Source organism: uncultured Litoreibacter sp., assembly GCF_947501785.1.
GTDB lineage: Bacteria > Pseudomonadota > Alphaproteobacteria > Rhodobacterales > Rhodobacteraceae > Litoreibacter.
This window is the reverse complement of record NZ_CANMXB010000001.1, coordinates 3,604,161-3,717,662: the sequence shown is the minus strand read 5'-3', so window position 1 is coordinate 3,717,662 and position 113,502 is coordinate 3,604,161. Positions and strand designations below refer to the sequence as shown.

General features: G+C 59.6%; 111 protein-coding genes, 1 tRNA gene and 1 riboswitch (2 of these 113 running past the window's edge). Of the genes, 56 read left to right on the top strand and 56 right to left on the bottom strand.

Annotated features, from left to right (window positions below; translation table 11 throughout):
• The 3 genes from Q0899_RS18535 to Q0899_RS18525 all read right to left on the bottom strand — a co-directional run.
• A protein-coding gene (locus Q0899_RS18535; protein ID WP_299194906.1) for a propionyl-CoA synthetase crosses the window boundary here: on the bottom strand, nt 1-1,726 show its 5' portion. It extends 167 nt beyond the left edge of the window; 1,726 of the gene's 1,893 nt are visible here — the first part of the coding sequence; its start codon is at nt 1,724-1,726; its stop codon lies off the left edge, out of view.
• Between the two features lie 76 nt (nt 1,727-1,802).
• The gene (locus tag Q0899_RS18530) at nt 1,803-4,088 is read right to left on the bottom strand and encodes an NADP-dependent malic enzyme (RefSeq protein ID WP_299194903.1); all 2,286 of its coding nucleotides are present in this window, start codon (nt 4,086-4,088) and stop codon (nt 1,803-1,805) included.
• A gap of 79 nt (nt 4,089-4,167) precedes the next feature.
• A complete protein-coding gene (locus tag Q0899_RS18525) occupies nt 4,168-4,935 on the bottom strand; it encodes an NAD kinase (protein WP_298293252.1) in 768 nt (255 codons plus the stop codon).
• 187 nt (nt 4,936-5,122) lie between these two features.
• On the opposite strand from Q0899_RS18525, the gene glyA reads away from it, so the two are divergent.
• A complete protein-coding gene (glyA, locus tag Q0899_RS18520) occupies nt 5,123-6,418 on the top strand; it encodes a serine hydroxymethyltransferase (RefSeq protein WP_299194900.1) in 1,296 nt (431 codons plus the stop codon).
• Between the two features lie 66 nt (nt 6,419-6,484).
• Here the strand turns inward: glyA and Q0899_RS18515 are convergent, their stop codons facing one another.
• Nucleotides 6,485-7,081 carry a TetR/AcrR family transcriptional regulator gene (locus Q0899_RS18515; RefSeq protein ID WP_298299050.1) on the bottom strand — a complete coding sequence of 199 codons (597 nt, stop codon included), beginning with the start codon at nt 7,079-7,081 and terminating at the stop codon, nt 6,485-6,487.
• Nucleotides 7,082-7,182: 101 nt separating this feature from the next.
• On the opposite strand from Q0899_RS18515, the gene Q0899_RS18510 reads away from it, so the two are divergent.
• The 6 genes from Q0899_RS18510 to Q0899_RS18485 all read left to right on the top strand — a co-directional run bounded on the left by Q0899_RS18510 (nt 7,183) and on the right by Q0899_RS18485 (nt 12,484).
• Entirely contained in the window at nt 7,183-7,542 is a 360-nt protein-coding gene (locus Q0899_RS18510) for a hypothetical protein (RefSeq protein WP_298359859.1), read from the top strand.
• A 67-nt stretch (nt 7,543-7,609) separates the two neighbouring features.
• On the top strand, nt 7,610-8,896 hold the full coding sequence (locus tag Q0899_RS18505) for a homoserine dehydrogenase (RefSeq protein WP_299194895.1): 1,287 nt from the start codon (nt 7,610-7,612) through the stop codon (nt 8,894-8,896).
• 3 nt (nt 8,897-8,899) lie between these two features.
• The gene (locus Q0899_RS18500; RefSeq protein ID WP_299194892.1) at nt 8,900-9,559 is read left to right on the top strand and encodes a ceramidase domain-containing protein; all 660 of its coding nucleotides are present in this window, start codon (nt 8,900-8,902) and stop codon (nt 9,557-9,559) included.
• On the top strand, nt 9,556-10,515 hold the full coding sequence (gene glpX / locus Q0899_RS18495) for a class II fructose-bisphosphatase (protein WP_298299039.1): 960 nt from the start codon (nt 9,556-9,558) through the stop codon (nt 10,513-10,515). Before Q0899_RS18500 ends, glpX begins: the two co-directional genes overlap by 4 nt.
• A gap of 55 nt (nt 10,516-10,570) precedes the next feature.
• A complete protein-coding gene (recJ, locus tag Q0899_RS18490) occupies nt 10,571-12,337 on the top strand; it encodes a single-stranded-DNA-specific exonuclease RecJ (RefSeq protein ID WP_299194888.1) in 1,767 nt (588 codons plus the stop codon).
• Between the two features lie 72 nt (nt 12,338-12,409).
• A tRNA-Glu gene (locus tag Q0899_RS18485) sits at nt 12,410-12,484 on the top strand.
• Between the two features lie 21 nt (nt 12,485-12,505).
• Here Q0899_RS18485 and Q0899_RS18480 read toward each other — a convergent pair.
• Nucleotides 12,506-13,483 (bottom strand): AraC family transcriptional regulator, encoded by a 978-nt coding sequence (locus Q0899_RS18480; RefSeq protein WP_299194886.1) that lies wholly within the window; start codon nt 13,481-13,483, stop codon nt 12,506-12,508.
• A gap of 172 nt (nt 13,484-13,655) precedes the next feature.
• On the opposite strand from Q0899_RS18480, the gene Q0899_RS18475 reads away from it, so the two are divergent.
• From Q0899_RS18475 to Q0899_RS18465, 3 genes are read left to right on the top strand one after another with little or no spacing between them, the layout of a single operon-like run.
• On the top strand, nt 13,656-14,117 hold the full coding sequence (locus tag Q0899_RS18475) for a (2Fe-2S)-binding protein (RefSeq protein WP_298299028.1): 462 nt from the start codon (nt 13,656-13,658) through the stop codon (nt 14,115-14,117).
• Between the two features lie 2 nt (nt 14,118-14,119).
• Nucleotides 14,120-16,357, top strand: a complete 2,238-nt coding sequence (locus Q0899_RS18470) for a molybdopterin cofactor-binding domain-containing protein (protein WP_299194883.1) — start codon at nt 14,120-14,122, stop codon at nt 16,355-16,357.
• A gap of 10 nt (nt 16,358-16,367) precedes the next feature.
• On the top strand, nt 16,368-16,961 hold the full coding sequence (locus Q0899_RS18465; RefSeq protein ID WP_298299020.1) for a hypothetical protein: 594 nt from the start codon (nt 16,368-16,370) through the stop codon (nt 16,959-16,961).
• Here the strand turns inward: Q0899_RS18465 and Q0899_RS18460 are convergent.
• From Q0899_RS18460 to Q0899_RS18450, 3 genes are read right to left on the bottom strand one after another with little or no spacing between them, the layout of a single operon-like run.
• Entirely contained in the window at nt 16,958-17,626 is a 669-nt protein-coding gene (locus tag Q0899_RS18460) for a DNA-3-methyladenine glycosylase I (protein ID WP_299194880.1), read from the bottom strand. The two genes, Q0899_RS18465 and Q0899_RS18460, sit on opposite strands and share 4 nt — an antisense overlap.
• Nucleotides 17,627-17,634: 8 nt before the next feature.
• On the bottom strand, nt 17,635-18,261 hold the full coding sequence (locus Q0899_RS18455) for a DUF1684 domain-containing protein (RefSeq protein WP_299194877.1): 627 nt from the start codon (nt 18,259-18,261) through the stop codon (nt 17,635-17,637).
• A gap of 5 nt (nt 18,262-18,266) precedes the next feature.
• Entirely contained in the window at nt 18,267-18,734 is a 468-nt protein-coding gene (locus Q0899_RS18450) for an SRPBCC family protein (RefSeq protein ID WP_299194874.1), read from the bottom strand.
• Nucleotides 18,735-18,878: 144 nt separating this feature from the next.
• On the opposite strand from Q0899_RS18450, the gene Q0899_RS18445 reads away from it, so the two are divergent.
• Nucleotides 18,879-19,760 (top strand): LysR family transcriptional regulator, encoded by an 882-nt coding sequence (locus Q0899_RS18445; protein ID WP_298299008.1) that lies wholly within the window; start codon nt 18,879-18,881, stop codon nt 19,758-19,760.
• Here the strand turns inward: Q0899_RS18445 and Q0899_RS18440 are convergent.
• The 3 genes from Q0899_RS18440 to Q0899_RS18430 form a co-directional block, all read right to left on the bottom strand.
• A complete protein-coding gene (locus Q0899_RS18440) occupies nt 19,757-21,313 on the bottom strand; it encodes a trimethylamine methyltransferase family protein (protein WP_299194870.1) in 1,557 nt (518 codons plus the stop codon). The genes Q0899_RS18445 and Q0899_RS18440 overlap by 4 nt on opposite strands.
• 105 nt (nt 21,314-21,418) lie before the next feature.
• Nucleotides 21,419-21,958 (bottom strand): peptide-methionine (R)-S-oxide reductase, encoded by a 540-nt coding sequence (locus tag Q0899_RS18435; protein ID WP_299194867.1) that lies wholly within the window; start codon nt 21,956-21,958, stop codon nt 21,419-21,421.
• 132 nt (nt 21,959-22,090) lie between these two features.
• Complete coding sequence (locus Q0899_RS18430; protein ID WP_299194864.1) at nt 22,091-22,402, bottom strand: hypothetical protein; 312 nt, start codon at nt 22,400-22,402, stop codon at nt 22,091-22,093.
• Between the two features lie 245 nt (nt 22,403-22,647).
• On the opposite strand from Q0899_RS18430, the gene Q0899_RS18425 reads away from it, so the two are divergent.
• Nucleotides 22,648-23,568 (top strand): AraC family transcriptional regulator, encoded by a 921-nt coding sequence (locus Q0899_RS18425; RefSeq protein ID WP_299194861.1) that lies wholly within the window; start codon nt 22,648-22,650, stop codon nt 23,566-23,568.
• A gap of 10 nt (nt 23,569-23,578) precedes the next feature.
• Here Q0899_RS18425 and Q0899_RS18420 read toward each other — a convergent pair whose 3' ends face one another.
• From Q0899_RS18420 to Q0899_RS18410, 3 genes are all read right to left on the bottom strand, one after another.
• The gene (locus tag Q0899_RS18420) at nt 23,579-24,052 is read right to left on the bottom strand and encodes a hypothetical protein (RefSeq protein WP_299194858.1); all 474 of its coding nucleotides are present in this window, start codon (nt 24,050-24,052) and stop codon (nt 23,579-23,581) included.
• A gap of 80 nt (nt 24,053-24,132) precedes the next feature.
• Nucleotides 24,133-25,224: a hypothetical protein gene (locus Q0899_RS18415; RefSeq protein WP_299194855.1), complete on the bottom strand. Its 1,092-nt coding sequence runs from the start codon at nt 25,222-25,224 to the stop codon at nt 24,133-24,135.
• A gap of 115 nt (nt 25,225-25,339) precedes the next feature.
• Nucleotides 25,340-26,032: an HAD family hydrolase gene (locus tag Q0899_RS18410; protein WP_299194852.1), complete on the bottom strand. Its 693-nt coding sequence runs from the start codon at nt 26,030-26,032 to the stop codon at nt 25,340-25,342.
• An 82-nt stretch (nt 26,033-26,114) separates the two neighbouring features.
• A riboswitch (FMN riboswitch) is annotated at nt 26,115-26,247 on the top strand.
• Nucleotides 26,248-26,317: 70 nt separating this feature from the next.
• Here Q0899_RS18410 and Q0899_RS18405 point away from each other — a divergent pair.
• Complete coding sequence (locus Q0899_RS18405) at nt 26,318-26,767, top strand: 6,7-dimethyl-8-ribityllumazine synthase (RefSeq protein ID WP_299194849.1); 450 nt, start codon at nt 26,318-26,320, stop codon at nt 26,765-26,767.
• A 68-nt stretch (nt 26,768-26,835) separates the two neighbouring features.
• The gene (locus Q0899_RS18400; RefSeq protein ID WP_298298983.1) at nt 26,836-27,459 is read left to right on the top strand and encodes a LysE family translocator; all 624 of its coding nucleotides are present in this window, start codon (nt 26,836-26,838) and stop codon (nt 27,457-27,459) included.
• Here Q0899_RS18400 and Q0899_RS18395 read toward each other — a convergent pair.
• The gene (locus Q0899_RS18395; RefSeq protein ID WP_299194846.1) at nt 27,456-28,466 is read right to left on the bottom strand and encodes a hypothetical protein; all 1,011 of its coding nucleotides are present in this window, start codon (nt 28,464-28,466) and stop codon (nt 27,456-27,458) included. The genes Q0899_RS18400 and Q0899_RS18395 overlap by 4 nt on opposite strands.
• A gap of 78 nt (nt 28,467-28,544) precedes the next feature.
• Complete coding sequence (locus Q0899_RS18390; protein ID WP_299194842.1) at nt 28,545-29,183, bottom strand: cysteine hydrolase; 639 nt, start codon at nt 29,181-29,183, stop codon at nt 28,545-28,547.
• A 105-nt stretch (nt 29,184-29,288) separates the two neighbouring features.
• Here Q0899_RS18390 and Q0899_RS18385 point away from each other — a divergent pair, with 105 nt between their 5' ends.
• Nucleotides 29,289-32,474: a 2Fe-2S iron-sulfur cluster-binding protein gene (locus Q0899_RS18385; protein WP_299194839.1), complete on the top strand. Its 3,186-nt coding sequence runs from the start codon at nt 29,289-29,291 to the stop codon at nt 32,472-32,474.
• A 93-nt stretch (nt 32,475-32,567) separates the two neighbouring features.
• Here Q0899_RS18385 and Q0899_RS18380 read toward each other — a convergent pair whose 3' ends face one another.
• The gene (locus Q0899_RS18380) at nt 32,568-32,846 is read right to left on the bottom strand and encodes a DUF3572 domain-containing protein (RefSeq protein WP_299194836.1); all 279 of its coding nucleotides are present in this window, start codon (nt 32,844-32,846) and stop codon (nt 32,568-32,570) included.
• A gap of 86 nt (nt 32,847-32,932) precedes the next feature.
• On the opposite strand from Q0899_RS18380, the gene Q0899_RS18375 reads away from it, so the two are divergent.
• Entirely contained in the window at nt 32,933-34,297 is a 1,365-nt protein-coding gene (locus Q0899_RS18375) for a diguanylate cyclase (RefSeq protein ID WP_299194833.1), read from the top strand.
• Between the two features lie 7 nt (nt 34,298-34,304).
• Here the strand turns inward: Q0899_RS18375 and Q0899_RS18370 are convergent, their stop codons facing one another.
• The 4 genes from Q0899_RS18370 to Q0899_RS18355 all read right to left on the bottom strand — a co-directional run bounded on the left by Q0899_RS18370 (nt 34,305) and on the right by Q0899_RS18355 (nt 36,279).
• Nucleotides 34,305-34,781 (bottom strand): periplasmic heavy metal sensor, encoded by a 477-nt coding sequence (locus Q0899_RS18370; RefSeq protein ID WP_299194830.1) that lies wholly within the window; start codon nt 34,779-34,781, stop codon nt 34,305-34,307.
• Between the two features lie 5 nt (nt 34,782-34,786).
• A complete protein-coding gene (locus tag Q0899_RS18365) occupies nt 34,787-35,149 on the bottom strand; it encodes a hypothetical protein (protein ID WP_298298961.1) in 363 nt (120 codons plus the stop codon).
• Nucleotides 35,146-35,721 carry an RNA polymerase sigma factor gene (locus Q0899_RS18360; protein ID WP_299194827.1) on the bottom strand — a complete coding sequence of 192 codons (576 nt, stop codon included), beginning with the start codon at nt 35,719-35,721 and terminating at the stop codon, nt 35,146-35,148. Before Q0899_RS18360 ends, Q0899_RS18365 begins: the two co-directional genes overlap by 4 nt.
• Before the next feature lie 87 nt (nt 35,722-35,808).
• Nucleotides 35,809-36,279 (bottom strand): calcium-binding protein, encoded by a 471-nt coding sequence (locus Q0899_RS18355; RefSeq protein WP_299194825.1) that lies wholly within the window; start codon nt 36,277-36,279, stop codon nt 35,809-35,811.
• 178 nt (nt 36,280-36,457) lie between these two features.
• Here Q0899_RS18355 and Q0899_RS18350 point away from each other — a divergent pair, with 178 nt between their 5' ends.
• The 5 genes from Q0899_RS18350 to Q0899_RS18330 all read left to right on the top strand — a co-directional run bounded on the left by Q0899_RS18350 (nt 36,458) and on the right by Q0899_RS18330 (nt 40,726).
• A complete protein-coding gene (locus Q0899_RS18350) occupies nt 36,458-36,877 on the top strand; it encodes a DUF983 domain-containing protein (protein ID WP_299194823.1) in 420 nt (139 codons plus the stop codon).
• Nucleotides 36,858-37,589, top strand: a complete 732-nt coding sequence (locus Q0899_RS18345; RefSeq protein ID WP_299194820.1) for an NUDIX hydrolase — start codon at nt 36,858-36,860, stop codon at nt 37,587-37,589. The genes Q0899_RS18350 and Q0899_RS18345 overlap by 20 nt, the downstream gene beginning before the upstream one ends.
• A 100-nt stretch (nt 37,590-37,689) precedes the next feature.
• Nucleotides 37,690-38,673: a lysylphosphatidylglycerol synthase transmembrane domain-containing protein gene (locus tag Q0899_RS18340; RefSeq protein WP_298359904.1), complete on the top strand. Its 984-nt coding sequence runs from the start codon at nt 37,690-37,692 to the stop codon at nt 38,671-38,673.
• 5 nt (nt 38,674-38,678) lie between these two features.
• Nucleotides 38,679-39,992 carry an FAD-binding oxidoreductase gene (locus Q0899_RS18335; RefSeq protein ID WP_299194816.1) on the top strand — a complete coding sequence of 438 codons (1,314 nt, stop codon included), beginning with the start codon at nt 38,679-38,681 and terminating at the stop codon, nt 39,990-39,992.
• Nucleotides 39,989-40,726, top strand: a complete 738-nt coding sequence (locus tag Q0899_RS18330) for an SDR family NAD(P)-dependent oxidoreductase (RefSeq protein ID WP_299194813.1) — start codon at nt 39,989-39,991, stop codon at nt 40,724-40,726. The genes Q0899_RS18335 and Q0899_RS18330 overlap by 4 nt, the downstream gene beginning before the upstream one ends.
• A 53-nt stretch (nt 40,727-40,779) precedes the next feature.
• On the opposite strand, the gene Q0899_RS18325 is transcribed toward Q0899_RS18330, so the two are convergent.
• Both Q0899_RS18325 and Q0899_RS18320 read right to left on the bottom strand, forming a co-directional pair.
• Nucleotides 40,780-42,213 (bottom strand): UbiA family prenyltransferase, encoded by a 1,434-nt coding sequence (locus Q0899_RS18325; RefSeq protein WP_298298941.1) that lies wholly within the window; start codon nt 42,211-42,213, stop codon nt 40,780-40,782.
• A 4-nt stretch (nt 42,214-42,217) separates the two neighbouring features.
• Nucleotides 42,218-43,030, bottom strand: coding sequence for a lytic transglycosylase domain-containing protein (locus Q0899_RS18320; protein WP_298359911.1), 813 nt, complete (start codon nt 43,028-43,030; stop codon nt 42,218-42,220).
• A 379-nt stretch (nt 43,031-43,409) separates the two neighbouring features.
• Here Q0899_RS18320 and Q0899_RS18315 point away from each other — a divergent pair, with 379 nt between their 5' ends.
• The 12 genes from Q0899_RS18315 (at nt 43,410) to Q0899_RS18260 (ending at nt 54,271) form a co-directional block, all read left to right on the top strand.
• Nucleotides 43,410-43,598, top strand: coding sequence for a pilus assembly protein (locus tag Q0899_RS18315; protein WP_298298933.1), 189 nt, complete (start codon nt 43,410-43,412; stop codon nt 43,596-43,598).
• 227 nt (nt 43,599-43,825) lie between these two features.
• Nucleotides 43,826-44,032 (top strand): pilus assembly protein, encoded by a 207-nt coding sequence (locus Q0899_RS18310; RefSeq protein ID WP_299194808.1) that lies wholly within the window; start codon nt 43,826-43,828, stop codon nt 44,030-44,032.
• A gap of 246 nt (nt 44,033-44,278) precedes the next feature.
• Nucleotides 44,279-45,112: a Flp pilus assembly protein CpaB gene (gene cpaB / locus Q0899_RS18305; RefSeq protein WP_298298925.1), complete on the top strand. Its 834-nt coding sequence runs from the start codon at nt 44,279-44,281 to the stop codon at nt 45,110-45,112.
• A gap of 213 nt (nt 45,113-45,325) precedes the next feature.
• Nucleotides 45,326-46,753, top strand: coding sequence for a type II and III secretion system protein family protein (locus Q0899_RS18300; protein ID WP_298298922.1), 1,428 nt, complete (start codon nt 45,326-45,328; stop codon nt 46,751-46,753).
• Between the two features lie 45 nt (nt 46,754-46,798).
• Entirely contained in the window at nt 46,799-47,401 is a 603-nt protein-coding gene (locus Q0899_RS18295; protein WP_299195419.1) for an OmpA family protein, read from the top strand.
• Nucleotides 47,402-47,634: 233 nt separating this feature from the next.
• On the top strand, nt 47,635-48,900 hold the full coding sequence (locus Q0899_RS18290; RefSeq protein ID WP_299194803.1) for an AAA family ATPase: 1,266 nt from the start codon (nt 47,635-47,637) through the stop codon (nt 48,898-48,900).
• A gap of 11 nt (nt 48,901-48,911) precedes the next feature.
• Complete coding sequence (locus Q0899_RS18285; RefSeq protein WP_299194800.1) at nt 48,912-50,333, top strand: ATPase, T2SS/T4P/T4SS family; 1,422 nt, start codon at nt 48,912-48,914, stop codon at nt 50,331-50,333.
• Nucleotides 50,334-50,339: 6 nt separating this feature from the next.
• Complete coding sequence (locus Q0899_RS18280) at nt 50,340-51,308, top strand: type II secretion system F family protein (protein WP_298298912.1); 969 nt, start codon at nt 50,340-50,342, stop codon at nt 51,306-51,308.
• Nucleotides 51,309-51,320: 12 nt separating this feature from the next.
• Nucleotides 51,321-52,301 carry a type II secretion system F family protein gene (locus tag Q0899_RS18275; protein WP_298298909.1) on the top strand — a complete coding sequence of 327 codons (981 nt, stop codon included), beginning with the start codon at nt 51,321-51,323 and terminating at the stop codon, nt 52,299-52,301.
• A 72-nt stretch (nt 52,302-52,373) separates the two neighbouring features.
• Nucleotides 52,374-52,868 (top strand): tetratricopeptide repeat protein, encoded by a 495-nt coding sequence (locus Q0899_RS18270; protein ID WP_298360606.1) that lies wholly within the window; start codon nt 52,374-52,376, stop codon nt 52,866-52,868.
• A gap of 63 nt (nt 52,869-52,931) precedes the next feature.
• The gene (locus tag Q0899_RS18265) at nt 52,932-53,777 is read left to right on the top strand and encodes a tetratricopeptide repeat protein (RefSeq protein ID WP_298359917.1); all 846 of its coding nucleotides are present in this window, start codon (nt 52,932-52,934) and stop codon (nt 53,775-53,777) included.
• A gap of 5 nt (nt 53,778-53,782) precedes the next feature.
• Nucleotides 53,783-54,271, top strand: a complete 489-nt coding sequence (locus Q0899_RS18260) for a prepilin peptidase (RefSeq protein WP_298359919.1) — start codon at nt 53,783-53,785, stop codon at nt 54,269-54,271.
• Here the strand turns inward: Q0899_RS18260 and Q0899_RS18255 are convergent.
• Nucleotides 54,265-55,728, bottom strand: a complete 1,464-nt coding sequence (locus Q0899_RS18255; RefSeq protein ID WP_299194793.1) for a glycosyltransferase family 87 protein — start codon at nt 55,726-55,728, stop codon at nt 54,265-54,267. The genes Q0899_RS18260 and Q0899_RS18255 overlap by 7 nt on opposite strands.
• 267 nt (nt 55,729-55,995) lie before the next feature.
• On the opposite strand from Q0899_RS18255, the gene Q0899_RS18250 reads away from it, so the two are divergent.
• The 4 genes from Q0899_RS18250 to pdeM all read left to right on the top strand — a co-directional run bounded on the left by Q0899_RS18250 (nt 55,996) and on the right by pdeM (nt 61,327).
• On the top strand, nt 55,996-57,309 hold the full coding sequence (locus tag Q0899_RS18250) for an ATPase (protein WP_299194790.1): 1,314 nt from the start codon (nt 55,996-55,998) through the stop codon (nt 57,307-57,309).
• A gap of 45 nt (nt 57,310-57,354) precedes the next feature.
• Nucleotides 57,355-58,101, top strand: coding sequence for an NAD(P)-binding domain-containing protein (locus Q0899_RS18245; protein ID WP_298298892.1), 747 nt, complete (start codon nt 57,355-57,357; stop codon nt 58,099-58,101).
• A gap of 77 nt (nt 58,102-58,178) precedes the next feature.
• Nucleotides 58,179-60,632 (top strand): ligase-associated DNA damage response DEXH box helicase, encoded by a 2,454-nt coding sequence (locus tag Q0899_RS18240; RefSeq protein WP_299194785.1) that lies wholly within the window; start codon nt 58,179-58,181, stop codon nt 60,630-60,632.
• Nucleotides 60,633-60,664: 32 nt separating this feature from the next.
• Nucleotides 60,665-61,327, top strand: a complete 663-nt coding sequence (pdeM, locus tag Q0899_RS18235) for a ligase-associated DNA damage response endonuclease PdeM (RefSeq protein WP_299194782.1) — start codon at nt 60,665-60,667, stop codon at nt 61,325-61,327.
• On the opposite strand, the gene Q0899_RS18230 is transcribed toward pdeM, so the two are convergent.
• The 15 genes from Q0899_RS18230 to Q0899_RS18160 form a co-directional block, all read right to left on the bottom strand.
• Entirely contained in the window at nt 61,324-62,091 is a 768-nt protein-coding gene (locus Q0899_RS18230) for a LytTR family transcriptional regulator DNA-binding domain-containing protein (RefSeq protein ID WP_299194779.1), read from the bottom strand. The genes pdeM and Q0899_RS18230 overlap by 4 nt on opposite strands.
• A gap of 270 nt (nt 62,092-62,361) precedes the next feature.
• On the bottom strand, nt 62,362-63,264 hold the full coding sequence (folD, locus tag Q0899_RS18225) for a bifunctional methylenetetrahydrofolate dehydrogenase/methenyltetrahydrofolate cyclohydrolase FolD (RefSeq protein WP_299194776.1): 903 nt from the start codon (nt 63,262-63,264) through the stop codon (nt 62,362-62,364).
• A gap of 108 nt (nt 63,265-63,372) precedes the next feature.
• Nucleotides 63,373-65,049 (bottom strand): formate--tetrahydrofolate ligase, encoded by a 1,677-nt coding sequence (locus tag Q0899_RS18220; RefSeq protein WP_298359933.1) that lies wholly within the window; start codon nt 65,047-65,049, stop codon nt 63,373-63,375.
• 117 nt (nt 65,050-65,166) lie between these two features.
• Nucleotides 65,167-66,285 carry a DNA alkylation repair protein gene (locus tag Q0899_RS18215; RefSeq protein ID WP_299194772.1) on the bottom strand — a complete coding sequence of 373 codons (1,119 nt, stop codon included), beginning with the start codon at nt 66,283-66,285 and terminating at the stop codon, nt 65,167-65,169.
• Nucleotides 66,278-66,862 carry an MOSC domain-containing protein gene (locus Q0899_RS18210; protein WP_299194770.1) on the bottom strand — a complete coding sequence of 195 codons (585 nt, stop codon included), beginning with the start codon at nt 66,860-66,862 and terminating at the stop codon, nt 66,278-66,280. The genes Q0899_RS18215 and Q0899_RS18210 overlap by 8 nt, the downstream gene beginning before the upstream one ends.
• A 133-nt stretch (nt 66,863-66,995) precedes the next feature.
• Nucleotides 66,996-68,918, bottom strand: coding sequence for an ATP-dependent zinc metalloprotease FtsH (gene ftsH / locus Q0899_RS18205; RefSeq protein ID WP_298298852.1), 1,923 nt, complete (start codon nt 68,916-68,918; stop codon nt 66,996-66,998).
• A gap of 156 nt (nt 68,919-69,074) precedes the next feature.
• A complete protein-coding gene (tilS, locus tag Q0899_RS18200; RefSeq protein ID WP_299194767.1) occupies nt 69,075-70,325 on the bottom strand; it encodes a tRNA lysidine(34) synthetase TilS in 1,251 nt (416 codons plus the stop codon).
• The gene (ybgF, locus tag Q0899_RS18195; RefSeq protein ID WP_299194765.1) at nt 70,322-71,131 is read right to left on the bottom strand and encodes a tol-pal system protein YbgF; all 810 of its coding nucleotides are present in this window, start codon (nt 71,129-71,131) and stop codon (nt 70,322-70,324) included. The genes tilS and ybgF overlap by 4 nt, the downstream gene beginning before the upstream one ends.
• A gap of 13 nt (nt 71,132-71,144) precedes the next feature.
• Nucleotides 71,145-71,669, bottom strand: a complete 525-nt coding sequence (gene pal, locus Q0899_RS18190; protein WP_298359943.1) for a peptidoglycan-associated lipoprotein Pal — start codon at nt 71,667-71,669, stop codon at nt 71,145-71,147.
• Nucleotides 71,670-71,758: 89 nt separating this feature from the next.
• Complete coding sequence (tolB, locus tag Q0899_RS18185) at nt 71,759-73,075, bottom strand: Tol-Pal system beta propeller repeat protein TolB (protein WP_299195415.1); 1,317 nt, start codon at nt 73,073-73,075, stop codon at nt 71,759-71,761.
• A gap of 104 nt (nt 73,076-73,179) precedes the next feature.
• Nucleotides 73,180-74,307 (bottom strand): energy transducer TonB, encoded by a 1,128-nt coding sequence (locus Q0899_RS18180; RefSeq protein WP_299194761.1) that lies wholly within the window; start codon nt 74,305-74,307, stop codon nt 73,180-73,182.
• Between the two features lie 17 nt (nt 74,308-74,324).
• Nucleotides 74,325-74,801 carry a protein TolR gene (tolR, locus tag Q0899_RS18175; RefSeq protein WP_298298829.1) on the bottom strand — a complete coding sequence of 159 codons (477 nt, stop codon included), beginning with the start codon at nt 74,799-74,801 and terminating at the stop codon, nt 74,325-74,327.
• Between the two features lie 3 nt (nt 74,802-74,804).
• On the bottom strand, nt 74,805-75,500 hold the full coding sequence (tolQ, locus tag Q0899_RS18170) for a protein TolQ (RefSeq protein ID WP_298298827.1): 696 nt from the start codon (nt 75,498-75,500) through the stop codon (nt 74,805-74,807).
• A gap of 105 nt (nt 75,501-75,605) precedes the next feature.
• Complete coding sequence (ybgC, locus tag Q0899_RS18165) at nt 75,606-76,001, bottom strand: tol-pal system-associated acyl-CoA thioesterase (RefSeq protein WP_299194756.1); 396 nt, start codon at nt 75,999-76,001, stop codon at nt 75,606-75,608.
• A 294-nt stretch (nt 76,002-76,295) separates the two neighbouring features.
• On the bottom strand, nt 76,296-76,670 hold the full coding sequence (locus Q0899_RS18160; RefSeq protein WP_299194753.1) for an integrase core domain-containing protein: 375 nt from the start codon (nt 76,668-76,670) through the stop codon (nt 76,296-76,298).
• A 129-nt stretch (nt 76,671-76,799) separates the two neighbouring features.
• On the opposite strand from Q0899_RS18160, the gene Q0899_RS18155 reads away from it, so the two are divergent.
• The 10 genes from Q0899_RS18155 to cysG all read left to right on the top strand — a co-directional run bounded on the left by Q0899_RS18155 (nt 76,800) and on the right by cysG (nt 90,617).
• Nucleotides 76,800-77,384, top strand: coding sequence for an ANTAR domain-containing protein (locus Q0899_RS18155; RefSeq protein WP_299194750.1), 585 nt, complete (start codon nt 76,800-76,802; stop codon nt 77,382-77,384).
• A complete protein-coding gene (locus tag Q0899_RS18150) occupies nt 77,381-78,520 on the top strand; it encodes a CmpA/NrtA family ABC transporter substrate-binding protein (RefSeq protein ID WP_299194747.1) in 1,140 nt (379 codons plus the stop codon). Before Q0899_RS18155 ends, Q0899_RS18150 begins: the two co-directional genes overlap by 4 nt.
• 252 nt (nt 78,521-78,772) lie before the next feature.
• Nucleotides 78,773-80,143, top strand: a complete 1,371-nt coding sequence (locus Q0899_RS18145; protein WP_299194744.1) for a CmpA/NrtA family ABC transporter substrate-binding protein — start codon at nt 78,773-78,775, stop codon at nt 80,141-80,143.
• Between the two features lie 64 nt (nt 80,144-80,207).
• Complete coding sequence (locus Q0899_RS18140) at nt 80,208-81,281, top strand: ABC transporter permease (RefSeq protein WP_299194741.1); 1,074 nt, start codon at nt 80,208-80,210, stop codon at nt 81,279-81,281.
• Nucleotides 81,282-81,286: 5 nt separating this feature from the next.
• A complete protein-coding gene (locus Q0899_RS18135) occupies nt 81,287-82,945 on the top strand; it encodes an ABC transporter ATP-binding protein (protein ID WP_299194737.1) in 1,659 nt (552 codons plus the stop codon).
• Nucleotides 82,946-82,950: 5 nt separating this feature from the next.
• Complete coding sequence (gene nirB / locus Q0899_RS18130) at nt 82,951-85,377, top strand: nitrite reductase large subunit NirB (protein ID WP_299194734.1); 2,427 nt, start codon at nt 82,951-82,953, stop codon at nt 85,375-85,377.
• Complete coding sequence (gene nirD / locus Q0899_RS18125; protein WP_298298802.1) at nt 85,374-85,709, top strand: nitrite reductase small subunit NirD; 336 nt, start codon at nt 85,374-85,376, stop codon at nt 85,707-85,709. The genes nirB and nirD overlap by 4 nt, the downstream gene beginning before the upstream one ends.
• Entirely contained in the window at nt 85,706-88,282 is a 2,577-nt protein-coding gene (locus Q0899_RS18120) for a nitrate reductase (RefSeq protein ID WP_299194731.1), read from the top strand. The genes nirD and Q0899_RS18120 overlap by 4 nt, the downstream gene beginning before the upstream one ends.
• Nucleotides 88,279-89,214 (top strand): glycosyl transferase family 3, encoded by a 936-nt coding sequence (locus Q0899_RS18115; RefSeq protein WP_299194728.1) that lies wholly within the window; start codon nt 88,279-88,281, stop codon nt 89,212-89,214. The genes Q0899_RS18120 and Q0899_RS18115 overlap by 4 nt, the downstream gene beginning before the upstream one ends.
• The gene (cysG, locus tag Q0899_RS18110) at nt 89,211-90,617 is read left to right on the top strand and encodes a siroheme synthase CysG (protein WP_299194725.1); all 1,407 of its coding nucleotides are present in this window, start codon (nt 89,211-89,213) and stop codon (nt 90,615-90,617) included. The genes Q0899_RS18115 and cysG overlap by 4 nt, the downstream gene beginning before the upstream one ends.
• Nucleotides 90,618-90,933: 316 nt before the next feature.
• Here the strand turns inward: cysG and Q0899_RS18105 are convergent, their stop codons facing one another.
• From Q0899_RS18105 to Q0899_RS18095, 3 genes are all read right to left on the bottom strand, one after another.
• Nucleotides 90,934-92,859, bottom strand: a complete 1,926-nt coding sequence (locus Q0899_RS18105) for a PhoX family phosphatase (protein WP_299194722.1) — start codon at nt 92,857-92,859, stop codon at nt 90,934-90,936.
• Nucleotides 92,860-93,389: 530 nt separating this feature from the next.
• Nucleotides 93,390-93,758, bottom strand: coding sequence for a VOC family protein (locus Q0899_RS18100; RefSeq protein WP_299194719.1), 369 nt, complete (start codon nt 93,756-93,758; stop codon nt 93,390-93,392).
• Between the two features lie 266 nt (nt 93,759-94,024).
• Nucleotides 94,025-95,026: a GlxA family transcriptional regulator gene (locus Q0899_RS18095; protein ID WP_299194715.1), complete on the bottom strand. Its 1,002-nt coding sequence runs from the start codon at nt 95,024-95,026 to the stop codon at nt 94,025-94,027.
• 158 nt (nt 95,027-95,184) lie between these two features.
• On the opposite strand from Q0899_RS18095, the gene Q0899_RS18090 reads away from it, so the two are divergent.
• Nucleotides 95,185-96,195, top strand: a complete 1,011-nt coding sequence (locus Q0899_RS18090; protein WP_299194712.1) for a DJ-1/PfpI family protein — start codon at nt 95,185-95,187, stop codon at nt 96,193-96,195.
• A 162-nt stretch (nt 96,196-96,357) separates the two neighbouring features.
• Here Q0899_RS18090 and Q0899_RS18085 read toward each other — a convergent pair whose 3' ends face one another.
• The 5 genes from Q0899_RS18085 to Q0899_RS18065 all read right to left on the bottom strand — a co-directional run bounded on the left by Q0899_RS18085 (nt 96,358) and on the right by Q0899_RS18065 (nt 100,573).
• The gene (locus Q0899_RS18085; RefSeq protein WP_299194709.1) at nt 96,358-97,236 is read right to left on the bottom strand and encodes an NAD(P)-dependent oxidoreductase; all 879 of its coding nucleotides are present in this window, start codon (nt 97,234-97,236) and stop codon (nt 96,358-96,360) included.
• A 19-nt stretch (nt 97,237-97,255) separates the two neighbouring features.
• The gene (locus Q0899_RS18080; protein WP_299194706.1) at nt 97,256-97,681 is read right to left on the bottom strand and encodes a heme-binding protein; all 426 of its coding nucleotides are present in this window, start codon (nt 97,679-97,681) and stop codon (nt 97,256-97,258) included.
• 19 nt (nt 97,682-97,700) lie between these two features.
• The gene (locus tag Q0899_RS18075) at nt 97,701-98,987 is read right to left on the bottom strand and encodes a TRAP transporter large permease (RefSeq protein WP_298298776.1); all 1,287 of its coding nucleotides are present in this window, start codon (nt 98,985-98,987) and stop codon (nt 97,701-97,703) included.
• Between the two features lie 3 nt (nt 98,988-98,990).
• Nucleotides 98,991-99,524 (bottom strand): TRAP transporter small permease, encoded by a 534-nt coding sequence (locus Q0899_RS18070; RefSeq protein ID WP_298298773.1) that lies wholly within the window; start codon nt 99,522-99,524, stop codon nt 98,991-98,993.
• Nucleotides 99,525-99,598: 74 nt separating this feature from the next.
• The gene (locus Q0899_RS18065; protein WP_298299086.1) at nt 99,599-100,573 is read right to left on the bottom strand and encodes a TRAP transporter substrate-binding protein; all 975 of its coding nucleotides are present in this window, start codon (nt 100,571-100,573) and stop codon (nt 99,599-99,601) included.
• A gap of 319 nt (nt 100,574-100,892) precedes the next feature.
• On the opposite strand from Q0899_RS18065, the gene Q0899_RS18060 reads away from it, so the two are divergent.
• The gene (locus tag Q0899_RS18060) at nt 100,893-101,561 is read left to right on the top strand and encodes a GntR family transcriptional regulator (protein WP_298298769.1); all 669 of its coding nucleotides are present in this window, start codon (nt 100,893-100,895) and stop codon (nt 101,559-101,561) included.
• Between the two features lie 24 nt (nt 101,562-101,585).
• On the opposite strand, the gene Q0899_RS18055 is transcribed toward Q0899_RS18060, so the two are convergent.
• Nucleotides 101,586-102,104, bottom strand: coding sequence for a redoxin domain-containing protein (locus Q0899_RS18055; protein WP_299194699.1), 519 nt, complete (start codon nt 102,102-102,104; stop codon nt 101,586-101,588).
• A gap of 293 nt (nt 102,105-102,397) precedes the next feature.
• Here Q0899_RS18055 and Q0899_RS18050 point away from each other — a divergent pair, with 293 nt between their 5' ends.
• A complete protein-coding gene (locus Q0899_RS18050; protein WP_298298763.1) occupies nt 102,398-102,775 on the top strand; it encodes a VOC family protein in 378 nt (125 codons plus the stop codon).
• A 102-nt stretch (nt 102,776-102,877) separates the two neighbouring features.
• On the opposite strand, the gene Q0899_RS18045 is transcribed toward Q0899_RS18050, so the two are convergent.
• Entirely contained in the window at nt 102,878-103,498 is a 621-nt protein-coding gene (locus Q0899_RS18045; protein ID WP_299194695.1) for a TetR/AcrR family transcriptional regulator, read from the bottom strand.
• 75 nt (nt 103,499-103,573) lie between these two features.
• Here Q0899_RS18045 and Q0899_RS18040 point away from each other — a divergent pair, with 75 nt between their 5' ends.
• The 3 genes from Q0899_RS18040 (at nt 103,574) to Q0899_RS18030 (ending at nt 106,374) form a co-directional block, all read left to right on the top strand.
• Nucleotides 103,574-104,365: a crotonase/enoyl-CoA hydratase family protein gene (locus Q0899_RS18040; RefSeq protein ID WP_298359975.1), complete on the top strand. Its 792-nt coding sequence runs from the start codon at nt 103,574-103,576 to the stop codon at nt 104,363-104,365.
• Nucleotides 104,366-104,634: 269 nt separating this feature from the next.
• Complete coding sequence (locus tag Q0899_RS18035) at nt 104,635-105,609, top strand: hypothetical protein (RefSeq protein ID WP_299194687.1); 975 nt, start codon at nt 104,635-104,637, stop codon at nt 105,607-105,609.
• 144 nt (nt 105,610-105,753) lie between these two features.
• Nucleotides 105,754-106,374: an NAD(P)H-dependent oxidoreductase gene (locus Q0899_RS18030; RefSeq protein WP_299194684.1), complete on the top strand. Its 621-nt coding sequence runs from the start codon at nt 105,754-105,756 to the stop codon at nt 106,372-106,374.
• A gap of 70 nt (nt 106,375-106,444) precedes the next feature.
• Here Q0899_RS18030 and Q0899_RS18025 read toward each other — a convergent pair whose 3' ends face one another.
• Complete coding sequence (locus tag Q0899_RS18025) at nt 106,445-106,798, bottom strand: hypothetical protein (RefSeq protein WP_298298749.1); 354 nt, start codon at nt 106,796-106,798, stop codon at nt 106,445-106,447.
• 417 nt (nt 106,799-107,215) lie between these two features.
• On the opposite strand from Q0899_RS18025, the gene Q0899_RS18020 reads away from it, so the two are divergent.
• A complete protein-coding gene (locus Q0899_RS18020; protein ID WP_298361667.1) occupies nt 107,216-107,569 on the top strand; it encodes an ADP-ribosylation/crystallin J1 in 354 nt (117 codons plus the stop codon).
• A 266-nt stretch (nt 107,570-107,835) separates the two neighbouring features.
• Nucleotides 107,836-108,420, top strand: coding sequence for a LysE family transporter (locus tag Q0899_RS18015; RefSeq protein ID WP_298359984.1), 585 nt, complete (start codon nt 107,836-107,838; stop codon nt 108,418-108,420).
• Nucleotides 108,421-108,880: 460 nt separating this feature from the next.
• On the opposite strand, the gene Q0899_RS18010 is transcribed toward Q0899_RS18015, so the two are convergent.
• From Q0899_RS18010 to ruvC, 5 genes are read right to left on the bottom strand one after another with little or no spacing between them, the layout of a single operon-like run.
• Entirely contained in the window at nt 108,881-109,507 is a 627-nt protein-coding gene (locus Q0899_RS18010) for a hypothetical protein (protein ID WP_299194679.1), read from the bottom strand.
• 36 nt (nt 109,508-109,543) lie between these two features.
• A complete protein-coding gene (locus tag Q0899_RS18005) occupies nt 109,544-110,371 on the bottom strand; it encodes a hypothetical protein (protein WP_299194676.1) in 828 nt (275 codons plus the stop codon).
• Nucleotides 110,372-110,374: 3 nt separating this feature from the next.
• A complete protein-coding gene (gene ruvB / locus Q0899_RS18000; RefSeq protein ID WP_298359990.1) occupies nt 110,375-111,397 on the bottom strand; it encodes a Holliday junction branch migration DNA helicase RuvB in 1,023 nt (340 codons plus the stop codon).
• Nucleotides 111,398-111,416: 19 nt separating this feature from the next.
• The gene (gene ruvA / locus Q0899_RS17995; protein ID WP_298298727.1) at nt 111,417-112,052 is read right to left on the bottom strand and encodes a Holliday junction branch migration protein RuvA; all 636 of its coding nucleotides are present in this window, start codon (nt 112,050-112,052) and stop codon (nt 111,417-111,419) included.
• Nucleotides 112,049-112,555, bottom strand: coding sequence for a crossover junction endodeoxyribonuclease RuvC (gene ruvC, locus Q0899_RS17990; protein WP_298359992.1), 507 nt, complete (start codon nt 112,553-112,555; stop codon nt 112,049-112,051). The genes ruvA and ruvC overlap by 4 nt, the downstream gene beginning before the upstream one ends.
• A 341-nt stretch (nt 112,556-112,896) precedes the next feature.
• Here ruvC and Q0899_RS17985 point away from each other — a divergent pair, with 341 nt between their 5' ends.
• Nucleotides 112,897-113,088: a DUF1127 domain-containing protein gene (locus Q0899_RS17985; RefSeq protein WP_299194672.1), complete on the top strand. Its 192-nt coding sequence runs from the start codon at nt 112,897-112,899 to the stop codon at nt 113,086-113,088.
• Between the two features lie 76 nt (nt 113,089-113,164).
• On the opposite strand, the gene Q0899_RS17980 is transcribed toward Q0899_RS17985, so the two are convergent.
• Nucleotides 113,165-113,502 carry the 3' portion of a hypothetical protein gene (locus tag Q0899_RS17980; RefSeq protein ID WP_298298718.1) on the bottom strand. The gene runs 16 nt beyond the window's last position, so the window shows 338 of its 354 coding nt (coding positions 17-354); its start codon lies off the right edge, out of view; it ends in the stop codon at nt 113,165-113,167.

Sequence of the window (113,502 nt, the reverse complement as noted above, 5' to 3'; positions counted from 1 at the left end):
ACGCCAGCTTGAAGGCGGCGACGGGGCCGATCTGGTCACGCACGCGTTGGATGACTTCGGCCACGATCTCTTCATGCGGCCGGTTCACCCCGTTGCTGAGGCACAGGAACCCCATCGGCAGCTGGCCTTTCAGCTCATCGGCCACGCCTATCACCGCACATTCGGCGACGTCAGGATGGCCTGCCAGAACCTCCTCCATGCCGCCGGTCGAAAGCCTGTGGCCCGCCACGTTGATCACGTCATCGGTGCGCGCCATGATGTAGAGGTATCCGTCCTCGTCAATCATGCCCGCGTCACCGGTCTCGTAATAGCCGGGGAAGGTGTTGAGGTAGCTTTTCAGGAACCGCTCCTCCGCGTTCCACAGCGTGGGCAAGGTGCCCGGCGGCAGCGGCAGCTTGATGGCAATCGCGCCCAGCTCGCCCGCCGGCATTTCATTGCCGCCCTCATCCAGAATCTGCACGTCATAGCCCGGCATCGCCACGGTGGGGGAGCCGATTTTGACCGGCATCTTCTCAATGCCCCAAGGGTTGCCCGCGATGGTGTAGCCGGTTTCCGTCTGCCACCAATGATCCAGCACCGGTTTGCCAAGCTTGTCCTGCATCCATTCGATGGTGTCGGGGTCGGCGCGTTCGCCCGCCAGATAGATCGTGTTCAGCCCCGACAGGTCGTATTTCTTGATGAACGCCCCATCCGGGTCGACGCGCTTGACGGCGCGAAACGCGGTCGGCGCGGTGAAGAAGCTTTTGACGTTATGGTCCTGAATGACCCGCCAGAACGTGCCCGCATCTGGTGTGCCCACGGGCTTGCCCTCGAACACCACGGTGGTGTTGCCTGCGACCAGCGGCGCGTAGCAGATGTAGCTGTGGCCCACGACCCAGCCCACGTCGGAGGCAGCCCAGAACACATCGCCCGGGTCCACATCGTAGATGTTCTTCATCGTCCAGTTCAGCGCCACCAGATGCCCGGCTGTCGGGCGCACAACCCCCTTGGGCGCGCCGGTGGTCCCGGAGGTGTACAGAATATAGGCCGGATGGTCGCCTGAAACTGGCACGCAGTCCACCGGCGCGGCATCCTTTTGCAGCGCGGCCCAGTCAAAGTCGAACCCGGCTTTCAGCGGCGCAACCGCTTGGTCCCGCTGAAAAATAACCGTGAATTCGGGCTTGTGGTGGGCCAGCTCTATCGCGCCGTCCAGCAGCGGTTTGTACTCCACAATGCGCCCCGGCTCGATGCCGCAGGAGCCCGCGATGATCGCCTTGGGCGTCGCGTCATCGATGCGCACCGCCAGCTCGTTGGAGGCGAACCCGCCGAACACCACCGAATGAATGGCCCCGATCCGCGCGCAGGCCAGCATGGCGACCAGCGCCTCGGGCACCATCGGCATGTAGATGATGACACGGTCCCCGGTTGTCACGCCCTTGGCCGTCAGCGCCCCCGCAAGCGAGGCCACCTGTTCCTTCAACTCACCGTAAGAAATATGGCGCACCATTTCCGTGACGGGGCTGTCATAAATGATCGCGGTTCGATCCCCGCGCCCCGCCTCCACATGGCGGTCCACGGCGTTCCAGCAGGTGTTGACCTGCGCGTCCTTGAACCATTCATACAAAGGGGCGTTCTCGGCAAATAGCGCCTTTGAGGGCGGGGTCACCCAGTCAATCGCGTCCGCCTGCGCCATCCAATAGGCCTCGGGATCATTCTTCCACGATTGGTAAACATCTGCGTAACTCATGGCGGCTCCTCCCCGATACCAAGCCTGTTTTGCCGATGCGTCACACGGCGCGCAAGCCCCTGCGCTGAAGTTAACGCTAACCGTATGTGGCCACGGGCGTTCCCGCGATTGCCGACATGTTGAGCAAACCGCGCGCGGTAATTGACGGCGTGACGATATGGGCCTTGTTGCCCATCCCCATGAGGATGGGCCCCACTTCCAGCCCGCCAGCCTTCATTTTCAGAATGTTGCGCACGCCGGAGGCCCCGTCCGTGTTGGCAAACACCAGCACATTCGCAGCCCCCTCAAAGCGGGCATCCGGGAACAGCCGCGCGCGCACCGTTTCATCCAAAGCGGCATCCGCATGCATCTCGCCCTCATACGCAAAATCGCGCTCTGCGCCGTCAAGAATGGCGAGGGTTTCGCGCATGCGGCGTCCAGAGGCCGAATCCAAATTCCCAAATTGCGAGTTCGAGCAGAGCGCAATTTTCGGCTCCACCCCAAAGCGGCGCACATGGCGGGCGGCCGCGCAGACCGTCTCAGAAATCTGCTCGGCAGAGGGGGCGGCATGCACATGGGTATCGGCAATGAACAGCGGCCCGTCTTCCAGGATCATCAGGGACAACGCGCCCACGGGATGCAATGCCTCATCACCCCCACCCAGCACCTGGCTGACATAGTTGAGGTGCCACAGATATTGCCCAAACGTCCCGCAAATCAGCGAATCCGCCTCGTCGCGATGTACCATGACCGCGCCGATGGCGGTTGTGTTGGTGCGCATGATCGCCTTGGCCAAATCGGGGGTGACCCCCTTGCGCGCCATCAGCTTGTGGTAGGTCTGCCAATACGCGCGGTAGCGTTTGTCCTTTTCAGGGTTCACCAGCTCGAAATCGACGCCGGGCTTGATCGACAGGCCCAACTTCTCCGCCCGCGCCTCGATGACCCGGGGCCGCCCGATCAGGATCGGCTTGTCCGTGGTCTCCTCCAACATCGCGTTGGCCGCCCGCATCACCCGTTCGCTTTCGCCTTCGGTGAAGACGATGCGTCGCGATTGGGTCGCGGCGGCCTCGAAGACGGGCCGCATGATCATGGCCGATTTGAAGACCGAGGCGTCCAAACCCTCCTTATAGGCGTCCAAATCCTCAATCGGCCGCGTCGCGACCCCGCTCTCGCAGGCCGCTTTCGCCACGGCGGAAGCCACGACCCCCATCAGGCGAGGGTCGAACGGTTTCGGGATCAGGTAATCGGGCCCAAACAGCATCTCTTCGCCGCGATAGGCGGCGGCGGCTTCTGCGCTGGTTGTGGCCCGCGCCAGGGCGGCGATCCCTTCGACACAACCTATCTTCATGGCGTCATTGATGTCGGTCGCGCCTACATCCAACGCGCCCCGGAAAATGAACGGGAAACACAGCACGTTGTTGACCTGATTGGGAAAATCGCTGCGCCCCGTGGCGATTATGGCGTCCGGGGACACCTCCCGCACGAGATCCGGCAGGATTTCCGGCGTCGGGTTGGCCAGTGCAAAGATGATCGGCTTGTCCGCCATCTTCTTCACATGATCCTGCGTCAAAACCCCGGGGCCGGACAGCCCCAGAAACAGATCAGCCCCCTCGATCACGTCATCCAGCGTGCGCAGGTCGGTGGCTTGCGCGTAGTCCGCCTTCTGCTCCGTCATCTCCTCGGTCCGGCCCTCGTAGACCAGCCCGGCAATGTCGCAAAGCCACACGTTTTCGCGCTTCACACCCAAGGTCACGAGCATGTTCAAACACGCAATCCCCGCCGCGCCGCCGCCGGTGGACACCACTTTGATGTCTTCAAACTTTTTGTCGCACAGCCGCAACGCGTTGGTCGCCGCCGCAGAGACCACAATCGCGGTCCCGTGCTGGTCATCGTGAAACACGGGGATGTTCATCCGCTCGCGGCAAAGTTTTTCGACCACGAAGCAGTCCGGCGATTTGATGTCTTCAAGGTTGATCGCCCCGAAAGTCGGCTCCAACGCGCAGACGATGTCGGCCAGCTTTTCAGGGTCTTTTTCGTCCAGCTCGATGTCGAAACAGTCAATATTGGCGAATTTCTTGAACAGAACCGCCTTGCCTTCCATCACCGGTTTGGATGCCAGCGCGCCGATATTGCCCAAGCCCAGCACGGCGGACCCGTTGCTGACCACCGCCACCAGATTGCCGCGCGAGGTGTAGTCCCGCGCCGTTGCCGCGTCTTCCTTGATCTCCAGGCAGGCTTCCGCAACCCCCGGGGAATAGGCCCGCGCCAAATCCCGCCCGTTGGCCAAAGGTTTGGTCGCGCGGATCTCCAGCTTCCCGGGTTTGGGGTATTTATGGTAGTCTAGGGCCGATTGTTTCTGCGACTCTTTGCGTTCATCGGCCATCTGTCATTCTCCATCCCAAAAAGTAGTTTAATATTAAACTATCTCGATTTCTTCCACAATAGCGCAACAAATAAAGGCTCTACGCAAATTGTTCCCGGATCAGGCGCTCTTCCAGCCCATGGCCGGGGTCGAACAATATGCGGTGCGTCACGGTCGGGTCCGAGGTGATCTCCACCGACAGCACATTGCCCGCCGACCGCCCATCCGCATCGGCCATCACTGGCCGTTTTTCCGGCTGCAACACGTCAAACTGCACCCGCGCGGACTTGGGCAGCAACGCCCCCCGCCACCGGCGCGGTCGAAACGCCGACATGGCCGTCAGCGCCAACACGTCCGACCCTATCGGCAGGATCGGCCCGTGGGCAGAATAGTTGTAGGCGGTTGACCCGGCAGGCGTGGACACCAGCGCGCCGTCGCAGACCAGCTCGTCCATCCGCTCGCGCCCATCGACGGATATCCGCAACCGCGCCGCCTGTGATCCGGCGCGCAGCAGCGACACCTCGTTGATCGCCAAGGCCTCGTAGGTGGACCCATCCGCCTTCTTGGCCACCATGCGCAGCGGGTTCACCGCCTCTTCCACCGCGTCGTCCAGCCGCTCTGACAGCCCCTCCAACGCGTATTCATTCATCAAAAAGCCGACGGTGCCGCAGTTCATTCCGTAAACCGGCGTGTCCGAGGCCTGCGTGCCATGCAGGGTTTGCAGCATGAACCCGTCGCCGCCCAGGGCCACGATGACGTCCGCCGTCTCCAACGGGGCCTGCCCGTACCGCGCCTTCAGCGCCCGCAGCGCGTCTTCCGCGACATGCGTTTCCGAGGCCATGAAGGCAATTTTTCCAGTCTTCGGCATACCTTAGCGCGCTCCTTGCGCAAGTGTTTGCCGCGCAAGCCCGAAAAGACAAGCCCCAAACCCTGAGCCAAATTCATAATCCATCGCCGTATTTCCCATAATCCGCGTCGTTTTAGACGCTTCCCCCGCTGCGTGATTCCCCGTATTGCGGGCGCAACTTTACGCGCAGCCATCAGGAGCACGCCCCATGAACGCCTCTCACCGCGACACCGGTTTTTTCACCCAGGACCTTGCTGACCGCGACCCCGCCCTTTTCGTGTCGATCACCTCCGAGCTTGGGCGTCAGCGCGACGAGATCGAGCTGATTGCCTCGGAGAACATCGTCTCCAAGGCAGTGATGCAGGCCCAGGGCAGCGTCATGACCAACAAATACGCCGAAGGGTATCCGGGCCGGCGCTACTATGGCGGCTGCCAGTATGTTGATGTGGCCGAGAACCTCGCGATTGAGCGGGCCTGCAAGCTGTTTGATTGCGGCTTCGCCAACGTGCAGCCGAACTCCGGCAGCCAGGCCAACCAGGGCGTGTTCCAGGCGCTGCTGCAGCCCGGCGACACCATCCTCGGCATGTCCCTCGACGCGGGCGGCCACCTGACCCACGGGGCCAAGCCCAACCAGTCCGGCAAATGGTTCAAGGCGGTGCAATACGGCGTGCGCGAAGACACGCTGGATGTGGACTATGACCAGCTCGAAGCCCTGGCGCTGGAGCACAAACCGCAGATGATCATCGCCGGCGGCTCCGCCATCCCGCGCCAGCTGGATTTCGCCCGCTTCCGCGCCATTGCCGACAAAGTCGGCGCCTATCTTCTGGCCGACGTGGCCCATTTTGCGGGGCTGATCGCGGCGGGTGTCTACCCCTCGCCCTTCCCGCATGTGCATGTCGCCACCACCACGACTCACAAAACCCTGCGCGGCCCGCGCGGCGGCATGATCCTCACCAATGACGAGGCGATGGCCAAAAAGTTCAACTCCGCCATCTTCCCCGGCATCCAGGGCGGGCCCTTGATGCATGTCATCGCCGCCAAGGCCGTGGCCTTTGGCGAGGCGCTTGAGCCGGGCTTCAAGGACTACCAACGCCAAGTGATCAAGAACGCGCAAGCCATGGCCGACCAGCTGACCCGCGGCGGGCTCGACATCGTCACCGGCGGCACCGACACCCATGTCATGCTGGTCGATCTGCGCCCCAAAGGCGTCAAAGGCAACGCCGCCGAGACCGCGCTGGGCCGCGCCCACATCACCTGCAACAAGAACGGCATCCCGTTCGACACGGAAAAACCGATGATCACCTCCGGCCTGCGCCTGGGCTCGCCGGCGGGCACCACCCGCGGCTTCTCGGAACCTGAGTTCCGCCAGATCGCCGACTGGATCGTCGAGGTGATGAACGGGCTGGCCGCCAACGGTGAAGAGGGCAACGCGGATGTCGAGGCCAAGGTCAAGGCCGAGGTCCTCGCCCTGTGCGGCAAGTTCCCAATCTACGCCGAGCTCTAGGCCAAACAAGCTTCGTTTTGGCTCAAATACTCAATCCCGTTGCGCCCCCACAGGCGCAGCGGTCGCTCAGACTGGGGTCAAACGCACCGCCTTGCCAACCATGTCAGAATAGATCGCCTCGACCCGTTCGAGCGTCAGCCGCCCGTCGGGCTTGTACCACGTCAGCACCCCGTTCAGCATCGAGATCAGCGCCAATGTGGTCAGCTTCGTGTCATCCACGTCGAACTCGCCGCTATGCTGGCCCGCCACCAGAATGCCTTCCAGCGCGTCCTCGTATTCGCGTCGCATCTCGCCCAGCTTGGCGAAGTTTTCCTCAGACAGGTTGCGCAGCTCCATGTAGGAGATGAACACCGCGTCGGGCCGCGCCAGATGGAAGCGGATGTGGAAGCGCGAAAACGCTTCCAGCTGCGCCACCGGGCCGCCGGACATGTCCACCTCGGCCAGCCCCGCCAGCACCGCGCGCATGTGGTCGGCCAAAAGGTCGAACAGCAGCGTCTGCTTGTCGGGCGTGTAAAGGTACAAGGCCCCCGCCTGCACGCCGACTTCCTTGGCGATCTGGCGCATGGAAACGGCGGCGAAGCCGTGCTCGGCAAAAAGCCGCAGCGCGGCCTCGCGGACACGGGGGCCGGTGATGTCGGAATGGGAACCTGTTTTGCGTGCCATGCAGCCACAGTATCTGAACGTCTGTTCAGTTCAAGCCCTTCTGGACGCGCCCGACTTGCCGCCCCGCCTGCGACCGCCTAGGGTGCCACAAAACAAAGGCCATGAGACAAGACAAGGCTCGCCAAGCAGTTATGCGCATCACCCATTCTCTCTTTGCTGTGGCGTTGGCCGCCTCCGGGCTGGTGCTGGCGGGATGCGCCAAGGATCTGCCCGACACCCGCAACACGATCAGCACCGCGGCGCAGGACGCGCCCTACCCCCAGCTGGCGCCGCTGGACGGGTTGATCGCGCGTTCCGAGGCGGGCACCACCATCGTCAAGCAGACCGAAAGCTTCGAGGCCCGCGTCGCCTTCCTCAAGCGCAAGGCCGCCGCCCTCAAAGGGCGCACCATTATTGACGGGGCGACGCGGCTGAAATTACTGCAGGCCGGCCAAAGAAATGCCCGGCGGCAGCCGGGCTAAGTTGCACCCCCCTGCAATCCCCGCTAACAGGTCCCAACCTTAGAATTTATGCCGATAGGAGACCCCAATGGCTGACCCTTTACGTCTGGGAATTGCAGGTTTGGGCACCGTCGGCGCAGGCGTGGTCAAGATCGTCCGCCAGAAGGCCAACCTGCTGGGCGCACGCGCAGGCCGCGAGGTGGTGATCACCGCCGTCTCCGCGCGTTCCAAATCCAAGGATCGCGGCGTGAACATGTCCAGCTACGCCTGGGAAGATGACCCGGTCGCGCTCGCCAAACGCGACGACGTCGACGTGTTTGTCGAACTCATGGGCGGCGAGGACGGCCCCGCCAAAGCCGCGACCGAGGCCGCGATCAAATCCGGCAAGGACGTGGTCACCGCAAACAAGGCCATGCTCGCCATGCATGGCCAAGCCCTTGCCGAACTTGCCGAGGCCAACAACAAAGTCATCCGCTTCGAGGCCGCCGTCGCGGGCGGCATCCCCGTCATCAAGGCGCTGACCGAGGGCCTCGCCGGCAACTCCATCGACCGTGTGATGGGCGTGATGAACGGATCGTGCAACTACATCCTGACCCGCATGGAAAGCGCGGGGCTCACCTATGAAGAGGTCTTCGCGGAGGCCGACGGCCTTGGCTATCTTGAGGCCGACCCGCAGCTGGATGTCGGCGGCATCGATGCGGCCCACAAGCTGGCCATTCTCAGCTCCATCGCCTTCGGCACGCAGGTGGATTTCGCGGGCATCAAGCTGAAGGGCATCGAAACCGTCACCATCGAAGACATCCGCCACGCCGGTGATATGGGCTATAAGATCAAGCTGCTGGGCTCCGCCCAGATGACGGCGCGGGGCCTCGAGCAGTCCATGACCCCTTGCCTCGTCCCCGCGACAAGCCCGCTGGGCCAGCTGGATGGCGGCACCAACATGATCGTGCTCGAAGGCGACCATGTGGGCCAGATCGTGCTGCGCGGCGCGGGCGCGGGCGAAGGCCCCACGGCGTCGGCCGTCATGTCGGACGTGATGGATATCGCCCGCGACATCCGCTTGCCTACATTCGGCCAGCCCGCCGCGACGCTGGAAAAACCCGCAACCGCCAAAACCGCGCTCGCGGCGCCTTACTATTTGCGCATGGAGCTGCTCGACAAACCCGGCGCACTGGCCAAGGTCGCGACAGCGCTTGGCGAGGCCGGCATCTCCATCGACCGCATGCGCCAATACGACCACCCCGGCGAAAACGCGCCGGTGCTGATCGTCACCCACGCGACCACATCCGATATGCTCGACCAGGCGCTCGCCGCTTTGCCAGCAACCAAGGTCGTCACCGGCACGCCCGTATCCTTCCAGATCAAAAAGGTCTGATCCATGGATTGGCGGGCCTCCGTCGACATCTATTGCGAGCGGATGGACCCCTCCTTCTGGGCCGAGCCGATCAACGCGATCTCCAACGCGGCGTTCCTCATCGCCGCCCTCATTGCGGCCAACACCGCCCGCACGCACCGCGTCACCAACAAAGCCATTTGGCTGCTGATTATCTTGGCCGCCTGCATCGGGGTCGGGTCCTTCCTGTTCCACACCGTGGCGGAGGTCTGGTCGGGCTTCGCCGACACTATCCCGATATGGCTTTTCGTTTTGGCCTATGCCGTCACCAGCGCCATCCTCATTGGACAGGTTGGCTGGCTGACCATCGCGCTGGGGTTCGTCGGCTTGGCAGGTTTCGTGGCCCTTCTGACCTATCTGACCGCCGGGCTGGATCTCAACGGGTCGGAACAATACGCCCCCGCCGTCGCCGCGATGCTTCTGTTTTCGGCCATTTCGCTGGCCAAACGCCATGCAATCGCGCCGTGGTTCGTCTCCGCCACCGTTATTTTCGGAATTTCCCTCGCATTTCGCACATTTGACATGAGTGTTTGCGCAAATTGGCCTTACGGCACCCACTTTATGTGGCATATCCTCAACGCAACGATGATCGGGCTGCTGCTACTGGCCCTGATCCGACATACACAAAGGACCACGACCCCATGAGCAACGTAGAATTCAAGGACCGCCTGCTGTCTCTCGGCCTCGCCCGCGTCTCCGAGGCTGCCGCCCTGGCGTCCGCCAATCTCATCGGCCGCGGTGACGAAAAGGCCGCCGACCAAGCGGCTGTGAACGCCATGCGCGAACAGCTCAACATGCTGGATATTGCCGGCGTAGTGGTGATCGGCGAGGGCGAGCGGGACGAGGCCCCGATGCTTTATATCGGCGAGGAGGTCGGCACCGGCGAAGGCCCCGGCGTGGACATCGCGCTGGACCCGCTCGAAGGCACCACGCTGACCGCCAAGGACATGCCCAACGCGCTGACCGTCATCGCCATGGGTCCCCGCGGCTCCATGCTGCACGCGCCTGACGTCTACATGGACAAGCTGGCCATCGGGCCGGGCTACGCCAAGGATGTGGTGACTTTGGAAATGTCCGTCAAAGAACGTGTCGCCGCCTTGGCCAAGGCCAAGAAATGCAAGGCCGAGAACATCACCGTTTGCGTGCTGGAACGCCCGCGGCATGAACAAGTGATCGAAGACCTGCGCTCCACCGGCGCTGCGATCCGGTTGATCACCGATGGCGACGTCGCCGGAGTGATGCACTGCGCCGAAGCCGCGCAGACCGGCATCGACATGTATATGGGCGAAGGCGGCGCGCCCGAAGGCGTGCTGGCTGCCTCCGCATTGAAGTGCATGGGCGGGCAGATGTATGGCCGCCTCCTGTTCCGCAACGACGACGAACGCGGCCGCGCCAAGAAGGCGGGGATCACCGATCTCGACAAGATTTACTCCCGCGACGAGATGGTCACTCAGGATGTGATTTTTGCCGCCACCGGCGTCACTGACGGCTCCATCCTGCACGGGATCAAACGCGAAGTTGGCTTTTACACAACCGAAACCATTTTGATGCGCTCCAAGACCGGATCGGTCCGCCGCATGTCCTACCGCTCCCCGGTCTGATGGCGAAAACGGGGCCAAAAATTTTGTCCCAATTTGGGAAAAGGGGCGTTTGAGTTTGTCCCAAAATGTCCCAAAACCCGCGTTTCTGGGGGTAGAGGCCTCCCTGACGGGCCGCCGCTGGGTCGGCCTGTCCCCTGATCAGGACCGCATGGCCGAAGCCATGTCGCAACAGACAAACCTGCCCCGCCCCATCTGCCAAACCCTGTCACGTTTGGGCGTTCAGGTGGGTGATGCAGAACGGTATCTGGCGCCCACTTTGAAAGAGCTTTTGCCCGACCCATCCGTTCTGAAAAATATGGACAAGGCGGCGGAGCGGATTTTGAAAGCCGCGCAAGCCTCTGAAAAGATAGCGATATTTGCAGATTATGACGTGGATGGCGCAACCTCCGCGGCGCTGCTGATCAACTGGCTGCGCGACATGGGACGCCCCGCCACGCTCTATATTCCCGACCGTATCGACGAAGGCTACGGCCCGAACGAGCCCGCCATGCAGGCCTTGGCCGCCGAGCATGATTTGATCATTTGTGTCGACTGCGGCACGCTCAGCCATGACGCTCTCGCCGCTGGCTCTGCTGCCGATATTATCGTTTTAGATCATCACCTTGGCGGAGAAACCCTGCCCCCCGCTCATGCCGTTGTGAATCCCAACCGGCAGGATGAGAATGGCGACCTGGCCCACCTCTGCGCCGCCGGCGTGGTGTTCCTTACCCTCATTGCGCTGAACCGCCTGTTGAAGCAACAAGGGGCTCAAGCCCCTGATCTCATTGCGCTTTTGGATCTGGTGGCACTTGGGACCGTGGCGGATGTCGCACCGTTGATAGGTGTGAACCGCGCCTTGGTCGTGCAGGGCCTCAAGATCATGGGACAACGAAATCGCATTGGAATCAGCACCTTAGCCGATGTCGCCCGCATGGACACCGCGCCCACATCCTACCACTTGGGCTTCCTGCTGGGCCCTCGGATCAACGCAGGCGGTCGCGTGGGCACACCTGACTTGGGCGCTAGACTGTTGTCTACAAACGATAAATCCGAGGCCGAGGCCCTGGCCGAACGGCTTGATGCTTTGAACACGGAACGCCGCGAGATCGAAGAGCAGGTCCGCATCGCGGCCCTCGCCCAAGCCGAAGAACGCGGCTTTGACGCGCCTCTGGTCTGGGCAGCCGGCCAAGGCTGGCACCCCGGCGTCGTTGGCATCGTCGCGTCCCGCCTGAAGGAAGCCACCAACCGCCCCGCGGTCGTGATCGGCTTGGAAGATGGCATCGGCAAAGGGTCCGCACGGTCAGTCACCGGCATCGATTTAGGCGCGCAAATTCAAAGACTTGCGATGGAAGGCCATCTGATCAAGGGCGGCGGCCACAAGATGGCGGCGGGGCTGACGGTGGAGGAAACCAAGCTAGAAACCGCCATGCAACGCCTGTCCGAGTTGATGGACAAACAGGGCGCGGGCGCGCTGGGACCGCGCGACTTGAAGCTGGACGGCCTCATGATGGCGGGCGCCGCAAACGTGCCATTGGTCGAGCAACTCGAAAAAGCTGGCCCCTTCGGCGCAGGCGCCGCCGCCCCCCGCTTCGCATTTCCAGACCAGCAAATCGGTTTCACCAAGGAGGTGGGCCAAGGTCACTTGAAGCTCAGCTTCTCTGACGGGATGGGCGCCAAGATCGACGCCATCAGCTTTGGGGCCGCGGAAAACGGGTTATTGCAAGCACTTACGCAGCATAAGGGGCAGCGCTTCCACCTTGCCGGGCGGGTTGAGATCAACACCTGGCAGGGCCGACAGTCGGTGCAGCTCAGGTTGGAGGATGCCGCGCCCGCAGCGGGCTAAAAATCGTCAAATTGGCACGATTTCTACTTGCGAGTCGCAATCCGCTCCCCTAAATAGCCTCTCACTGCTGATGCTCCCTTCGTCTATCGGTTAGGACGCCAGGTTTTCAACCTGGAAAGAGGGGTTCGATTCCCCTAGGGAGTACCAGCAGTTTATCCCCCCTCATCGCTACACAGAACGCGCCTGCTGAGGGGTCATGCCCGTCCAGCCCTGAAATGCGCGGTAGAAAGAATTCGTCTCCCGGTAGGCCAGCAGATGCGATATCTCGTCAATCGTCAGCTGCGGCATGCGCAGGTAGCCCAGCGCCAAATCGCGGCGCGTGTCCGTCAGAATGCGCTGATATGTAAGGCCATCGGCCTTCAACATACGTTGCAGCGACCGTTTGCTCATGTTCAGCCGATCGCTGGCAACCTCGATGCCCGACAGGCCGGCGGGCAACATCTCGATCAACACCCCCGCGACACGCTCGCGGATGGTCTGCCCGCCATAAATCGCCTCTAGGCGCGCGCGGAAGCTCGGTTCCAGCCAGCCCCATTTCTCGGCGTTGTTGGACAGCAATGGCAGTGCCGCATCCTCGTGCGAAATCAGCAATGTGACATAGGGCATTTGCTGCGGCGCGAAGCCGAAATACGCCGCCACGCTGGGCTGCGCCAGCTCCGGCCCGTCAAACCCAACCTGCAGGGGCACCACATGGACGCCAGTGCAGGCGCGGATCAGCTCGGTGATAAAGATCGGGTGCAAGGCCTGAAAATCCATTGGCATCGGGTGGGACGGGTCCGCGGAATAGAGATTGAACCGAATGCCGGCGGGGGTGGCTTCAACGGTCGCGCGGGTCGGGCATAGAAGAGGTTTGAAGACAGCCAGTCGTTCCAATCCCGTGCGCACATCCGGGCTGAGCGCAAACGCCGCCGTTTCCGAGTTATGCGGCACCCCTGACGACATGCAGCCGACAAACATCGAAAAGTCATCCCGCCCCGATTCAACAACCACCGCGGACCAAAAGGCAAAATATTCGCGGGGCGTCACACCGCGGGCTTCCTTGTCGAGGTTGGCCGGCAAACCCGCGCGGGCCATTACGGCCTCCTTGCGGACGCCGGCGATGTCGCAAAGCTGCTGGGCGGAGTGGGCGACGTGGTATCTTTGCATGATCAGGCCTTTTCGACGGGCAGCGATGAGTTACCCTTTAGTCATATGTCGCAGCTGGCTCTCAACAAAAGGGCTTGGCGCGATTTGATAGCGAGTTGACGCGAAGTGATAGTTCATTTGCGTAATGTCCCGCGTTACCCTTCCTAAAACGCCATATGCAGGAGCCTGACCCATGCAGCTGACCATCAACGGCACATCCCACGACATAGAGATAGAGCCTGACACCCCGCTTTTGTGGGTGCTGCGTGACGAAATAGGACTAACCGGCACCAAATACGGCTGCGGCATCGCGCAATGCGGGGCCTGCACGGTGCATGTTGACGGCGAAGCGCGGCGGTCCTGCCAGGTACAGGTTGGCGACCTGGAAGGCGCAGAGGTGACCACCATCGAAGGCGTCGGCACACCTGAAAAACTGTCCCTCGTCCAACAAGCCTGGGTCGACCATCAGGTCGCGCAATGCGGCTATTGCCAATCGGGTCAGGTGATGCAGGCCACTGCCTTGTTGGAATTGAACGACAGCCCGACGGACGAGGACATTGACCGCGTCATGTCCGGCAACCTGTGCCGCTGCGGGACATACCCGCGCATTCGCGCGGCGATACATGATGCTGCAGCCAAGATAAAAGGAGCCTGAGCATGGGACGCGCCAGAACAATTGCCCGCCGTACCTTCCTGATCGGCTCCGCCGCGATTGCGGGGGGCGTGGCCTTCGGGATCTACAAAGTCAGAACCCCGCATGACAACCCGCTGGCCGAGGGTCTTGGCAAGGGGGAGGCCACGTTCAATCCGTTCGTCAAGATCACGCCGGAGAAGATCACGCTGATCACCCCGCATGCCGATATTGGCCAGGGTGTTGTGCATATGCAGGCCGCGTTGATCGCGGAAGAATTGGACGTGGAATTCGGCCAGTTTGAGACAGATTTCGGCGCACCTGCGCCCGCCTATTGGAACACCGCCTTGTCGGCGGAGGCGGTGCCGTTTGCCTCTTTTGACGAAAGCTTTGGTGCGCGCACCATGCGTGGCATGGTGGGAAGCGTAACCAAATTGTTGGGTGTTATGGGAACCGGCGGGTCCAGTTCCGCGCCCGATCAATACGAAAAACTACGTGCCGCAGGCGCCGTCGCGCGGGAGACGCTGAAGCTGGCGGCCTCCCAGCAATCGGGCGTCGCGGTCGGTGAATTGAAGACCGCAAATGGGGCGGTACAACTGCCAGACGGGACCTCGTTGGCCTATACCGAGTTGGCGGAGGCCGCATCTGGTTTGGACCCCGTCTCCGACGTCACTTTGCGTGACCCCAGCACATGGCGTCTGATCGGCAAGCCCATGGCGCGCAAGGATATTCCGGCGAAGACCACCGGCACGCAAATCTACGGGATCGACCTGAAACTGGACGGCATGGTCTACGCCTCAACCCGCGTCAGCCCGCGTCGCGGCGCGATGAATGGCTATGAGGAGAACGGCGCGGATACCATGCCCGGCGTGAGCTCCATTCTGCCGGTCACAGGCGGGGTGGCGGTTGTGGCCAACAGCACTTGGCGGGCGATGAACGCGGCAAATCAGATTGAATTTGACTGGGCGGACGCCCCCTACCCGGCGGAGCAAGACGCCCATTGGGAAGAGGTCGCCGCCAGCTTCACTGAGGAACGTCTGGACAAGGAATGGCGTGCCGATGGCGATGTGGATGCAGCGATGGACGGTGCCGAGGTGATCAGTTCCGAGTACCGCGCCGGCTACGTCGCGCACCAACCGCTTGAGCCGTTGAACGCCATTGTGCGCGCCGATAAAAACGGCGCTGAGGTTTGGACCGGCCACCAATTGCCTCGCTTCTTGCAGCAGAAAGTGGCGGCGATTGTGGGCTGCGAACCTGACGACGTGATCTATCACAACCAGTATTCCGGCGGCAGTTTCGGCCACCGGCTGGAATGGGACAATGTCACCCAAGCCACGGAGATCGCGGTGCAAATGCGCGGCACGCCGGTGAAGCTGACCCTTTCCCGCGAAGAGGATTTCGCGACGGATTACCCCCGCCAGATTGGCATGAGCCGATCCAAAGGGACCGTGAAAGACGGCAAGGTGGACAGCTGGAGCTTGGACATCGCCACTGTCTCCGCCGCGCGGTCCATGTCAGGGCGCTTGGGTGTGCCCGTTCCCGGGCCGGACACACAAATCGCCGCAGGCGCTTGGGCCATGGCTTACGGCATCCCGAACCTGCGAGTGCGCGCCTATGCGGTGCCGGAATTGGCACCGACGAGCTCGTGGCGCTCCGTCGGCGCGTCCACCGCCGGATTCTTTGCAGAGAGCTTTCTGGACGAACTGATCCACGCAGCAGGTGCAGACCCGCTCGAGGAACGTTTGCGCCTGTGCAACAACGAAGTGCATCGCAAAGTGCTGGAAGCGGTTGCCGACATGTCTGGCTGGGGAACCCCGATGGGGGACAACCAAGGTCGCGGCGTCGCGCTGGTGGAAAGCTTCGGCGTGCCGGTGGCGCAAGTGATCGAAGTCACCAACACCGACGCGGGCATCAAGATTGACCGGGTTTACGTCGCCGCCGACGTGGGCCGCGTGATTGACCCCGTCAATTTTGAGAACCTCGTGCAAGGCGGGGTCGTTTGGGCGCTGGGCCACGCCATAAACTCGGAAATCACCTATTCCGACGGCATGGCGGAGCAAACCAACTACCATGCCTCCGAAGGGATGCGAATGCATCAGGCTCCCGAAATCATCGTAAAGGGTCTCGAAAACGCGGAGAAAATTCGCGGGATTGGCGAACCGCCTGTCCCTGCGGCCCCGCCCGCCCTGGCCAACGCGATTTTCGCCGCCACCGGTCAGCGCATCCGCGAGATGCCTTTCAACAAGCACATTGATTTTGTCTGAGGTGGGATGCATGAAACGTATATTGCTTGCCGCGGCCTTGATGGCCACGCCGCCGGTTGCCGCCGAAACCGTCGAGATCATCCCGCTGGAAGAAGGCTCGGTCACCACCGAGCAAGGGCTGGAGCATTGGGCACGGATCTACGAAGTGACATCCCACCCACGCTGTTCGAACTGCCATGTTGGCGACAGCAACGTTCCAATGTGGTCGGGGCCGTCCTACGGAAAGCCCCGCCCTCACGGAATGAATATCAATGCCGGCGAAAGCCGGATCGGGGCGGAATTCCTGCAATGCAGCACCTGCCACCTGAACGCCAACAGCCCCCTGCCGCATGGCGCACCCGGGGTTGAGATGGCATGGCAACTGGCCCCGGTCGAAGCAGAATGGTTCGGCAAATCATCCAGCCACATTTGCAACCAGCTGAAAGACCCCGACCGCAATGGTGGGCGAACCTACCTCGATATCGCGTCGCATCTGGACCATGACCTGATCCTGCATTGGGCGTGGGCCCCGGGACAGGGTCGCGAACCGGCCCCCTATTCGCTGCAGGAGCATGTCAACGACGTGCTGGCCTGGGGTGCTGCGGGGATGCCATGCCCGTCTTAGCCGGTGCTCATGGCGAGAACACGGCTGATCTCGGTCAGGGAGCGGCCTGACTGGTCCATCCATGTGTTGAACGCCTCTTGCACCGCGTTCATCGCCTTTTTCGAGGTCGGCGCTTTGTCAATCACCCCCTCGGCTTCCAAACGGCCCACCACGTCGCGTGACAGGATATAGCTGTCGCGCTCCATGAAGCGCAGGAAGTACTGGCCCGTCGAACCGCCCAGCCGGTTGCCATCCTTCTTGAGCATTGCCAACAGGCCTGCAAAATCCTCGGACGGCCATTCAGCGAGGGCCTTTGCGCCGGACCCGTGTGTCCGCGCCAGACTGCTGAGGAAGGCTGCATTGTCGCGCACCGACATGATCTTGGCGGGGTAGCGCACGATGGATGTGTCCGTAACAAGCTTGTCGAACCATTCGTCATCCATCAAAGCGCACGTCCCGATGTCAAAGCCCTTGAACGCGGCCTCAAACCCCGGCCACATGGCGTCGACCACCTTCCAGTTGAACCCCGCTTGGAACACCGAGCGCGTCATTTGCGCCAGCCAGCGGTCGTCGGGAATTGCGGCGAGCGCGGCAGACGATTTGGGCGGCGACAGCTTTGCCTCCAACGCGTCGGCGCCACCGTGGCGATCAGCCGAGATAGCGAAAATTTCGTCGAATGAGCGCATCGGACCTCCTAGGGCGTTTTCTCACCGGCGGTGACGGATGCGGGCAGAGTATTCTCAGGCGGCGATAGCGGGCAAACAAAATCGGGGGTCCACGCGCAAGATGGCGTGTAGGCGAAGTTGAAATCAAGGATCAGGCGACCGGATTTCCCCAAGCCAAGGTCCGAGCCCTTGATCGCGTCCACGATGTAGCGCCCCCCGCCATAGGTTTGCCCACCCGTTGTTGCATCCTTGAACGGGATGAACAGCCCGCCTCCGTAGCCTTCGATCCAGTAGACCGTCAGTTCCCCACCAAGTGCGTTGTCCAACCCCCGGGTGAGCGAGACGGGCCGCGCCACCATCACCCCGTCCCCGGCCAGATCGAACCTGACCGGTTCCCCACTCAGTGCTTCGAGATGAACCTCAAACCGGAATGCCGGGTCATAGCTATACATCCCTATGCCGTCGAATGCCGGCCTGTCCTTGTCTGGCACTGGCGACATGGGGTGGGCCGCGTATAGCCGCGAGCGCTCATCGCGCCAATGCCGCCACCCATCAACAGGGTCGCGGGTGGCGCGCACCTCAGCATAGAGGTCGTTGATACGCCGCCGCCAATCCGCAAGCGCATAGGCGGCGGGGCCGTCATAGGTTGAAAACATTTGGTTTATGCCGCCACCTGGACCTCGATGCCACGTTCCACGTAATCCGCGTTCCCGGCCAACAGGGCGTCCTGCATTTTTCGCAGTTGCGGCTTCATCAAGGGCACCATCAGCTGGCCCAGCACGCCGAATTTCGGCGTAAAATCTATCGTCATCGTGACATCAGTTTTCTGGCCGCGGGTTTTGAAGTCAAAGCTGGCCACAGCCTTCTTCAGCGGCATGGAACTCTCGTAGATGTCAATGACCAGCTTCTGGTGTGGGCGGTACTCTATGACCTTTTCGCGAACATAGTTTTTCCCATCGGCCATGTCGCATTGGCGCATCGCACCAAGTCCTGAAACCTGCGAGCTGTTGATCAAATGAGACCCTTTGAGGTTTGGATTAAATCTGGCAATCGCGCCGAAATCATCCCAACTTGACCAAACTTGGTCGATCGGAGCGTTGACAGTACGGGTAAGGGAGACTGTGGCCATGCTTGAGTTCCTTGCGGCTAACTGGGTGGCTATTCGCCAACAACGCTACCGGATCGGATTTTGTCCGAATATGGGATATTACGATCCACAATGGATCAGATTCGATCCACCCATTCAAAGAGCAACCAGGCTAAACCGTAGACAATGGCACCGAAATTGAACTGGGATCAGCTGCGGGTTTTCCTAGCGGCGACGCGCGCGGGCAGCCTTCGTGGCGCGTCCGACCAGCTTGGCGTGAACCATGCAACAGTGAACCGCGCAATCCAGGGCATGGAGCAATCGCTGGGCACCCGCGTATTTGACCGCTCAGCCGGAGGACTGACGCTCACCCAACCTGGCGAACTGCTCGTTCCTCACGCCGAAGAGATTGAACGCCAGACGCTTAACATTGAGCGAAAGATAAGCGGGTTGGACACGACCCCATCCGGCACTTTGCGGGTATCGGTTCCCCCCTCCTTTGCGCAAGCATTTATGGGGCAAATCCTCGCCGGGTTCACCGCAGAGTTTCCCGACATTAACATCGAGATTATCTCTACCAACGCGATTTCCGATATCAACCGACACGAAACGGATGTCTCAATCCGCGTCGCATACGAGGTTGAGGACGATGTCGTCGGACGGCGACTGCTGCAGTATTCGGTCGCGGCCTTTGCCAGCCAGGTCTATTTGGACCGCCACCCGGAGCTGACCGTTGGCGACGGTACCGGCGCGCATTTTGTCGGCTGGGGCGGGAACAGCGACTGGGTTAAGGAAACCCCGTTTCCCAACGCCAAGACCCGCCATGTCATGCCTGAGATCTTCATGCAGGCCGAAGCGGCCGCCAACGGCCTTGGAATGGCCTGGTGCCCGGGACTGTTGCTCGACCCTGACCCCCGACTTGTGCGGGTGCCCAACGCCCCGGCGCAGCCCAGCCGATCGATTTGGGTGTTGCTTCACGGGGATTTGCGAAAGACAGCCCGGGTGCGGGCCTTCGTCGACTACATATGCGACTACATCCTCGCCCGCAAAGCTCAGTTCAGCCGCTAGAAATCCGTTTCCACCCCGCCTTCAGCCTTTCGGCGGTTGACGAAATCCGTCAGCTCCTCACGGATGGCCGCATCCATTGGAGGGGCCTCGAATTCGGCCATGATGCCTTTGTACATCTTATGCGCCCGCTCGGCGGTCCATGTGGCGCCGTTCAGGTCCCAGGCCTCGTAGTTCGACCAATCGGAAATCAGCGGGCTGTAGAACGCGGTCTCGTAGCGTTCCTGTGTGTGCTGGCAGCCGAAGTAATGCCCGTCGGGACCGACCTCCTTGATGGCGTCGATGGCGATGTCATCTGGGGTGGTGGCGTAGGTGGCGGGCTCCATGTAGCGCTGGATTTGCTGCAGCACGTCGCAGTCCATGATGAACTTCTCGGGGCTCGCTATGAGCCCACCCTCCAGCCAACCGGCCGCGTGGTAGACCACGTTGGTACCCGATTGCACCGCCGCCCAAAGCGAATTGGATGTTTCCCACATGGCTTGCCCGTCTGGCACGTTGGCCGCGCAGACACCCGACGACCGGATTGGCAGCCCGTAATACCGGCCCATCTGCCCCGTCATCTGCGTGGCGCGCATATATTCCGGCGTCCCGAACGCGGGCGCGCCGGTTTTCATGTCGACATTGGAGGTGAATGTGCCAATCGCACAAGGCGCGCCGGGGTTGACGACCTGCAGCAAAACGATGGCGGCCAGTCCTTCGGCAAGGCTCAGCGTCACCGCACCTGACATGGTCACAGGGGCCATGGCCCCGGCCAATGTGAACGGCGTCACAATCACCGGCTGCATGCGGCGCGCGTGGATCATCGCGCCTTCGAGCATCGGGAAATCGTGTTTCAGCGGCGAGACCGAGTTGATGTTGGTGTACATGTAGGGCTGGCTGTCGAACTGCTCGCGCGAAATTCCGGCGGCGATGCGGGTCATCTCCATCACGTCCTCAACGCGGCCACGGCCCAGCGAATAGGCGTGCACGGCCTTGTCCGTCAGCGTCAGCTTCTCGAACAGGCAGTCCAGGTGGCGCACGCCTGCGTGGATGTCGGTGGGTTCCACCGGGTAGCCGCCCGCGAAATGGATGCAGTTGAAGAACTGGGTCAGCTTGATGAAGTCTTTATACATCTCGAAGTTGCCGGATTCCTTGCCGCGTTCCAGCGTCCACGAATTTGGCGGCGACGACACGTTGCCGAACAGCATGTGCTGTCCGCCCATGGTGATGGCGCGGTCGGGATTGCGGGGGGTGATGGTGAACTCAGACGGCGCGTGGCCGACCATCTCCATCACGAAGTCCTCGTCCATTTTGACGTTGGTGCCGTCGACTTTGCAGCCGGCTTTCTTCAGGATGTCGCAGGCTTCGGGATTGAGGAATTCGATCCCGATCTCCGACAGGATGCGCATGCAGCCTTTGTGGATCGCCTCGACGCCCTCACCGTCCAGCGGCTCTGTCGGTTTGTCGCGATTGATGGGCGGGTTCCAAGCCATTTGCGGGGGCAACAGCGACGTCGTGCGCCGCGCGTTGCCTGCGCGCCCGCCGCTGCGGGTCCTGCGTGGTGCATCTTTGGCCATGGGTGAACGCCCTCCGGTATCGGTCAGGGGTTCAGGTTACAGACCTATGGACCCCACACTCGGCACTTTCCGACGTGTGAGGTCGTTTTCTTGCGTTGCGTGCGTCTAGGCGGTTGTCGGGTTAAAGGTCAGAGCCTGCGAATTGATGCAATGCGTGATATTGCCCTTGATAAAGACAAGATGGCCCTGGTGGCTGCCACACCGGCGGCAATGCACTTCGATCAGCAACTCGGAGCCGTCGCTCATCTGGCCGCCATATTCGGCGGGCTTGCCGTCAATATTGGTCATCACCGCGTCGGGTTGGGAGTGGTAAAAGAACACCCACCCCTTATCGAGCACCACCTTATGCTGTGAGTTGTAAAGATGCAGGTCGCAGCCCTTGCAGCTATAGGTGCCTTCACGCGTTTCTTCCCACATGGTCCCGGTTTTGGGCTTTTCGGTGAAGCCTTCGCGCATGATGACGAATTCTTCATCCGTCAGCATCGACAGCCACTCGTCCTCGGTCCGTTGAACCTCGTACGCGAAATCGGAGTTGGTGCCGGGGGCCACGCGTGCATGCGCGGCGGAACCGAGTGTCAGCGCGGCTGCGCCTGAGCTGGCGAAAAAGGACCGGCGGGTGAGGAAATTGGACAGTTTGGAGGTCATGGGCGTCTCTCTCTTTTTGGGGGGAGCGCGCGCTTGGGTGAGCGCAAATTCTGTAGAGACCAAGCGGGCCGCTCCGGCCGGGGCCCGCTTGCTTGTTTTGATCGCAGGGCCGCTTTCGCGACCCCAGCACAATTACTTGTTCTTGACGATTTCAGCAGCCATTTCAGCCGCGCTGTTGCCGTCACCGAACAGGATTTGCTTTTCGATGATCTTTTGGCGGCTGGTTGTATCAGCCTGGAAGAATGCTTCACGCTCGGCCGCGCTCATGTTGCCCAAGGCCAGGCGAATGCGGGCAGCGGTGACATCACCCATGGATGTTTCGCGTACGATTGTTTCAGCCGCGGATGCGTTGCTCATTGCAAACAGCTCGGCAGCAGAGGTCTCAGCGAAAGCGGGTGCCGAAATGGCGAGAGTCGCCGCGGCGGTCATGAGGATAGTTTTCATAGTAGTCTTCTCCGTATGGTATGTGAGAGATATTGATTGGAATTATGCAGTTAGCTAAGCGGACGTTCCTATTCGGCCCCCAAGGCACGGTGCAGTTCCAGACGATTTGAGGGTACCTTTTGCCCCGTTTTTCAATAGGGCCGAAAAATTCGCATTTCTTGCCGTTCGTACAAATCAAGACACAATTTATTGATCTCACAGCAGCGTTTCTATGTTGTGATCCAGCTTAGACCTACGCCTTGGGCATGACTGATGTGATCCTAGACCTTCTCAACATGATGCGTGTGCGCAGCACCGCATATATCGGCAAAAACCTGTCCTCCCCATGGGGCGTGCATATCGACGAACACCCCAATCTTGCGCGCTTCCATATCGTTGTCGCGGGGCATACCTGGGTCGACCTGCCCGGCGGCGGCAGCCCTGAAAAACTGAACGTCGGGGACATTGCAATTTTCCCCAACGGAAAAGCGCATAGCTACTTTGATGAAATTGGTCGGGAGACCAAGACCGGCTCTTTCCCCACCGGGGCGGAAAACTCCTACTTTCACCCGCTGGTGCATGACAGCTCGGACACCCACCTGCTGTGCGGGTATTTCGAGATGTCCAACGGGACACCCCCGGCCATAACCGCAAGCCTTCCCGATATGCTGATCGGGCGGGCCAGCGATACCGCGCTGTCCAAGAAGTTCTCCATGTTGGTGGGCCTCATCAGCGCAGAGCTGTCGGAGTTCTCCGAGCAGTCTTTGGTCGTGTTGAACCGCATGACCGAGATGCTGTGCATCTACACCATTCAGGACTGGATGGACCGCACCATGGACGAGGACGACCACATGATGGCCCTCGCCGACCCCAAAACCAAGCTGGTGTTGGACGCGATCCACAACGACCCGACCCGCCATTGGAGCGTCAACAACCTGGCGCAGCTTTATGGTCAGTCGCGCACCGCATTTGCCGCTCGGTTCAAGCAGGCAACCGGCATGAGCCCGATGAATTACGTCCGCCGCTGGCGCATCAACCTGTCTTGCCGCATGCTGGAAGACAATTCACTGTCGATAGACGAGATCGCCTTCAAGTCGGGCTACGCCGACACAAACGCGTTCAACCGCGCCTTCAAGCGGGAGATCGGGTCATCGCCCGGGGCCTACAAAAGATTGGCGCGCGTCTAACGCGGCGCGGCTACGTCCACCAACGTGGCCGGTCGTGCCGCGCCAACCAGCCGCCGATGCTAAAGTGATCGCGCCGGATCAGCAGCACCAGGGCGATGAACGCCGCCAGCACCGCCAGATCAATCACCGGGTTGCGGTTGATGGGGAAGCCCTTGTCGTTGATGGCGAACGGGTCAAGGAACCGCTCCCACCGGCGCAGCACCGTGAACAGGTGCATCACGCCAAGCGCACCGTAGGAAAAGAGACGAAACACCCCCAGCACCGCACAGGCGCAAAGCGCGATTTGCAGCGCGCCCATGCCGTAGACCTGCAGTGTCGACACGTCGACCTTGTCAAAATGGCGCGCCAATTGCTGGTACTGGCCGGGCGTCAGTATCTTGTGGATCGCCCACAGGAAGATGAACCACGCGAGCCCGAGGCGCAGGATCAGCAGCGCCAACCCGTCCAGCTTGTCCTGCGGCGATAGGTCGGTTTGCGGCGCCATATTTGAAGTTTCCCGTCCAGTACGAGCCAAGTTTAGCGACAGTGAGCCACGCGGGCGAGAGGTCAATTCAAGCCGAACGTTCAGCCAAAGCCCGTGAGCGACCCGAAAGAGCCCAGCGCGCTGGTCAGAATGGGCGACACAATCGCCAGGATCGCTTTCATCGCGTCCAGCGACGCGATCTTGTTGATGTCAAAACCGCCGATCCTGGCGTCCCACACCTCAAGTTCCTTGGGCGTGATGTCGCTGCCATGTGCCTCGGCGGCCGCATGAAATGTATTGGTGCGCACCATCAGCACAAGGCTGACCGGCAGGTAATAGGACATGATCAAGACCGAGTAGCTGACGCCCCGAAAAAGCGACACCCCGTCAACCAGCTTGCCGTGCATGTCGCGCGTGGCGTCATCAACGATCAGCGCATTGGGCCAGTTCATCCAAGCCAGCCCCATGCTCAACCCGACGGTCAGTAGAATGCCGGATGCATACAGGTAGCGCCGCGTGGCGGCTTGGCTGGCCTCCAGCGCTTTGGCCTCTTGCAACAGCCCGTCGCGCGTCTTTAGGTCAACCGGGCCGGACCTCGACAAAGCGAGGATCATCCCCGCGATAACCGACGCCGAGGCAAGCGCCGAGACGATGTTAACCGTGCCGTTCAGCTGGATCAGCGCGTTGAACGCCCCGCCCTTCAGGCAGTCGCCGTTCATAGGCGTTTCCGCCCCGCATCCGGCCAGCTTGCCCACGCCCAAAGCCCTGCGATACAAGGATTCCCCCAAAAGCTGATAGGACTCAAAGCTGTTCATCTGCACCGGCTCCAGGATGGAGAACACCAGCGCCACCCCCACGGCGGCAAACAGCGCCACCACCGTGGACAAGATGGAAAGCAGCTTGTGCTGCGAGCCCAGCTCGAACGCGAAGACCAGAATGAGGCTGACCGACACCGCCAGATAGAAGAACACCGCCGCCATATAGCGGTAGCGGCCTGCCAGTTCGCCCAGCGTGTCATGCTGCGCCAAGGCCACATGGCTGAGGTCCAGCGCGTGGTCGCCGTAGTTGCCCAGCAGATACTCCGCCGTGATCAACACGATCACCGGGAAAAGGAAAATGATCAGATAACGCGGCGCGATGCGCATCTCGCCAATGTCGCGCCAATGCGCGATGAAATTCTGCAGCCGAGACATGAATACGCCCGCCCCAATACCAGTTCAAAACAACGGGCCAAAAATCGCAGCCCTTAAAAATATGGGCTCAGAGTGCGTCGTTAACGTTTGAAAATCAAGTTTGTCAGGGTTTGTGTCAGGTTGCGCGGCTGTTCAGCCAGTCCGGCAGGTGCGACACATTAGGCAGCACGACATCCGCATGCGGGGTCAAATCGGCCTCGCTGGCGAAGCCACTTGTGACGCCGACGCAGATCATCCCCGCCGCGCGGCCCGCGTGCAGGTCATGGGTGCTGTCGCCGATCATGGCCACCGTTGCGGGTTCCGCGCCGATGTGGTCCGCGAAGGCCAGACACATGCCCGGCCCCGGTTTGCCCCCGAAGCCACTGTCAGACCCGATTATGGCGGTGAAGCGGTCAGCGACGCCCACAGCCTCCATATGCCTTCGGGCGGAGGCAGCGGCGTCGTTGGTCGCGATGCCCAGCGGCGCGTGGGTTTTCAACTCGTCCAGCAGCGGGGCCAGCGGCACGATTTCATGGACCTGCACCTTCCGTGCCGTCTCGTTCGAATGGGTGACCAGCGCGTCGCGGTCCCAATGGGACAGCAGCGGCAGGATGAGGTCGACGCCCTCGTCGGGCGTGCCGGCAATTACCGGGCTGGTGGGGTGGAACGTGTTGCGGGTCAGATCAAACTGGATGGCGTCAGCCATGGCCTGCAACAAGGCCGGATCGCCGTCTGCCAAACCCGTCAGAAAGCTGCGCGACCACTCCCCCCACGTTTTCTCGAAATCCAGCAAGGTTGCGTCTTTGTCGAAGAGGAGCCCTGAAATCATGTGACGTTACAGCCTTTTGCGTTTTTGCGGACGCTAATGTCGTTTCCAGCCTTGCGCAAACCACGATTCCCCTTAAATCTGAAACAGTTCTCAGGGCGGGGCGAAATTCCCCACCGGCGGTGATAGCCCGCGAGCGGCCTTTCAGATGAGGGGTGTCAGCAGATCAGGTGTAATTCCTGAGCCGACGGTCATAGTCCGGATGAGAGAGAGCGTGCGGGTGCCCTTCCGGGGTGCGCGCATGGGATCGCCTTGGTGACGTGTTTTGTTGCGAAAGGAGACCTGCAAATGACACTCACCCGATACGCCTTTGTCAAGGCCAACTGGCATGCCGAGATCGTGGATCAGGCCTTGGCCGGTTTTTCCGAACTGATCGACCCCGCGCAGATTGACGTCTTCGACGTGCCCGGCGCGTTCGAGATGCCCCTGCTGGCGCGGGATCTGGCCGAAACCGGCGACTACGCCGCCGTGGCCTGCGCCGCTTTGGTCGTGGATGGCGGCATTTACCGCCACGATTTCGTCGCCTCCGCCGTCGTGGACGGGCTGATGCGCGCGGGGCTAGACAGCGGCGTGCCGGTGCTGTCCGTGTCCCTGACCCCGCACCACTTCCAGGAGACCGAGCACCATATGGGCATCTACAAAGCCCATTTCGTCGAGAAAGGCCGCGAAGCCGCCCGCGCCGCTTTGATGATTGGCGAGACCCGAACCAAACTGGTGAAGCGCGCGACCGCCGCGTAAATGGCAAAGCGGCAGTTGACCTGCCACCTGCTTCCCTGTTGGGTCCCCTCAAACGTTAGGGGCCTGACATGGACTACGCACTTTTCCTGAGCTTCATCGCCGCCACCTTTGTGATCGTGGCCACCCCCGGCCCCGCCTGCGCTTTGGCATCAAGCTTGGCGGTCCGGTACGGGCCGAAAGCCGCCGTGGCGTCCATCTGTGGGGACGCGCTTGGCACCGTTGTGCATATCGTCGTCGCGGTGATCAGCTTGCAGGCGCTGCTGTCGCTGGCCAGCCAAATCCTGCCCGTGCTGCAAATCGCGGGCGGCTGTTTCATCCTTTATCTGGCCTACACCTCCTTCACCGCCGCCAAGACCGAAAGTGCGGCGCTGCCGGTGGGTGGCTACCGCACTGCCTTTGTCAGCGGCTTCTTTTCCTGCGTGACCAACCCCAAGGCCATCGTGTTCTTCGCGGCCCTTTTCCCGGGCTTCATCAACCCCGAGCTGGGCGTGGTGTTCCAATCGCTGATCTACGGTGCGGTTTTTGTGCTGCTCGATGCCGCCTCGATCTTTGGCTACGCCATGCTGGCGCTCAGCGCGTCGCGTTCTCGCTTTGGCGAGCGGTTCAACGTTGAGCGGCTCAGCGCCTTCGGGCTGCTTGGGGTCGGGCTTCTCCTGATCTTCAAGGGCTACCGGGAGCTAAGGCCCTCCTAATTCGCAGAGATGGTGACGGGGAAGGTCACCTCCGCCGGGTCTGACCCGGGGCGGGAGCCGTCTTCAAAGATGAAGGCCAGCAGGTAGTCCCCGGGGTCCTCTAGAAAAACGCCAGCGGTGATGTTGTTCCAGAAGTAGGTTCCATCCAGCGGGTAGAACAGCTGGGAAGGGTTCTGGTAGCTGTGCAGTTTCGTGCGACCAAGCAAAGCGCCGTCGGGGTTACGAACCTCCATCGACAGGTCAATCTTGTAGCTGCCAAACATGGTGCCCGCCTGATCCCGGCCCACATGGTCGAGATATGCGCGCAGGAAAATCTCTTCCTTCGGAGCGTAGACGCGGCTTTCGCGGCGCTTGTAGCGGCCCCTTTCGTCGCGCTGGTGCTTGTGAGCGAGATAGGCTTCCGCCACTTCGATGGCCGGCAACGTGGCCTGCATCACCATGGCCCGGCTGTCGAGATAGACGGGCATCACGCGATTGCCGCTTTCATCGGGCAGGCCCGCGAAATAGGTCATGGCCAGCCGGTAGCAGTTCAGCTTGGCATTGGGGTCATCCATCACCGCCAGCATCGCCGCTTGTATCTGATCCTCCGCCGCCGGTTGCGCGGCGTAGAGGCGGCACATGGGGGCGAAGGCGATCTCCTGCCAGCCCTCGCTTGCCGGTTTGGCGGCGATTTGGGCGCTAAGGCTGTCGAAATCAGGTTTCAGCTCTTGCGAGCGGGTGGCGGGCAGATTGGTGACAGAAAGGTAGATGATGCTGGCGTCATCTGGAACCGCCTGCGCTTTGGCCTTGGCCAACACATCAGGATCATTGGCATTGACAAAGCCCGATACTTCCGGCCCGGCCTGGCGGCTGGCATTCTGGAAAATGTCGCGGTCGTAATTGTAGCTCGGCGCGGCCCCATCATTGATGATGTAGACCACCGGTCTGATGTCGCGGTCTTGTGCCGGAGCGGCTGTGGCGATGGTTCCGGCGGCGATTGCGGTGAGCAGTTCCATTTGGCGTTTCATGAGATGATCTCCATAAAACTCCCCCTGCTTTGAGCCTAGGCAGGTTGGGTCATGAAACGCAAGAAAAATGAACGCCGTTCAGGAATTGGGCGGAGATATGTAAGTTTTTATTGCGGTCACCGTCTCCTCCAGCGACCGGATCGCACCGGTTTGCAGGTATTCCATCGCCTTGAGCGAGGCGGCATGCGCCTCAATGCTGGACCCCGCGACGCAGTCCTCAATCACCCGGCAGAAATAGTCGTGCTGGTGCCCGTCCACGAACGTGTAGTGCACGCAAACATCCGTCAACCCGCCGACCATGATCAGCGTGTCGGCCTTCAGCCCTTTCAACAAGATCTCGAAATCCGTGCCAAAGAACGCGGAATAGCGGCGTTTGGGGACCACGTAATCCGTGGGCAAAATGCCCATCTCTTTCACCGCAAGGGCTGTCTTTGGGTTGTCCTCAAGGCAATGCACATCCTCGTCGCCATCCAGCTCGCGGCCAAAATCGATCAGGTCGGGGCGGTGCACCTCCTGGATGAACACCACCGGAATATCCGCCGCCCGCGCCGCGTCAATGGCCTTGCGCGCTTCCAACATCCGGTCCTTGTAGCCCGCCATGTTGTCGATGGACCGCACCACGCTGTCGTCGATAAATGTTGACGCCTGAATGTCGATCACCACCAGCACCGCTTTGCCCTCGATCAATGCGCGTTTGGGGGTGTTTGCGTTCGCCATGTCTGTTCTCCCTCATTGGCAGCCACTGTGCGCAGAGGCAAAGAGTTTCGTCTAGCCTCCCCGCGTCTTCCTGCATAAGCTTGATGTGACCGCTGGAGGGACCCGATGGGCAAGCTATTTTCGTACAAGAACCGCCCCGTGCATTTGGGCTCCTACCCGCTCGAAAAGCTGGCCCGTTCTGAGGCCGCCCCCGACCTCAGCCGCCTGCCCCCAATGGAGGGGCTGAGCTTTCGCCGCCCCGAAGACCCTGTCAGCATCGTCAACGCGATGCAGGACTACCAAGCCATGCTGGACGCCACCCGCGAGGGGCTGGTCAAGAAAGAGCGCGCGACCATCCCCACCAACCCGCTTGAGCAGGCCAACCACCTGAAGGCATTCGGCTATTACTGCGACGCCTCCATGGTCGGCATCTGCGAAATCCCACAGGACGCATGGTTGGATGAGCCCTTGGCCAACCCTGATGTGGACCGGCTGGCGGAGACGCTGAAGACCAAGCAGCCCAAGACCTTTGCCGCCGGCATTGACGTCATCATGGCGGGCCTGCGCGAAGCGATGCGCGCGCCGCCCGCGTCGTGCCGGCACCACACCCACGCGCTGGTGTTCCTGTATGACATGCCCCGCGACCCGAAGCCTTCGGAACGCGGCGCGGATTGGATTGCGGACGCCGAAGACCACCGGGCCTGCCTGCGCGGTATGGAGACGGCCGTGACGCTGTCCAACTACATCCGCATTTTGGGATGGGAAGCGCGCGCGCACTCCGCCGCCGCCTCCGACGTGCATCTGGGTAAGCTGGCGGTCGCCGCAGGCTTAAACCATGCCGATGGGCGTAACCCGTTTCTGGGTGATCGCTACGGGCTGGCGGTGATCACCACCACGCTGGCGCCTACGCCGGATAAGCCGCTGAACGTCGCGGCCCGCCCGCCTGCCGCCTGGACCACCGGGCTGGGGGCGAACGCCAAGAACGCCCGCAACTTCGACCCTTACGCAAAGCGCGACTATGTCAACGGCCCGCACCCGTTTGAGACTTTGAAACGCGTCGACACCCCCACCACCTATATCGACGCCCCCAACGTGGCCCGCGTGCCCAAACGCGCCAACATGTTCGCGCGCGGGCTGTTCGGCGATCTGGGCAAGATCACCCAAGAAGCCACCAAGAACGGCAATTACGTGCGCAAATCCGCCTCTGCCTTCGCGTTTCGTCCCTCGTTAGGCGCGATGGTGGTGCTGCAGGACGGCGACGCGGCGGAGGTGCATCCCTCGACCCAAGACCCCGCCCGCAACGCCGACAACATCAAAGCCGCGCTGTACTTCTTGGGCGTCGACGCGGTGGGCCTCAGCGCCTGCCCCGACTACGCCTACTATTCCCACAACGCCGCGGGCGAGCCGATCACCCCCTACCATTCCAACGCCATCTCGATGATCGTGGATCAGGGACATGAGACCATGGAGGGCGCGTCGGGCGACGACTGGATCGCCTGCGCACAATCCATGCGGGCCTACCTGCGCTTCTCGCTGCTCGGCGGGGTGCTGGCGCAGCAGCTGCGCAACCTTGGCTACACCGCCCGCGTGCATTCGGTCATGGATGACGAGGTGCTGCACCCGCCGCTGCTGCTTCTGTCGGGCTTGGGCGAGGTCTCCCGCATTGGCGAGGTGATTTTGAACCCGTTCCTTGGGCCAAGGCTAAAATCCGGCGTGGTGACCACCAACATGCCAATGACCCATGACAAGCCGATTGATTTTGGGCTGCAAAACTTCTGCGAGGCCTGCAACAAATGCGCCCGCGAATGCCCGTCGGGCGCCATCACCGCGGGGCCGAAGCTGATGTTCAACGGCTACGAGATTTGGAAGTCGGACAGTCAGCGCTGCACCACCTACCGCGTTAGCCAGAAAAACGGCGCCATGTGCGGGCGCTGCATGAAAACCTGCCCCTGGAACCTTGAGGGGCTGTTCTCTGAGGCCCCGTTCCGCAAACTGGCCATGACGGTGCCCTCCGCGGCCAAGGCTCTGGCGGCCATGGATGACAAGTTGGGCAACGGGGAGATCAACCCGGTCAAGAAATGGTGGTGGGACCTCGAAATGGTAGATGACGGGCCGTATGGCCCGCCCAAGGGCCCGGTCAACGCGCGCCCGCTGTCCAAGAATCTGGACCTGAGATTCGAGGACCAGACATTGGCGGTCTACCCCGCCCCGCTGGCCCCGCCGCCCTTCAACTACCCGTTCCCCATGGACCGCGAGGCGGGCATCCAGGCCTACGCCGACATGATCCCGGCCGAAGAGCACAAGAAACGCCGCGCCGCGGGCCAACCAACCGAACATGAATACACCGCCGACCAGATGGAAAGCCCGGTGATCCAGGCGGTGTTGTCCAAGGTCGAGCTCATGACCGACGGGGTGACCAAATACGAGTTCTCCATGCCGGACGGTTCAGACATGCCGCCCGTCGCCGCTGGCGCGCATATAGACGTGGTCGTGGCCCCGGAATTCTTCCGCCAATACTCGCTATCAGGTGACCCGGCTGACCGGTCCAAATACCAAATCGCGGTTTTGCGGGAAGACGCGGGCCGCGGCGGCTCCAAGCTGATGCACCGCATCTTTGAAGAGGGCCGGCGCGTCTTCATCTCCAAGCCGATCAATCACTTCCCGCTGCATGAAGACGCCTCCTTCACCTACCTGATGGGCGGCGGTATCGGGGTCACCCCGATGATCGCCATGGCGCACCGCCTGCACGCTTTGGGCAAGCCTTTCGCACTGCATTATTCATGTTCGTCGCGGAAAAATGCGGGCTTCCTGGATGATCTCGCCGCGGTCCCATGGGCCGACAAAGTGCATTACCACTTCTCTGACGAAGGCACCCGCTGCGACCTGTCCAACACGCTCAGACACCGCCCCGGCGCACATGCCTATACCTGCGGGCCGGAGATCTACATGGGGGCCGTGATGGAAACGGCAGAGGCCAACGGCTTCGCCGAGGAGGAACGGCACCTGGAGTATTTCTCCGTTCCTGAACAGCCTGACTTTGAAAATTTCGACTTTACATTGAAGCTCGCCAAATCAGGCAAAACCCTGCAGGTGAAAGCCGATGAGGCCGCAACGGATGCGTTGCTGGCTGCAGGTGTTCATGTGGACGTAAAATGTTCTGACGGTTTGTGCGGCGTGTGCAAATGCAAGGTGGTTTCCGGCGAGGTGGAGCACCGCGACTTTGTTCTCTCAAACAAGGACCGCGAATCCTCCATGATCTTGTGCCAAAGCCGCGCTGCTGCCGAAAACGGTGAAATTGAGATCGACCTCTAACGCTTCTTTCTGCCCCAAATATGCTGGGGGTAAGGAGCGTCAGCGACGAGGGGGTGAAACCCCTTAAACATCAAACGCGCGGCACGCGCTCAATCAGGTCCAGTTCGGCAGGTCCCCGCCCGGCAATAGCTGGCGCGCCCGCATCGGGTCCATATAGTCAAAGCCCGCGCCGTCGCAAAAGCCCGTGATCCACGCGTCATCCATCAAAAGGAAGTCCAGAACGGACCCCAGATAGGCAGGATCGGTCGCTTGCGCACGCATGTCATCGGCCGACGTCCCGGTGGACCCCATAAAGACGCATGCAAGGTCGTCTGTGGACAGTATCCATGTCAGCGCCTGAAGGGCAAGATTTTGGGCTGCGTCGGTGTTCACGTGCGCTCCGATTTAAAGGTTTCCTTAACCAGACTCACTCATAGCTTACCTTCAAGTCAACGCAAGACGGAGAGCCGCCAAACCCGATGAGACGCATTCTGATCATTGACGCGATCCCAACCCGGCGCATCGTGATGAAGGCCAAGCTCGGGGCGGCGCAATATGACGTGGTGGTTGCCGCCGACGCGCGCGAGGCGGACCAGCATATCCGCACCATGCCGTTTGACGTGATCTTCGCGGACCGCCATCTTGACGGCCCCGGCGGGGCGTTGGGTTTGTGCCGCACGCTCAAATCTCACACGACTACGCAGCATGTTCCCCTGGTCATGATCACCGATGCCCTGGCCGACCAGGACGTTTTGGATGCGTTAGCTGCAGGCTACGACGACGTCATCAGACGCCCGTTGAGCGAACGCGTGTTGCTGGCGCAACTGCGTGCTTTGATGCGGCGTCAGAATGGCGCGGACCAAAACGGTGAACAAACCTATTTACGCGACATGCCGGATACGGCGGCTAAGGTCACGCGGCCCACGCGGCTGGCAATCGTCGCGTCAAGCTTGAATGACGCACGGCATTGCGCCGGGGCCATTGCGGACGCGGTCTCATCCCCTCCGCCGCCCCAAATCATGGTACAAGATCACGCCGGCATATTGACCGCTTTGCGCGCGGAGCCAGAGCTGGACACGGTGTTGCTGATGGTAGAACCCGGGCGAGAGGAAGCCGCGCTAACCCTGCTCTCCGATCTGCGCAGCCGAGGTGCCGCGCGCGGAGCTGGTCTTATCCTTGCGATGGATCCAAAACAGCCGACATATGTGGCGCGCGCATTCGATCTTGGGGCGGATTACGTCGTCTCCTGCGACGCCAATGCCAAGGAACTGCGCATACGCGCCGAACTTCTGGCCAAGATCAAGCTGCAAGATGACGCGCTGCGTCTGAAGGTCCGCGACGGCTTGCGCATGGCAATTACCGATCCGCTGACCGGCGTCTACAATCGCCGCTTCGCCACCGAAAAACTTGGGCAAATTGCGCGCAAGCAGGAAGAATTTGCGGTGCTGATGCTTGACCTGGACCATTTCAAGAAGATCAACGACCTTCACGGCCATGGTGTGGGGGACCAGGTTCTGGCCACCATCGCCCGCGCGCTAAAGGCGAATTTGCGTGACACTGACATGCTTGCCCGCATTGGTGGGGAGGAATTTTTGATCGCCTTGCCCGGCGCAACCCCTGCGCAGGCCATCGGGACCGCAGAACGGTTGCGTCAGGTCATTGACGAGACCAAAATCAAAGCCCCGGCAACCGGCCGGGCGGTGCGCGTAACCTCCAGCATCGGACTGGTCCACAATGACGGGCGGGCGCCCTCCATCGAGGTGCTGATGGCAAAGGCAGATGAGGCGCTCTATTGCGCAAAATCGCACGGCCGGAACATGGTCAGCGTCAGCGCGGCGGCGTAAAGCGGCGTTATCGCTTCCCGGCCCGCAACGCCTTTTCCAACCGATCAGCAAATGCGGCGCGTTGCTCCGGGGTCATGGCCTCTACCCGTTCAAGCATGAGGTTCTGCCCCTCATCCTGCAGCGCGTTTTGAATTTCACGCTGCCGTACCAGAATGGCCCGTATGGCATCACCATCAAAAGGTTCGACCCTCACGGCGGTCGCAATCTCTTGCCCAAACCCGCGCATCTTGCGGCGTGTTTCGTCAAACCAGGGCTTGCGCTCCTCAAAGGACCGTCTGATTTCGGCGCGTTCCTCTTTAGAAAAAGCACGCCCGTAAGGGCCCGCCACGATGCCGCGGCCGCCAGGGTCCCGTTTGACAGTCTTGGGGCCGCCCGACCACATGGCGCCTGCCACAACGCCTACAATCAGCAGGTTGGCCGCCAACGAGGCCACAAGCAGGATGCGCATCCACGGCAACGCCTTCTTCGTGTTCTTGTCGTCCACGTTTGTCATCCTTCCTCAAAAAACAGATCATCGCCGGGCAAAAGCGCGGAGGTCACGAAATCCGTGCCGTCGGCAAGTTCTGCCTCCAACCCGACCAGGCCCGGCTGAGCCATACCAATGTAGAGACCGGCGACAGTTGCCGTGGCCAATCCGCCAACCGTGGGCCAACCGCCCAACACCTCGAGCACCTGGCCGAAAAACGTGCGCGGAGGCTCGACGGCTGGCGCTTCGACCTCTCTTTGTACCGTTGCGGCATCCGCTGCAATCCGGGCGAGCAAGTCTGGAGACGGCGCCGGGTCATGTGTCCGCGCCTCGTCAAACATCGCGTCCAGCGCCGCGTCGCTCAGATCTTTGTCAGGTCCGGTCATAGTCCCAGCTCCTCTTTCCGGCTGGCTAAAGCCGCAGCCAATGCTCTCTTGCCGCGCGCGGTGAGACTTTCTACCGCTTCGACACTGATTTCCAAAATTTCGCCAATTTCGGGGTTTGACAGCCCCTCGATGTGGCGCAGGACAACCGCCTGCCTTTGCCGTTCCGACAGGTCCTGCAACGCGGCGTCCAGCGCCGAAACCCGTTCGGCTTGCATCATGGCCGCCTCCGCGCCGGGCGCGTCATCAGCGGGTTCTGCGATTTGATCCAGTCCAACGCCACGTTTTTTGCGCAACCGGTCGGTACATAAGTTGGACGCCACCCGAAACACCCAGGTCGATGGCTTTGCGGCGCCGGGCTGCCAGTCAGGCGCCATCTTCCACAGCCGCAGCATGGCCTCCTGCACCACGTCTTCCGCTTCCGCCAAGTCACGCAGCATCCGGTTGCAATAGCCCAACAAACGCGGCGCGAGCCGCGCCGTCAGCTCTGCGGCAGCAGACCGGTCGCCGTTGGCAAAGAGCACCAACAGCGCATCATCTGTCACCTCGCCGGTCTGATCCAATGCCATTTCCATTCCGATTTCATGCTAACCGCCCCGCCCTCAAGGGACAATTGGCCCGACGTCGAGGGACATGACGCCGGGCCAGAGTGCCGCAACCGATTATTCGGAGGCAGGCTTGCGGCGACCGTGACGGCTCTTCTTCGCAGCTTCGAATTCTTCTTTGGAAATGCCGCCGCTATTGTCGGTGTCAGCACGGGCAAACCGTTCGGCTGCGCGATCGTCGCTCGGGCGCAGCTCGGTGGTGCTCAGCTTGCCATCGTCATTTGCGTCGCGCCGTTCGAACATCCGTTCGATGCGTTTCTCTGCGCGACCATTCGCGGCGCTGGTCAGCTCTTCTTTGGTCAGAAAGCCGTCGCCATTGGAATCAGAATTGGCAAAGCGTGTGTCAGCCGCAGCTTCCATCTCGGCCTTGGTCACTTCGCCGTTGCCGTCAGAATCCAAAGCTTCAAATGTGATACGTGGGCCGTTGCCGCGCCCCTCGCCTTTCGCGAAGCTGGCGGTCGGCACCATTGCCACGGCCACACCCGCGGCCAATAGGATCGTTTTTGCGGCGGTCATTGTCTTGGTCATTGATCGGGTCCTTACCTCGGTTTCTCAGCGCCTTCGCGGTGCTGTCAGAAGTACAAACGGGACCGGTCGCCCATTCCGTCGCAAAAAATTGCGACATCCCGCCGCAAGACAGGCTGTCGCGGTGCAATCGCATTGGAATCGGACTATGCAGAGCGGACCAGCGCAAAGGACTGCCAACATGGCGAGCGACATCTCCATCGACACAACCTCTACGGAGCCCACCGCACCCGCTGCGGACAGGTTGGCCAAGCCAGCCATGCTGCGCGGTTGGAAACGGCGCTGCCCAAATTGCGGCAACGGCCCGCTGTTCAAAGGCTACTTGACGGTCCGCGACGAATGCGCGACTTGCGGACAAGAACTGCACCACCACCGCGCCGATGACGGCCCCGCCTATTTGACCATTTTGGTGGTGGGTCATATTATGGCGCCCTTCCTGCACATGACTTTTACCCATTTTGACGAGCCAGACCCGCTGATTGTGGCCTCGGTGTTTTCAGTGGGATGCGTCGCGTCCTGCCTGTTTCTGCTGCCTCGGTTGAAAGGCGGGTTGATAGGGCTGCAATGGGCCAAACGGATGCATGGCTTCAAAACGCATTAATCCGCTGGACGCCGCGGAGGGCACAGGCCAGTCTGCCACCATGAACGATGCCCCCATCCGAAACGCCGCCAGCGTGATCCTGCTGCGCGACGCCGCCACAAACCCTCGGGTGTTGATGGGGCAGCGCGGCAAGAACGCGGCATTTATGCCTAACAAATACGTCTTTCCGGGTGGCGCTGTTGAACTGGACGACGGCGACGTGCCATTGGCCGCGATGCCCGGGGCCGAAACAATGAACCGGCTGGCCATGCGGTCACCGGTCGGCATGGAACGCGCCATCATTGCGTCCGCGATCCGCGAAGTCTGGGAAGAGACCGGTCTTAAGTTCAGCGCGCCGGGGACCTCCCCTGCAGACCTTCCCGATGACTGGGCCGCATTCTTTGCAGCAGGCGAGGTGCCGTCAGCAGCTGGTTTTCACTATATCTTCCGGGCGATCACGCCGCCGAAACGCCCCCGCCGGTTCGACGCCCGGTTCTTCCTAGTCGACGCTGAACGCGCAACCGGGGATTTGGACGACTTTTCAACCGCCGAAGACGAGCTGAGCCATCTGCATTGGGTAGAACTGGACGAAGCGCGCAAATTGAACCTGCCATTCATAACCGAAGTGGTGCTGGCCGAAGTTGCGGCGCTCGCCCGCTCCGGCAAGCCGCCGACATCAGTGCCGTTCTTCAACAACACGCATGACATCTCGGAGTTCTTGCGGCTGTCCTAATAGTGCGGATCACGGCGAATTGGCTGGCGTTTTCGATTTGGAAACAGTTTCATAATCCTGCCCTATTCTGTTGCTAGCTGCGGACCCAATGACAATGAGCATGAGCAGTCCACGGCCGTTACAAGAGCCGACACGCGAACATCGCCCCAAGCGGGACCTTCTGGTCCTCTTGGGGTTGATGGCGCTATTTATCATTGGATTCATAGGGTTGGCAGCCTCCATCGGCTGGGAAGAAACGTGGGCGCAGCTGCGCCTTCTGAGCCCGATACAGCTCACCGGCCTGCTGGCCCTATCGATGATCAACTATATTTTGCGCGGACTGAGGTGGCATCTGTTCTCGCGCCGGTTGGGCATACCGTTGGAATTGCGCCACAACGTGCTGCATTTCATGGGGGGCTTCGCGATGACCGTCACCCCAGGCCGTATCGGCGAGTTGGTGCGCCTGCGCTGGATCACTCGCCTGACCGGCTGGCCGTTTGAACGTATCCTGCCGCTGCCCTTCATTGACCGCGTCTTCGACATCGCCGCCATGGGGCTGGTGCTTGCCGGTGGCGTGGTGCTGTCGCAAACCGGCACCGTGGGTGCCATCCCCGTTGCCGTGCTGGCTGTGGGCTTCGCCGCCGTGGTGACCCGACCCGTGCTCTTGGCCGGTATCGTGAAGGGGCTTTGGAAAGCCGTTGGCCGCTGGCCCCGCCGCTTCGTGCAGCTGCTTCGGGCGGCACGATCGATGGCCATCTTCAGCAAGCCCTCCGTGGCGCTGCCGGCTTTGGCTTTGAGCATCATCGGCTGGACCGCCGAAGGCTACGCCCTGTTTCTACTGCTGACTTGGATGGGCGCGGACATCACCTTCGCGGCGGCCACGGTGATCTTTCTCTTCTCCACCCTCGCGGGCGGGCTGACAGGCGCGCCCGGCGGGGTCGGTGGCGCCGAGGCGGCGATGCTGATGTTGCTGGCCGCGCAAAACGTCCCCCTGGAAACCGCTGTTCCGGCCATGGCCGTGATCCGCATCACCACACTCTGGTTCGCGATACTGGTTGGCCTCATCGCGTTCCCCATCGCCGAAAAGAATTCAAACAAGGTCTGACGCATATGCTTTGGAAAACGCTCACCTATACTGGTTGGGGCCGGGTGGCCGAAGCCACCGGCCCGGTGGCCCGCCCTGAACGGGTGTCTTCGCTCGCCGCCGCATTGGCGGATGACGCAGGCCCCGCAATTGGCAATTGCCGCTCATATGGCGATGCCTGCCTGAATGACGGTCACAGCGCTATCAAGATGGTGCGGCTTGACCGGATGATCGGCTTTGACACAGAGACCGGCATTTTGGAGGTCGAGGCCGGAATGCCAGTGGGCGAGATCGCCAAGATATTTGCGCCGCAAGGCTGGCTGCCCGCCGTGATGCCGGGCACCGGCTTCGCCACCGTTGGTGGCTGCATCGCCAACGACGTGCATGGCAAAAACCACCATGGCGCAGGCTCGTTTGGACAGCATGTAACCGAGATAACCTTGATGAACGGCGGCAAGACCCAAAAAGTTGGACCCAAGAAGAATGCCGCCTTCTTTAAGGCCACCATTGGCGGTCTGGGGCAGACAGGCGTGATCGTGTCAGCCAAACTTCAGCTGCTGGCCTGCAAGGGAGATCTGATGACGGTCACCGAACGCCGCATCGACGGGTTTGACGAATTTGTCGAGGCGCTGGACGGGTCGGAGGCCACCTATACCGTCGGCTGGATCGACGCGACCGCCAAAGGCGACGCGCTGGGCCGCGGGATTTTGGAAGAAGGCGAAACCGGATACGGGCTGGTGCCCGCCAAGAAGAAGTCGAAGTCCGTGCCGTTCAACGCGCCACGCTTCGCGCTGTCCAAGCCGGTGGTGAAGATGTTCAACAGCGCCTATTTCCGCCGCGTGCCGGAAACAGGGCGCACCAGCGTGAAGCCCATTCAGGACTTCTTCTTCCCGCTGGATGCGATCCATGACTGGAACAAGCTCTACGGCAAACACGGCTTCATGCAGTTCCAATGCGTGGTGCCGCCTGCACAATTGGACGCGCTGAAGCGCATGCTGGAGAAGATCGCCCATAGCGGGCTGGCTTCCCCCCTGGCCGTACTGAAACGCATGGGCAGCGGCAGCGCCGGCCTGATGAGCTTCCCGATGGAAGGTTATACATTGGCCGTTGATTTTCGTGCGGGCGATAAAGCGGCAAAGCTAATCGGCCAGCTGGAGGCAATGACCGCCGAAGCCGGGGGCCGCGTCTATCTGGCCAAGGACGCGACGCTGGAGGCCAAACACCTGCCATCCATGTATCCAAACCTTGCGAAGTTCGCCGCAGCGGCCAACAAAGCCGACCCCGAAGGCCATTATGAAACCGACCTCACCCGTCGATTGAAGATCAGGAGCGCGTCATGACCGAGAATTGGATCATACTTGGGGCGACCTCTTCTATGGCGAAGGCCTTTGCCCGTGCCGTTGCCGAAGACGGTGCGCGTGTTTTTCTGGCCGGTCGCGATATGGCGGATTTAGAGGCAAGCGCGACCGACTGCATGCTGCGTGGCGCTGACGCGGCCGAAGCCGTGGCCTTTGACGCCCGGCAGCAGTCAGGCTTCGCAGCCATAGTGAACCGGGTCGCCAAAGAAGAAGGCATGATAAACGTCGCCGTTTTCGTGGGCTCGATGCCGCCGCAAGACGCCATCGATGCGGACCCATCGCTGATCGAGGGCGTGGTAATGGACAGCTACACCGGCCCTGCCGCATTTTTGCAGACGATTGCACCGGAGATGGAAAACCGCGGCGGCGGTAGCGTGATTGGCGTGGGCTCGGTAGCAGGTGACCGCGGCCGGATCGGCAATTACGTGTATGGATCCGCGAAAGCGGGTTTCCACACCTACCTAAGCGGATTGCGCAACCGGCTTACGCGTTCGGGGGGCCATGTGGTCACCGTAAAGCCCGGCTTCGTCGACAGCGCAATGACATGGGGCATTGAGGGTATGTTCCTCGTGGCGCCTCCTGGAAAGGTGGCCGCAGACTTGTTGAAGGCCGTGGAGAAGAAGAAGAACGTGATCTACACGCCCTTCTTCTGGGCCATCATCATGGGAATTATCACCCGCATCCCGGAGCGCATCTTCAAGAAGATGAGCGTGTAGCCAAACTTTCACCGAAAGTTTGGCACCATTTTTTCGGTGAAAAAATGCGCCCTTCAGAACCCGAACGCGTCGTGGAACAGCCCAGCGGCGTAGAACATAATGGTGATCGCAAAGATCAGCAGCGACAGCCCGTGCCGGTCCTTCATGGCGAATACGATAGGATCGTGGTCCTGCTTGCCCTTGTACCCCAGAGACACCATGCGCCACAGCCAGCCGCCAATTGGCAGCATCGCCACCCAAAGCAACCATTGCGACTTGTAAAGCGATAGCGCGTGATCGGTATAGCTGTAGAGGAAGAACACAAGCAAAGCCGCAAACATGCCAAGGCACGCGACATTCATCAAATCGGGGCGGTCGGGCTTGCCATACCCCCTGCCCGGCAGACGCTCGTCAGAGGTGGCCAACGTCAGCTCCGTCAAGCGCTTCACGCATCCCAGCGTGACAAAAACCGGGAAGATGAACGCCAACATGTAGCCGGTGACATTGATCTCAGCCGCAGCCGCCCCCGCTACGACCCGTATAGTATAGAGAGCGGCCAACGTGGCGATATCGACCCAGCGCAACCGCTTCAGCTTCAGCGAATAGGCAAGCGACAGCAGCATATAGAGCGCGACTATTCCGAAAAACGCCCAATTGAGGAACGCCGCAACGCCAAGCGCGATCACTCCGAGTGCCAGACAGGTTATCATGCCGACATTTATCGGCACTGCGCCACTGGCAAAGGGACGATGCTTCTTCTTCACATGCAGCCGGTCTGCCTCGAGGTCGAGCAAATCGTTGACCACATAGATGCAGGAAGCCGCGGCAGAAAAAGCCACGATGGCCAACAGGATCGTCAGGAACGGGACCAGCCCGAATTGGTGCGCCGCAATCAACGGCAGCAACAACAGAACGTTTTTGACATACTGATGCGGTCGCAGGGCGCGGATCAGGTCCCGCCACGCCCACCCGCCGGGCAACTCGGTCACGCCATGCTCGGCAATCAGAGCCAATTTGGCCCCTGCAACCGTGCCCACGATGATTGCCTCATCGGCCCGTTCCCAGATCGCCATGTCTCCTGGTTCGTTGCCGGCGTAATGGAACCCACCTTCGCCGTAAGCCTCCACCAGAGCGTCTGCCTTGGCCGCACCACGCAGGTTCACACCGTTTTCGGACGCGAAGACCGTCGGGGATAGATCATGGACCTGCGCAAGCTCGGTCACCAACGATATATCGGAGGCCGACGCCAGCACCACCTCGACCTTTTGGGACTTCGCGGCTGCAACGACCGCCTCGACAGGCGCGCTGACCGGCATCAGATCGACACGCGGGCGCGCAAGGTCGGCCAGCCCCGCCTTCAATGCAGCCTTGTCACCGAACGTGTCTTTGATGACGCGCAGCGTCGCGATGGGATCGCGCCCCATCCCGGCCCAAAAGCATTCAAACAACATGTCGGTACGCAGGAACGAGCCGTCCACATCAAGGACCAGGGGTTTCGTCTTTGCCATTATGTTAGCCCTTCGTGCGGAACACGCAGCCGTCGCTGACAAGCAAGGGCGGCGTCAGACATATGGACCGCGCAACGCGCCAGGCCGCCAGGACCTTTGGGACGTAGAGGCGGGTTTCCGCATAAGGCGGCACGCCATTGTGGCTGCGCACCGCACCCTCCCCCGCATTATACCCCGCGAGCGCCAGAATAGGATCGCCGTTGAACTCTTTCATCAGCCAATCAAGATACGCAACGCCGCCCTTTATGTTTTGAACGGGATCCGTCGAATCGGTCACGCCAAACCGCGCAGCCGTATCCGGGATCAACTGCATCAGGCCCTGTGCGCCTTTGTTGCTTTCCGCACCGGTGCGGCCACCAGACTCCACAGCGATCAGCGCCAGCACCAACGCGGGTGACACTTTCTTGTCGAGCGTTTGAATCAAGATATCCGTGCCGTGCGCGCTCGCAATGCTTTGCAACGTGTCGAGGCGTGGTTCGGGGACCCCTTTTCCTGTGGGGGCCTTGGCAACATGTTCGACCGCATCGGTAAAACGCCCCGCGACCGGTGTGCCAATATCAGGAGAGACCGTGTCCCAGAACCAATCAAGATCGGACGATTTGGCCTTGCTGGCCGCTTTTGGGGCCGCGGCCGCCACTTTGGGCTGATCTTCAGGTTTGATTTGCACCGTGATCCTGCGACCGGCCCCCGATGAGGGCGGCTTGATCTTGCGAAAGGTGAAATCTCCGCCAAAAGCAGGCTTGTGAGACCCCGCAGACACGGGTGCTGCCACGCAAAGCGCGAGCGCTGTTATCAGGATATTTCGTCTGTACGACATGACCTGCCCGATCTGTCTTATTGTTTTTGGTTATTTCCGCCGACCTTATGCGACTTTCCGCATAGAACACTACAGATTCAGGCCGTTTTCTAAGGCAAAGCCGCCATATTCGGCATGCAGGACACACCTGATTCAAGCTAGATCAAGTTTTTTCAATAAAATTTTCATTCTAAAACAAAGCGTTAATGATTTTTTTACGTTTCTTTTCGGCTGCTGAAAAATTGAACCAATCGCGCCGCACTGTTGCCCAGATTGGACGGGATAAAGCTTCCATACCGAGACGGGGATGAGGAACGGAACAGAGGCCGGACCAAATCACACAACCCAGCTCGGCATACTTGGAAACTGAAAACTGACTATATCCTTGGAGGGATACACAATGACTAAACTGTTCAAAAACTTCGTAGCTGACGAATCTGGCGCCGTGACTGTTGACTGGGTTGTTCTGACCGCAGCTATCGTTGGTCTGGGCATCGCTGTTATGGCTTCCGTTTCGGACGGCCTGGAAAACCTTTCCGGCGACATCGACACTCAGCTGTCTGACCAAGGTATCTCGACTACTTTCTAAGTTAGTCGCCGCCCACTGGGGCGGACCTGAACAGGGAAGCCGCGCTTTAACAGCGCGGCTTTTCTTATTTGAAGCATAAGTTCGCCTATCGAAACGGTCCGTTTCCGCCGATGGCCATATATGTGCAAGTTTCGACGCATTTCTGACAAATTTGACCTTATATTGGATGATGAGGGTAAAGGACCAAGTGCGCCGCCACGGGACTGGTGGGCACTAAAGAGGATAGAATGTTGAACTGGATAAAAAGTTTTGCACTGGAAGAAGACGGTGCTGTTACCGTGGATTGGGTTATCCTGTCCGCTGGTGTCATTAGCTTGGCACTTGCCGCGGTTGGCGTGATCACAGATGGCACCGAAGACATTTCCGGCGACGTTGACACCAAGCTGAAAAGCCAACTGATCAGCACGTCGTTTGAAAGCGACGACAGCGTCTAACCAGCACCTTCTTCCGCGTCTGTCTTTACCGACCGGACCACAAGTAATAGAGGCGCCCGTTATTGGGAGGTCCTCTTGTTTGCTGCCAACACCGCCTGGAGACAATCTCTTGCCAATGGCGGCAATTGTCCCAAGCTGACCACACTCGCATCAAGTTTTTGCCTCATTCGCCCTGTAGCCAGAGTGCAATCAATGGCCGTCCCGTGTGTTGGGAGGCCCGCTTATGCATTCGAGAAGGGGCAGAAGATGAGAGTTCTATTTGGGTTGGTGTTGGTCGTGGGGATCGGACTGGCAGGGTTTGCGGTCTATATGGCCAAAAACCGGATCGGCGAATATCAGGCCACTTTGGCCGAGCAACAGGCAAAGCTGGCCAGCAACGTTCCGCTGGAACCGGTATTCGTGCTGAAGAAGCGTATCGCGTACGGCGAGAAGCTGACCAAGGAGCACGTCAAGATCATTGCTTGGCCTGAGAACGCCATCCCTGAAGGTGCGTTCCAGGAGGGCCCTGCCCTGTTCCCGGAATCAGGTGATCTGCGCACCGTGTTGCGCGTCATGGAAAAAGACGAGGCCGTGCTGGCGGTTAAAGTGACTGAACCTGGCGAAGACGCCGGCGTGTCATCGCGCCTGCAAAAGGGCATGCGCGCGTTTGCGCTTCGGGTCGACGTGTCTTCGGGCGTTTCCGGCTTCTTGCGTCCGGGCGACAACGTGGACGTGTACTGGACCGGCAAGGCGCGCGGGCGTAACGTCACCAAACTCATCGAAACCAACCTGCAGCTGTTGGCTGTTGACCAGATCGCCGATGGCGACCGCAACGCCCCAACAATTGCGCGGACAGTCACCGTCATGGCGCCTCCGCCACGCATCGCGGCATTGGCGCAGGCCCAATCGTCGGGTCGCCTGACCCTGTCGCTGGTTGGCGCAGGCGATGACACCGAGATCGCTTCGGTCGAAATTGACCAAAACGAGCTGCTTGGCATCGAAGAGAAAGTACAGATCGAACGCGAAGCCGCCGAGGTTTGCACAATCAAGACGCGCAAGGGCGCCGAAGTTGTGGAAATCCCCGTACAATGCCCTGAGTGATCAATTCCTCATGGAAACAACGAGATCGGGGCGGCACATCATGTAGGTGCCGCCCCGTATTTATTTACCACCCATGGATAGGTGTTGCGCCGCACCCACATAAGCTGTGTCGCCCAACCACCTGATTCTTGAAATAAATCCGGAAATCGCACATGGTTCCGGCAAGATGGGCAAAAGACCCACTCACTCCAGTGATCAGAGAGGCAGGATCACATGAACATGAAGCAGCTCTTTAGCGCAGGCCTTATCGGTCTCGCACTTTCTACCTTTACTCCTGTTATGGGCATCGCCCAGAACCTGAGCATCACCAGCGGATCGACGGCACGTAATCTAAACGTCGCCATTAACCGCGCGGTTGTTGTCGAAAGCGACGTCCCATTCGCCGAGCTTTCGGTCGCCAACCCTTCCATTGCAGACATCGCTACCTTGTCGGACCGCACTATATACGTGTTGGGCAAAGCACCGGGGCGCACCACGCTGACCCTGCTTGGCCCTGATGGCAAGTTGATCACCAATGTCGAGGTCCGGGTGGCCCCCGACATCGCAGAATTCAAAGAACGCCTGCGCGAAGTTCTTCCAGGTGAGAAAATCGAAGTACGCACCGCCAATGACGGCATCGTTTTGTCGGGCACCGTATCTTCTATCGTCAAATTGGACCGCGCACTGGATCTGGCACAACGCTACGCACCAGAAGCCGTGTCCAACCTGATGAGCGTCGGCGGCACCCAGCAAGTCATGCTGAAAGTGCGCTTCGCCGAGATGAGCCGCTCTGTCGCGAAAGACCTGTCGGTGAGCCTTGGCTTTGCCACCTCCGGCGGCAACTTTGGCGCAAACGGCTTCACGCAGACCTTCCAGGATGGCACCAACCCCAGCACCCTGTTCCCAACAGGCGGCGGCGCGGGCAGCTTTGCATCGAACAGAACCCGCAACGGGGCCTTGGCCATCGGCTTCGGCAGCGGCAGCCTTCAGGCCGCCGTCTTGATCGAAGCTCTTGAGACCAAAGGGCTTGTGCGCACTCTGGCAGAACCGAACCTGACGGCGCTTTCGGGCCAACAGGCGGAATTCCTGGCTGGTGGCGAGGTTCCGATCCCGGTTTCCAGCGAAAACGGCATCGCCATCGAATACCGCCCATTTGGTGTGGAGCTGGCCTTCACCCCGACGGTGGTCGACCAAGACGTCATCAACCTGAACCTGGCAACCTCGGTCTCGAGCCTTGATACGACCAACTCGGTGTCTACCGGCGGCGTTTCGGTTCCATCGTTCAGCAAACGCGCCTCATCCACCACGGTGGAGCTGCGCGACGGCGAGAGCTTCGCAATCGCGGGCCTGCTGCAAGACGACTTTGTCGACCTTGCAGGTCAGGTTCCATGGCTGGGCGACATCCCGGTTCTGGGTGCCCTGTTCCGCAGCGCGAACTACAGCCGCCGCCAGACCGAGCTGGTGATCATCATCACCGCCCACCTGGTGAACCCAAGCCGCGGTGACAGCTTCGTGCTGCCGACTGACCGCATCCGTCCACCAACCGAACGCGAACTGTTTCTCAACGGCTCCGTCGCACAAGCAGTGCGCGGATCCGGCGGGGCAACAGGCGAAGTGGCCCGCCAAGACTTTTCGGGCTCGTACGGCTACGTTTTGGAGTAATATCAGATGCTTAAGTCAACCAGCACCATCGCCCTTCTGGCAGTCATGACAATCGGCCTCAGCGCTTGCGGCGGGGATTTCTACCGCGAAGCCGGCGCCACCGTCGACGAGGGCGGCTTCGGCAACCCGACCATGACAAACAGCCTGATTTCCACCGGCCAGCTGGCCGTGGCAGAGGGCCTCGCCCGCCGGTTTGAAAACGAAGTGCCGCCATCGGTAAACTTCGCATTCAACAGCGCAAAACTGGATGCGGCGTCGCGCCAAATCCTGCTGCGTCAGGCCAACTGGATCCGCCAATTCCCGGAAGTCCGCTTCCGCGTCTATGGTCACACCGATCTGGTAGGTTCCAACAGCTACAACAAGTCACTGGGCCTGCGCCGCGCGAATGCGGTTGTTCGGTTCCTGTCGACACAAGGCATCAGTCGCTCCCGCCTGGAAGCCGTTGTCTCATTCGGGGAAACGCAGCCTTTGGTTGTGACCGAGGGCCGCGAACGCCGCAACCGGCGTACCGTGACCGAAGTGTCCGGCTTTGTTGATGGACATCCGTCCCTTCTTGACGGCAAATATGCCGCCATTATCTACCGCGAACACCTCGAGTCCGCTGGACGTTCCGTGTTCGACGAAGTGTCCGCAGGGGTCACTCAATAATAAAACTGGGGAATGTCGCAAACTTCTGCACATTCCCCAGTTTTTCGCCATTTTGGCCCTAATCTCGCCCTTATTCCCCAGCATTGATTGTCTCGAGAATGCCGACAATTCCGACTTAATACGGAAAATTCGGCTCAAAATAGGCAATCTGGCCGCCACAACGCTAACACTTGGTAAAGACGCGTTGGGTAGCCACGTCCCCGAATCCAATGCGGGGCAGTTGGGAAATGAGCATGACGAGTAGTGTAGCGTTACAACCCGAAGCAGCACCTATCACAGCGTGCACCGTCGCGCGCGACGTGCAGAACTTTGATCTGCTGATCGAGGACATGGAAGCCGAGCTTGGTGAAAGCTGGGGCGACCTGAACTTTGCCGATGCCACTGCGTATCTTGGACAGCCGGATGCCTCTGCATTGGAATTCATTGCGATTGCCGTGGACAGCGAAGATGAAGACAAGCTGACCGAAATCGGCGATCTGATCACCCGCACCAAAGACATGAACATCCGCGTCATCCTGATTGCCGATGAGCTGTCGCCTATTGCTCTGCACCAGCTACTGAAACTCGGCGCGGATGACTTTGTCCCCTACCCGCTTCCCGAAGGCGCGTTGCATGACGCGATCGAACGGATCCGCACCCCGGAGCCTGAACCAGTCGTGGTCTATGAAGAAGCGCCAAGTTCCGGCGCAGGCGGCCCTTCGCTGCGCAACGCAAAACCCGGTGATCATAACGGTGTCATCCTGCCGGTCCATGGGTTGGCGGGCGGCGCGGGCAGTTCCACCTTCGCAGTGAACCTTGCCTGGGAACTGGCCACCATCGACAAGAACAACAGCCCAAAAGTTTGCCTGCTTGATCTGGATTTCCAGTTCGGGTCGGCCTCGACCTATCTTGACCTGCCGCGACGCGACGCGGTCTATGAGATGCTGTCTGACATCGAAAGCACTGATGACGAGGCGTTCAAGCAAACGTTGCTGCAGTTCAACGAAAAGATCAGCGTGCTGACGGCCCCGGCCGACATCTTGCCGCTGGACCTTGTCAGCCCTCCCGAAATCGAACGCCTGGTCGAACTGGCCCAGCGCAACTTTGATTTCGTTGTCATCGACATGCCGACCTCGTTGGTGCAATGGACCGAAACCATCCTCGGTATGTGCCAGGTCTACTTTGGGTTGCTGGAACTAGACCTGCGGTCCGCACAAAACGCATTGCGCATGATCCGCGCGTTGAAGGCCGAAGATTTGCCGCATGAGAAAGTGCGCTACGCACTGAACCGCGCACCAAAGTTCACAGACATGGCTGGCAAGAGCCGCGCCAAACGTATGGCAGAAAGCCTCGACATCGACCTGTCGCTGCATCTGCCTGACGGTGGCAAGCAAGTGGCGCAAGCCTGCGACCACGGCCTGCCAATTGTTGACAGCGCCGCGAAGAACCCGCTGCGCAAAGAAATCGCAAAGCTCGCCCAGTCGTTGCTCGATGTCGAGCGCGCTGAAGAGACCGGATAGGGGCTAAACACATGTTTTCTCGTTACAAAAAGACTGACGAACCTACCAAACCGGCAAATGCGCCGGCACCGGTTGAGAAAAAGGTAGAAGCCGCGCCAGAGCCGCGCCCTGCCCCCAAAACGCCCGCAACATCCGTTGCCGGTGACAAAGAGCTGAAGCGCCGCCAAAAGCTGGAAGAGATCCGGTCCGAGCTGCACCACCGCTTGCTGGACAACCTTAACCTGGCCGCGTTGGAAGACGCGCCGGAAAAGGAGCTTAAGGCCGAGATCGCCGCTATCTGCGCCGAGGGCCTGGAAGAAATGGCCATCGTCCTTAACAAGGAAGAGCGCCAGAACCTTCATGCTGAATTGTTTGACGAAGTCACGGGCCTGGGTCCGCTAGAGCCGCTTCTGAAAGACGAAACGATCAACGATATTCTGGTCAACGGCCCCAACCGCGTGTTCATCGAACGCGCCGGTAAGTTGGAGCTGACCTCAACCCGTTTCAAGGACGAAAAGCACCTGCTGCGCATCATCGACAAGATCGTGTCGGCGGTGGGTCGCCGTGTGGACGAAAGCAACCCTTACGTGGATGCCCGTTTGAAAGACGGCTCGCGTTTTAACGCCATGGTCCCGCCGATTGCGGTGGACGGCTCGCTCGTCTCCATTCGTAAATTCAAAAAGGAAAAGCTGGGCATTGATGACTTGTGCAAATTTGGCGCTTTCTCGGAAGAAATGGCCGCCTATCTGCAAGCCGCGGTTGCCTGCCGGCTGAATGTGATTGTGTCGGGTGGTACAGGTTCGGGTAAAACGACCACGCTGAACGCGTTGTCGTCCTTTATCGACAACTCGGAACGTATCCTGACGATCGAGGATACGGCGGAACTTCAACTCCAACAGGTTCACGTCGGCCGGATGGAATCCCGCCCCGCCAACGTGGAAGGCAAAGGCGCTGTGTCCCAGCGCGACTGTCTGCGAAACGCCCTGCGGATGCGTCCTGACCGCATCATCGTGGGTGAGACGCGTGGCGAGGAAGTTATCGACATGTTGCAAGCCATGAACACGGGCCACGACGGGTCGATGACCACAATTCACGCCAACTCCGCACGTGATGGGGTTTCGCGTTTGGAAAACATGATCGCCATGGCGGGTATCGAGATGCCGATCAAGGCGGTGCGCGCACAAATCTCTAGCGCTGTGAACCTGATCGTGCAGGCGTCGCGTCTGCAAGACGGCTCGCGGCGCATGGTGTCGATCACCGAAATCACAGGCATGGAAGGTGACGTTATCTCCATGCAGGAAGTGTTCCGCTATCAGCGCCTGGGCCTACAGCCCGACGGGAAGATCCTTGGCCAATTCACGCCTCTTGGTGTGCGGTCGCATTATTCAGAACGGTTCAAGCAGTGGGGCTATGATTTGCCTTCCTCGATCTACGAACCCGTCGCTGCGGAGTAACCAGTTATGAACATTTCATTCGAACCACTCCTGTATGGCATCATCTTTGTTGCCGTGCTGATGATGATCGAAGGCATCTATCTGGTGGTCTTCGGCAAATCGATCAGCCTCAACAGCAAGGTGAACCGCCGGCTGGACATGATCCAGAAGGGCGGAAGCCGCGAAAAGGTGCTCGAACAGCTCCGCAAAGAGATGAACCAGCACATGAGATCGGGCGGCATACCGCTCTATTCCATGCTGGCAGACAAGGCGCAGCGCGCCAATATCGCTTTCTCGCCTACCGCGTTGATCGGGATTATGGGCGTATTGTCCGTGGTCGTGTTTGTGATTTTGTCACAAATGACCGGTGCCTCGGCCCCTATCCGCGCCCTAATCGCGGTCGCGATGGGTATTGGTGCAGTCTATGTGTGGGTGAACAACAAGTGTAAGAAACGTCTCGCGATGCTTGAAGAGCAGCTGCCGGACGCGATCGAACTTATGGTGCGCTCCTTGCGAGTGGGCCACCCGTTCAGCTCTGCAATCAACATTGTCGCCAAAGAGGTGGCCGACCCGCTTGGCACCGAATTTGGCGTGATCGCGGATGAGGCGGCTTATGGTCGCGACGTCTCGGAAAGCCTGAAACATTTGGCGGAACGCATGGATATGCAGGATTTGCGCTTCCTTGCCGTGGCCGTGACCATCCAGCAAACGTCGGGCGGTAACCTCGCCGAGATTTTGCACGGGTTGTCGTTGGTGATCCGGGCGCGGTTCAAACTGTTCCGTCGGGTGAAAGCCATCACGGCGGAGGCGAAATGGTCCGGTATGTTCCTGTCCGTCTTCCCGCTTCTGGCGCTGGTCGGCATCAACATCATGGAGCCGGATTACTACGTCGACGTGAAAGACACCGAATACTTCATCCCCGCCTGCCTGGCTGTTGGCGTTTTCCTCACCGTGAACATGATCTTCATGCGGATCATGGTGAACATTAAAGTGTAAGGGGCAGAGACGATGCTTGAACAATTCAACACGATGCTCGTCGATCTGATGGGCCCGCTTGGACCGCTTATGGCCGTGGGTATGCTTGGCGTTCTCCTTGTTTGCCTGACACTGCCGATCATGCTGAAGAAGCGCCAGGACCCGATGGACCGGCTTCGCAACGAGGTCAAAAAGGGCGGTCAAACGACCTCGACCTCGGAAGCTGCCGCTTTGCGCCGTAAGGGCGGCACCGACAAGCTGGACAAATACGCGAAGTTCCTCGAGCCGGAGGACAAAGAGCAACTGGCCGGCATGAAGCTGCAACTGCTGCAGGCGGGATACAAACAAAAGTCGGCTGTGCGAACCTTCCACTTCATGCAGTTTGCGTTGGGGCTGTTGTTCCTGACATTCGGCCTGATCTACGCGCTGTTTCTGGCAGGCGACGACATTTCGACCCGCAACCTGATCCTGTCGATCGTGGTACCAGGTGGCGCGGGCTACTACCTGCCGAAATACTGGATCGAACGCCGCCGCCAGGAACGGATCACCGAGATTGAATCGGGCTTCCCCGACGCGCTTGACCTGATGCTGGTTTGCGTTGAAGCGGGCCAGGGCCTTGACCAAGCGATTATCCGGGTGGCCGCCGAAATTCGCGCGGGCTACCCCGCCTTGGCCGATGAATTTGAGATTGTGGCTCACGAGATGAAAGCCGGTAAAGACCGCGTGGTCGTGTTGAAAGACATGTCCGAGCGTGCGGGCGTCCCGGATGTGTCCTCCTTCGTAACCGTGATGATCCAATCGGCCAGCTTCGGTACATCCATTGCGGACGCGCTGCGGGTTTACGCATCGGAAATGCGTGATAAACGCGTCATGCGCGCAGAAGAAAAAGCAAACGTCTTGCCTACCAAGCTGACACTTGGCACCATGATGTTCACCGTGCCGCCCCTGATGATCATCCTGATCGGGCCCTCGGTGCATGACATCTACGTCAACCTTAACGGTGGTGGGTTATAACGCTTGAAACATGTGGTGGGGACCGCGCTGATCCTAACAGCTCTCACAGCATGTGAGCCCAAGCCCCCGGCCATTGGCGCGGGGGCTGACCCTTTTGCCCCGACCGGATCAGTGGGTCGCGCGCAGTCGGTCGATGGGCTGATCGTCGGACACCGCCTGATGGCCGCGGGCGAGTATGAGCTGGCAATCAAGGCCTACCTGCGCGCCGCTGGTGAAATTGGAACGACCGTAGACGTGCTGTCGGCGTTGGGGTCTGCAAATCTGCAACTGGGTCGCCTTGGCCAAGCCGAGGACCTGCTGCGCAAAGCCGTCAAGAAGGACGAAACCTTCGTACCTGCCTGGAACAATCTTGGTGTGGTGCTTATGGAGCGCCAGAAGCCGGGCGAAGCCTCCCGCGTGTTCCAAACAGCCTTTGCGCTGGATAGTGGCAATTCTGACGAAATCCGGCAAAACCTGCAACGCGCGCTCGCACAAATCGAAAATCCGGCGTATACAAGTGAAAAGAGCGAAGCCTTCGACCTGGTTCGACGCGGCAACGGGCGCTACCTGATTTTGGCAACGCCCTGACCTGCTAGAGCCTAAAAAAACAAAAAATGAAGGCCGTATTGAGAGCAGCAGAGGACGCACCCCATGCGCCAGACAAAAGCATTCATGCTATGCATCACCAGTGCAATAGCCCTTTCCGCCTGTGAAAAATCCCAAGATGGCGAGGTCACCCGCGCGCTGAAAGGCGTCAACGTGATCGACGAGAGCAATCTCAGTGACATCATGCTCACGGCCGCCGATCCGAACGAGGCCGTGACATACTTCCAGCGCACACTTGCCGAAAACCCTGATCGCATTGACCTTCAGCGCGGGCTTGGTTTGTCCTTGGTGCGCGCCAAACGCGCGACCGAAGGCGCGATTATCTGGAAGCGCGTCACCGAGCATGAAGACGCCACCCATGACGACCAGATGAGCTATGCGGACGCCTTGATCCGCACAGGGGACTGGGACAAGGCCGAAAAAGCGCTCGATAGTGTGCCGCCGACGATTGAAACCTTCCAACGCTACAAATTGGAAGCCGTCATCGCCGACAGCAACAAGGAATGGAAGAAAGCCGATAGCTTTTACGAGACCGCTGTTGGCCTGACCACGGCTCCCGGCAGCATCCTCAACAACTGGGGTTATTCCAAACTCAGCCGGGGCGATTACCGCGATGCGGAGCGCCTGTTTGGCGAGGCAATCACTTATGATTCCAACCTCTTTACCGCCAAAAACAACCTGATCCTGGCCCGTGCCGCGCAGAAGAATTACACGCTGCCGCTGGTACAGGTCACCCAAGTTGAGCGCGCGCAATTGCTGCACACGATGGCATTGGCCGCGATCAAGCAGGGCGACACCGATACCGGCAAAGACCTTCTGGAACAGGCGATCGAGACGCATCCACAGTATTTCGAGGCGGCCGTGCGCTCCCTCAAGAAACTGGACGGCTGACACAGATGATGATGCCAGCTTCGGCCGCGCTGTGGTTCTTGCCGTTCGTCTTGCCGATCTGCATTTGGGTGGCGTGGTCAGACCTCGCCACCATGAAGATCCCCAACAAGGCCGTCGCCGCGTTGATCCTTGTTTACCTGGTGGTCGGGCTGATCGCCCTGCCCTTCTCGCAATGGGCCTGGCAGTTGGTGCATTTTGCGGTCGTTCTGGCCGTGGGCTTCATCTTGGCAATTGTCCGGGTTCTCGGCGCAGGGGACGCGAAATTCGCCGCCGCCGCCGCCCCGTTCATAATGGTGGCTGACCTCGTTAACCTGATGGCCATTTTTGCAATCTGCACCATCATCGGCTTCGCGACCCACCGCATCGCGCGCGTCACGCCTTTTCGGAAACTGACCCCGAACTGGGAAAGCTGGGAGCGCACGCGGGACTTCCCGATGGGCTACCCGCTGGCGGGCACCTTGCTGATCTACCTGCTGGCGGCCGTCTTTTACTGAGTAAGCGAATAGAGCGTATAAAGCTCGTTTCTGCGCAGTTCCTTCACCTCAAGATCGTCGAGCTTTTTGATAGCCTCTATGCTTTCGCGGAAGGCGCGTTCATTGATGGGACAGTTGAAGATCAGCATGTAATCCGCATTTTCGAACCCTGAGAGCGCCCCGTAATACCAAGGTGAGCCGTTCTCCAGCGGCTCGAACCCGCCGAACATCCAGACGCTGCCAAATGTATCCGCTGTGTAAATGCGGGCGTCATCGCCCAGCCCAAATGCCCGAAGGTCTGCCGCCATTTCGCGCATCACGCCAAGCAGACCAAGCTCTTGTTTGCAGGCCGGCCATGTCTGGCCCATAAACTCGATGTCCGGCTCTTTGTCCGCAACCTCGTTCAGAGCGGCAAATTGCGGGTCGGTGAAGGTGATCGTGCGCCGCTCCTGCACGCGGTTGACCCGGTGCGTTAACGTGTAGACATCCGTATGCGGCGCGGCCTGAAAGACGGCTTGGTAGTTTTCTTCGTTGATCGCGAAATGCCTGTAGGAGCTTGCCCCCATGTTCAGGAAAGACGGTGCGATCAACGTGGCCGCCGCAAAGGCTAGAACCCGGTGCTTCATATCCGTGCCCGTCAACCACATCAACAGCGCCAGCAAGGCCAGCCACTTCGGATCATTGCCGTAATTCTGGTAAGTGACGTAGAAAAATCCCGGCGCGAACACCATCAGGATCAGCCCAAGCTCTGGGCGCGCGCCTTTGCGCAGCACCCAGAACGACGCCACCAGCACCAGATTGCCAATCAGGAAGCGCGGCGCGAACAACATCCGCTCCCAATCAACGCCCGCGCGGGGGCGGATGTCAGACCGCGTGACCTGCAGGATGTCGTCGACATAGGCCTGCCAAAAGGCCACGCCCTGCAACATCGTCGGTATCAACGTGCAGATCACCACAACGGCCAGTCCGGCGCCCATGGCGACCCAGGCACGGCGCATCAAAAGCGCCAATACCAACCCGGGCGCAAAGGAGATGGCAAAGGTCACCTTTCCGAGGATGAAAAAGGACATCGCCAACCCAAGAATGAGCCCGTCCACGACGTCCGATCCCTTTTCGCGTGCCGGTAATATGGCAACCGGAATGGCCAGGAATGCCAGCCCCCAGGCCCACCGGTTGTAATGCATCGAGATCGAGACATTGTCCGACGCCTCGCCATGCACCAGCGCAAGCGCCATGATCAGTACCGCAGCCCCGAACGCATAGGCGACAATTCCGTCCATGCGGTTCCGTGCGACATGGAAAACCGGCAAAATCAGAGCAGCGGCAAAGGCCAGTTGCGCCAGCAGAATGGACGTTCCGATGCCAAAACCGGCTTTCACAAAATTTGCCATTGGTAGGAATGCTGCAACACCTAGCGGCGTCATAAAGTCGAGATGCGGCCACTGACCGTCCGCCATACGCAGAATAATCTCAATCAAATGCAATGCATCGCCTTCGTGGCGATCCAGATACAGCCCGCCCTTTGCAAGCTGTAGGCCGCCAAAAAGAACAACAATACCAATTAGATACAAGAAAAACTTAGTCGCGCCTGCCCGGTCCATCGCACTGCCCCGATGTTATTTTTTTCGAAACCCTACACAAGCTATCCTGCATTTCAAAGCGGCTTCGGTTTTTGTTGTTTGAAAGCCTTCAGAGAGGTACAATATGCCCAATAAAAGCCGAAATTGGCATGTAAGGCAGAGCAGATGAATATGCACGCACCCACCGGGGTTATCGCCCCGGCGCCCCCGAAGACGTTGGCCGATACCGGCCTGTCTATTGTCATGATGCGCGACATCATGTTGAAAACCATGTTCCGCAAGAACCTTGAACACGTCTCTTCTATCGCGGAAGCGATCTGTTTGTCCTTGCCGCTGACGCAGCAATTGGTGGAAATCGCGCGCGAACAGCGACTGGTCGAAGCGCAGGGTACGCTGCACGCGGGCTCCGGCTCTGAAATGGCGTTTCAACTGTCGGATGCGGGCAAGTCCCGCGCGCTCGACGCGCTCAGCCAATCGGAATATTATGGCGCGCTGCCTGTGCCTTTGGAACGCTACAAGGTGCAGGTGCAAAACCAGTCGGTAAAGAACGTGCAAATCACGCGCGACCGCTTGCTGGCCAATATGGGCCACCTGATCCTGCCTGATACCCTTCTGGAAGAGCTAGGGCCTGCGGTTAGTTCCGGTCGGTCGATCCTGCTTTACGGCCCACCCGGCAACGGTAAATCCGCAATTTCAAACGGCATTCGCGACGCGTTGGGGGATGTGATCTACATCCCGCATTGCATCGAATATGCGGGTCAGGTGATTACGCTCTATGACCCGATTGTGCATAATCTGGTCGACGACGCGCCGGACCAGGTCTCCAGCCTGCGCCGCACCGACAACCGCTACGACAAGCGCTACCTGCTGTGCGAGCGCCCCACGGTTATGACCGGTGGTGAATTGATGCTCGATATGCTGGATCTGAACTACAACCCGGTGTCACGCACCTATCAGGCCAGCTTGCAGCTGAAAGCCACCGGCGGTGTGTTCATCGTGGACGACCTCGGCCGTCAGGAAGAACCGCCACAGGCGCTGATCAACCGTTGGATTGTTCCGATGGAAGCCGGCTACGACATCTTGGCCCTGCAGTCGGGCGAGAAATTCGAGGTGCCGTTTGACACGCTGGTTGTCTTCTCGACCAACTTCCACCCCAACAAACTGTTCGACAGCGCGGCTTTGCGGCGGATTTTCTACAAAATCAAGATCGACGGCCCAACGCAGGAAGAGTTCCTGAAGGTTTTCGCCATGGTCGCCAAGAAGAAGAAAATGCCGCTGGACGAAGCCACGCTCATCCACATGCTGAAGGTCAAATACCCGACCATCGACAACATCTACGCCAACTACCACGGCAACTTCCTGATCGACCAAATGATCAGCGCTTGCGAATATGAAGGCGTCGCCAACCATATGACCCCCGACCTTCTGGACCGCGCGTGGTCGCATATGTACGTGATCGACGAAGAGATCGTGCACTAAATGCAGCCGGTCGGCATTGCCGGATGCGGCACAATGGGGGCGCCTATGTTGGGCGCCCTTTTGCGTGCCGGGATCGACGCGCGCGGCCTCGACATCCGTCCAATATCCGATTTCGCCGACATGCCGGTCACCAACGATGCCACGCAGTTCTATGACGGCTTGCAAACCCTTATTTCCGTGGTGCGCGACATACCCCAGACCGATCAGGTGTTGCAAAGGGCGCTCAAAGCGCCAGATCTCAAAACCATCATCATCAGCTCCACCCTCAGCCCCCGCTATGTTCAAGCCCTGCCAGCAAAAATCCCCAACCACCTCACTCTGATCGACGCCCCCATGTCAGGGGCCGAGGTCCGTGCGAAGTCTGGCGCACTGTCCTTCATGCTCGGCGGCGAAGATGCGACGCTCGACCGATATCAGCCGCTCTTTGACGCAATGGGCGCGCATAGTCACCGCATGGGGCCGTTCGGCGCGGGCATGCAATCGAAGGTCCTCAACAACCTGCTCGCCGCCTCCAACACGATGATGACGCGGCTGGTCCTCGACTGGGCGGATGTGGCAGGCCTCGACGAAGCAAAGCTGCTCAATCTCATCAACACCTCGTCCGGCCAGAACTGGATGGCCTCGGGCTTCAATGAGATCGAATTCGCCCGGAAGGGATACACAGCGGACAACTCCCTCGGCATCCTCAAGAAAGACATCGAAAGCGCCCTGGACGCCGCCCCCGACATATCTGACAAAAGATTGCCGGAGCTGCTGGCCGACATGGTTCACTCCCTCAAACCACGCCCCTAGTCTTTCCATGTTCAAAAATATCCCCGCCGGAGGCATCGCGCCCTGTCCATCTGAGCCCCATCGCCTAAGTTAGGGCAATGGTTACCCTGCCCGCCCCCATCACCGATTGGTTTGCCCGGAAAAGCTGGGCCATTCACCCGCATCAGCAGGCGATGCTCGACACCTCTGACCAGCCGTCGACGCTGCTGATTGCGCCCACGGGCGGCGGCAAAACGATGGCGGGGTTTCTGCCAACACTCGCCGATCTGCACGACCATCCACGCGCGGGGCTGCACACGCTCTATGTCTCGCCCCTGAAGGCGCTGGCCGCCGATATCAAACGCAATCTGCGCACGCCGGTTGATGAAATCGGCCTCGACATTCGCATCGAGGATCGCACCGGCGACACCACCTACACCCAAAAGCGCAGGCAGCGCGCCGACCCGCCGCATATCCTGCTGACCACACCGGAAAGCCTGGCGCTTTTGCTGACCTATGAAGATGCGCCGCGGGTGTTTGATGGTGTTCAGCGCATTGTCGTCGACGAAATCCACGCGCTTGCAGAAAGCAAGCGGGGCGACCAGCTGATGTTGGCCCTGTCGCGCCTGCAGGGGATCGCGCCAGACCTGCGCCGCGTCGGGCTGTCTGCGACGGTCGAAGACCCGCAGGGCATCGCCGATTTTCTGGCATGCCACCCGCACCCGACAACCATCATCAATGCCGACCCGGGCCCTGACCCCGATATCGCGATGCTGCAGACTGACGAAGCCCCGCCTTGGTCCGGCGGCGGCGGCAAATACGCGATCCCGGCCGTCTTGGACCAGATCCGCCAGCACAACACGACGCTCATTTTCCACAACACCCGCGCGCAGGCCGAAATATTCTTCCACAACCTCTGGCTCGCCAATGAAGATCAGCTTCCCATCGGCATCCACCACGGCGCGCTTGCGAAAGAGCAGCGGCTAAAGGTCGAACAGGCCATGACGGCGGGCCAGTTGAAGGCCATTGTCTGCACCGGGTCGCTTGATCTCGGCATTGACTGGGGCGATGTCGACCTTGTCATCCAAATCGGGGCGCCCAAGAACGTAAAGCGGCTCGTGCAGCGCATAGGGCGTGCCAATCACCGCTACAATGCGCCGTCCAAGGCGTTGTTGGTGCCCGCCAACAGGTTCGAAATTGTCGAATGCAAAGCCGCATTGGACGCGGTGAGGGCCTACGACCTTGACGGCGATCCGCGCGGCAAGGGGCCACGAGATGTCTTGTGCCAGCACATCTTGAACTGCGCCGCCAGCGGTCCGTTTGACGAAAAGGAGCTGTTCGAGCAGGTCAAGTCCGCCGGCCCCTATGCCGCGCTGACACGCGCCGAATTCGACGCATGCCTCGATTTTTGCGCCACCGGCGGCTACGCGCTTCGCGCCTATGACCGGTACCAACGCCTGCTTCAACGCGACGGCGCATGGCAGCTGCGAGACCCTCGTGCCGCGCAGCAGATCCGCATGAACCTCGGCACCATCATTGACACCGAAACGCTGAAGGTGCGTCTGAAAGCACGACGCGGCCCGGGGTCGGGCGGCACGCCCTTAGGCGAGATCGAGGAAGGCTTTGCCGCCACCCTGACCCAAGGCGACACGTTCCTGATCGGTGGCCAGATCGTCAAATATGAGGGGCTGAACGAGATGACAGTGCAGGTCACCCGCAGCCCCTCGGACCGACCCCGCATCGCCACGTTCATGGGCACAAAATTTGCGACCTCTACCCAGTTGAGCGAACGAATGCTCCGCATCTTTCAGCAAGACAGTTGGCCAGACCTGCCCGGTCACACTGCAGACTGGCTGCACCTGCAACGCGAACGCTCGCAACTGCCGCAGCCCGGTCGTTTGCTGATCGAAAGCTTCCCCCGTGACGGCAGGTCCAACACCGTGGTCTATGGCTTCGCCGGGCGCAACGCCATGCAGACGCTCGGGCTGCTGCTGACCCAACGGATGGAAGAGCAAGGCCTTGACCCGCTTGGCTTTTTGGCCACCGATTACGCAACCCTGATCTGGGGGCTAGAGCCCCTGACCGACCCGGAGCCGTTGTTCGACCTGCACAATTTGCGCGAAGGGCTTGAGACCTGGCTTGCCGGCAACCAGGTGATGAAACGCACCTTCCGCAATTCCGCCATTGTCGGCGGTTTGATCGACCGGATGACGCGGGGGGCGCGCAAGTCCGGGCGGCAGGCCACGTTTTCCTCCGACATCCTCTATGACACGCTGCGCAAGTATGACCCCGATCACCTGATGCTCGACATCACCCGCGAAGAAGCGATGAAAGGCCTCGTCGATTTTGGCCGTGTCGAAGACATGATCATCCGCACCCAAGGCAAGATTGATCTGCTGCAGCTCGACCGTGTCACCCCACTGGCCGCGCCCCTGTTTCTGGAAGTCGGCCGCGTCCCCGTCAAAGGCCTGGCCGAGGAACGCCTGCTGGCCGAAGAGGCCTCCCGCCTGATGGATGACGCGCAAATGCCCGAAACCGTAACCCGACCAAAACGGTGGTCGGTCCCGTATTGATCGCGCCCGCATCCCGCAGTAAAGAACAATCAATGAACATTCACCCTTTCACTTTCTGCGGAGCCTCTTTGCAGGCCATAGGGTCCGGCGCGCTTTTTTGGCCGGATGAGGGGCTGTTGGTGGTCTCGGACCTGCATTTGGGCAAGTCGGAGCGTATGGCACGTCGGTCCCGCCAATTGCTGCCGCCTTATGAGACCATCGACACGCTGACCCGGTTGGAAGACGCCCTGACACAGACCAACGCGACCACGGTCATCTGCTTGGGCGACAGCTTCGACGACCTCGCCGCCGGGCGCAGCCTGCCCGAAGATCAGGTGTTGTGGCTGACGCGCCTGATGGCGGGGCGCAGCTGGATTTGGATCGAGGGTAATCACGACCCCGGACCGCTTGAATTTGGCGGCAGCCACCTGGCGCAATATCAGCGCGGGCCGCTGCTCTTTCGCCATATCGCTCAAGCGGATGCGGATGGCGAGGTGTCTGGACACTATCACCCCAAATCCAGCGTAATGATACGGGGCCGGATGGTAACCCGCCCCAGCTTTCTGGTGGACGATTGCCGCATGATCATGCCGGCATTCGGGACATATACCGGCGGGCTGCGCAGCACTGCGGACGGGTTGTCATCGTTGATGGGCACCGGCGCCTACGCGATCATGACAGGGCCGCGGCCCTGCGCCGTCCCGATGCCGCGTTAGCCCAGCAGCCCCGCCGCCTTGACACTGTCGCGATAGCTGCGGCTTACGGGGACAAGCGCGCCGTCCCGCATCACCAGAAGGCTGCGCCCGCCCTCTTTCCGCGACCCGGCGACCGCATCAATTGCAACCCAATGGGACCGGTGGACGCGCAGTCCGGCAATACCGTCCAGCTCGGCGATAGCATCCGCAAGGCGCATCAATATCAATTCCGAGCCGGCGTCTGTATGCACTTCTACATAGTGATCCTGCATTGCCAGCCTGATCAGCTCCTCTGGCGCGTTAAGGCCGATCCGCCGCAAGAAAGGCGCATTGCGTTCTTGTGCCTCTTCTTCCGGCTCGTTTAGCACCGCTGGACCATCGGGCGTGACAACAATTGTTTGGAAGGGGGCTCCGGTAAAATGGTAGCATGCCGCGTCCATCACCAGAATGACCCCGGCATACATCAATCCGCCGTACAAGAACAAAACCAGCGGCCCGGGGAGCATGTCCAGCCTGTAGCTGAAGAACAGCGCGTTGTAGCCGTAGATAAACGGCACAAGAAACCCGCCAATAATCAAAGGCCCGGACAGCCGGGCGGCGAGCAGCCCCCAACGGCGGCGGATGAAGAGCAGCACCTGGCTGAACAACGCGCCGAAAACGATCCCAAACCCAAGTATTCCGCCCCAATATAGCAGCCGGGCGCCAAGCGTCTCGATGCCTTCCGCGCCGAACGCGTTCAAGACCGACAACACAATGCTGGCAACGGCCCAACAGACCAGCGTCACCGGTCGGCATATCAGCTGCTTGAGCGTGGGAAGAAAATGTTCTGGTATCAAAACGCGGCCTGCAATTCACGAAAAACAAAGTGACGTTCACGTAAACCGCTTTGAATTTCAACGCAATATTGGCCAAGTTGCAAATCAACGCAGGCGCCCGCCCTGTGTCCGAGGGGTAACGCCAACGTATCGCGGGACGATTAGCAAGTACGGTGTTGGCCCGACATGTTCTGAGCACCGGTCACGCGTGGCTGCGCGAGACCGGTCTCGAACAGACCCTCAGGCCGTCAATCCCTCAGGCTCCGCCAAGCCGTTTGCGCGGCAGCAGGCTGTCAGCGTATTGGCCAGCAGGCAAGCGATGGTCATTGGCCCGACCCCGCCTGGGACCGGCGTAATGGCACCTGCAACAGCGGCGCAGCTCTCGTACTCAACATCGCCCACCAGCCGGGTCTTGCCCTCGCCCTTTTCAGGCGCATCTAGGCGGTTGATGCCCACATCGATGACCGTCGCGCCCGGTTTGATCCAGTCGCCCGGCACCATCTCGGGCCGGCCAACGGCCGCCACGACGATGTCAGCCCGGCGCACCACATCCGGCAGGTCCTTGGTGCGCGAATGCGCGATAGTCACCGTGCAGCTGTCACCCAGCAGCAGCTGGGCCATTGGCTTGCCCACAATATTGGAGCGCCCAATGACCACCGCATCCATGCCCGACAAGGACCCGTGATGGTCGCGCAGCATCATCAGGCACCCAAGCGGCGTGCACGGCACCATGGATTTCTGCCCGGTGCCCAGCAGGCCCACATTGGAGATATGGAACCCATCCACATCCTTGGCCGGATCAATCGAATTGATCACCAGGTCTTCGTTCAGATGCTTGGGCAGCGGCAGCTGCACCAAGATGCCATGAATGGAAGGGTCGTTGTTGAGCTTATCAATCACCGCCAACAAATCCCTCTCGGACGTGTCGGCCTCCAGCTTGTGCTCGACAGATTTCATGCCGACCTCAACGGTCATTTTGCCCTTGGACCGCACGTAAACCTGGCTTGCCGGGTCTTCCCCCACCAGCACCACAGCCAGTCCCGGCGTCAGGTCATGCTCGGATTTCAACCGGGCCACGTGTTCACCAACCTGCGCCCGCACCTTGGCTGCAAAGGCCTTCCCGTCAATCACTGTCGCCGACATCTCATCTTCCCATCACTGTTTCAAAAATACCTCCCGCCGGAGGCATGGAGCCGCGAAGCGGCGACGCGATCCAAGGGGGCTCGATGCCACCTTGGATCGCACCACTTCTTAGAACAAACCTTCGATCTGGCCGTCATCATTCAGCATGATTGCCTCGGCCGACGGCACCCGCGGCAGGCCCGGCATGGTCATGATCTCGCCGCAGATGACGACGATGAAGCCAGCCCCCGCCGACAGGCGCACTTCGCGCACAGGAACCGAATGGCCCACCGGCGCGCCACGGCGGTTCGGGTCCGTGGTGAAGGAATACTGGGTTTTCGCCATACAAACCGGCAGGTTGCCATAGCCTTGCTCTTCCCAGTCTTTCAGCTGGTTGCGGATCTTTTGATCCGCCAGAACTTCATCAGCGCGGTAGATACGCTTAGCCACGGTCTCGATCTTTTCAAACAATGGCATCTCATCGGGGTAGATCGGCGCAAAGTTCGCCATGTCTGCATCTGCAATTTCCGCAACGCGCGTCGCCAAGGCTTCCGAGCCTTTTGACCCAAACTCCCAGTGTTGAGACACAATCGCTTCCGAGCCTTGCGCGGCAACGTAGTCCTTAACGGCCTGCACTTCGGCGTCAGTGTCGGTCACAAAATGGTTGATCGCCACAACAACGGGCACGCCGAAGGATTTGACGTTTTCGATGTGGCGGCCAAGGTTCGGACAACCTGCTTCTACGGCAGCCACGTTTTCCGGACCCAGATCGGCTTTGGCCACGCCGCCATTCATCTTCATGGCCCGCACGGTCGCCACGACGACCACGCAAGACGGGGCCAGCCCGGCTTTGCGGCACTTGATGTTGAGGAACTTCTCAGCGCCCAAATCAGCGCCAAAACCCGCCTCGGTGACGACGTAGTCGGCGAGTTTCAACGCCGTCGTCGTCGCAATGACCGAGTTACAGCCATGCGCGATATTGGCAAATGGGCCGCCATGCACGAAGGCCGGGTTGTTTTCCAGCGTCTGCACCAGGTTCGGCTGCATCGCGTCTTTCAATAGCACAGTCATCGCGCCATCGGCCTTGATGTCACGCGCATACACTGGCGAACGGTCACGGCGGTACGCCACGATGATCGAGCCCAGACGTTCTTGCAGATCTTCTAGGTTCTTCGCTAGACATAGGATCGCCATCACCTCAGAGGCCACGGTGATGTCAAACCCGGCCTCGCGCGGGAAGCCGTTGGCCACGCCGCCCAAAGACGCTGTGATCTGGCGCAATGCGCGATCGTTCATATCGACGACACGGCGCCAAGCCACGCGGCGGATGTCAATTTCGAGCTCGTTGCCCCAATAGATGTGGTTATCGATCATCGCCGACAGCAGGTTGTGTGCTGATGTGATCGCGTGGAAGTCGCCGGTGAAATGCAGGTTCATCTCTTCCATCGGCACGACTTGCGCGTAGCCACCACCAGCGGCCCCGCCCTTCATACCAAAACACGGACCCAAAGAGGCCTCCCTGATGCAAACAGCCGCCTTCTTGCCGATCAGGTTCAGACCATCGCCCAGACCTACGGTCGTGGTGGTCTTTCCCTCACCGGCCGGTGTCGGGTTGATCGCGGTTACAAGGATCAGCTTGCCGTCCTTGTTTTTCTGCACAGAGTTGATGAATTCCTGGCTGACCTTCGCTTTGTCATGGCCGTAGGGCAGCAGATGCTCGGACGCGATGCCCAGCTTCTCGCCAATCTCTTGGATTGGGCGTTTCTTCGCCGCGCGCGCGATTTCGATGTCGGTGAGATATGCCATGGTGTCAGGTCCCCTGCAGGCGTGAATGCCGTTTGAATTGCATCCGCTATACATCTGCATACTGCGCCGACGCCGCGCGATTCCGACATTTCCGCCCTTGGAACCGCCGCCGTGACGTCAGAGCGTCAGCTCGAACGGCACCTCTGCCACCGTCTGCCCGTTGACCTGAACACCCAGCTTCTGCGCGCCCGCATAGTCCTTGCGGGTCGTCACCACTTTGTAGGGATGGGTTTTGGCCAGTTCCACCACCTGCCCGGCGGTCGCGGCAATCTCGGTCCATTTGAACACTTTGGGGCTCAGCTTGCCGTTGGCGCGTATGAAATGCAGCACGTAATCCACCAGCAGCTTCTGGTCGATTTTCGACGTGGCCCGGAACGCAATGGGCATCTGGTCCCCCAGCTTGACCACCTCAGGCGCGCTCAAAGACACGTCCCCTAGCTGCGGCGGAGGGAAGCCGAATGCCTCCAACGCACCCGGGTGCCCCTGCTTGATCAGCGTCCGGCACGCATGTTTCACCAACCGTTGCCGGTCCTTGCTGGCGTCCTTCAGCCAGTCCTTGGCAATATCTGCCACCAAATCCGGCTGATGCTTGGCGATGTCATTGAGGTTGTTGGCCACTGACCGGCGCACATATTCCTCAGGGTCATCCCGCAGCCCCGTCAACAGCGGGATCAACGGCGACGGGTCCTTCACAAATGCCTGCAACTTGATGCCCCACGGCAAAAGCGGGCGTGATCCTTCCGAGGCCAGCCGCCGCACATGCACATTCTCGTCCTGCGCCCAGCGCAACGCCGTCTTCATCGTCAGATCCGGGTGGTCGCGGAAAAACGGCCGCACCGCAAATTCCGACGAAAACCGCATCGTCATCTCGCGCAGCGCCTCAAGGTTCGGCTCCGGATCGTCTAACCCATGCCGCGCGATCACCCGCGCCATCGGCTCGCCAGCCCAGCCTGAAATGCCCGTGTCGCGCACCCCCATCTCGGACAGTTCCATATCCGTGCGCGGGTCCATCGCCGCCACCATCGCGGCCCTCTTGGTGGCCAGGTCAGGTGGAAAGGCTGCGTCAATCGCCTGACTGATCTGTTCCGCCCGCGCCAGCATCTCCAAATCGTCCAGCCCCGCCAATGCGGTCTTCAGAAAAACGGCACGGTCAAACTCCGACGAGACGCGGGCAAAATGCCCGGCCATGCCCTCGATCAGGGTCGGGTTGTAGATGTTCTTGAACGGCTCAGCCATTGGGTTGCCACCCCCGCTGCGCCGGCACGTGCAACGTCACCGTGTCGCCCAGCTTCAAAACGCCTTCCCGCTCGACCCAAGCCGTCACCCCGCGCTTGTCTTTCGCGGCCGCCTTGAACCCTTTGCCATGCCCCGGCGCATCGGTATCAATCACCGGCGCGGGCAAATGGCAGGGCTGGTTTTCCATATCAACGGTCAGCGTGGCCCCGCTTTCGGACTGCAATCGCGACGACGGCGGGATATGCGTGAAATCGGGTATGCCCTCAATCACCACGCCCGCGCCGCACCACTCGGGATTGAACGCCTCGACGCCGATCGCCGCCGCCACCTCCGCCATTTCTTCCGCCGAAACGATGCAAATCTGGCGCGTGTTTCTGATCTCTGTCCCCTTTGGATATTGCGTCACAACCCGGCTGCAGGAGGCCCGCGTCAGCCCGCCATGGTCTTCCCCGTCCAGCCCCGCGAATGTCGCCTGCGCTGTCTCCGTCGGCTGCGACCGCAACGCCGCCTCGCGGTCAGGCACCCGGCCGAGCCACACAATTTTTCCGCTAAATTCTGTCTTGATCAATGCCGGCATACCGCCCCTATCTATTGGTTGCGGCGAGGGTGCCAGCGGCGCGATGGAAGGTCCAGTCAGAGTTTGTGATGAAACCTGTCACAAAAGAAAAACCCCGGCTCTGAGGCCGGGGTTTCTGTCTTTGGGTCGGACATTAGGCTGAAGGCTCGGGCTCCATGCCCGGGTCCTTCGGCGTTTTCGGCTTCTTGGTCTTCGGGATAGCCGCCAGCGACGCCTTCCCACCAGAGGCCGGTGTGCCGCTGTCGTCATCATCTTCATGATCCAGAGGCAGCCCGTTGATCACCTTGGTGATCTCGTCGCCGGTCAGCGTTTCATACTCCAACAGGCCTTGCGCCAGCCGCTCAAAATCCTTGTTGTGCTTCTTCAGGATCTTCACGGCGGTCTCGTAGCCTTCGTCAATGATGGCCTTCACCTCGTCTTCAATCAGCTGCTTGGTCGCCGCCGAGACAGAGAACCCGCCCGCGCCGCCGCCGCCTTGGTAGCCCGCCGCCGCTTCTTGGTAGTCAATGTTGCCGACCTTGTCGGACATGCCCCAGCGCATCACCATAGACCGCGCCATCTGGCTGGCCTGTTGGATGTCGCCGACCGGTCCGGAAGAAACGGAATCTTCGCCATATTTCAGAATTTCAGCCGCTTTGCCCGCCATGGCCATGGCAATGCGCTGCTTGGCTTCGTCCTTAAACAGCTGCAAACGGTCCATCTCAGGCAAGGACACAACCATGCCCAACGCGCCGCCGCGCGGGATGATCGTCGCTTTGTAGACAGGGTCGCATTTCTCGAGGTTCAGCCCGACAATGGCGTGGCCGGCCTCGTGATAGGCGGTCTTTTCTTTCTGGTCCTGGGTCAGCACCATCGACCGGCGTTCGACGCCCATCAGCACCTTGTCCTTGGCCATCTCGAAATCTTCCATCGTGACGACCCGGCGCCCAATCCGCGCGGCGGACAAGGCCGCCTCGTTCACAAGGTTGGCCAATTCCGCACCCGAAAACCCGGGGGAGCCGCGCGCGATGATCCGCAGATCAACGTCAGGACCCAGCGGGGTCTTGCGGGCATGCACGCGCAAAATCTTCTCGCGGCCTTTGATGTCAGGGTTCGGCACCTGCACTTGACGGTCAAACCGGCCCGGACGCAGCAGCGCAGGGTCCAGCACGTCGGCGCGGTTGGTCGCGGCCACGATGATGATGCCTTCGTTCGCCTCGAAGCCATCCATCTCCACCAGCAATTGGTTCAGCGTCTGCTCACGCTCGTCATTGCCGCCGCCATAACCAGCGCCACGCGACCGGCCCACGGCGTCGATCTCGTCAATGAACAGAATGCAAGGCGCGTTCTTCTTGGCCTGGTCGAACATGTCGCGCACACGGGACGCACCCACGCCCACAAACATCTCAACAAAATCGGACCCCGAAATGGTGAAGAACGGTACACCCGCCTCGCCCGCAATCGCGCGGGCCAGCAGAGTCTTACCAGTGCCCGGAGGGCCTACCAGCAGCGCACCTTTAGGGATCTTGCCGCCAAGGCGGGAGAATTTCTGCGGGTTACGCAAAAACTCGACAATCTCTTCCAGTTCTTCCTTGGCCTCATCAATGCCTGCGACGTCGTCAAACGTCACGCGGCCATGCTTCTCGGTCAGCAGCTTGGCGCGCGACTTGCCAAAGCCCATCGCCCCGCCTTTGCCGCCGCCCTGCATGCGGTTCATGAAGAAAATCCAGATGCCGATAATAATGATGAACGGCAGGAGCGTGCCCACATATGCCAGCAGCCCGTTCTGTTCCTGAGAGGTCGCAGTGAAATCCACGTCATTGGCCAGCAGCACCTCGGTCACGTCCACGCCTTCCGGCATGATCGTCACGAATTGCTCAGTGCCGGTGGTACCGACAATGCGTTCGCCGTCCAGCGTGGCACTGTCCACTTTGCCTTGCTCCACCCGATCCACAAATTCGGAATACGGAATGGTTTGCGAGTTCGCTTGCGTTTGCCCGCCATTGAACAGGTTGAAAAGCGCTACGATCAGCAAAAGCAGAACGAGCCAGAAGGCGATGTTGCGCGCGTTGCCCAAAAGGAATCTCCCGAAATCGGCTTGGATAAGGTCGCTATTACAGCGTTACCCTTAAAATAGGGGTAATTGCGGTGAGTTCAATGAGATAACAGGCTGGAAAGGAACTGTTCGCGAGATCGTGTCAATGTGGCGCACCGTTGGGTTGACCGAACTGACCTAAAGCCCATCCAAAAGAAACTGCACAAATGGCTGCCACAGCTTCACGACCCAGCCGTTTTCAAGCCCCGCATGGGGTGCTGCAACCAGCGCTTCACCTCGCCAAACAGCGGGACTGGCCAGCAACGAGATGCGCGGCAGTCCGGTGTCCCGCCAGTCCGGGCATTGCGCCAGCCCGCCCTCTCCCAATGCCCGGATTTCGAGGCCAGGTGCGTGCGGGCCACCTAACCGCCAGCGGCCATCCCATACAGCCTTTGTCGGGCCAACCAGATCCCGTACTGCGTTGAACTCACGTGTATATCTGGTGTGCCTCTCGGTTTGGGTGATGTGGCATCCCGCGAGAGTATGCGCCCCCGAGGTGGACAGATGATAATCCATATCGTCGATCGCGCGATTACGCGGCCCATAGGGATTGCGACCAATCCATTGCAACGCGTTTACCGACAATTGCCGGGAAATTTCATGCGGCATTGGCTCGAAACGCGGCAGCAACAGGTCGCCACTTTCGGTCACGGCGTGGGTTCTGGCTTCGGCCAAGGTGTAGTGTTTCAGCGCATCTTTCGCGCTTGCCATGTTGTGACTGACGGCGGACAGAATGCCGTTATCAATGTTCAACGCTCCAAGCTCAGCAATCACCTTACGCGCGTGAACCCGCTCAAACCGTGCGTCTTCGTTGCTTGGGTCGTCGACCCAGCTGATATTGTTGCGTTCCAGATGTGCGCGAAGCTTCGCACGGCTGCGCAGCAGAAGGGGGCGGACCCAGTCGACGCCGGATTTGCGAAATCGGCCCTTCATACTGGCCAACCCATCAACGCCGGACTTACGGGCAAGGCGCATCACAAATGTCTCGGCTTGGTCATCCTCGGTATGGCCCAAGGCGATTGTGTCGATGCCAGTTTGCTTCGCAAATTCAGCCATCAAGGCATAACGGGCATCACGGGCGCTGGCTTGCAAATTGCCGGTCCCGTCCCACCCGTCCCAGCGGAGTGTCTTATGGGCAATGCCGCGTTTCGCGCAATAAGCGGCGACCGTTTCAGCCTCTGCCGCTGAGCCATCTCGCAATCCGTGATCGACGGTGACCGCCGACACTTGGATGTCTCGGCTCTCCGCCCAAAGCAGCGTGTAGCTCAGCAAAGCCATCGAGTCGCTGCCACCCGAAACGGCGGCCGCAATATGCTTTGGCTTACTTAGGAAAAACGGGCTGCTGAAGATATGTTCGACAAACCAGTCGTCGTCATTGTCTTCACTCACGAGCAGCCCAAAGAGGCCCGCGATTGGCTGGCCAATGTCACCTGCTCCGACCCCGGATAGCGGTTGCCGACCTCTTGCAGCATCAAACACGCCTCGCTGCGTTGTCCCAAGGCGTCCAAGGACAGGCCCAGCTTGTACAGCGCCTCGGGGGCGCGCGGGCTGTCGGGGGATCCCGAAAAGCTTTCCAGATAGGCACGCGCCGCCCCTTGGGGGTCGCCGGCTTGTTCCAGCGCCGATCCGCGCAGGAAATGCGCGTCAGCCTCTAAAGGGCTCCCCGGGTAGGATTGGGTAAAGGTCGCAAACTGCGCAGCGGCGCCGCGAAAGTCACCTTCAGCGAGCGCCCCCTGCGCCCGCTCAAAATCGTTCTTCTCGCCAATGGCCAATTCCGGCGCGTCGTTTGAGGGGGCGGCCACCTGCGCCGCGGGAGCAGCACCTTCGTCGCCACCCAAGGTCGGCGTCTGGCCAACGGCACCAAGGTCGCCGCCTTCCAGCTCAACCAGCCGGAACTCCAGATCACCAATGCGGTTGGTGCCGTCGGTCACCACGCGGTTGATCCGGTTTTCCAGCTGTTCCGTCTTGGAATTGAGCCGGGTCAGCCCCGCCTCAATCGCGTCGATGCGCTGCAACGTGTCGCCGGTGACGGCCGTGCCACCACCGGTGCCGGTGGTGTTCAGCTCGGATTTCAACCGCGCAATCTCGGCGTTCAACACGCCCAGCTCAGCGCGGATATCCGCCAGGGACGAGTCCTGCGCAGAGGCAGGCACGGCCAAAACCACAAACAGGGACACACACAGAAAACGCATCATCTTCACAAACCTTTTAGCTTGTCGCGCCGGCCCCGATGACCGTCACGGCACGACGGTTCTTGGCATAGCAGACTTCGGTTGAACAGACCTCAATCGGGCGCTCCTTGCCGAAGGTCACGGTGCGCATCCGCGCATCCGCCACGCCTTGGCTGACCAGATAGTCCCGCACCGCCGCCGCGCGGCGCGCGCCCAATGCAAGGTTGTATTCGCGGGTGCCCTGCTCGTCGGCATGGCCTTCGATGATCGCGGTGAAGCTGGTGTTGGTGTTCAGCCAGCTGGCCTGCTGCGACAGTGTCGCGCGGCCCTGGTCGGTCAGGGTCGAGGTATCAACGGCGAACAGCACCCGGTCACCGATGGTCTGGTTAAAGTAAGCTACCGAATTTGGCGCCAAAGCGCCGGTGGTGATGCCGCTATTGTCGATGCCGTTGCCGGCCCCGCCATCGGTTCCAAGACGGTCGTTTTGGTTGAACAGGCCGCCCGAACAGGCGGACAGGCCCAGCGAGGCGGTCAGCAGCAAAGCTGTAGAGAGGGTTTTCATGGGTGTGATCCTTATGGCTCTTATTGGCTCGATTGGTTGGACATTAACATTTTTCTGGTGGGAAGGGGAATATCCTCTGCCCACACGCATTATTTCAGCAGCGGAGACCAGCTTGGGTCCGACCCGCCCTGGCGCACCGCCCGCAGGTTACGGCCCGAAATATCAACCGAATGCAGGGTTGACGCACCGCCCTCGCCGCTGGTTTCACGGGTAAACATGATGACGCGCCCATTGGGCGACCAGGTCGGGCCCTCATCAAGGAAGGACGCGGTCAGAAGGCGTTCACCGGACCCGTCGGTGTTCATCACCCCGATATGGAACCGGCCACGGTTCTGCTTGGTAAAGGCAATCAGGTCGCCCCGCGGCGACCAGACAGGCGTGCCGTAGCGCCCCTGTCCAAAGGAAATCCGCGTGGCCTCCCCGCCATTCGCGCCCATCACGTAAAGCTGCTGGGTGCCCGAGCGGTCGCTTTCAAACACAATCTGGCTGCCATCGGGCGAAAAGCTCGGCGCGGTCTCAATCGTCGGGTCAGACGTCAATTGCTGCGGCGCGCCACCGGCGATGTTCATCTTGTAAAGGTCGGTGTTGGACCCCGTGGTCAGGGAATAGACCACGCTGTTGCCATCCGGCGCGAAACGCGGCGCAAAGCTCATGGTGCCGGGCTGGTCCTGCAGCACCTGACGGCTGACGGTGCCCACATCCAGCACATAGATTTTCGGGAAGCCCGTCTCGTAGCTGGTGTAGATCACCCGGTTGCCGTTGGGCGAGAACCTTGGTGCCAGCACAATCGACTGGTCCGTAGTCAGGAACTGGTTGTTCTCCCCATCGTAATCCATGATCGCGATGCGTTTCTGGCGCGCGTTCTTCGGCCCGCTTTCCGAGACATAGACCACGCGGCTGTCGAAATAGCCGCCCTCGCCGGTGATCCGGCTGTAAACCGCATCCGCCACCTTATGCGCCATGCGCCGCCAGCCATCGGTGGAGCCCACAAACTGCAGCCCCTCCCCCAATTGCTGTTCCGAGAACACGTCAAACAGCCGGAACTTCACCACAATCTGGTTGTCCCCGGCAGTGCTGACGGACCCGGTAACCAACGCCTGCGCGTTGATCGCTTTCCAGTCGGCAAATTGCACAGGGCTGTCGAAATTGGTGATGTTCGAGATAAACGCGTCCTTGGGTATTTCGCGGAACAGACCAGAATTGGTCAGGTCCGCCGCCAAAACCCGCGACAAATCCGCCGCGTATTGGTCAGCGCCAGCGGTCTCCGCAACGAAGTCGGGCGCGGCGAAGGGCAGCGGCTCGATGTTGGGGTTGTCCAACTCAATGCGCAACGGCTCCTGCGCAAGGGCGCTCGCCGTGGTCAACGCGGCCAGTATCAAGCCAAGTGCAACAATAAACCGTCTCATCATAACGTATCCTTTCACGGCAGCCCGCGATTTCAACTCACCGTAGCGTGTTTCGTCCCAAACCGGCAGTTTCTGGCTGGCAATTAAAGGGGAAAAATTCTGCATTATCGAATTTCCTTGGTGGTCGCGTTGAATTTCACCTCAACGCCGCGCCATTGATCATACTTGTCGGCAGGCAGGCCAAATCCGGCGCTGCCACACCGGATAATGGCGCGTCGTGCCGCCTCATAAGCGCGCTCTACCGCGCCGCCTGTGCCGCCTTCGGCCCCCACCATGCGGATCGAGCCGATCTCTGGCTTCGCGTCAGGCGTCATGGTGAAACCCACGATCACAGTCACTTTCAACGCATCCGAGCCCAAGGCGCCCACGTTCCAGCATTTCTGAATTGCCAGAATAAACGCGCCCTTTTCAGCCCGCGTGATCGGCTCACCCGACCCGCCGCCGGGGTTGGCGTTATCCGCCACGGCGTTCTCGGAATTGGCCTCGGTCACGGCCTCGTTGATCAAATCTTCCAATCCCGGCGTGGTCGGCTGCTCCGTCGGCGTCTCCGCCACTTCGGTCTGGGCAGGCGCGGGTGGCGTCGGTTTGCGGCCCGGGCGCAGCGATTTGGTCGGCGCGCCGGTCGCAGGTTCATCCGCCTCGGTCACAATCTCGGTCGTGGTCGCGGCCTCAGTGGTCGTTGTATCCACCTCCTCGGTCACCACCTCAGCCGCCTCGTCCGGCGCGGTCTCGGTCTGGGCCACGTCGTCCACCTCGACCTCAGGCTCAACTGTTTCCGTCAATTCAGGCGCGATCACGTCTTCCTGGCGCGGCACCGGCACCGCATCCGGCACGATCACCACGTCGCCCGGGTCGCCGTCAGGCGCGTCAGGCTGGGCAGGCGCATCTTCCACCACCACATCCGGCTGGGCAGGCTCTTCAACCTCAACCGGCTGCACTTCGGGCTGCACCTCTTCCACCGGCGCGGGGGCCTCTGGGGCCTCGACCACCTCATCGGGCACCGGCAATGCGGGTGCTGGCTGGTCCACGGCGGGCGCGTCCAAGGCGGGCGGCGCGTCGCCGGTTTCCGGCCCGCTGGGCTGCAACGCCTGAAACTCGTCTTCCGAGATGATCGACACATCCGTTGCGGTGATCGCGTCGAAATCGTCGCGCGACACGAAGAAGCCACCTATCAACAGCCAGACGAACAGGCCCGCATGGCCCGCCCCCGAGACGTAGGTGCCTATTTTCATGTCTTCGCGCATGGGGCTTAGCCGCCTTGCCCGTCAAAGGACGGGCCGTCCGTGTCCGTCACCAGGCCAATGTTGGAAAACCCCGCATTGTTCATCGCGCCCATGATCTGCACCACCTGCGCGTAAGGCACAGCGCCGTCGGCGCGCAAAAACACCTTGTCAGACGTCCGCTCCGCCGCAATGGCGCGCAGCCGCCCGATAAAGGCGCTGTTCTCGACTTCGGTGTTCATGATCGACAATTGCCCATCCGCCTGCACGGTGATGGTCAGCGGCTCCTCCTGCTCGGTCGGCAAGGCGCTGGCCGCCGTCTTGGGCAGCTCTACCGGCACGCCCACCGTCAGCAACGGGGCCGCCACCATGAAGATGATCAAAAGCACCAGCATCACGTCCACAAAGGGCGTGACGTTGATCTCGGACATCGGCTTGGCCTTGTTCTTGCGCCGCCGCCCGCGCCGAGACCCGCTCGCCGCGCCCTGAACCACTCCACCACCCATGGCCTAAGCGTCCAACTGGCGCGATAGGATGGTGGAAAATTCGTCCGCAAACGCCTCATGGCCCGAGGCAATTCGGTCCGCATCCGCGCTGAGCTTGTTGTAGAAGATCACCGCAGGGATCGCCGCCAGCAGCCCCAACGCGGTCGCCACCAGCGCCTCCGCGATACCAGGCGCCACGACGGCCAGGTTGGTGTTTTGCGCAATCGCGATCTCTTCAAAGGCGTTCTTGATGCCCCAGACGGTGCCAAACAGCCCGATAAACGGCGCGGTCGCGCCCACGGTGGCCAGAAACCCCAGCCCGTAATTCAGCTTTTCGTCTTCCTTGGCAATGGCGACGTCCATCGAACGCTCAATCCGCGCCGTGGCCCCCGCAATCAGCTGCCCGTCCTCACGATGGGACCGCCGCCATTCCGTCATGCCTGCGCTGAAAATCCGCTCCGACGCGCCCGCCGGGTTGCCGCCAATGCGGTCAAACACCTCGTCCAGCGGCTCGCCGGACCAGAAGGCGCGGTCAAACGCCTCCGCCTGCCGCCGCGCGACGCGGTAGTTCACAAATTTCTGGATGATGATGGCCCAGCCCCAGAAGGAGGCGGCAATCAGCATCAGCATCACCAGTTTTACGACAATAGTTGCCCGCCAGAACAACGCGGTGACACTAAAGTCCACCTCGCTGGCGAGGCCAATAGCCTCAGCTTCCATATACCCGCTCTTCTCTTTGTCGCCGCTATCCTGCGGCTTGTTATGGTCCCGTCTTACAGTGTTAGACGTACCAAATCCAATATTCTTGGGGAATGCGCGAAAAAATTAGTCGTGAGCGTCCATCTTTGCGCGAATATCCGCCGGAATGCGCACGGGCCGGCCAAAATCTGAAACACAAACCAGCGTCACAACCGACGAAAACAGCGCCGCGTCGCCGCGTTTGACGGTCTGGTTCAGCACGATGCGGGAGGCCGTCACCGACCGCAGGGCCGTTTCCACCTCTAGCAGGTCATCAAACCGGGCCGGCGCCAGATAATCCGCCTCCACCCGCCTGACCGCAAAAACCAGCCCTTCGGCTTTCATCGAGACCTGATCCACCCCAATCTCCCGCACCCATTCGCTGCGCGCGCGCTCAATGAATTTCAGGTAGTTGGCGTAATAGACGATCCCCGCAAGGTCGGTATCCTCGTAATAGACGCGGCAAGAGAAGCGATGTGGCATTGGCGGGTCCGAATTGGTGTCTCGCGCGAACTATCACGCCCAAACCGCCCAATTTCCACCGCCAATCCGAAAAAAGCAGCCATGGTCGTTACGCGTTTTTGCCAAACGACCATGAACTGGTGACAGCAACTTTGGATGACGGTCTTTCAGATTGCCCCCTTTTGGGAGAATGCAGATCAAAGTTCAGAATTTCAGTAACACTTACTGGGAACTGAAAAACTCGAACAGTTTTCCCCCGCTCAGGTGCGGGCTTGGGCCAGGCAGGAAGGAGCTGTTTTCATGGATCCAAATTACTCATGCAATCACCTGTCTAGCCCCTGTTTCCGGGCCACTGATTTGGGTTTTCTCTACTATGGTTTCTGGAACGGGCGGACGCATGTTGAGCGCCTGATGCGGTCGAATGTGGTTGCACTGTTTGAGCCAGCGATTGATGACGATCTGGGCTTGTATCATCGTCGTGAACCAGTCCGCATGGAGAACCTCCCGACGCAGCGTGCCGTTGAATCGCTCGTTGCATTCATTCTCCCAGGGCGATCCGCGATAGATACGGATTGGTTTGATTCCAACCCTTCGAGGCCAGTCCTGCGTTGCTTCGGCAGCAAGCTCGGGCCCGTTTTCTGGTAGAAAAATAGTCAGTATGATCTTCCCCTGCTGACGCGTTCTTCCCATTTTCTTGCTGCTATATTTCTGGGCGATCGAGATATCTGCGCCATTTATGTGAGCGCAGAGATGGGCCTGGTGACTTCAAGTGGTGCGTTCCTCGTTGACGTTGTCAAATTGATCCCGAATGACCGAGCGATGATACAAGACCTCCGCATTCTCGTAGTTGAACCTGATCCAGATCGCGTCAGTGACATTGTAGATGCGTTGCGAGAGGCTGGGTGGCTGGATGTGAAAGCGCTAGCGCAAATTTCGGCCTTGGTCCGCACGGTTAAGACCTTTTCCCCCGACATCGTGTTGATTGATCTGGCCAATCCCGATCGAGACACGTTGGAGCATATTTCCTTCGCGACCGAGACCTCAAAACGCGCTGTTGCCTTGTTTGTTGACCAAACAGATGAAGGTCTAACCCAAGCCGCCCTGAATGCGGGTGTGAGCGCCTACGTTATTGACGGGTTGAAAAAGGAGCGCATCAAGTCGGTTTTGGAGACCGCAATCGCCCGGTTCAATTACATGCGACAGATGCAGTCAGAACTGGACGCGGCCAAACAGGCGTTGGCAGACCGGAAGACGATTGACCGCGCCAAGGGCATCTTGATGCGTCAGCGTGGCGTCTCAGAAGATGACGCCTACAGCCTGTTGCGCAAGACCGCGATGGGACAGGGACGCAAGGTCATAGATGTGGCGCATGCGCTTGTTACCGCGGCTGACCTTTTGCCATGAGCCGGACTGTCCTCAACTGCGGATACCTTCCCTTGGTCGATTGCGCCCCGCTGGTGATCGCCAAAGAGCTGGGGTTTGCCGAAGAGAGAGGGTTAACCCTGAATTTGGTACGTCAGCCATCGTGGTCGGCGCTGCGCGACATGCTAGCGCTTGGTCATTTGGACGCGGCGCAGATGCTGTCGCCGATGCCGGTGGCCATGTCCATCGGGATTGGCGGGCTTACTGCGCCCGTAGACACACTGATGGTTTTGTCGGTGAACGGTACAGTGTTTGGCGTGTCAAATGCCGTGTCCGAAGGCCTGCCCGACGTCGCGTTTGGGGACGCAAAAGCGCTGGTCACAGCCCTTGCCGCCCGCGCGGGCCGGCCTTTGAGGGTCGGCGTGCCGTTTCATTATTCGATGCACCGGTTGCTGCTGTCTTACTGGAGCGCGACGCATCCAGCTTTGCAGGTCGAAGAGATCACGGTCCCGCCGCCTCGCATGGCGGATGCAGTAGAAAGCGGTCTGGTTGACGCGTTCTGGGTCGGTGAGCCATGGGGCAGTGGCGCCGTGCAGAAAGGTGTCGGGCAATTGATGATGGCCGGCCGCGATGTCTGGCAGTTTGCCCCTGAAAAAGTGCTCGCCGCCCGCCATGACTGGGTGGAACAAAACCACGATGCCGCGCGCCGGTTGATGCAGGCCGTGTACCACGCTGCTGCTTGGCTGGATGCACCGAAGAACAAGCCGCTTGCGGTGGAAATTTTGGCGCGCAGCGAGCACCTGAGTGTCTCTCAGGATCTGATTGACCCTGCTTTGACCGGGCACATTGTTGCACGACCTGACAGTAGACCCAAAGACGTCGAGCGGTTCTTGTTGTTCCACAAACATGCCGCGACTTTCCCGTGGCGCAGCCAAGCGGCCTGGATCGCGCATCATCTGGGCGCGGGTGCTGTGGGGATCGAAAAGGCCAAGGCCTGCTTCCGCAGCGATTTGTACCGTCAGAACCTATCCGGCATCGGCGTCGATATGCCCGGCGCGTCGGAAAAGCACGAGGGGGCAATGCGGTTCGAAACAGCTGTTGCGTCAACCCGCGGGCATATGATTCTTGCACCCGATGCCTTCTTTGACGGCAAAACCTTTGATTTCTCCCAAAATTAGCGCTGAATTTTGAGGCACACTCTGCATTGCCGCATATTTTACGCCGCAATGCAGAAAAACTGATTGATGCTCGATGAGGTGAGGGTCATCTTTCCATCAAAGGGCGAAGACGCCTGACATACTACGCTGTCAATGGCGACGGCGTTTCCCTCAAGAGCAATGCCGCTCGTATGGACCACGGACCTCCTCCCCCGTGATCGATACGCGCGGCTTTTTTTGTTTCTGCATCCGGCGCTTTGAAAGGACACAACGATGAAGACACCCATTGCAACACTGATGGCCGCAACTAGTCTGATGGCCACGCCTGCTTCCGCTGAACTTTTGGACCTTGAGAAAGAAGACCTGACCTTCGGCTTCATCAAGCTGACGGATATGGCCCCCTTAGCGGTTGCTTACGAGCTTGGATATTTTGAAGATGAAGGTCTGTTCGTCACCCTGGAAGCGCAGGCCAACTGGAAAGTGCTGCTGGACGGCGTGATCAGCGGCCAGCTGGATGGCGCGCATATGTTGGCGGGCCAACCCCTCGCCGCCACCATTGGCTACGGCACCGAGGCGCATATCATCACGCCGTTTTCGATGGACCTGAACGGCAACGCCATCACCGTGTCCAACGAAATTTGGGCAGAGATGAAGCCCAATGTGCCGCTGATGGATGACGGCCGCCCGCAGCACCCGATTAGCGCTGAAGCCCTGGCGCCAGTGGTCGAGGGCTACAAAGACAAGGGTGAACCCTTCAACATGGGCATGGTCTTCCCGGTCTCTACCCACAATTACGAAATACGTTACTGGCTTGCTGCTGGCGGTTTGGAGCCGGGCTATTACAGCCCGCAGGACATCTCAGGTCAAATTGGTGCAGATGTCCTGTTGTCGGTGACCCCCCCGCCGCAGATGCCCGCGACGATGGAGGCTGGCACAATCAATGGCTACGCCGTAGGCGAGCCGTGGAACCAACAGGCCGTGTTCAAAGGCATCGGGGTGCCGGTGATCACCGACTACGACATGTGGAAGAACAACCCTGAAAAAGTCTTTGGCCTGACGAAAGAGTTTGCCGAAGAGAACCCCAACACAACGTTGGCCCTGACCAAGGCGCTGATCCGCGCCGCCATCTGGCTGGATGAAAACGACAACGCCAACCGCCCCGAAGCGGTCGAAATCCTGTCCCGGCCCGAATATGTCGGCGCGGATTACGACGTCATCGCAAACTCCATGACGGGCTTCTTCGAGTTCGAGAAAGGCGACGTGCGCGAAGCGCCGGATTTCAACGTGTTCTTCCGCTACAACGCAACTTACCCGTTCTATTCCGACGCAATCTGGTACCTGACGCAGATGCGCCGCTGGGGGCAGATTGCGGAGACCAAATCGGACGAATGGTTCTTTGAAACCGCCGCCGACGTCTACCGTCCCGACATCTATCTGGAGGCTGCGCGGCTGCTGGTTGATGACGGGATGGCAAATGAGGCCGACTTCCCGTGGGACAGCGACGGTTTCAAGGCGGCAACCCCTGCGGGCGATATCATTGACGGCGTTGGCTATGACGGCCGCACCCCCAACGCCTATATCGACAGCCTGCCGATTGGCCTGAAGTCCGGCCAGACCGTCGTGGATAGCGAAATCCGCGGCTAAGCCACCCGGCCCCTGCTTGCAGCGGGGGCCAAACCTTCCCAAATGCAGCAATTGGACGTCCGATATGACCGCGATTGATCCCCAGACACTCGACAATGAGGCCCGCCGCGCGCGGCGCTTCGCCCGCATCAACAAGGCCGACGCATGGTTCCGTGTCTTTGGGCTGGCCTGGATGACCCCGATCCTGAAAGCCGCTGTCGGGGACAACCCGCGTGCGCAGGCACGCGAAATTTGGCGTCTGTTGGGCGTGCCGCTGATGGCGATTGCGGTGTTCCTGCTGCTTTGGGGCACGCTTGCGCCAAAGGTGCAAACCTCGCTGGGTGCCGTCCCGGGCCCGGTCCAAGTGTGGGAACAGGTTGGCGCGCTTCAGGCTGACGCCGCCCGCGAGCAACAGAAGGCTGCGGCCTTCTACGAACGCCAAGAGGCTCGCAATGCGGAACATATCGCCAATGGCGACACCGACCGGGTGCGCGACCGCGCCTACACCGGCAAGCCGACCTATTACGATCAAATCTGGACGTCGATCAAAACGGTGTTCTTCGGGTTCCTGATCGCCTCTATCGTGGCCATTCCGCTGGGCATTGCGGCGGGGCTGTCGGTGACGGCAAACGCGGCGCTCAACCCTCTGATCCAGATTTTCAAACCGGTTTCACCGCTGGCCTGGCTTCCGATTGTGACCATGATCGTCTCGGCGGTTTACACAACAAATGACGGGATGTTTTCCAAGTCCTTCCTGATCTCGGCAATCACTGTCACGCTCTGCTCGCTCTGGCCTACGTTGATCAACACCGCGCTCGGCGTCAGCAGCATCGACAAGGATCTGGTCAGCGTCAGCCGGGTGCTGAAAATGAACACCTACACCAAGATCACCAAGCTGGTGTTGCCATCCGCCCTGCCCCTTATCTTCACCGGCTTGCGGCTGTCGCTTGGCGTCGGCTGGATGGTGCTGATTGCCGCCGAAATGCTGGCGCAGAACCCAGGGCTGGGCAAGTTTGTCTGGGACGAGTTCCAGAACGGCAGCTCGCAATCGCTGGCGCGGATCATGGTGGCGGTGTTCACCATCGGCATCATAGGCTTCCTGCTGGACCGGGTGATGTTCGCGCTGCAATCCATGTTCACCTTCTCGAACAACCGGTGAGCGGTATGGGTATCTTGCAACTCAACAACGTCTCGAAAAGCTATAGCGATACGCCGGTTCTCAAGGACATCAATCTGGACGTGGCAGAAGGGGAGTTCGTGGTCATCCTAGGCTTCTCGGGCACCGGAAAAACCACGCTGATCAACCTGATGGCGGGGCTGGAAATGCCCACCACCGGGTCCGTCACCTTCAAAGGCGCGCCGGTGAAAGAACCGGGGCGCGAGCGGGGGGTGATCTTTCAAAGCTACTCGCTGATGCCGTGGCTGACGGTGAACGGCAATGTGGCCTTGGCGGTCGATACGATGTTCCCAGACCTGTCTAAAGCGGAGCGTGCGGCGAAGGTTGATCATTATGTAGGCATGGTGGGTCTCAGCCACGCCGCCACCCGCCGCCCGGCGGAATTGTCTGGCGGCATGCGGCAGCGGGTCAATGTGGCGCGTGCGCTTGCAATGGACCCCGAAATGCTACTGCTTGATGAGCCACTATCGGCGCTTGATGCGCTGACCCGCGCCAATCTGGCGGACGAGATCGAGGCGATTTGGGACGAAGACAAAAAGACCTGCGTGCTGATCACCAACGATGTGGATGAGGCGATCATCCTTGCTGACCGTATTATCGCGCTGAACCCGGACGGCACGTTGGGCGATGAGTTCAAGGTTGATATTCCCCGCCCCCGCGACCGGATTGCGATGAACAACGATGCAACGTTCAAGGCGCTGCGGGGTCAGGTCACGACGTACCTGATGGATGTGGGGATCGCGTCGAAAGTGGAAGGCTCCAAGACCCTGCCGAATGTGACACCGATCCATGGTGTGCCGGCTGCCGTCGCCAAAGCGCAAGAAAGTGGAATTGAGGAACGGTTCCTGAACTTCTCGCAGCTCGACAAGGTCTACCCCACGCCCAAAGGCCCGCTGACGGTGGTCGAGAACTTCGACCTGAAGATCAACAAGGGGGAGTTCATCTCGCTGATCGGCCATTCCGGCTGCGGCAAATCCACTGTGCTGACCATGGCCGCCGGGCTGAACCCGATCTCCAAAGGCGCGATCCGCTTGGATGGCTGGAACGTGGAAGGCGCGGACCCGGAACGGGCCGTGGTGTTCCAATCCCCCAACCTGTTTCCGTGGCTGACGGCGAAGGAGAACGTGTCGATTGGGGTGGATAAGGTCTACCCCAAAGCATCGCAGGCGGAACGGCAGGATGTGGTCGAATACTACCTCGAACGGGTGGGCCTTGCCGACAGCATGGACAAGGGCGCGGCCGATCTGTCCAACGGCATGAAGCAACGCGTGGGCATCGCGCGGGCCTTTGCATTGTCGCCCAAACTACTGCTGCTGGATGAACCCTTCGGCATGCTCGACAGCCTGACGCGGTGGGAGCTGCAAGAGGTGCTGATGGAGGTCTGGTCGCGCACCAAGGTGACTGCGATTTGCGTGACCCATGACGTGGATGAGGCCATTTTGCTGGCCGACCGCGTGGTGATGATGACCAACGGGCCGCAGGCCACCATCGGCAAGATCACGGATGTGAACCTGCCGCGACCGCGCACCCGCAAGGCGCTGCTGGAGCATCCAGATTACTACGCCTACCGGCAAGAAGTGCTCGATTTCCTTGAGGAGTACGAACACGGCGCGACACCGAAATCCGAAGCCATTGCAGCGGAGTGAAAGAGATGACCCAGAAACTGATAGTCATCGGCGCCGGCATGGCCACGGGGCGCATGTTGGAGGACCTGTTTGACGCAGGTGCCGACGTCGATGTCACCCTGTTCAATGCCGAGCCGCGCGGGAATTACAACCGCATCATGCTGTCGCCTGTTCTGTCGGGCGAAAAGACCTATGACGAAATCGTCACCCATGACGCCGATTGGTATGACGCCAACGGCGTGACCTGCCGGTTTGGCGAGCGTGTCGCTGCGATTGACCGCGCGGCCAAGACGGTGACGGCGGAAAATGGCGATGTGCTGGCCTACGACAAGCTGGTCTTCGGCACCGGCTCCAACCCGTTCATGATCCCGCTACCGGGGCATGATCTGGGGGGCGTGATCGCCTATCGCGACCTCGAAGACACGCAACGGATGATGGACCTCGGGCCAGACAACAAATGCGTGGTGATTGGCGGCGGATTGTTGGGGCTTGAGGCCGCCGCCGGCATGGCCGCGCGCGGGGTAGACGTCACCGTGGTGCATATCATGGGCCATCTGATGGAACGCCAGCTGGACGAGGCCGCGGGATACCTGTTGCGCAAGGCGCTGGTGGACAAGGGCATTACCGTGAAATGCACGGCCAATTCCAAAGAAATCCTTGGCGAAAACGGCCATGTCAAAGCCCTGCTGCTGGACGACGGCACCGAGCTGCCATGCGACCTGCTGGTCATTGCCGTGGGCATCCGGCCCAACGTGGCTTTGGCACAGGATTGCGGTTTGGCGGTAGGCAAAGGCATCCATGTGGATGACCAGATGGTGACCTCTGACGCAGATGTGCTGGCCGTCGGCGAGTGCGTAGAACATGACGGGGCGATCTTCGGGCTGGTGGCGCCGCTCTATGATCAGGCGAAGGTGGCGGCGCAGACCTTGATGGGGGCTGATGCGCAATTCGTGCAGAAAGAGCTGTCTACCAAGCTGAAGGTCACCGGCTGCGACCTGTTCAGCGCTGGGGATTTTGCCGATGGCGAGGGGCGAGAGGATATCGTCTTCCGCGACCCGGCGCGCGGCGTGTACCGACGGCTGGTGATCGAAGAGAACGTCGTCAAAGGCGCTGTGATGTATGGCGACACTGCCGACAGCAACTGGTTCTTCGGGCTGATCCGCGACAAGACCGACATATCCGAGATGCGCGAGACCCTGATATTCGGGCCCGCTTATCAAGGGGGGACCCCCCTGGACCCTTTAGCAGCTGTTGCAGCCTTACCGCGTGACGCGGAGATCTGTGGCTGCAACGGTATCTGCAAAGGGCAAATTGAAGACGCGATTGCGGCAGGGGCCTCTGATCTGGGCACCGTGCGCGCAACAACCAAGGCCAGCGGCTCCTGTGGGACCTGCACCGGGTTGGTGGAGCAGGTTTTGGCCGTCACTTTGGGCGATGCGTTTGTGGTGCCTGCGGCAGCCAGCATCTGCGGCTGCACCGACATGACCCATGAGGACGTGCGGCGCATGATCAAGTCGCAACGCCTGACCTCGATGCCGGCGGTGTGGCAGGAATGCGGGTGGAAGACCTCCTGCGGGTGCCACGTGTGCCGGCCCGCGTTGAACTTTTACCTGCTGGCCGATTGGCCGATGGAGTATCAGGACGACCCGCAAAGCCGGTTCATCAACGAGCGCAAGCACGCCAACATCCAGAAGGACGGCACATTTTCCGTGGTGCCGCGCATGTGGGGCGGGATCACCACCCCCGACGAGCTACGTGCCATTGCCGACGCCGCCGACAAATACATGGTGCCGACGGTTAAAGTGACGGGCGGACAGCGCATCGACTTGCTGGGCGTCAAAGGCGAGGACCTGCCGGATATCTGGGCCGATCTGAACGCGGCAGGCATGGTCTCTGGCCACGCCTATTCCAAGGGGCTGCGCACGGTGAAGACCTGTGTGGGCACCGATCATTGCCGGTTCGGGACGCAAGACAGCACCGGGCTCGGCATCAAGCTGGAAAAAGAGCTATGGGGCTCTTGGACGCCTCACAAACTAAAGCTCGCGGTCTCTGGCTGCCCGCGCAATTGCGCGGAGGCGACCTGCAAGGACATTGGCGTGATCTGTGTCGACAGCGGCTATCAGATCAGCATCGGCGGCGCCGCGGGCATGGATGTGCGCGAGACGGAATTGCTGGTGCAGGTGGCGACGGAAGAAGAGGCCATCAATGTAATCAAAGCGGTCACACAGCTCTACCGGGAAAACGCCAAGTATCTGGATCGCATCTATAAATGGATGCACAAAACTGGCCTCGACTGGATCAAAGAGCGGGTGGAAACAGAGCGAGACCCGCTGGTCGCCCGCTTTGAGCTGAGTCAATCCATCTACCGAAAAGACCCTTGGGCCGAGCATGCGCGCGAAAAAGCGCAAAGCTACAAACCTTTGGCACATCTAGCGCTGGAGGCCGCGGAATGAGCGACTGGATCGATATTGCCACGCTGGAAGACATCCCAAAACGGGGCGCGCGGATGGTGAAAACGGCGTTGGGGTGCGTTGCAGTGTTCCGCACTGCAGATGACGAGGTTTTTGCTCTCGACAACGCATGCCCGCACAAGGCTGGACCGTTGGCCGAAGGGATTGTGCACGGCAAGTCCGTGACCTGCCCGCTGCACAATTGGGTGATTTCCTTGGAAACTGGTAAGGCCCAAGGCAATGACGAGGGCCAGGTCACGACATATCCTGCGCGGGTTGAACAAGGGCGCATCCTGCTCGAACGCTCCTTTTTGCGCGCGCGGACAGCGGCATGAGCCTGACCCGCACAACCTGCCCCTATTGCGGTGTCGGCTGCGGGGTTCTGGCTGGGGCCGATGGGACAATCAAAGGTGATCCGGATCACCCCGCAAATTTCGGACGGCTCTGTTCCAAAGGCGCGGCTTTGGGGGAGACAATTGATCTCGATGGTCGGTTGTTGCACCCGAAAGTAGGTGGTCAGGCAACCGATTGGGACACAGCGCTTGATTTGGTCGCTCGAAAATTCAGCGAAGCAATCGCGGAATATGGACCTGACGGCGTCGCATTCTACGCCTCTGGCCAGCTGCTGACGGAGGACTATTACGTTGCCAACAAGCTGATGAAAGGCTTCATCGGTTCGGCCAACATAGATACAAACTCGCGGCTCTGCATGGCCTCTTCAGTGGCGGGGCACAAACGAGCCTTTGGCACGGACACGGTCCCGGGAACCTACGAGGACCTCGAAAAGGCTGACCTGATCGTGCTGGTCGGCTCCAACCTCGCATGGTGTCATCCCGTGCTGTATCAACGCATCGCGGCGGCGAAGGAGGCGCGCCCGAATATGCGCGTGGTCAATGTCGACCCGCGCCGCACGGCGACGACGGATTTAGCTGACACGCATCTTCAAGTCGCGCCGGATGGGGACATCGCCTTGTTCAACGGCTTGCTGGCGCATCTGGCAGATGTTGGGGCGTTGCACCAAGAATTTGTCGCAAACCACGTCAACGGCATGGAAGAAACGGTGCAGGCCGCCAAGGCAAGCGTGGCTGCTGCCAGCGGCCTCACCTCGTTGGAACTGGCCGAGTTCTATGCGCTTTGGGCCGGAACGCAGAAGGTCGTTACCGTCTATTCGCAAGGCGTCAATCAATCGCGCTGCGGCACTGACAAGGTCAATGCGATCCTGAATTGCCACCTCGCCACAGGTCGAATTGGCACGCCGGGCTGCGGGCCGTTCTCGGTCACGGGCCAACCCAACGCGATGGGCGGTCGCGAGGTGGGCGGTCTCGCGAACATGCTCGCAAACCATCTTGAGCTGGGCGACCCAGCCCACCGAGACGCAGTACAAGGGTTCTGGCAAAGCCCCACGATCTGTACGCAACCAGGCCTAAAGGCGGTCGACTTGTTTGACGCCTGCGCCAAAGGCCGCATCAAGGCGCTTTGGGTGATGTCGACCAACCCCGCCGTCTCGCTGCCGGACGCAGACGGTGTTGCGGCGGCTATTTCCAAGGTGCCTTTCGTTGTCACTTCCGACATTATGGAGAAGACCGACACAAACAATCTGGCGCATGTCCTGTTGCCTGCCACCGGTTGGGGAGAGAAGGACGGCACAGTCACCAATTCGGAACGCCGCATCTCACGACAGCGGGCCTTTTTGCCGGCACCGGGTGCCGCGCGGCCTGATTGGAAAATAGTCAGTGACGTGGCCACACGGATGGGGTTTGGGGCCGCATTCGCCTATCAAAAACCCGCTGAAATATTCGCAGAATATGTGGCGCTTGATGCCGCCACGTCGCAGTTCCCACGCGACCTTGATCTCAGCATTTTTGCCGATAAGGACTATGTGGAATTGATCCCCACGCAATGGCCCGCCAACAACCGCCGCTTCTTTGCAGACGGCCAGTTTTTTCACCCTGATGGCAAGGCGCGCATGATCCCGGTCGCGGCGCCCGCGCTGACGCAGACGCGGTTTTCGCTCAACACCGGGCGCAATCGCGACCAGTGGCATACGATGACCCGTAGTGGGAAATCTGCGCGGCTTGGGGCGCATTTGGCGGAACCATATGTTGAAATTCACCCGGACGACGCCGCGGCCATCGGCGCAAAACCTGGCGATCTGATCGCGGTTGAAAGCCTCTATGGCCTTACGATCCTGCGCGCGCTGATCACGCCGCGGGCGGCGCCTGGGCAACTTTTTGCGCCGATGCATTGGACGCGTCAGCGCAGTTCTTCAGGGCTGGTCAATTGCGTGACTGCTCCGGTGACTGACCCGGTATCCGGCCAACCGGCGCTAAAGTCGGGGCCGGTGACGGCGCAGGTGCACAGACCGAAATGGTTTGGCTTTCTGGCGTGCGCCGCGGCACCCGCGCCGCAAACCACTTATGCGGCCGTTGCGCGCACCCAGACCGGCTGGCAGGTAGAGATGGCGGGCGACAGGAGGCCTTCTGATTGGGAAGCAGAGGTTAGGGCTTTGTCGGGCGTGGCGGAAGGTACCGCGTCGTTGCACACTGATTTGGCCACAGGCACCGTGCGGCTCGCATTTACTGAAGGTGGCCTGATATCCGCGCTGTTTTTTGCGTCGCCAAGCCCAGTGGTCGTGTCACGGTCGGCAGTCATTGGCATGATTGGCACGGATATTGCAGCCTCCGCAGCGCTGGCCGGGCGTCCGCCTGCGGACATGCCGGATGCCGGGGCCACGGTTTGCGCCTGTTTCAACGTGGGGCGGAACACCTTGTTAGGCGCTATTTCGCAAGGCGCGGGAAGTCTCGAAGCTCTGGGTGCGGTGACCTACGCCGGCACCAATTGCGGATCGTGCAAACCGGAACTGAGGTCACTCTTGGCGGAGGCCAAGCTACCGATGGCCGCGGAATGAGCCTCGCGCCCTACGTGCAAATCGTCGCGCGTGGCAAGGGCCGATCCCGCGCGTTGAGCATGGCGGAAGCGCAAGAGGCAATGCAATTGATTTTGGCGGGACATGCAGCGCCCGAAGCCGTCGGCGCGCTGCTCATGGTCTTGCGGTTGCGGGGCGAAGAGCCACAGGAAATCGCGGGCTTCACCGCCGCGTTGCGTATCCAAGTGCAGGGCAAATTGCCCTCCGCTGATCTGGATTGGCCATGCTATGCCGCCGGACGCAGCCGGGGCGCCCCGCTGTTTTTGCTGGCGGCGCGATTGGTCAGCAATGCAGGCTATAGTGTTTCCATGCACGGCTGGAATTCGCACCAATCCGGTGCTGCGTCTCTGCGCGCGGCTCTTGATCTGGCGGGCCCTCGCGTGACCTATACCGCGCTGGAGACCATAAGCCCCGAAGCCTTTTCCTTGTTGAACCTGCGCGACACCTTTGGGCTGCGATCCTGTTTCAACACGGTTTTGCGGATGTGGAACCCATCGCAGGCTCCCGCGACGGTTCAGGGGGTGTTCCACCCTTCCTACCGTGGCCTGCAAGCGCAAGCGGCTGAGATGTTGGGACAGCAGGACATGAGCATCATCAAAGGCGGCGGTGGTGAGTTTGAGCGCAACCCCGCCAAAGAGGTTAGGGTTTTTGGCCTAAGAAACGGCGCACATATCCAAAAGACCGCAGCTCCCATCCTGAGCGAGACCCGCAGGCTGCACGAGGTCAGCCGCACGGTCGATATCCGAGGCCTATGGCATGGCGGCATTCAGGACAGTTTTGCCAAAGCGACAATTACCGGCACTGCGGCCATTGGGCTTTGGACCCTCAAAGCCGCGCCAAGCCTGCTCGCCGCTCAAAACATGGCGGAGGCGCTTTGGGATAGCCGTCACAACCAAAGAGGTCTCACAGCATGAAGACGTTTCCAATGTTTCTTCAAATGGCGGGTCGCCGCGTTGTCATTATGGGTGGCGGGGAGCAAGCTGCGCAGAAGGCTCGGCTCATCCTGAAGACTGACGCCGAAATTTCCGTTTGGGCGCCCGTGTTGGACCCGGAACTCTCTGGGCTGGCCGCCGAAGGGCGCATCACACATCATAAGGGACCCGTCACCCCTGACAGCTTTGCCGAAAGTGCGCTGAGTTTCATCGCGACGGGCTGCCCTGGCCTCGACATGGCGCTGCACGCGCTGGCCAAAGAGGCAGGGGCGCTTGTTAATGTGGTTGACCAACCGCAGCTGTGTGATGCGATCACGCCGTCAATTGTTGATCGCGATCCGGTTGTGGTCGCTATTGGCACGGAAGGCACGGCGCCTGTGTTGGCGCGTCAGATAAAGACCAAGGTCGAAGGCATTTTGGAGCCGCGGCTGGGCGATCTTGCTGCTTTGGCAGGGCGAATGCGCGGTGCGGCTGCGGCTCGGCTGAACCCGCGTGCGCGCCGTGATCTTTGGCGCTGGGTTTTCAACGGCAGACCCCGCCAAACCTTCACCAACGGTGCTGAGCGTCAGGCCGCCAAACTGATCAAATCCGCCATTGAGACAGGGGAGTTCAGAACTACCAAGGGCGGCAGCGTCAGCCTCGTCGGAGCGGGGCCAGGCGCGAAAGATCTTCTGACCATGCGGGGTGTGCAACGCCTGCAAGAGGCAGATGTCATCTACTACGACCGCTTGCTTGACGCCGAGGTGCTAGAACTCGCCCGACGGGACGCGGAACGGATCTATGTGGGCAAGGCGCCGGGATGTCACAGCTGGCCACAGGAAAAGATCACGCAAACACTCGTAACCGCCGCAAGAAACGGGCGGCGGGTGGTGCGCCTCAAATGCGGCGATCCCGGCGTGTTCGGGCGCTGTGCGGAAGAAGTCGACGCACTGAAGGCCAACAACATCCCCTTCGAGATCGTTCCCGGCGTCACCGCCGCCTGCGCCGCAGCGGCCAGCCTTGGCGAAAGCCTGACGGAACGGGGCAAGATCGACACGCTGGTGCTGACCACAGGGCACCGACAGGACGGCTACGCCCTACCCGCTCCCATCAGCAATATTCGACCGGGCACCTGCGTTGCGCTTTATATGGCGGTTGGCGCGGCCCCGCGGATCGTAGCCCATCTAAAGGCAAATCACCCCGACGCGGCGTTTCATGTCGACGTCGTGGCCAAGGCGCAGCGCAGCGGTCAGGTGAGGCTGACTTGCGCATTGCAAGATCTGCCAGAGACGCTGGTCAGCAATGGCATTGTGGGTGAGGCAATGCTCTTGATCCGCTGGAAGCGTCAGCAATCAACGGCTGATGTCCTTCGGCTATCGAAGATGCCCGCCTGTCAAAGGGCCTGACAGCACCCGAAGAATGGTAGTCTTTGTTGCGGGTGTGTTCATGAAACGGGGGCTGGCCTGACCGGTTCCAGGATTGATCTGAGGTCCCCAAAATTCCTGCGCCGGGCCCAAATCAGCCAAATTCTGCTTCTAGCACGGTGTAATGCGTAGCAACTGAAGCGGACACTGCTGCCCTTGGGTAAGGCCTATAGCTTTTCGACAGCTGGGTATCTGCCGCGAAGGGTCGCGTTTTTTGCAAGGGCACATATCCGACCTTTGTGGTCGTGGAGCATCGCAAGCAAAGCCCCAGGCGCAGATCGCCTGGGGCATGCTAAGTTTAGCCAACCAATGCGTTGTCGGCACGTTTCACAGTAACGATTGACGACCGCGGGAGCGTCCCTTCACCGTCCGGGAATGGTGCTCCTGGGTGCTGAATGCCGACGAACATCGTGCGGCGGTCCGCAGACCAAGTCAGACCTGTCACTTCAGATCCGTTTGGCCCGGTCAGGAAGCGGCGGATTTCGCCTGTTGCCGGATCGCCGGCCAGCATCTGGTTGTTCCCCATGCCGAGGAAGTCGCCTTCGTTATCGTCATCGCCATCGGTCTGGATCCAAAGCAGACCTGTGCTGTCGAATTGCATCCCGTCGGGAGAATTGAACATGTTGCCGGCGTTGATGTTTGCCGTCCCGGCGTAAAGGCCGTCGGTGTAGACCTCTGGATTACCGGCCATCACGTAGAGGTCCCAATCGAATGTCGATGCCGCGTGGTCGCTATTGTGCGGCCGCCAACGGACAATTTGCCCATAGCGGTTCACTTCCCGCGGGTTTGGTGCGTTTGGCACCATCGGCTCTCCGGCGGCATTGGTGCGGATGTTGCCATCGTCATCAAGTGCGCCGCGCCGCGAGTTGTTGGTCAGGCAGCAATAGGCCTCAACAGCGGTGGGATTGACGGCGATCCATTCCGGCCGGTCCATTGTGGTCGCGCTGACCGCCGTTCCAGCCATGCGGGTAAAGACGGCAATCTCGGCTTCGGACATGCCCGTGTCTTCTGGCGTCAGGGCCAACCAGGTGCCGGTCCCGTCATCATTGAACTTGGCAACGAAAAGCTGTCCTTCGCTGAGCAGCGTTGAGGTGTCGCCGCCCGGCACGTACACGTCGCGGCTTAACCACTTGTACATATATTCGCCGCGTTCATCATCGCCCATGTAGACAACAACCTGTCCGTTTTGGGCGAGCGCATAGGCTGCGTTTTCGTGCTTGAACCGACCAAGGGCGGTGTGTTTGATCGGCGTCGTATCCGGGTTCCACGGGTCGACTTCCACAATGTATCCGGCGCGATGTGGTTCGTTCGGGGTCTTGGAAATGTCGAAGCGTGGGTCGAAGCTGTGGTAATTGTACCGACCCGGATCGACTTTCGTCGACACGCCGTAGCGTTTGAAGCCGTCGGCGTGAACGTCGCCAAGCGACACTTCCTCGGTGGTTCCAAAATAGCCGTTGAAGTTCTCTTCGCAGGTCAAGTAGGTGCCCCAGGGTGTCCGACCAGAACCACAGTTGTTGAATGTACCAAGGGACTGCGTGCCAGCCGGATCAGCGGCAGTTTTCAGAAGGTCATGGCCCGCCGCCGGACCGTCAAAAACCATCGGGGTCCGATGGTGGATGCGGCGGTTGTAGGGGCTGTCGACAACAACGTCCCAACCGTTTTCGCCTTCGGCAACTTCCATCACGGTGACACCCTGGAAGTTCTGCAAACGTACGACGTCGTCGGCTGAGGCCGGTTGCCCTTCCTGTTCGGCAGGCAGGTTGATCTTCGCGTTGACGTATTCTGAGTTCACGACCAGCAGCTCGGTCCCGCGCTGGTGGAACAGCTCCATCCCGTCCGTGTTTTCGCCAAATACACGGTCGGAGCCGACCGTCGGGATGCCGGCAACAGGGTCAAACGCGGGCGCGTCGTTGAACAGCGGATCTCCCCAGCGGACCAATACGTCCCAATTGTAGCCTGCGGGCACATGGACCGTACCGTCTATCTGTGGCGCGAGCTGTTCAAACGCAAAGCGAGAGGTCTGTTGTGCGACTGCGGAGGTTCCGTTCAACAAACCTGTTCCCATGACCGCAGCACCAGATCCAAAGGCAAGCGCGCCGCCTAAAAAGCCACGCCGCGAGACTGCCTGCTCGACCACACGGTCAAAGCCTTGCACGTCCGCGCGGGGGAATTTCATCTCGTCTTCATCATCGAAAGACAAGTCATCATAGTTGATTTGAGACATTTCATACTCCTGCTGGCACCCGGAAATGGGTCTGACTGGAGCATCGGGTAAACGCGGGAATTGAAACTATTGTGAATGCTGAATGTTTGTTTTGTAACAACTCGCTTCTTTGGGCTGCGCTATCGCGGTTGCAGTGAATGACCGGTTTGACGGACCGCATTGAGTGCGTCCCGCAGGCAGCAGCCTCAAGACCAACCGAAGCTCGCGTGCCTTTCGATATTTCAAAGCGGGCAGGTTTTTGGTTTTGCTTTGAAGAACAGAAGCGCGCCCCTGGATCTTAGTGGTCGCTTCTGCCCAAAAATGCACCCTTTGATGCATTCGGGGCGAAGCGCGCGGATGGCAGATATTTTTGGTGGTTCCATAACTGATCTGCCGATCCGCCATGCCCTCACTCAAGACAACCCGACGTTGACGGCTTTGGAACATCACACGATGCGGCACCGCCTTTAACGGCTGTTGAGAGCCCGATGTGACGCTGGGAGACCATAATGCATGGTCAGAAAAATGATCTCCCGGCACCGCCAAATTGGCTACGAAGTTAGACAAATATTGAATTTGTTTCCATCAAGGTCGCGGAAGTAGCCACCATAGAAATTCTTTCCCCGCCGACCAGGAGTGCCCTCGTCCGTTGCACCAATTTGCAGTGCTAAGGCATGAACCGCATCAACGTGAGCGCGATCCTTCGCTGCAAGTGCGATCATTGTGCCGTTCCCGTGAGTTGCAGCCTCTCCATCGAAAGGGCAAGTCACTATGATCATTGGGTTTTCAGGGCCAAAGCTATAGCCGATCATTTTGTCGAGACTATACGCTCGAGTTCCATCGACTGCACCGAACAGTGAATCGAAAAATACCGCCGAAGCAGCGAGGTCATTTGACCCGATAGTGATGTAACTAATCATGAGTTCTCTTTTTGCATGAGCATATTGCGCGCCTCAAATGTGGACGCGAATTCAAAACCAAAGGATGGTTGTGTGGGAGAGGCTCAAGCAATCATGGTCATTCTGGTAGCGACCAAGAGACAACGGGTCAATGGCGGCTCCGTCCCGCAATGCCACCATTCGGCGCTCCAAGCCGCTCAGAGGAAGCCGCATGTCCGGTTTGAGCCTTTGCCGACCGCTGCCGCATTGCAGTGCAACTGCTGCTTATATGTCCAAGTTCGGCCCGGTCAGCGCTTTCCGAAAACCTCCCGAAATGCCAATGGAGATTTGCCGACGGCGTTTTTGATGGCAGCCTCAAATGCATCCAACGACCTGAACCCGGCCTGAAACGCGATCGTTTTCGATGACAACTCTGTACTGGTCAAAAGATGTTTGGCCGCCTCGACTCGGACGGATCGCACATAGGTTGCTGGCGTGCAGCCAAGGCTCTCGCGGAACCTTCGAGAAAACGTCCGCTCAGACATGTTTGTTCGCTCGGCGAGCTTTGAGTTTGATAGGTCGTGGGTCAGATTTTCGGCAATCCAGACCAGTAATTTGGCAAAGGGTCCGCCATCAGCCTGCTGCGCTTTCAGCGTATTGCTGAACTGTGATTGCCCGCCAGAGCGCCTGAGAAATAGCACAAGTGATTTTGCGACCTGCAACGCGATATCGTGCCCCAGATCATCTTCGACCAATGCCAGTGCAAGATCAATTCCTGCAGCAACCCCGGCGCTAGAAAAGACATCGTTGTCATTGATGAACAACGCATCAGGCTCAATCGCGACCTTTGGGAATAGCGTCTTCAAGAGATCACAAGACGCCCAATGGGACACCGCGCGCCTGCCATCTATCAGACCGGACGCGGCAAGAACGAACGCTCCGGTGCAAATGCTCCCGATGCGCCGTGTCGTAGGTCTTCGGTCTTGCAGCCATTGTATCAAAGTCCCGGCGTGGCTCAGGCCAATCAGACCGTCTTGCGATCCACCCGACACAATTATCGTATCTATCTGATCGCAAATGTTTTCGAGCGGGGTCAGGCCGGAAATCTGCAGCCCGCATTCCGCGTGCACCGGTTGCTCTCCGACACCGGCATAAACGAGGTCGTATGAGCGGGGCACCAATTCGTTCGCGCGGGTAAAGACATTGCCCGGCCCAGCGACATCCAAAGAATTCGCGCCGTCATAAACGACAATGACCACTCGACGCGGTTTGGCCGGTTTCGCGGATGTTATGTCATTTACGCCAATCATGCCCGTCTCCTAACATCTGACCGCAACGCGGGAAAGGGCGAGAAATGAACAGACGCATATTCATGGTGGGTGCGGGTATGGCCGGCGTCGCATCTGTATTGTCGTGTACGTCGGATGAGCCTCACTTGGCAAAAGGGCGCGTATCTGGGGATAGTATTTTGACCAGATCTGACACCATCAAGGCGCTGCGTCCGCCAAAACGAAAACGGCCGCTGGTTGCGATTCTTGCCGACAATTATGGGAGCGAAACGACAGACTTGATCGTGCCTTGGAGTGTTTTGAAGCGATCGGGTGCCGCAGACGTCGTAATTGTCAGTACGCGGGCCGGTGACGCCAAATTGATGCCTGCATTGAAAATTCGACCTGACATGACGATTGAAAAATTTGGTGAATTGCATGAGGAAGGCGCGGATTACGTTCTTGTCCCGGCGTTTCACAATCCAAAGAACCGGGTTGCTGCCGATTGGTTGCAGCGGCAAAGCGAGGGCGGCGCAATTGTTGCGGGCATATGCTCGGGCGCACTGGTGCTTGCGCATGCGGGCCTTCTGGCTAACCGGCATGCAACGACACATTGGTATGACAGAAACAGGCTGACCCGCATCAGCCCTACAACCACTTTGCAACTTAACAACCGGTACTTGGCGGATCGGGGGGTGGCGACCACGACCGGGGTGTCGGCGTCCTTGCCGTTCGCACTGACGCTGGTCGAAGCGATCTTGGGCAGACCTCGCGCGGAACAAGCGGCAGCCAAGCTGGGGCTTGGGGGTTTTGGGCAAGAGCACAACAGCGCAGGCTTCCAACTCAAGGCACAAAACGTTCTACGTCTAGCGTCCAATTTTATCTCTGGGCACGAGCAGTTTGGCCTCCGGATTGATGGCGAAACAGACGAGCTGGAATTGGCATTTATCGCAGATGCCTGGTCGCGCACCTATCGATCTTCGATATCAACTTTTGCCGATATGGGTTCAGATGTGGTTACGTCTTTTGGTGGCTTACGAATTGTGCCTGACCTCCCGTTCAGCAAGGGATCTGAATTGAAAAAAGTTCCTGCTTTCGACGGTTTGCCAGCAGATGCCCTGGCGTTTGCGCTACAACAAATTTCACGCCGGTACGGACTGCAAACTGCGAAATTAGTGGCGTTGCAGTTGGAGTATGCCTGGGCTGGATGAAGAACTAAGGTTGAGACACCATCCCAAGACAACCATGAGCTTCGCGAATTTCAACGGCAATTTTGTCCCGCGATTGGGACCTTGCCCATAATGAAACCGTGCCGGTTCACCGAATGTCGGCAATGCGGGCTGCGACCGCAGCATCAGTTGAACGCGGGGTCGCTAGGCGTGTTTCTTCAAGAATAGATCAAATATCTCTGGCACGTTCCCGTCGCCCATGCCGGCATCCAAAGCAGCCCGCAGGTTGGACGCAGTGCCTTCTGCAATTTCAGCGCGCATGTCCATATGCTGCATCATCTCGACAAAATAGCCGATGTCCTTGCTGGCATTTGCGATGGAAAAACCCAGGTCGCTGACACCGTCCACCGCGTATTTCTTGCAAAACTGCATGAATGGAGAGTTGGAAGGACCGGCCGACATGATGTCAAACAGCTGTTGCCCATCAACGCCGGCGCGCTCTGCCACGGCAAAAGCCTGGCTCATGGTGCAGACCGTTGTCATGCCCATGAAATTGTTGATCAGCTTGGTCACATGCCCCGCCCCAAGGGCACCGAGGTAGAACACGTTTTCACCCAGCACCTCCAGCACCGGCTTGACCTCTTCAAAGATATTTTCGTCGCCCGAGGCCATGATATTGAGCAAACCGTCTTTGGCGTGCGCCGGTGTGCGTCCCAAAGGCGCGTCGATCATGCCAGCGCCCTTGGTGGCCAGATCTGCGCCAATCTTGCGAGTGGATTCAGGGATCGATGTGCCGAAATCAATTACTATGGCCCCCTCTCGGATTCCCGCCAAAATCCCGTCATCGCCATAGATCAAGCTCTCCACCACCTCGGAGGTGGTCACGCAGAGCATTACGATGTCACTGGCTTCAGCCAGCTCTTTGGCTGAGGAAACCTCTTTGGCGCCGCGCGCCGTCGCGGCTGCGACCGCTTGCTTGTTACGGCCCATGACCACCAGGTCATAGCCATTGTCTTGCAGACACTCAGCCATATTGCCGCCCATCAAACCAAGACCGATAAAACCAATAACGGGATGTTTCATATCTCTCTCCTAGAATTCCTCACGATGGGGTCTCGCAAAAAGCCGCGGCCCCGGCTTGCGCGACTTCGTGGTCTTGCGCGGGCGAGCCGGAACTGACGCCAACGCCTCCCACCACATCTTTGCCGCTCAGCACCGGCACGCCGCCACCGACCGCAACCATTCGCCCCCCCAAAGCGGAGGCGATCCCGTGCGCAGGCATCCCAGGTTGATTGACCTCGCCCAAGGCACGCGTGCTTTTCTGGATCCCGGTTGCTGTGTAGGCCTTGTCGACGGCCAGATTTATGCTTGTGATCTTGGCCCCATCCATGCGCTCAAATGCAATCAGGTTACCGCTTTCATCCGTGACAGCGATGCACATGGGCACGCCGATGTCTTGGGCCTTTGCGCGCGCGCCTGCGATCAGGGTCGTGGCGTCGCTGATGTCCAACCGTCGGATGCTCAGCATGGCGATAGCTTTCTGCGCATCATGGGCCGATGATCAGATTTGGCAGTGTCAACGAAATCGCGGGCACAAAGGTTATCAACATGAGGGCTGCAAATATCGCCAAATAGAACGGCCAGATGGTTCTGACTGCTTTCTCCATCGGCAGTTTGCCCACCGCACATCCCACAAACAGGCATGTCCCGACGGGCGGCGTGCACAGGCCCAACCCCAAATTTACCAAAAGGATCATGCCAAACTGCAGCGGGTCAATGCCCAGCATGTTCATCACCGGCAGGAAGATCGGTGTGCAGATCAGGATCAGCGCCGCCATGTCCATGATCATTCCCAACAGCAGCAACACCGCATTGATCATCAGCAGGATCAGGATTGGGTTTTCTGTTATGCCAAGCAGGAACTCGACCGTTTTCGTCGGCACGCGATTGAAAGTCAGCATATAGGCAAATGCACCTGCGCAGGCGATCAGGATCATGACCATCGACGTTGTGCGTACCGAAGAAATCACAGCTGTTTTGAACGCCTCCCAAGACAGGCTGCGATAGACCACGAGCGTAACGATAAAGGCATACATCGCCCCAAACGCACCAGATTCTGTTACTGTGAACACTCCCGAAAGGACACCGCCCACGATAATAACGGCCGTCAACAGTCCTGGGATCGAACCGACAAAGGCAATGGCGAGGGCGGTCCATCCGGGGAATTGCTCTGCTTGGTAGCCGCGTTTCACGGCGACAACGTAGGCCGCGATCGCCAGGCAGCAGCACATCAGCACACCGGGAACAACACCTGCGAGGAACAGTTTCGAGATCGAAACAGCGCCACCAGTGGCCAGCGCGAAAATGATCATGTTGTGGCTGGGCGGGATGATGATACCGGCAATTGAGGACGTCACTGTCACGTTAACGGCATAGTCCGCGTCATAACCCTTGTCCTTCATCACCGGGATCAAGATCGACCCGAGCGCGGAGATATCAGCAATGGCCGATCCGGAAATGCCACCAAACAGCATGGAGGAAAACACATTGACGATGCCAAGGCCGCCACGCACGGCGCCCACAGCGGCCTGAGCAAACCGCACCAGCCGAATGGCAATGCCGCCGTGAAACATCAATTCCCCGGCAAAGATGAAGAACGGAATGGCCATCAGGGAAAACACGTTGATGCCCGATACGATCCGCTGAAATCCGACAAACAATGGGAGGCCCTCATAGGCAAAGGCCCCAAGTGCCGCGATCCCCAGCGCATAAGCCACAGGCGTGCCGATGATGACGCAAAGAGCGAAAAGCCCGAGAAGAACCATTAGTCCCATGTGCTAACCCTGATCTATGTTGTCTTGGCGCTGATCGTGCCCGAAAAACAGGCGGATAAGGTGGCCGGTGGCAAAGAGGAACACCAAAACGCCGCTGATCGTCATAGGCAGCGAGCGCAGGCCCTCTGACCATTGGATAAGCGGGATCAGCGCGTTCCATTTGAATTTGGTCAACTCAATCCCGTACCAAAACATCATGCCTCCAAAGCCCGCCAGCAGGAGGTCAGAGATCACGACAAAGACCGTGCGCACCCTGGGGGGAACAATGTTGCGGAACACCACAACGGACAGATGCGTGTGATTGTGAACGCCGGCTGCTGCGCCCAGAAAGGCGATGACCATAACCAACAGCAACGAGACCTGCTCGACCCAGGTTGGCGTGTCGTTCAGGACGTATCTGCCAAACACCAGCCAAGCAAAAATCGCAGTCATGACCACAATCGCGACCCCTGCCAGCAAGACGCAGATCCGCGCCAGCAGGTCGAGCAGCGCGTCCATGTACCGCAAGAATGCGGGTCGTGTTTCTGGTTGTTGCATGAGGCCCCTCTGAAGAAAAACGCCCGGCATCCAGTGGTGGAGCCGGGCGCTCATTGCTCGTTTATGACGTTACCTTATTCGGTCGCGCGGGCGATCTCGACGAGTTTCGTCATGTCCGGATTGGCAGCCAGATAGTCAGAATAGACCTTGTCCATTGCGGACTGGAACGGTCCCTTGTCAGCGATCTCGTTCACCTTGATGCCAGCCGCTTCGACGTCCTTGCGCGCCTGTTCGGAGCCAATTGCCCACTGCTCACGTTGAAACAAGGCAGCTTCTTCAGCAGCGCCGCGAACGGCTTCTTGCATTTCTGCAGACAGCGCGTTGAACTTTGCGGTGTTCACGCAAATGCACTCTGGAATGATCAGGTGCTCGGACAATGAATAGTGTGTTGTCACTTCGTAGTGGCCAACGTTTTTGAACGAGGGGAAGTTGTTTTCCGCGCCGTCAACAACACCTGTCTTCAATGCCTGCTGGACTTCAGAGAAGGCCATCGGGGACGGGTTGCCGCCCATCTCGGAAATCATCGCAGTGTAAAGGTCGTTGTTCATCACGCGGATCTTCAGACCTTCTACGTCAGCCGGGGTATTGATTGCCTTTTGGGCGTAGAAAGACCGTGCACCGGCATCAAACCAAGCAAGCGGCAGAACACCGGCTTCACCCATCGCGGCACCCATGATGTCGCCCGCTTCACCGTCAAGAACGCGGAACATGTGTGGAATGCTTTTGAAGATGAAAGGCAGCGATACAAGATTGGCTTCTTTCACCATTGGACCGATGGGCCCAAGATTGAAATTGCCGATTTCGATGGCACCGATGCGCACTTGCTCCAAAGCGTCTGGCTGTGAGCCAAGCACCCCGCCGTGGAAGACATCGACCGTGATTTCGCCGCCGGTGGCCGTATCCACCAGCTCAGCAAACTTGTCCATGGCGGCCGTGTTTGGGTGGCCGTCGTTGTGGATGTTCCAGGCGCGCCAGCTGTCAGCGGACGCCGAAGTGGCAACAAGAGCGACGGCGGTTGCAGCCGCAAAAAGTGATTTCGTGAAAGTCATGGGGTCTCCTCCCGATTGTTTTGGGCAGGATCTGGACGGCAAATTTGAAGGACGGTGCGAGCAACAAGCGTCAACGTCCTCCCAGAGCCGGAATCACTGCTGCCTCAATAAGGAGACTAGTATCCAAGTTATGTCAACAGCAGGGTACTAGGATCCCTGTTTCCTTGACAGGCCAACTGCCAGGCCCTTTGATGATCCGCAAGATAACCGGAGTTTGTAACAGTTGAGTCTGAATGAAAATCAGTTATGACTTCAACACGTTAACAGTAGTTATGGCGCGGAATTCCCGCTCCCTGTGAGAGAGCAAAGGCATCAGAACGTGGAAGACCTTACAAGACGAACGACCTCAGATGCTGTCTACGAAAAGCTGCACGACGAGATCGTTTCGCTCGAAATTCTGCCCGGGACAAAGCTTTCGGAGACAGAAGTCGCCCGCCGTTTTGGCGTTTCTCGTCAACCGGTCCGCAACGCTTTCACCAAACTTGGCAACGAAGACCTCCTTGTCATCCGCCCGCAAAAAGCCACCGAAGTACGCGGCTTTTCGATGGAGCGGGTGGCGCTTGCAAGGTTGGTTCGGATGGCGGTTGAGCTGGAGGTCGTATACCGGGCGGTCAAGATTTGGGATGCATCGCGCGAAGAGCAACTGGCTGAGAACCTTGCGCTGCAAGAGAAGGCCCTACGCGATGGCGATTTGCCGGCTTTCCACGCGCTAGACTATGACTTTCACAAGTTGATCTACGTCCTTGGTGGCAATCCTCTGGCATTCGAAGTGATGTTGGAGTGCAAGCAAAAGGTCGACCGGCTTTGTCTGCTTAGTCTCGAAAAAGACAGTGAAGCCGAGTCGATCCTGGCGGATCACCGTGACATCGCCAAAGGGATGGCGTCCGGCAACCTGAAGCAAGCGCAGGATTCAATCAGAAAACACCTCTCTCGCCTTGATGAGACAATTGACTTCGTCCACAAGACGCACCCCAAATATTTTGAATAGATGTTTCGCAGGAAACAGTAGCGCTTAGGCTGTTCCACGCTCTGGACGGTTATTGTCGATATTGAACTTCATACCATCCAAGAGCTCGTCGAGATCTGGCCGCGCAGCGGGCCCGTTTGAGATATCAACCAGCATTAATGTTCCATCGGGTCGGATGCCGAATGCACCTGGCTCTGCAAACAGGCCTGTGGTTTCCGCGTCGGAAAGTGGGGTTGAGACATACAGACCAAGCGACCGCATCTGTGTTTCTGTCATCCCATAACAAAGATCAAAATCCCAACCGAATTCTTCCTGATCCGTCACCGCTTTTTCTTTGGAGTCTGCCGACGCAACGACAACATCCAGAACGTCCTTCCACGCAGGCAGCGCATCGTTCAGCTTGTTCAGGAAACGCTTGCACCGCGGACAATGTTTGCCACGATAAACAAACAGCATTGTCCAACGATCCTTTGGCTGACCAATCGAGAGACGCTCAGAACTCCCAACAACCGCGAAACTCATTTCTTCAACTTTCGCGCCGGCAATAGGTTTAGCTGCAGTCATCAAAATCCCCATTGAGTGTCTCGAGCCGCCGTTCAGGCGCGTTCGCTTCTTCACGTCTTTCTCACGCGAACGCCCAAATTGGAAGTTAATCGCTGGAAATGATTGATCCCATTACGCGCGCTTCACTCCACAAATATTTTTTGCGCCCATCACGAAGTGCTTTAAGCGGTCATTGGCGCGAACGCGGCCAAAGTCAGGAAAGTCCCGCACATCTGCCACCTGGACACAGAGATCTCTTGAGACCAAAAAATCGTGTATTCTGTGGCCCAACAGAATCAAAAAGGATCGACTAGGTGCCGATAGAACCGTTTTTGGACTGCCGGGATGTCGCCGTTTCTGTGGAGTTCTATACTAAAGTTTTGGACTTTGAATTGGTGGTGGCCCCCGACCCTGATCCGCAGCAGTTCGGTTCGCGATATGCGGCGGTTTCACGAGACGGCGATATCCTCCATCTGAGCAGCCACCGTAGAGAAGACGGTGCGTTCGGCGCCTCCATTTATGTCCGGGTCGAAAACGTTGATGAACTGTGTGAGCGGTTTGTCGAGAACGGGATAAAGCTTTCCGTACCAGACGGCGGCAAGACGCCGGTAAATCAGACTTGGGGAATGCGGGAGATTGGCTTCAGAGACCCGGACGGCAACAAACTGACCTTCGGTCAAACTATCGCCTGACGAGCGGCCGCAAACACTGCGTGCGAACGCCAGCTTTGTCTCGCGTAGCTCACATCCGGACACCAAAGAACGCCTGCACTGCCGCACGACCGGTTTGAGCCATTAGTGACCGGCGCTGCGGTGCACGTCTTGGCTGTTCTTGGGCTCCGTACTCGCCAATGCGACGAGGGACGATGCTGCCTTTCCAGCGTCGTCGGCATATTGTGGATCGCGAAAGGTGAGCATTGCGGAAAATGCTCCATCCATCAGCAACGCAACTGATCTCGCAACCGCACTGGCCTCCTCAATTCCTGCATCTGCATAGCGCTCCGACAGCCAGGCCTCGAATTTTTTCTTGTGTGCCGCGCCAACAGCCACGGCAGGATGGCCCGGCATATTGGCCAATTCCGCCACGGTCCGCAGAAATCCGCATCCTTTCCATTTTGGGTGCCGGGCGTTCTGCGCGACATGTCGAAAAATAGCCGCCGTCCGATCAGCGGCTGATCCCTCTGCCTCATTGTACCAATTGGCGAAGGCCAGGAGGTTGGGCTGATCCCGCGAAACAAGATAGCCCTTGATCAGGTCGTCCTTGCTTTTGAAGTGGTAATAAAGCGTCCGCTTCGTCAGCCCAGCTTTTTCTGCAATGGCGTCTACGCTCACGGCGCGGATACCTTCCGCATAGAACAACTTATTTGCAGCCGTCAGGATCTTTTCTTGTGTGGTTTCGGTCGAGGGTTTCGCCATGTATACCGCCCAGTGAGTTTACATAAACCTGAACGCCTCAGATGCTCCGGTCAATACAAGTATGGAGCGACACTGATGAGCACTACAGTATTGATGAAGCGAGAGGGCGCTATTGCAGTTCTCACTCTGAACCGGCCCGAGAAACTGAACGCGCTGAATTACGAAGCAAATGACCGAATTCTCTCGTTGTTGGATCAGATTGAAGACGATCCCAGGTTGCGCCTGGTTATCCTGACCGGTGCTGGCGACCGCGCGTTTTCAGCCGGTGGTGATATTCATGAATTCTCGGAAACTGTGAAAATGGGCCCTGATGTCGCCATCAAGGCGTTCGTGCGTCGTGGCCAGGCCGTGACAAGACGACTGGAGGCGTTCACCAAGCCAATCATCGCCGCAGTCAACGGGATCGCCTTCGGTGGTGGCTGCGAAATCACGGAAGCTGTCCACCTCGCCGTCACTTCGGACAAGGCGAGGTTCTCCAAGCCGGAAATCAACATCGGCATTCCGCCTACCTTCGGCGGAACGCAGCGACTCCCGAGATTGGCAGGAAGGAAAAGGGCGCTGGAGCTTCTGCTGACCGGCGACGAGTTTAGCCCGGATCGCGCCTATGAGCTCGGCCTGGTAAATCGGGTCGTCCCGCACGACCGCCTGATGCCTGCTACATTCGAGTTGGCCGAACGTATCCTGCGTCATTCTCCCCTTGCGGCGGCGCGCATCATTACATCCGTGACGCGGGGCATTAATGCATCCATCACGGAGGGCCTTGAGATAGAAGCTGAGCAATTCGGTCGAATGGCTGGCACGAAAGACATCAACGAAGGTTTGGACGCCTGGATCGCACGTCGGATACCTAACTACTCGGGCTCGTAGACAGGCCTTGTCTCCTCTCTCTCGCGGCTGCTTTGTCCCGCGTAGCTCACATCTGGACACCAAAGAGCGCCGCTGCACTGCCGCACGACCGGTTTGAGCCCTCTTCAACGGGTGCTGCACTCCGATTGATTGGCAGCTTTTGCGGAAGCGCAGATAAGGTATTGTCCCCAGCGATGACGATGAAAGAGATGTTATCTCTTGGTTTCACGATCCCGCAGAAAATGAGAAGCCTTCAAAGCGGCCTCAAACGGCAAACAAAGGACTTGATCATGAGCATGCCAAAGCAAATGGTGGGTTTCTGGATACAAGACGCGGCCATTGTGGATTTCGAAACGCTTGCCTTTGCCTGTAGCGTCAGCCCCGACCATCCCGAGGCGGAAAACCAAATCACACCCGGGCGGTTGTTGAGTTTCAACATGACCACGGGCGAGTGGGGGTATATGACCTATTCCCCCTTCGACTCGCCCAAAGTTGTTGGCGGCCAAATCGCAGGCGCCGCAAAAGAAGCGCTTTTTGTCAGCGGTGCGGGCCATGTGGCGAAGTTTGGCTATGCGAAAGGCGAAAGCGGCCTTGAGCCCGACAACATCTTCGGCGCGCGCGGTTCAACGAGGGCGCTGGCCTACATTGATGGCGCGTACTATTCCGGCGGCGGTGATGCGCGCCTGAGCAGGCGCACGGAAACCGGTGCATGGGAAACGTTGCACCGGTTGGGTCATAGCCTCGACAACCCCCGCTTTTGGTACATGGTTGGCCAATCTCAAGACCTCATTTACCTCGCGGGTCCCAAGGGGGTGCATCTATGGGATGGCCAGAACCTGATCAAACAAGTGATGCCTGACGCTGTGATGAACCGCGACATGTTCGCTCCGTTTCATCCCATTGGCATGGCGCAAGCCCCGGATGGCCGCGTCTTCATTGCAGGCCGTGATGGCGATCTTGTGGTAGGCGACGCGACATCCGGTTGGGCCCCCGTGGTTGAGGCCAAACATGCCGGCCCACATGCGCCCAAAAAGATTGCATGGTTCAACGGCGCGCTTTGGGGGCTCAATGCAACCAGCACTGTCGAGCTGGGCGATGTCGGGTGGCACCCGCGCGCTTTCCCGCAGGACAAAAACCGCCCTGTTTTTCATACGCATCTCGCATCCGGGCATGGCTGGTTTTTGGTCTGCGGCTATCAGGACGCCGCGATTTTCGACGGTACACGCTGGTATCGCTTGTTTGGCAGCGAAGCCTCGGACGAATAGCAAGGGCTGATTGCCGCACAAAGCTACTTGCTCGAGTTGCCAGGAATTCCTCGCGTGGTAGTCTCGAACCTCTGACACTTGGACGTGCAACCGAGAGTGTTTCTCACTTGTTCGCGGCGCAATCGCTTACAAAGGAACCCTTCTATGCACATCTTTTCTATCGTTGCTCATCCGCGCTCGAACAGCTTTTGCCATGCAATTTCTGATGCGGCGCAATCGGCTTTGGCAACCGCAGGCCATACTGTCGAACATCATGATCTCTATGCCGAAGGTTTTGACCCGTGCCTTACACCGGACGAGGCCTACACCATCGGCGATACGTTTGAAGCGACACTTGCGCGCGCCGCTGATCCAGTGCTGAAACGACATCGTGAAGGTGTTGGAAAAGCCCAAGGATTGCTCGTTGTGCATCCCAACTGGTGGGGCAAGCCACCCGCGATTTTGGCTGGATGGATGGACCGCATCCTGGTTCCCGGGGTTGCCTACCGCTTGGAAACCGCCGACGGATTGCCCGAAGGGTTGCTGGCGATGAAGCATGCACTAATCGTCAATACATCAGACACGGACGCCGAACGAGAGGCCAATGATCTTGGCGATCCACTTGAATTGATTTGGGGTCGGTGCGTTTTGCCCAACTGCGGCGTAGAGCACTACAAACGACTGATTTTCCGTCCGGTGAATGGAAGCTCGCCTGAAGTCCGAAAGAAGTGGTTGGAAGACACGCAAACGCGCTGTCACGCAAGTTTCGGGCAGAACGTTGAATGACCGCAATCTCCGCAAAGCGGCCATTTGGCGGGCACGCGTAGGCTCCAAACCGGGTAGGCTGCGGGCGGGCCTAGTAACCCATGCCTCCTTCGTCGCGCGCAGGCATTCCGCTCGCGAACCGAAGCAGAACTGCGCCAAAGGTTTCCTCGCAGGTGCGGATTGAAGGGCTGGTGCATTCAACGAAGGCATCGCGGGCATCGGTCAGGACCCTTGCGGTTTTCACCGGTTTGCCATCGGGCCCGATCTCTTCGCCCAAAAGAAAGACCGTTCCTGTTCGTCCTCCTACGGTTTTGGTGGCCGTGTACACGGCGTAGGTCTTGCCCTCGTAGGTGTAGTTGCTGGAAAATCGCTTAAATGATTCATAGCTTGCGCATCCCGCCAAAAGCGCCAGCCCAAGTGCTGCACTAAACAGTCTCAGTTTCATTCCGTTTTCCTCCTTGATTTGAAACTTGGTATTCGATGCCCACATCGCGCGTGCCGCCTTCGGCTTCTCTCAAATGGCGTGCAAAGTCTTCCCGCAGTCGCCCAACTGACCCTGCCCGCAACTCGCCATCGGCTTGGTTGAAAGCACTCGGCCCAAACTCGGCTCATATAAGAACTTTGCTCCCTCCAGCGCATCGCAACATCGGCAGTACGCTCAAGAGCCTAGAAGGTCGCGCGCGCCTGCGCGTCACCAAATTTGGTGATACCGAGAATGACCGCTTCCTGTTCCGGGTGTTGAATGCTCATGTTCGCTTCGGGCCGACAGCGGCCAACCAACCAAAACCGTCAGATGTCAGCTATGAGCCCAAAGTGTACCCCGTAGCTTGAAGTTGAGAGCTTGCCATGCTTATCGTTTGAAATGAGCAAAGAACCTGAAACCGTAACTCTCTGGCGACCTATTGGACCAGAAGAGCTTGTCTTGATTGAGCAGTCCAACATGCGGGAATTTCCACCGCGCCTGCCCGAACAACCGATTTTCTATCCCGTCTTGACTGAGGAATATGCGATCAAAATCGCTCGAGATTGGAACGTGAAAGCAAGCGGTTCTGGCTTTGTCACTCGCTTTGAAGTGCTCAAATCATATCTGGACGCATACGACGTACAGGAGGCCGGCGGTCGTGCGCATTTGGAGTACTGGATACCGGCAGAAGAGATGATTGCTTTCAATGACGCTATCGTTGGTCAAATTACGGTCGTTCAAGAATTTCGGTGAACATGTTCAACGGCAGCAAAGTCCCGCAAAGCTTCCATCTGGACACCAAAGGGCGCCGCTGCACCCACGCATGTCCGGTTTGAGCCCAAAAGTACCCAATGCCGCACAATTCGTGAATGACTGCCATCCGACCACAGAACAAACGCTTGTGAAAACATGCCGCCCGGAACATAGTGTGAACATTCCAATTTCAAAGCGAGGGTTCATTCGTGGAAAATATGTCTCCGTACTTGGCTGGGATTGTGCTGTCTTACGGTGCATTTTTGATGGCTATCGCAAGCCCCGGTCCGAACGTCCTCGCGGTGATCGGGACCTCGATGGCCGTGAATCGTCGCTGCGGTATGGCGCTGGCAATGGGCGTGGCGACGGGTACGCTTACTTGGGCCATGCTGACCGCTATTGGTCTTTCTGCCCTGCTTGCGACCTACGCTTCTGCCATTTTCGCAATCAAAGTGTTTGGCGGTCTCTACTTGTTGTGGCTTGCCTATAAGTCGTTTCGTTCTGCGGCGTCAGCGCACGATATCGATGCAAATGAGCTGGCCGGCGGTCGGCGCACCACCTGGGGCCATGCAAGGCGGGGGTACATTATCCAAATGACCAACCCGAAAGCGGCGCTGGCCTGGATCGCCATTATCTCGCTCGGTCTTGCGCCGGGGGCGCCGCTTTGGGTTGCAGGAGCGATTGTCGGTGGCACCTTCATTCTGTCCGTGGTGATTCACCTCCTCTATGCTTTGGCGTTCTCGACCCCCACAATGGTTCGCATCTACGGGCGGGCGCGCCGGGTCATTCAAGGCGCACTTGGCACGTTTTTTGGCCTAGCTGGCCTCCGGCTTCTTACGGATCGGGGGTAAGCATACGGCAATTTGCGAAGACGCTTCGGGATGGAATGGCCGCACCACTTCGTCGCATTTTCGCGTCGCCGTCGATAACCTTGTGACAACGGCCGCAGATCGGGCGCGCATCCCGTTTGCGCTCTTTGCGACGTAAGCAAGCTTCTCGGATTTAGCCCCCGAAACTGATCGCAGTCTGTCGCGAAGCCGCGGCGAAAAGGTTGCTTTGGTCCGCGTCGCGATCCGAACAGGCCGTCAAAAAAATTTGCGGGGCTCTCGTGTCGTTCACCATATTTCGGCAAAGCCCGAACCATTTCGGTTGGGTTAACGACAAAGGGCCGCCAAAACAACGTGCGTAAAAGTGTTGGCCGGCCAGATTACCCAAGGAAATGTGCGCTGCTGTTTTGTACAATTTGGGTTGGGGCCGCAAAACTTTTGCCCCAAAATGTCACAAAACTCAGCAAGTCCCCGTCCGACGTGCTCAGTTCTGCTGAACCGTCATCCGTGCCTGAAGCCGCAAAGCGTGGCTTGGATCATCCGCCATGACCGGCAAAATCGGGTCATACCCCGCCCTGATAATCCCCGCCACATCCGGTCTCAGAACCGCCACATCATTGCCCGTCAGCGCCAAGGGGGAGGCGTTCAGGAACGCCTCATCCGACCATAACACAATAGACTGAACCACCTGCCCCAAGCACAATGTGTCCGCCGGAATGTCCGACATCACCGCGTCCATTTTCAGAAAAGCGAAGCAGGCCTTGATGCCGCCATCAGGGTCAAAGCGGAAGATACGGTATTGATTTGCATCGGCTTTTTCCAACCGCCCAACCAATGCCGCCAGCTCCGGGATCAGCTGATCAAGCTTTGGCGTATCCGTCAGCTCCGACCAGTCACGGATGAAGAAGACCATGAAATTGGCCCCCAGTTCGGGGTCCGTTTCCGTCATCTCATGGCCCGCCAACTGGCACACCGCCTCGATCGCGCCCTTCAAAACCGAAACGGTTTCATCCTCCACCCCAAACGCCACCGGCGCGATCGGACGGCCCCAGCGGGCGAACAGATAGCTTCCGTCAGAGCGGGTGAAAAACGGTGCGACTTCGGTTGTCATCAGCAGGTCCAGTGTGTTGAAAATTCGCAGATCGCTCTAACGTCCAGCAAGCAGCTGTGCAACTACCGGTCCGCTAAGGTGTTGATCGCCGTACAAAACTTCGGCCACATTGTCACCGTTGTAAAACACTGCAAACACAGCGCCATCCGTCATCCGCAACGCCCAGGCCGCCGCCGCCGCGTTGCATTGATGCGCCTGACACGCCCGGCCAACGATCCAATCCCCGAGCTGTTCCGTCACGCCGGGGCCAGACATCCGCCGGTTCATGTCGTCCATCTGCGCAGGCGTCATGATCCGCGCAAACCGCGCCTGCTCTGACGGATCTTGTGTCAGCGCTTGCGGGTGTTGTTGCAACCAGCGCGTGATATCCGCACCCAAACCGGCAGCAGGCGCAGCCGCCTGCGCCACGGCTGTTTGGGTCAGCTGAGCCCCATCAAATCGAAACGTCTGATGCGATACACGCGGCGCTGGGTCCGAGACGTCCAGCTCCAACATGTCAGGGGTCACCCGCACATCAATCGCACGCCCACGGCACGTCCCGAACTCGTCCGTCCGTGTTGCTGATCCATTGGTCAGCATGATGGCCAAGTAATTGCCGCCGCCACACATGTTGCCGCCATGGCGCGAGAATAAGACCGCCCAGTCCTGCGATCCGCCTTCCACCGCCCACACGCCTTCGATGTGGTACGCGTGGTTGGTGATCCCAAGGTCTGAGCCGTTGAACAGAACCCGTTGTGAGCCGATGTCGCCGACAATCTGCAAGGCCCCAAACCGCGTCTGCGCCTGAGAGAAGTTGCCAGCGGCGTAATCCGCCCAGACGGGCCCAGCAAGGGCGATTGCCAGCAAAATCGCTCTTCTAAACACTTGTTATTCCTCAAATAAGTCGTTCTGTCCTTTTGGCGCGGCCAATCCAAGATGGGTCCATGCCTTCGACGCAAGCATCCTGCCGCGCGGGGTGCGTTGGATCAATCCTTGTTGCAGCAAATAGGGCTCGATCACCTCTTCCAGCGCGTCGCGGCTTTCGCTCAGCGCCGCTGAAAGCGTTTCGATCCCGACGGGGCCGCCCTGATAATTCTCCGCAATAAGTGTCAGGTACCGCCGGTCCGCGCCGTCCAGCCCCAGGTGGTCGACACCCAACCGCGTCAACGCATTGTCCGCAAGTTCTCGCGTGATCGTCCCGTCGCCTTCCACCAGCGCAAAGTCCACCACGCGCCGCAATAACCGCCCTGCAATCCGAGGGGTCCCCCGCGCGCGCTTCGCGATCTCACGCGCGCCGTCATCTTGCGTGGTGATCCCCAACAGCCTAGCGCCGCGCCGGACGATCTCGTGCAGCTCATCCGTCGTGTAGAATTGCAGGCGCGTCGGGATACCGAACCGGTCGCGCAATGGGGTCGTCAATAGCCCGAGCCGCGTGGTTGCGCCCACAAGCGTAAATGGCTGTAATTCGATGCGAACTGTGCGCGCGGCAGGTCCCTCGCCGATCACCAGATCCAGCTCAAAATCTTCCAACGCGGGATAGAGCACTTCCTCAACCACAGGGTTAAGCCGGTGAATTTCATCGATAAACAACACGTCGCGCGCTTCGAGATTGGTCAGGATCGCGGCCAGATCGCCCGCCTTGGCCAGCACCGGCCCCGACGTCATCCGAAAGTTGACCCCCAGCTCCCGTGCCATGATCTGGGCCAGGGTCGTCTTCCCAAGACCGGGCGGCCCATGAAACAGCGTGTGGTCCATTGCCTCGCCGCGCTGTTTGGCGCTTTCAATGAACACCCGCAGATTGGCCCGCGCCTCCGCCTGGCCAATGAATTCGTCCAATCCCTGGGGCCGCAGCGCGCGGTCCGCATCCTCTGGCCGCCGCTCAGGGCGCAATGTCGGGTCTGGTTCGCTCATCACAGCCTATATGCCCGTATCAATCTTTCGGGGCCAGCAACTTCAACGCGGCCCGGATCAGGTCTGTTGTGTCTTCTGCATCACCCGAGACCTGCGCAACCGCGCTTGCAGCATCACCATGCGCGTATCCCAAATTCACCAGAGCTGACAAAGCCTCCGCCTGTGCGGCCCCTGACGCGCCTGCGACCGGCTCAATCACCTGCGCTTCGACGTCGCCTGTGGCCTGCGCCACCGTACCGCCCATCGCCATGATCCCCGGCGCTTTGTCCTTCAATTCAATCACGACCTTCTGCGCTGTTTTCGGCCCAACGCCCTTGGCGGCTTTGATCGCATTCCAATCCCCCAAGGAGATGGCCCGCGACACGCCGTCTGCGCCCAGTGTTCCCATGATGGCCATAGCGGCCTTTGCGCCGATGCCCTGCACCGACATCAGCAGCCGGTGCCACTCCTTCTCGATCATGGTCGTGAAGCCGAAAAGCTGCAGCAGGTCCTCCCGAACCAGCAGGTCCGTGTAGAGTGCCACGGCCTCGCCAACCGGCGGTAGCGCGGCCATGGTCCGGTCGGAACAGTAGACCAGGTATCCGATGCCGCCGACATCAATCATCACGTGGTCAGCGGCGCGGTGTTCCAGCCGGCCTGTGAGTTTCCCGATCATGCGCCGGCCCTTTGCAAGGCTTGTTGCAACCGGTCTGCGGTGCGTCCGTGCCACGCGTGGCACAGCGCGATTGCCAATGCGTCCGCCGCGTCAGGCCCAGCAATCTCGACACCGGGAAGCTGCATTCGCACCATGTGATCCACCTGCTTCTTGTCGGCGTGCCCCACGCCCACCACGGTTTTCTTGACTGCGTTCGGGGCGTATTCCCCCACGGGCAATCCTGCCCGGGCGGGCACCAGCATTGCAATCCCGCGTGCCTGACCCAGTTTCAGAGTACCCGCGCCGTCGCGGTTCACGAATGTCTGCTCAACTGCCGCCATTTCAGGGGCATGCACCCGCACAACATCGGTCAGCTGGTCATGTAAGCTTAGCAATCTGGTCGCCAGGTCCGTGCCGAGTGATTTGCAAACGCCGTTGGCAACATGGGTCACGCGCGAGCCCGTAACGTCAATGACGCCCCACCCCATGTTGCGAAGCCCGGGGTCAATTCCGATTACGCGCATCCTGCCCTGCCCTGTGATTTTTCTTCGTTAACGTTCGAGTAGCACGAAACGCGAACATTTGCCAAGAAAATGCGGCTCAATCCAATTACGACACTGCCGATGTCGCTTTTCTGCTGCGACGCAGCATGAGCAATGCAGAAATGACACCCTTGCCCAGTAGCGCGCATAATTGATGCAAATTTAATGTTAATTAACAGTAACTTATGCGGGCCTCCATCTATGCGCAGAGTGCATAGGGGCAATGCAGAAATCAACATTGTCCAAAATGCAGAACACTCCTAGATGCCAGTTATCAAAGCAGAACGCTTAAAACCTAATCAAAGATGAAAAGGACGACTTCAATGGCTGTTTTCGAAACCTCCCGCGCGCTGACCGAAGGCGCTCGTTTCAACCCGACCACTCTGTTCACCCGCATCGCTGGTGCCGTTATGGCATGGAATGATCGCCGTATGACCCGCAAAGCCCTGTCGACCCTGACAGCACGCGAGCTGGAAGATATCGGGCTGAGCCGCGGCGACATTGCCAACATGTAAGCTGACCCCAGCTGAAATCAGAAAAGCCACGCAGCGATTTGCGTGGCTTTTTTTATGTCCAACCAAACCGTTCGGCTTATCGCATGACCTTGCCGATCGCGCCTGCAATGGCGCGCGTTGCAGGGTCGGCATCGAGCAAGAAGGCCGCTGAAACCTGAACGGCCCCGCCTTTTTTCAATGTGTCGACGCGGTTAAGGTATTCTGACTCACCAAGCTCGGCCAACACGAAGCCTTTGAACGCCACAAACAAAAAGGCCGCGATTGCAAAGCTTTTCACGGGGAGAAGGCTGCGCTTTTTGAGATCAGTCTTAACGACATCCACAATCAGGCCATCGTCGCGCACGCGTTTTTCAACGCGTTTTTGCGGATTTCCCTTTTGTTTCAACGCGTCAAGGCGCTGGTTAAATCTGTCTT

Bases quoted from the DNA above. Each gene is read 5' to 3' on its own strand.
- Q0899_RS18510 (WP_298359859.1), top strand. From the start codon at position 7,183: ATGAGACAAGACAAGGCTCGCCAAGCAGTTATGCGCATCACCCATTCT.
- Q0899_RS18400 (WP_298298983.1), top strand. From the start codon at position 26,836: ATGGACTACGCACTTTTCCTGAGCTTCATCGCCGCCACCTTTGTGATC.
- Q0899_RS18075 (WP_298298776.1), bottom strand. From the start codon at position 98,987: ATGGGACTAATGGTTCTTCTCGGGCTTTTCGCTCTTTGCGTCATCATC.
- Q0899_RS18410 (WP_299194852.1), bottom strand. From the start codon at position 26,032: ATGATTTCAGGGCTCCTCTTCGACAAAGACGCAACCTTGCTGGATTTC.
- Q0899_RS18135 (WP_299194737.1), top strand. From the start codon at position 81,287: ATGGGTATCTTGCAACTCAACAACGTCTCGAAAAGCTATAGCGATACG.
- Q0899_RS18530 (WP_299194903.1), bottom strand. From the start codon at position 4,088: ATGGCCGATGAACGCAAAGAGTCGCAGAAACAATCGGCCCTAGACTAC.
- Q0899_RS18155 (WP_299194750.1), top strand. From the start codon at position 76,800: ATGATACAAGACCTCCGCATTCTCGTAGTTGAACCTGATCCAGATCGC.
- Q0899_RS18300 (WP_298298922.1), top strand. From the start codon at position 45,326: ATGAACATGAAGCAGCTCTTTAGCGCAGGCCTTATCGGTCTCGCACTT.
- tolQ (WP_298298827.1), bottom strand. From the start codon at position 75,500: ATGGAAGCTGAGGCTATTGGCCTCGCCAGCGAGGTGGACTTTAGTGTC.
- tolR (WP_298298829.1), bottom strand. From the start codon at position 74,801: ATGGGTGGTGGAGTGGTTCAGGGCGCGGCGAGCGGGTCTCGGCGCGGG.
- Q0899_RS18105 (WP_299194722.1), bottom strand. From the start codon at position 92,859: ATGTCTCAAATCAACTATGATGACTTGTCTTTCGATGATGAAGACGAG.
- Q0899_RS18240 (WP_299194785.1), top strand. From the start codon at position 58,179: ATGGTTACCCTGCCCGCCCCCATCACCGATTGGTTTGCCCGGAAAAGC.
- Q0899_RS18055 (WP_299194699.1), bottom strand. From the start codon at position 102,104: ATGACTGCAGCTAAACCTATTGCCGGCGCGAAAGTTGAAGAAATGAGT.
- pdeM (WP_299194782.1), top strand. From the start codon at position 60,665: ATGAACATTCACCCTTTCACTTTCTGCGGAGCCTCTTTGCAGGCCATA.
- Q0899_RS18325 (WP_298298941.1), bottom strand. From the start codon at position 42,213: ATGGCAAAGACGAAACCCCTGGTCCTTGATGTGGACGGCTCGTTCCTG.
- Q0899_RS18405 (WP_299194849.1), top strand. From the start codon at position 26,318: ATGACACTCACCCGATACGCCTTTGTCAAGGCCAACTGGCATGCCGAG.
- Q0899_RS18440 (WP_299194870.1), bottom strand. From the start codon at position 21,313: ATGGCCAAAGATGCACCACGCAGGACCCGCAGCGGCGGGCGCGCAGGC.
- Q0899_RS18425 (WP_299194861.1), top strand. From the start codon at position 22,648: ATGACTGATGTGATCCTAGACCTTCTCAACATGATGCGTGTGCGCAGC.
- Q0899_RS18355 (WP_299194825.1), bottom strand. From the start codon at position 36,279: ATGACCAAGACAATGACCGCCGCAAAAACGATCCTATTGGCCGCGGGT.
- Q0899_RS18280 (WP_298298912.1), top strand. From the start codon at position 50,340: ATGAACATTTCATTCGAACCACTCCTGTATGGCATCATCTTTGTTGCC.
- Q0899_RS18290 (WP_299194803.1), top strand. From the start codon at position 47,635: ATGACGAGTAGTGTAGCGTTACAACCCGAAGCAGCACCTATCACAGCG.
- Q0899_RS18350 (WP_299194823.1), top strand. From the start codon at position 36,458: ATGGCGAGCGACATCTCCATCGACACAACCTCTACGGAGCCCACCGCA.
- Q0899_RS18435 (WP_299194867.1), bottom strand. From the start codon at position 21,958: ATGACCTCCAAACTGTCCAATTTCCTCACCCGCCGGTCCTTTTTCGCC.
- Q0899_RS18160 (WP_299194753.1), bottom strand. From the start codon at position 76,670: ATGGGAAGAACGCGTCAGCAGGGGAAGATCATACTGACTATTTTTCTA.
- Q0899_RS18430 (WP_299194864.1), bottom strand. From the start codon at position 22,402: ATGAAAACTATCCTCATGACCGCCGCGGCGACTCTCGCCATTTCGGCA.
- Q0899_RS18260 (WP_298359919.1), top strand. From the start codon at position 53,783: ATGATGATGCCAGCTTCGGCCGCGCTGTGGTTCTTGCCGTTCGTCTTG.
- Q0899_RS18045 (WP_299194695.1), bottom strand. From the start codon at position 103,498: ATGGCGAAACCCTCGACCGAAACCACACAAGAAAAGATCCTGACGGCT.
- Q0899_RS18080 (WP_299194706.1), bottom strand. From the start codon at position 97,681: ATGCTGAGCATCCGACGGTTGGACATCAGCGACGCCACGACCCTGATC.
- Q0899_RS18450 (WP_299194874.1), bottom strand. From the start codon at position 18,734: ATGGCCACAGTCTCCCTTACCCGTACTGTCAACGCTCCGATCGACCAA.
- Q0899_RS18120 (WP_299194731.1), top strand. From the start codon at position 85,706: ATGAGCCTGACCCGCACAACCTGCCCCTATTGCGGTGTCGGCTGCGGG.
- Q0899_RS18035 (WP_299194687.1), top strand. From the start codon at position 104,635: ATGAGCATGCCAAAGCAAATGGTGGGTTTCTGGATACAAGACGCGGCC.
- glpX (WP_298299039.1), top strand. From the start codon at position 9,556: ATGAGCAACGTAGAATTCAAGGACCGCCTGCTGTCTCTCGGCCTCGCC.
- Q0899_RS18085 (WP_299194709.1), bottom strand. From the start codon at position 97,236: ATGAAACATCCCGTTATTGGTTTTATCGGTCTTGGTTTGATGGGCGGC.
- Q0899_RS18095 (WP_299194715.1), bottom strand. From the start codon at position 95,026: ATGATTGGCGTAAATGACATAACATCCGCGAAACCGGCCAAACCGCGT.
- folD (WP_299194776.1), bottom strand. From the start codon at position 63,264: ATGTCGGCGACAGTGATTGACGGGAAGGCCTTTGCAGCCAAGGTGCGG.
- Q0899_RS18375 (WP_299194833.1), top strand. From the start codon at position 32,933: ATGAGACGCATTCTGATCATTGACGCGATCCCAACCCGGCGCATCGTG.
- Q0899_RS18070 (WP_298298773.1), bottom strand. From the start codon at position 99,524: ATGCAACAACCAGAAACACGACCCGCATTCTTGCGGTACATGGACGCG.
- Q0899_RS18215 (WP_299194772.1), bottom strand. From the start codon at position 66,285: ATGGCTGAGCCGTTCAAGAACATCTACAACCCGACCCTGATCGAGGGC.
- glyA (WP_299194900.1), top strand. From the start codon at position 5,123: ATGAACGCCTCTCACCGCGACACCGGTTTTTTCACCCAGGACCTTGCT.
- Q0899_RS18180 (WP_299194761.1), bottom strand. From the start codon at position 74,307: ATGAAAATAGGCACCTACGTCTCGGGGGCGGGCCATGCGGGCCTGTTC.
- Q0899_RS18525 (WP_298293252.1), bottom strand. From the start codon at position 4,935: ATGCCGAAGACTGGAAAAATTGCCTTCATGGCCTCGGAAACGCATGTC.
- Q0899_RS18025 (WP_298298749.1), bottom strand. From the start codon at position 106,798: ATGAAACTGAGACTGTTTAGTGCAGCACTTGGGCTGGCGCTTTTGGCG.
- Q0899_RS18265 (WP_298359917.1), top strand. From the start codon at position 52,932: ATGCGCCAGACAAAAGCATTCATGCTATGCATCACCAGTGCAATAGCC.
- Q0899_RS18360 (WP_299194827.1), bottom strand. From the start codon at position 35,721: ATGGAAATGGCATTGGATCAGACCGGCGAGGTGACAGATGATGCGCTG.
- Q0899_RS18315 (WP_298298933.1), top strand. From the start codon at position 43,410: ATGACTAAACTGTTCAAAAACTTCGTAGCTGACGAATCTGGCGCCGTG.
- Q0899_RS18100 (WP_299194719.1), bottom strand. From the start codon at position 93,758: ATGATTAGTTACATCACTATCGGGTCAAATGACCTCGCTGCTTCGGCG.
- Q0899_RS18010 (WP_299194679.1), bottom strand. From the start codon at position 109,507: ATGACAACCGAAGTCGCACCGTTTTTCACCCGCTCTGACGGAAGCTAT.
- Q0899_RS18470 (WP_299194883.1), top strand. From the start codon at position 14,120: ATGGGACGCGCCAGAACAATTGCCCGCCGTACCTTCCTGATCGGCTCC.
- Q0899_RS18445 (WP_298299008.1), top strand. From the start codon at position 18,879: ATGGCACCGAAATTGAACTGGGATCAGCTGCGGGTTTTCCTAGCGGCG.
- Q0899_RS18040 (WP_298359975.1), top strand. From the start codon at position 103,574: ATGAGCACTACAGTATTGATGAAGCGAGAGGGCGCTATTGCAGTTCTC.
- cysG (WP_299194725.1), top strand. From the start codon at position 89,211: ATGAAGACGTTTCCAATGTTTCTTCAAATGGCGGGTCGCCGCGTTGTC.
- Q0899_RS18505 (WP_299194895.1), top strand. From the start codon at position 7,610: ATGGCTGACCCTTTACGTCTGGGAATTGCAGGTTTGGGCACCGTCGGC.
- Q0899_RS18455 (WP_299194877.1), bottom strand. From the start codon at position 18,261: ATGTTTTCAACCTATGACGGCCCCGCCGCCTATGCGCTTGCGGATTGG.
- Q0899_RS18390 (WP_299194842.1), bottom strand. From the start codon at position 29,183: ATGGCGAACGCAAACACCCCCAAACGCGCATTGATCGAGGGCAAAGCG.
- Q0899_RS18140 (WP_299194741.1), top strand. From the start codon at position 80,208: ATGACCGCGATTGATCCCCAGACACTCGACAATGAGGCCCGCCGCGCG.
- Q0899_RS18275 (WP_298298909.1), top strand. From the start codon at position 51,321: ATGCTTGAACAATTCAACACGATGCTCGTCGATCTGATGGGCCCGCTT.
- Q0899_RS18395 (WP_299194846.1), bottom strand. From the start codon at position 28,466: ATGAAACGCCAAATGGAACTGCTCACCGCAATCGCCGCCGGAACCATC.
- ybgF (WP_299194765.1), bottom strand. From the start codon at position 71,131: ATGATGCGTTTTCTGTGTGTGTCCCTGTTTGTGGTTTTGGCCGTGCCT.
- nirD (WP_298298802.1), top strand. From the start codon at position 85,374: ATGAGCGACTGGATCGATATTGCCACGCTGGAAGACATCCCAAAACGG.
- Q0899_RS18285 (WP_299194800.1), top strand. From the start codon at position 48,912: ATGTTTTCTCGTTACAAAAAGACTGACGAACCTACCAAACCGGCAAAT.
- Q0899_RS18415 (WP_299194855.1), bottom strand. From the start codon at position 25,224: ATGTCTCGGCTGCAGAATTTCATCGCGCATTGGCGCGACATTGGCGAG.
- pal (WP_298359943.1), bottom strand. From the start codon at position 71,669: ATGAAAACCCTCTCTACAGCTTTGCTGCTGACCGCCTCGCTGGGCCTG.
- Q0899_RS18220 (WP_298359933.1), bottom strand. From the start codon at position 65,049: ATGGCATATCTCACCGACATCGAAATCGCGCGCGCGGCGAAGAAACGC.
- Q0899_RS18145 (WP_299194744.1), top strand. From the start codon at position 78,773: ATGAAGACACCCATTGCAACACTGATGGCCGCAACTAGTCTGATGGCC.
- Q0899_RS18500 (WP_299194892.1), top strand. From the start codon at position 8,900: ATGGATTGGCGGGCCTCCGTCGACATCTATTGCGAGCGGATGGACCCC.
- Q0899_RS18065 (WP_298299086.1), bottom strand. From the start codon at position 100,573: ATGACTTTCACGAAATCACTTTTTGCGGCTGCAACCGCCGTCGCTCTT.
- Q0899_RS18345 (WP_299194820.1), top strand. From the start codon at position 36,858: ATGGCTTCAAAACGCATTAATCCGCTGGACGCCGCGGAGGGCACAGGC.
- Q0899_RS18335 (WP_299194816.1), top strand. From the start codon at position 38,679: ATGCTTTGGAAAACGCTCACCTATACTGGTTGGGGCCGGGTGGCCGAA.
- Q0899_RS18465 (WP_298299020.1), top strand. From the start codon at position 16,368: ATGAAACGTATATTGCTTGCCGCGGCCTTGATGGCCACGCCGCCGGTT.
- Q0899_RS18150 (WP_299194747.1), top strand. From the start codon at position 77,381: ATGAGCCGGACTGTCCTCAACTGCGGATACCTTCCCTTGGTCGATTGC.
- Q0899_RS18015 (WP_298359984.1), top strand. From the start codon at position 107,836: ATGGCTATCGCAAGCCCCGGTCCGAACGTCCTCGCGGTGATCGGGACC.
- ybgC (WP_299194756.1), bottom strand. From the start codon at position 76,001: ATGCCACATCGCTTCTCTTGCCGCGTCTATTACGAGGATACCGACCTT.
- Q0899_RS18480 (WP_299194886.1), bottom strand. From the start codon at position 13,483: ATGCAAAGATACCACGTCGCCCACTCCGCCCAGCAGCTTTGCGACATC.
- Q0899_RS18330 (WP_299194813.1), top strand. From the start codon at position 39,989: ATGACCGAGAATTGGATCATACTTGGGGCGACCTCTTCTATGGCGAAG.
- Q0899_RS18340 (WP_298359904.1), top strand. From the start codon at position 37,690: ATGAGCAGTCCACGGCCGTTACAAGAGCCGACACGCGAACATCGCCCC.
- Q0899_RS18460 (WP_299194880.1), bottom strand. From the start codon at position 17,626: ATGCGCTCATTCGACGAAATTTTCGCTATCTCGGCTGATCGCCACGGT.
- tolB (WP_299195415.1), bottom strand. From the start codon at position 73,075: ATGAGACGGTTTATTGTTGCACTTGGCTTGATACTGGCCGCGTTGACC.
- nirB (WP_299194734.1), top strand. From the start codon at position 82,951: ATGACCCAGAAACTGATAGTCATCGGCGCCGGCATGGCCACGGGGCGC.
- Q0899_RS18475 (WP_298299028.1), top strand. From the start codon at position 13,656: ATGCAGCTGACCATCAACGGCACATCCCACGACATAGAGATAGAGCCT.
- Q0899_RS18030 (WP_299194684.1), top strand. From the start codon at position 105,754: ATGCACATCTTTTCTATCGTTGCTCATCCGCGCTCGAACAGCTTTTGC.
- Q0899_RS18250 (WP_299194790.1), top strand. From the start codon at position 55,996: ATGAATATGCACGCACCCACCGGGGTTATCGCCCCGGCGCCCCCGAAG.
- Q0899_RS17985 (WP_299194672.1), top strand. From the start codon at position 112,897: ATGGCTGTTTTCGAAACCTCCCGCGCGCTGACCGAAGGCGCTCGTTTC.
- Q0899_RS18320 (WP_298359911.1), bottom strand. From the start codon at position 43,030: ATGTCGTACAGACGAAATATCCTGATAACAGCGCTCGCGCTTTGCGTG.
- Q0899_RS18385 (WP_299194839.1), top strand. From the start codon at position 29,289: ATGGGCAAGCTATTTTCGTACAAGAACCGCCCCGTGCATTTGGGCTCC.
- ruvC (WP_298359992.1), bottom strand. From the start codon at position 112,555: ATGCGCGTAATCGGAATTGACCCCGGGCTTCGCAACATGGGGTGGGGC.
- cpaB (WP_298298925.1), top strand. From the start codon at position 44,279: ATGAGAGTTCTATTTGGGTTGGTGTTGGTCGTGGGGATCGGACTGGCA.
- Q0899_RS18515 (WP_298299050.1), bottom strand. From the start codon at position 7,081: ATGGCACGCAAAACAGGTTCCCATTCCGACATCACCGGCCCCCGTGTC.
- Q0899_RS18245 (WP_298298892.1), top strand. From the start codon at position 57,355: ATGTTGGGCGCCCTTTTGCGTGCCGGGATCGACGCGCGCGGCCTCGAC.
- ruvB (WP_298359990.1), bottom strand. From the start codon at position 111,397: ATGAGCGAACCAGACCCGACATTGCGCCCTGAGCGGCGGCCAGAGGAT.
- Q0899_RS18420 (WP_299194858.1), bottom strand. From the start codon at position 24,052: ATGGCGCCGCAAACCGACCTATCGCCGCAGGACAAGCTGGACGGGTTG.
- ruvA (WP_298298727.1), bottom strand. From the start codon at position 112,052: ATGATCGGGAAACTCACAGGCCGGCTGGAACACCGCGCCGCTGACCAC.
- Q0899_RS18310 (WP_299194808.1), top strand. From the start codon at position 43,826: ATGTTGAACTGGATAAAAAGTTTTGCACTGGAAGAAGACGGTGCTGTT.
- Q0899_RS18115 (WP_299194728.1), top strand. From the start codon at position 88,279: ATGAGCCTCGCGCCCTACGTGCAAATCGTCGCGCGTGGCAAGGGCCGA.
- Q0899_RS18295 (WP_299195419.1), top strand. From the start codon at position 46,799: ATGACAATCGGCCTCAGCGCTTGCGGCGGGGATTTCTACCGCGAAGCC.
- Q0899_RS18020 (WP_298361667.1), top strand. From the start codon at position 107,216: ATGAGCAAAGAACCTGAAACCGTAACTCTCTGGCGACCTATTGGACCA.
- Q0899_RS18365 (WP_298298961.1), bottom strand. From the start codon at position 35,149: ATGACCGGACCTGACAAAGATCTGAGCGACGCGGCGCTGGACGCGATG.
- Q0899_RS18210 (WP_299194770.1), bottom strand. From the start codon at position 66,862: ATGCCGGCATTGATCAAGACAGAATTTAGCGGAAAAATTGTGTGGCTC.